The organism is Cereibacter sp. Soil_C_27, from assembly GCF_057657095.1.
This window is the reverse complement of sequence record NZ_JBDGJD010000002.1, coordinates 570,497-679,786: the sequence shown is the minus strand read 5'-3', so window position 1 is coordinate 679,786 and position 109,290 is coordinate 570,497. Positions and strand designations below refer to the sequence as shown.

General features: G+C 66.5%; 112 protein-coding genes, 1 tRNA gene and 1 pseudogene (2 of these 114 only partly in view). 43 read left to right on the top strand and 71 right to left on the bottom strand.

Annotated elements, in window-relative coordinates:
- Positions 1-598: the 3' portion of a 3-hydroxybutyrate dehydrogenase gene (locus AC3A5Z_RS10240; protein WP_487519248.1), read on the top strand. Its footprint begins 176 nt before the window's first position; the window shows 598 of its 774 coding nt (coding positions 177-774); the start codon falls outside the window, past its left edge; it ends in the stop codon at positions 596-598.
- Positions 599-820: 222 nt separating this feature from the next.
- Here AC3A5Z_RS10240 and AC3A5Z_RS10235 read toward each other — a convergent pair whose 3' ends face one another.
- Positions 821-1,732 (bottom strand): pseudouridine-5'-phosphate glycosidase, encoded by a 912-nt coding sequence (locus AC3A5Z_RS10235; RefSeq protein WP_487519247.1) that lies wholly within the window; start codon positions 1,730-1,732, stop codon positions 821-823.
- The gene (locus AC3A5Z_RS10230; RefSeq protein WP_487519246.1) at positions 1,729-2,622 is read right to left on the bottom strand and encodes a PfkB family carbohydrate kinase; all 894 of its coding nucleotides are present in this window, start codon (positions 2,620-2,622) and stop codon (positions 1,729-1,731) included. Before AC3A5Z_RS10230 ends, AC3A5Z_RS10235 begins: the two co-directional genes overlap by 4 nt.
- A 254-nt stretch (positions 2,623-2,876) precedes the next feature.
- Here AC3A5Z_RS10230 and rpsB point away from each other — a divergent pair, with 254 nt between their 5' ends.
- Both rpsB and tsf read left to right on the top strand, forming a co-directional pair.
- Positions 2,877-3,638, top strand: a complete 762-nt coding sequence (rpsB, locus tag AC3A5Z_RS10225) for a 30S ribosomal protein S2 (RefSeq protein WP_107663276.1) — start codon at positions 2,877-2,879, stop codon at positions 3,636-3,638.
- Positions 3,639-3,730: 92 nt separating this feature from the next.
- The gene (tsf, locus tag AC3A5Z_RS10220; RefSeq protein WP_487519245.1) at positions 3,731-4,606 is read left to right on the top strand and encodes a translation elongation factor Ts; all 876 of its coding nucleotides are present in this window, start codon (positions 3,731-3,733) and stop codon (positions 4,604-4,606) included.
- Positions 4,607-4,841: 235 nt separating this feature from the next.
- Here the strand turns inward: tsf and AC3A5Z_RS10215 are convergent, their stop codons facing one another.
- On the bottom strand, positions 4,842-5,636 hold the full coding sequence (locus AC3A5Z_RS10215) for a helix-turn-helix transcriptional regulator (protein WP_487519244.1): 795 nt from the start codon (positions 5,634-5,636) through the stop codon (positions 4,842-4,844).
- A 125-nt stretch (positions 5,637-5,761) separates the two neighbouring features.
- Between AC3A5Z_RS10215 and AC3A5Z_RS10210 the strand changes: the two genes are divergently transcribed.
- Complete coding sequence (locus tag AC3A5Z_RS10210; RefSeq protein WP_487519243.1) at positions 5,762-6,943, top strand: NAD(P)/FAD-dependent oxidoreductase; 1,182 nt, start codon at positions 5,762-5,764, stop codon at positions 6,941-6,943.
- A 41-nt stretch (positions 6,944-6,984) separates the two neighbouring features.
- On the opposite strand, the gene rpe is transcribed toward AC3A5Z_RS10210, so the two are convergent.
- Complete coding sequence (gene rpe, locus AC3A5Z_RS10205) at positions 6,985-7,680, bottom strand: ribulose-phosphate 3-epimerase (protein ID WP_487519242.1); 696 nt, start codon at positions 7,678-7,680, stop codon at positions 6,985-6,987.
- A 141-nt stretch (positions 7,681-7,821) separates the two neighbouring features.
- Positions 7,822-9,000: a BaiN/RdsA family NAD(P)/FAD-dependent oxidoreductase gene (locus AC3A5Z_RS10200; RefSeq protein WP_487519241.1), complete on the bottom strand. Its 1,179-nt coding sequence runs from the start codon at positions 8,998-9,000 to the stop codon at positions 7,822-7,824.
- Between the two features lie 98 nt (positions 9,001-9,098).
- Between AC3A5Z_RS10200 and AC3A5Z_RS10195 the strand changes: the two genes are divergently transcribed.
- A tRNA-Gln gene (locus tag AC3A5Z_RS10195) sits at positions 9,099-9,173 on the top strand.
- A 70-nt stretch (positions 9,174-9,243) separates the two neighbouring features.
- Here the strand turns inward: AC3A5Z_RS10195 and AC3A5Z_RS10190 are convergent.
- From AC3A5Z_RS10190 to AC3A5Z_RS10180, 3 genes are read right to left on the bottom strand one after another with little or no spacing between them, the layout of a single operon-like run.
- The gene (locus AC3A5Z_RS10190; RefSeq protein ID WP_487519240.1) at positions 9,244-9,879 is read right to left on the bottom strand and encodes a DUF1345 domain-containing protein; all 636 of its coding nucleotides are present in this window, start codon (positions 9,877-9,879) and stop codon (positions 9,244-9,246) included.
- A 14-nt stretch (positions 9,880-9,893) separates the two neighbouring features.
- Positions 9,894-11,006 carry a 3-dehydroquinate synthase gene (gene aroB, locus AC3A5Z_RS10185; protein ID WP_487519239.1) on the bottom strand — a complete coding sequence of 371 codons (1,113 nt, stop codon included), beginning with the start codon at positions 11,004-11,006 and terminating at the stop codon, positions 9,894-9,896.
- A gap of 1 nt (position 11,007) precedes the next feature.
- Positions 11,008-11,550 (bottom strand): shikimate kinase, encoded by a 543-nt coding sequence (locus AC3A5Z_RS10180; RefSeq protein ID WP_487519238.1) that lies wholly within the window; start codon positions 11,548-11,550, stop codon positions 11,008-11,010.
- Positions 11,551-11,741: 191 nt separating this feature from the next.
- Here AC3A5Z_RS10180 and AC3A5Z_RS10175 point away from each other — a divergent pair, with 191 nt between their 5' ends.
- From AC3A5Z_RS10175 to AC3A5Z_RS10160, 4 genes are read left to right on the top strand one after another with little or no spacing between them, the layout of a single operon-like run.
- A complete protein-coding gene (locus AC3A5Z_RS10175; protein ID WP_107663268.1) occupies positions 11,742-11,876 on the top strand; it encodes a hypothetical protein in 135 nt (44 codons plus the stop codon).
- Positions 11,866-13,434 carry a hypothetical protein gene (locus AC3A5Z_RS10170; RefSeq protein ID WP_487519237.1) on the top strand — a complete coding sequence of 523 codons (1,569 nt, stop codon included), beginning with the start codon at positions 11,866-11,868 and terminating at the stop codon, positions 13,432-13,434. Before AC3A5Z_RS10175 ends, AC3A5Z_RS10170 begins: the two co-directional genes overlap by 11 nt.
- Positions 13,434-14,363 carry a site-specific tyrosine recombinase XerD gene (locus AC3A5Z_RS10165; RefSeq protein WP_487519236.1) on the top strand — a complete coding sequence of 310 codons (930 nt, stop codon included), beginning with the start codon at positions 13,434-13,436 and terminating at the stop codon, positions 14,361-14,363. Before AC3A5Z_RS10170 ends, AC3A5Z_RS10165 begins: the two co-directional genes overlap by 1 nt.
- A 46-nt stretch (positions 14,364-14,409) precedes the next feature.
- Entirely contained in the window at positions 14,410-15,708 is a 1,299-nt protein-coding gene (locus tag AC3A5Z_RS10160; RefSeq protein ID WP_487519235.1) for an HlyC/CorC family transporter, read from the top strand.
- 105 nt (positions 15,709-15,813) lie between these two features.
- Here AC3A5Z_RS10160 and AC3A5Z_RS10155 read toward each other — a convergent pair whose 3' ends face one another.
- Positions 15,814-17,343, bottom strand: coding sequence for a helicase HerA-like domain-containing protein (locus AC3A5Z_RS10155; RefSeq protein WP_487519234.1), 1,530 nt, complete (start codon positions 17,341-17,343; stop codon positions 15,814-15,816).
- Between the two features lie 420 nt (positions 17,344-17,763).
- Here AC3A5Z_RS10155 and AC3A5Z_RS10150 point away from each other — a divergent pair, with 420 nt between their 5' ends.
- Positions 17,764-18,420, top strand: coding sequence for an invasion associated locus B family protein (locus tag AC3A5Z_RS10150; RefSeq protein WP_487519233.1), 657 nt, complete (start codon positions 17,764-17,766; stop codon positions 18,418-18,420).
- A 55-nt stretch (positions 18,421-18,475) separates the two neighbouring features.
- Here AC3A5Z_RS10150 and AC3A5Z_RS10145 read toward each other — a convergent pair whose 3' ends face one another.
- From AC3A5Z_RS10145 to AC3A5Z_RS10130, 4 genes are read right to left on the bottom strand one after another with little or no spacing between them, the layout of a single operon-like run.
- Positions 18,476-19,696 carry a beta-ketoacyl-[acyl-carrier-protein] synthase family protein gene (locus AC3A5Z_RS10145; RefSeq protein WP_487519232.1) on the bottom strand — a complete coding sequence of 407 codons (1,221 nt, stop codon included), beginning with the start codon at positions 19,694-19,696 and terminating at the stop codon, positions 18,476-18,478.
- Complete coding sequence (locus AC3A5Z_RS10140; protein WP_487519231.1) at positions 19,693-19,959, bottom strand: acyl carrier protein; 267 nt, start codon at positions 19,957-19,959, stop codon at positions 19,693-19,695. Before AC3A5Z_RS10140 ends, AC3A5Z_RS10145 begins: the two co-directional genes overlap by 4 nt.
- A 39-nt stretch (positions 19,960-19,998) precedes the next feature.
- Positions 19,999-21,078 (bottom strand): UDP-3-O-(3-hydroxymyristoyl)glucosamine N-acyltransferase, encoded by a 1,080-nt coding sequence (locus AC3A5Z_RS10135; RefSeq protein ID WP_487519230.1) that lies wholly within the window; start codon positions 21,076-21,078, stop codon positions 19,999-20,001.
- Between the two features lie 46 nt (positions 21,079-21,124).
- On the bottom strand, positions 21,125-22,729 hold the full coding sequence (locus AC3A5Z_RS10130; protein ID WP_487519602.1) for a L,D-transpeptidase family protein: 1,605 nt from the start codon (positions 22,727-22,729) through the stop codon (positions 21,125-21,127).
- 314 nt (positions 22,730-23,043) lie between these two features.
- Here AC3A5Z_RS10130 and mepK point away from each other — a divergent pair, with 314 nt between their 5' ends.
- Positions 23,044-23,610 carry a peptidoglycan L,D-endopeptidase MepK gene (mepK, locus tag AC3A5Z_RS10125; RefSeq protein WP_487519229.1) on the top strand — a complete coding sequence of 189 codons (567 nt, stop codon included), beginning with the start codon at positions 23,044-23,046 and terminating at the stop codon, positions 23,608-23,610.
- Between the two features lie 45 nt (positions 23,611-23,655).
- On the opposite strand, the gene AC3A5Z_RS10120 is transcribed toward mepK, so the two are convergent.
- Together AC3A5Z_RS10120 and AC3A5Z_RS10115 are read right to left on the bottom strand one after the other, a co-directional pair.
- Positions 23,656-24,399, bottom strand: coding sequence for an RlmE family RNA methyltransferase (locus AC3A5Z_RS10120; protein ID WP_487519228.1), 744 nt, complete (start codon positions 24,397-24,399; stop codon positions 23,656-23,658).
- A complete protein-coding gene (locus tag AC3A5Z_RS10115; RefSeq protein ID WP_487519227.1) occupies positions 24,396-25,532 on the bottom strand; it encodes a Ppx/GppA phosphatase family protein in 1,137 nt (378 codons plus the stop codon). Before AC3A5Z_RS10115 ends, AC3A5Z_RS10120 begins: the two co-directional genes overlap by 4 nt.
- Positions 25,533-25,823: 291 nt before the next feature.
- Here AC3A5Z_RS10115 and AC3A5Z_RS10110 point away from each other — a divergent pair, with 291 nt between their 5' ends.
- The 3 genes from AC3A5Z_RS10110 to AC3A5Z_RS10100 are packed head-to-tail and all read left to right on the top strand — an operon-like array spanning position 25,824 to position 28,062.
- Positions 25,824-26,120 carry a virulence factor gene (locus AC3A5Z_RS10110; protein ID WP_487519226.1) on the top strand — a complete coding sequence of 99 codons (297 nt, stop codon included), beginning with the start codon at positions 25,824-25,826 and terminating at the stop codon, positions 26,118-26,120.
- Between the two features lie 28 nt (positions 26,121-26,148).
- The gene (locus AC3A5Z_RS10105; RefSeq protein ID WP_487519225.1) at positions 26,149-27,066 is read left to right on the top strand and encodes a methylenetetrahydrofolate reductase; all 918 of its coding nucleotides are present in this window, start codon (positions 26,149-26,151) and stop codon (positions 27,064-27,066) included.
- 15 nt (positions 27,067-27,081) lie between these two features.
- Positions 27,082-28,062 carry a methyltetrahydrofolate cobalamin methyltransferase gene (locus AC3A5Z_RS10100; protein ID WP_136792423.1) on the top strand — a complete coding sequence of 327 codons (981 nt, stop codon included), beginning with the start codon at positions 27,082-27,084 and terminating at the stop codon, positions 28,060-28,062.
- Between the two features lie 94 nt (positions 28,063-28,156).
- Here the strand turns inward: AC3A5Z_RS10100 and mfd are convergent, their stop codons facing one another.
- Positions 28,157-31,624 (bottom strand): transcription-repair coupling factor, encoded by a 3,468-nt coding sequence (gene mfd / locus AC3A5Z_RS10095; RefSeq protein WP_487519224.1) that lies wholly within the window; start codon positions 31,622-31,624, stop codon positions 28,157-28,159.
- Positions 31,625-31,670: 46 nt separating this feature from the next.
- On the bottom strand, positions 31,671-32,249 hold the full coding sequence (locus AC3A5Z_RS10090) for a component of SufBCD complex (RefSeq protein WP_487519223.1): 579 nt from the start codon (positions 32,247-32,249) through the stop codon (positions 31,671-31,673).
- 106 nt (positions 32,250-32,355) lie between these two features.
- Here AC3A5Z_RS10090 and hemB point away from each other — a divergent pair, with 106 nt between their 5' ends.
- Positions 32,356-33,360: a porphobilinogen synthase gene (gene hemB / locus AC3A5Z_RS10085; RefSeq protein WP_487519222.1), complete on the top strand. Its 1,005-nt coding sequence runs from the start codon at positions 32,356-32,358 to the stop codon at positions 33,358-33,360.
- Between the two features lie 214 nt (positions 33,361-33,574).
- Entirely contained in the window at positions 33,575-34,126 is a 552-nt protein-coding gene (locus AC3A5Z_RS10080) for a lipid-binding SYLF domain-containing protein (RefSeq protein WP_487519221.1), read from the top strand.
- A 129-nt stretch (positions 34,127-34,255) separates the two neighbouring features.
- Here AC3A5Z_RS10080 and AC3A5Z_RS10075 read toward each other — a convergent pair whose 3' ends face one another.
- Complete coding sequence (locus AC3A5Z_RS10075) at positions 34,256-35,122, bottom strand: NAD(P)-dependent oxidoreductase (RefSeq protein WP_487519220.1); 867 nt, start codon at positions 35,120-35,122, stop codon at positions 34,256-34,258.
- A gap of 79 nt (positions 35,123-35,201) precedes the next feature.
- Between AC3A5Z_RS10075 and AC3A5Z_RS10070 the strand changes: the two genes are divergently transcribed.
- Together AC3A5Z_RS10070 and AC3A5Z_RS10065 are read left to right on the top strand one after the other, a co-directional pair.
- Positions 35,202-37,655 (top strand): penicillin acylase family protein, encoded by a 2,454-nt coding sequence (locus AC3A5Z_RS10070; RefSeq protein WP_487519219.1) that lies wholly within the window; start codon positions 35,202-35,204, stop codon positions 37,653-37,655.
- Complete coding sequence (locus AC3A5Z_RS10065) at positions 37,652-38,191, top strand: GNAT family N-acetyltransferase (protein ID WP_487519218.1); 540 nt, start codon at positions 37,652-37,654, stop codon at positions 38,189-38,191. The genes AC3A5Z_RS10070 and AC3A5Z_RS10065 overlap by 4 nt, the downstream gene beginning before the upstream one ends.
- Here AC3A5Z_RS10065 and hflX read toward each other — a convergent pair.
- The 9 genes from hflX to dusB form a co-directional block, all read right to left on the bottom strand.
- Positions 38,176-39,510: a GTPase HflX gene (hflX, locus tag AC3A5Z_RS10060; protein WP_487519217.1), complete on the bottom strand. Its 1,335-nt coding sequence runs from the start codon at positions 39,508-39,510 to the stop codon at positions 38,176-38,178. The genes AC3A5Z_RS10065 and hflX overlap by 16 nt on opposite strands.
- Positions 39,511-39,744 carry an RNA chaperone Hfq gene (gene hfq / locus AC3A5Z_RS10055; RefSeq protein WP_054303569.1) on the bottom strand — a complete coding sequence of 78 codons (234 nt, stop codon included), beginning with the start codon at positions 39,742-39,744 and terminating at the stop codon, positions 39,511-39,513.
- 165 nt (positions 39,745-39,909) lie between these two features.
- Complete coding sequence (locus AC3A5Z_RS10050) at positions 39,910-41,421, bottom strand: potassium transporter TrkG (protein WP_487519216.1); 1,512 nt, start codon at positions 41,419-41,421, stop codon at positions 39,910-39,912.
- A 2-nt stretch (positions 41,422-41,423) separates the two neighbouring features.
- Positions 41,424-42,800, bottom strand: coding sequence for a Trk system potassium transporter TrkA (trkA, locus tag AC3A5Z_RS10045; protein WP_487519215.1), 1,377 nt, complete (start codon positions 42,798-42,800; stop codon positions 41,424-41,426).
- A gap of 73 nt (positions 42,801-42,873) precedes the next feature.
- The gene (gene ntrX, locus AC3A5Z_RS10040) at positions 42,874-44,289 is read right to left on the bottom strand and encodes a nitrogen assimilation response regulator NtrX (protein ID WP_487519601.1); all 1,416 of its coding nucleotides are present in this window, start codon (positions 44,287-44,289) and stop codon (positions 42,874-42,876) included.
- Entirely contained in the window at positions 44,289-46,568 is a 2,280-nt protein-coding gene (locus AC3A5Z_RS10035; RefSeq protein ID WP_487519214.1) for a sensor histidine kinase NtrY-like, read from the bottom strand. The genes ntrX and AC3A5Z_RS10035 overlap by 1 nt, the downstream gene beginning before the upstream one ends.
- Positions 46,569-46,652: 84 nt before the next feature.
- Positions 46,653-48,017: a response regulator gene (locus AC3A5Z_RS10030; RefSeq protein WP_487519213.1), complete on the bottom strand. Its 1,365-nt coding sequence runs from the start codon at positions 48,015-48,017 to the stop codon at positions 46,653-46,655.
- On the bottom strand, positions 48,017-49,123 hold the full coding sequence (locus AC3A5Z_RS10025) for a two-component system sensor histidine kinase NtrB (protein WP_487519212.1): 1,107 nt from the start codon (positions 49,121-49,123) through the stop codon (positions 48,017-48,019). The genes AC3A5Z_RS10030 and AC3A5Z_RS10025 overlap by 1 nt, the downstream gene beginning before the upstream one ends.
- Positions 49,120-50,100: a tRNA dihydrouridine synthase DusB gene (gene dusB / locus AC3A5Z_RS10020; protein ID WP_487519211.1), complete on the bottom strand. Its 981-nt coding sequence runs from the start codon at positions 50,098-50,100 to the stop codon at positions 49,120-49,122. The genes AC3A5Z_RS10025 and dusB overlap by 4 nt, the downstream gene beginning before the upstream one ends.
- A 212-nt stretch (positions 50,101-50,312) precedes the next feature.
- Here dusB and AC3A5Z_RS10015 point away from each other — a divergent pair, with 212 nt between their 5' ends.
- From AC3A5Z_RS10015 to AC3A5Z_RS10005, 3 genes are read left to right on the top strand one after another with little or no spacing between them, the layout of a single operon-like run.
- Positions 50,313-51,446 (top strand): bifunctional 2-C-methyl-D-erythritol 4-phosphate cytidylyltransferase/2-C-methyl-D-erythritol 2,4-cyclodiphosphate synthase, encoded by a 1,134-nt coding sequence (locus AC3A5Z_RS10015; RefSeq protein WP_487519210.1) that lies wholly within the window; start codon positions 50,313-50,315, stop codon positions 51,444-51,446.
- Complete coding sequence (locus AC3A5Z_RS10010) at positions 51,443-51,943, top strand: phosphatidylglycerophosphatase A family protein (protein WP_487519209.1); 501 nt, start codon at positions 51,443-51,445, stop codon at positions 51,941-51,943. The genes AC3A5Z_RS10015 and AC3A5Z_RS10010 overlap by 4 nt, the downstream gene beginning before the upstream one ends.
- A complete protein-coding gene (locus AC3A5Z_RS10005; protein WP_487519208.1) occupies positions 51,940-52,410 on the top strand; it encodes a CinA family protein in 471 nt (156 codons plus the stop codon). Before AC3A5Z_RS10010 ends, AC3A5Z_RS10005 begins: the two co-directional genes overlap by 4 nt.
- Positions 52,411-52,437: 27 nt before the next feature.
- Here the strand turns inward: AC3A5Z_RS10005 and AC3A5Z_RS10000 are convergent, their stop codons facing one another.
- Positions 52,438-52,896 (bottom strand): type II toxin-antitoxin system RatA family toxin, encoded by a 459-nt coding sequence (locus AC3A5Z_RS10000; RefSeq protein ID WP_487519207.1) that lies wholly within the window; start codon positions 52,894-52,896, stop codon positions 52,438-52,440.
- Positions 52,897-52,986: 90 nt separating this feature from the next.
- On the opposite strand from AC3A5Z_RS10000, the gene hpt reads away from it, so the two are divergent.
- From hpt to AC3A5Z_RS09985, 3 genes are all read left to right on the top strand, one after another.
- On the top strand, positions 52,987-53,535 hold the full coding sequence (hpt, locus tag AC3A5Z_RS09995) for a hypoxanthine phosphoribosyltransferase (RefSeq protein ID WP_487519206.1): 549 nt from the start codon (positions 52,987-52,989) through the stop codon (positions 53,533-53,535).
- Entirely contained in the window at positions 53,535-53,714 is a 180-nt protein-coding gene (locus AC3A5Z_RS09990; protein ID WP_107663354.1) for a hypothetical protein, read from the top strand. The genes hpt and AC3A5Z_RS09990 overlap by 1 nt, the downstream gene beginning before the upstream one ends.
- Before the next feature lie 81 nt (positions 53,715-53,795).
- Positions 53,796-54,680: a c-type cytochrome gene (locus AC3A5Z_RS09985; protein WP_487519205.1), complete on the top strand. Its 885-nt coding sequence runs from the start codon at positions 53,796-53,798 to the stop codon at positions 54,678-54,680.
- Here the strand turns inward: AC3A5Z_RS09985 and lipA are convergent, their stop codons facing one another.
- Complete coding sequence (gene lipA, locus AC3A5Z_RS09980) at positions 54,681-55,637, bottom strand: lipoyl synthase (RefSeq protein WP_487519204.1); 957 nt, start codon at positions 55,635-55,637, stop codon at positions 54,681-54,683. It abuts the gene before it with no gap.
- A gap of 28 nt (positions 55,638-55,665) precedes the next feature.
- On the opposite strand from lipA, the gene AC3A5Z_RS09975 reads away from it, so the two are divergent.
- Both AC3A5Z_RS09975 and AC3A5Z_RS09970 read left to right on the top strand, forming a co-directional pair.
- The gene (locus AC3A5Z_RS09975; protein ID WP_487519203.1) at positions 55,666-56,490 is read left to right on the top strand and encodes an MIP family channel protein; all 825 of its coding nucleotides are present in this window, start codon (positions 55,666-55,668) and stop codon (positions 56,488-56,490) included.
- Positions 56,491-56,658: 168 nt separating this feature from the next.
- Positions 56,659-57,207 carry a redoxin family protein gene (locus AC3A5Z_RS09970; RefSeq protein WP_487519202.1) on the top strand — a complete coding sequence of 183 codons (549 nt, stop codon included), beginning with the start codon at positions 56,659-56,661 and terminating at the stop codon, positions 57,205-57,207.
- Here the strand turns inward: AC3A5Z_RS09970 and AC3A5Z_RS09965 are convergent, their stop codons facing one another.
- A complete protein-coding gene (locus AC3A5Z_RS09965; protein ID WP_487519201.1) occupies positions 57,208-58,134 on the bottom strand; it encodes a hydrogen peroxide-inducible genes activator in 927 nt (308 codons plus the stop codon).
- Between the two features lie 102 nt (positions 58,135-58,236).
- On the opposite strand from AC3A5Z_RS09965, the gene AC3A5Z_RS09960 reads away from it, so the two are divergent.
- Positions 58,237-59,703, top strand: coding sequence for a catalase (locus tag AC3A5Z_RS09960; RefSeq protein WP_487519200.1), 1,467 nt, complete (start codon positions 58,237-58,239; stop codon positions 59,701-59,703).
- A gap of 56 nt (positions 59,704-59,759) precedes the next feature.
- Here the strand turns inward: AC3A5Z_RS09960 and AC3A5Z_RS09955 are convergent, their stop codons facing one another.
- Positions 59,760-60,884 (bottom strand): DUF6456 domain-containing protein, encoded by a 1,125-nt coding sequence (locus AC3A5Z_RS09955; protein WP_487519199.1) that lies wholly within the window; start codon positions 60,882-60,884, stop codon positions 59,760-59,762.
- A gap of 219 nt (positions 60,885-61,103) precedes the next feature.
- On the opposite strand from AC3A5Z_RS09955, the gene AC3A5Z_RS09950 reads away from it, so the two are divergent.
- Positions 61,104-61,379 (top strand): DUF6477 family protein, encoded by a 276-nt coding sequence (locus AC3A5Z_RS09950; RefSeq protein WP_487519198.1) that lies wholly within the window; start codon positions 61,104-61,106, stop codon positions 61,377-61,379.
- A gap of 54 nt (positions 61,380-61,433) precedes the next feature.
- Here AC3A5Z_RS09950 and AC3A5Z_RS09945 read toward each other — a convergent pair whose 3' ends face one another.
- From AC3A5Z_RS09945 to AC3A5Z_RS09925, 5 genes are all read right to left on the bottom strand, one after another.
- Positions 61,434-62,975 (bottom strand): trimethylamine methyltransferase family protein, encoded by a 1,542-nt coding sequence (locus tag AC3A5Z_RS09945; RefSeq protein WP_487519197.1) that lies wholly within the window; start codon positions 62,973-62,975, stop codon positions 61,434-61,436.
- Between the two features lie 172 nt (positions 62,976-63,147).
- Positions 63,148-63,762 carry an ABC-type transport auxiliary lipoprotein family protein gene (locus AC3A5Z_RS09940; protein WP_487519196.1) on the bottom strand — a complete coding sequence of 205 codons (615 nt, stop codon included), beginning with the start codon at positions 63,760-63,762 and terminating at the stop codon, positions 63,148-63,150.
- A 2-nt stretch (positions 63,763-63,764) separates the two neighbouring features.
- The gene (locus AC3A5Z_RS09935) at positions 63,765-64,712 is read right to left on the bottom strand and encodes an MlaD family protein (protein WP_487519195.1); all 948 of its coding nucleotides are present in this window, start codon (positions 64,710-64,712) and stop codon (positions 63,765-63,767) included.
- Positions 64,712-65,500, bottom strand: a complete 789-nt coding sequence (locus AC3A5Z_RS09930) for an ABC transporter ATP-binding protein (RefSeq protein WP_487519194.1) — start codon at positions 65,498-65,500, stop codon at positions 64,712-64,714. The genes AC3A5Z_RS09935 and AC3A5Z_RS09930 overlap by 1 nt, the downstream gene beginning before the upstream one ends.
- Positions 65,500-66,621: an ABC transporter permease gene (locus AC3A5Z_RS09925; RefSeq protein WP_487519193.1), complete on the bottom strand. Its 1,122-nt coding sequence runs from the start codon at positions 66,619-66,621 to the stop codon at positions 65,500-65,502. Before AC3A5Z_RS09925 ends, AC3A5Z_RS09930 begins: the two co-directional genes overlap by 1 nt.
- 356 nt (positions 66,622-66,977) lie before the next feature.
- Between AC3A5Z_RS09925 and AC3A5Z_RS09920 the strand changes: the two genes are divergently transcribed.
- The 7 genes from AC3A5Z_RS09920 to AC3A5Z_RS09890 all read left to right on the top strand — a co-directional run bounded on the left by AC3A5Z_RS09920 (position 66,978) and on the right by AC3A5Z_RS09890 (position 76,533).
- Positions 66,978-67,178 (top strand): YgaP family membrane protein, encoded by a 201-nt coding sequence (locus AC3A5Z_RS09920; RefSeq protein WP_487519192.1) that lies wholly within the window; start codon positions 66,978-66,980, stop codon positions 67,176-67,178.
- Positions 67,179-67,181: 3 nt separating this feature from the next.
- Positions 67,182-68,156 carry an efflux RND transporter periplasmic adaptor subunit gene (locus AC3A5Z_RS09915; protein ID WP_487519191.1) on the top strand — a complete coding sequence of 325 codons (975 nt, stop codon included), beginning with the start codon at positions 67,182-67,184 and terminating at the stop codon, positions 68,154-68,156.
- Entirely contained in the window at positions 68,153-71,371 is a 3,219-nt protein-coding gene (locus tag AC3A5Z_RS09910) for an efflux RND transporter permease subunit (protein WP_487519190.1), read from the top strand. The genes AC3A5Z_RS09915 and AC3A5Z_RS09910 overlap by 4 nt, the downstream gene beginning before the upstream one ends.
- Positions 71,368-71,691, top strand: coding sequence for an ArsR/SmtB family transcription factor (locus tag AC3A5Z_RS09905; protein WP_487519189.1), 324 nt, complete (start codon positions 71,368-71,370; stop codon positions 71,689-71,691). Before AC3A5Z_RS09910 ends, AC3A5Z_RS09905 begins: the two co-directional genes overlap by 4 nt.
- 359 nt (positions 71,692-72,050) lie before the next feature.
- Positions 72,051-73,046: an AAA family ATPase gene (locus AC3A5Z_RS09900; RefSeq protein ID WP_487519188.1), complete on the top strand. Its 996-nt coding sequence runs from the start codon at positions 72,051-72,053 to the stop codon at positions 73,044-73,046.
- A gap of 237 nt (positions 73,047-73,283) precedes the next feature.
- Positions 73,284-75,611, top strand: a complete 2,328-nt coding sequence (locus tag AC3A5Z_RS09895) for a S8 family peptidase (RefSeq protein WP_487519187.1) — start codon at positions 73,284-73,286, stop codon at positions 75,609-75,611.
- A gap of 253 nt (positions 75,612-75,864) precedes the next feature.
- Entirely contained in the window at positions 75,865-76,533 is a 669-nt protein-coding gene (locus AC3A5Z_RS09890; protein ID WP_487519186.1) for an SOS response-associated peptidase, read from the top strand.
- A 24-nt stretch (positions 76,534-76,557) separates the two neighbouring features.
- Here AC3A5Z_RS09890 and AC3A5Z_RS09885 read toward each other — a convergent pair.
- Positions 76,558-76,656 (bottom strand): annotated as a pseudogene (locus AC3A5Z_RS09885) (hypothetical protein); the annotation flags it as partial.
- A 1,215-nt stretch (positions 76,657-77,871) separates the two neighbouring features.
- Between AC3A5Z_RS09885 and AC3A5Z_RS09880 the strand changes: the two are divergent.
- From AC3A5Z_RS09880 to AC3A5Z_RS09870, 3 genes are all read left to right on the top strand, one after another.
- Entirely contained in the window at positions 77,872-78,099 is a 228-nt protein-coding gene (locus tag AC3A5Z_RS09880) for a hypothetical protein (protein ID WP_487519185.1), read from the top strand.
- 419 nt (positions 78,100-78,518) lie between these two features.
- Positions 78,519-78,941 carry a DUF1236 domain-containing protein gene (locus AC3A5Z_RS09875; protein WP_487519184.1) on the top strand — a complete coding sequence of 141 codons (423 nt, stop codon included), beginning with the start codon at positions 78,519-78,521 and terminating at the stop codon, positions 78,939-78,941.
- 688 nt (positions 78,942-79,629) lie between these two features.
- Positions 79,630-79,845, top strand: coding sequence for a hypothetical protein (locus AC3A5Z_RS09870; RefSeq protein ID WP_487519183.1), 216 nt, complete (start codon positions 79,630-79,632; stop codon positions 79,843-79,845).
- Here the strand turns inward: AC3A5Z_RS09870 and AC3A5Z_RS09865 are convergent.
- The 7 genes from AC3A5Z_RS09865 to AC3A5Z_RS09835 all read right to left on the bottom strand — a co-directional run bounded on the left by AC3A5Z_RS09865 (position 79,831) and on the right by AC3A5Z_RS09835 (position 84,629).
- Complete coding sequence (locus AC3A5Z_RS09865; protein WP_487519182.1) at positions 79,831-80,403, bottom strand: PIN domain-containing protein; 573 nt, start codon at positions 80,401-80,403, stop codon at positions 79,831-79,833. The genes AC3A5Z_RS09870 and AC3A5Z_RS09865 overlap by 15 nt on opposite strands.
- A 112-nt stretch (positions 80,404-80,515) precedes the next feature.
- Complete coding sequence (locus AC3A5Z_RS09860) at positions 80,516-80,782, bottom strand: hypothetical protein (protein ID WP_487519181.1); 267 nt, start codon at positions 80,780-80,782, stop codon at positions 80,516-80,518.
- Between the two features lie 66 nt (positions 80,783-80,848).
- Positions 80,849-81,253, bottom strand: a complete 405-nt coding sequence (locus AC3A5Z_RS09855; RefSeq protein WP_487519180.1) for a hypothetical protein — start codon at positions 81,251-81,253, stop codon at positions 80,849-80,851.
- Entirely contained in the window at positions 81,250-82,902 is a 1,653-nt protein-coding gene (locus tag AC3A5Z_RS09850) for a phage head spike fiber domain-containing protein (RefSeq protein WP_487519179.1), read from the bottom strand. Before AC3A5Z_RS09850 ends, AC3A5Z_RS09855 begins: the two co-directional genes overlap by 4 nt.
- Positions 82,895-83,179: a hypothetical protein gene (locus tag AC3A5Z_RS09845; RefSeq protein WP_487519178.1), complete on the bottom strand. Its 285-nt coding sequence runs from the start codon at positions 83,177-83,179 to the stop codon at positions 82,895-82,897. The genes AC3A5Z_RS09850 and AC3A5Z_RS09845 overlap by 8 nt, the downstream gene beginning before the upstream one ends.
- A gap of 96 nt (positions 83,180-83,275) precedes the next feature.
- The gene (locus AC3A5Z_RS09840) at positions 83,276-83,707 is read right to left on the bottom strand and encodes a hypothetical protein (RefSeq protein ID WP_487519177.1); all 432 of its coding nucleotides are present in this window, start codon (positions 83,705-83,707) and stop codon (positions 83,276-83,278) included.
- Between the two features lie 103 nt (positions 83,708-83,810).
- Positions 83,811-84,629: a peptidoglycan-binding domain-containing protein gene (locus tag AC3A5Z_RS09835; RefSeq protein WP_487519176.1), complete on the bottom strand. Its 819-nt coding sequence runs from the start codon at positions 84,627-84,629 to the stop codon at positions 83,811-83,813.
- 160 nt (positions 84,630-84,789) lie between these two features.
- Here AC3A5Z_RS09835 and AC3A5Z_RS09830 point away from each other — a divergent pair, with 160 nt between their 5' ends.
- The gene (locus tag AC3A5Z_RS09830; RefSeq protein WP_487519175.1) at positions 84,790-85,131 is read left to right on the top strand and encodes a hypothetical protein; all 342 of its coding nucleotides are present in this window, start codon (positions 84,790-84,792) and stop codon (positions 85,129-85,131) included.
- A gap of 201 nt (positions 85,132-85,332) precedes the next feature.
- Positions 85,333-85,689, top strand: a complete 357-nt coding sequence (locus AC3A5Z_RS09825; protein ID WP_487519174.1) for a hypothetical protein — start codon at positions 85,333-85,335, stop codon at positions 85,687-85,689.
- A gap of 2 nt (positions 85,690-85,691) precedes the next feature.
- Here the strand turns inward: AC3A5Z_RS09825 and AC3A5Z_RS09820 are convergent, their stop codons facing one another.
- The 7 genes from AC3A5Z_RS09820 to AC3A5Z_RS09790 form a co-directional block, all read right to left on the bottom strand.
- Positions 85,692-86,084, bottom strand: coding sequence for a hypothetical protein (locus AC3A5Z_RS09820; protein WP_487519173.1), 393 nt, complete (start codon positions 86,082-86,084; stop codon positions 85,692-85,694).
- A gap of 166 nt (positions 86,085-86,250) precedes the next feature.
- Positions 86,251-86,523, bottom strand: coding sequence for a hypothetical protein (locus AC3A5Z_RS09815; protein WP_487519172.1), 273 nt, complete (start codon positions 86,521-86,523; stop codon positions 86,251-86,253).
- Between the two features lie 685 nt (positions 86,524-87,208).
- Entirely contained in the window at positions 87,209-87,514 is a 306-nt protein-coding gene (locus AC3A5Z_RS09810; protein WP_487519171.1) for a hypothetical protein, read from the bottom strand.
- Positions 87,504-87,821, bottom strand: coding sequence for a hypothetical protein (locus AC3A5Z_RS09805; RefSeq protein ID WP_487519170.1), 318 nt, complete (start codon positions 87,819-87,821; stop codon positions 87,504-87,506). Before AC3A5Z_RS09805 ends, AC3A5Z_RS09810 begins: the two co-directional genes overlap by 11 nt.
- Before the next feature lie 8 nt (positions 87,822-87,829).
- Complete coding sequence (locus AC3A5Z_RS09800; RefSeq protein WP_487519169.1) at positions 87,830-88,576, bottom strand: pyocin knob domain-containing protein; 747 nt, start codon at positions 88,574-88,576, stop codon at positions 87,830-87,832.
- A complete protein-coding gene (locus AC3A5Z_RS09795; RefSeq protein WP_487519168.1) occupies positions 88,576-89,481 on the bottom strand; it encodes a hypothetical protein in 906 nt (301 codons plus the stop codon). Before AC3A5Z_RS09795 ends, AC3A5Z_RS09800 begins: the two co-directional genes overlap by 1 nt.
- Before the next feature lie 3 nt (positions 89,482-89,484).
- Positions 89,485-94,128 (bottom strand): hypothetical protein, encoded by a 4,644-nt coding sequence (locus AC3A5Z_RS09790; RefSeq protein ID WP_487519167.1) that lies wholly within the window; start codon positions 94,126-94,128, stop codon positions 89,485-89,487.
- A 76-nt stretch (positions 94,129-94,204) separates the two neighbouring features.
- Between AC3A5Z_RS09790 and AC3A5Z_RS09785 the strand changes: the two genes are divergently transcribed.
- The gene (locus AC3A5Z_RS09785; RefSeq protein ID WP_487519166.1) at positions 94,205-94,537 is read left to right on the top strand and encodes a hypothetical protein; all 333 of its coding nucleotides are present in this window, start codon (positions 94,205-94,207) and stop codon (positions 94,535-94,537) included.
- Here the strand turns inward: AC3A5Z_RS09785 and AC3A5Z_RS09780 are convergent.
- The 20 genes from AC3A5Z_RS09780 to AC3A5Z_RS09685 form a co-directional block, all read right to left on the bottom strand.
- Positions 94,519-94,851 carry a phage tail assembly chaperone gene (locus tag AC3A5Z_RS09780; RefSeq protein WP_487519165.1) on the bottom strand — a complete coding sequence of 111 codons (333 nt, stop codon included), beginning with the start codon at positions 94,849-94,851 and terminating at the stop codon, positions 94,519-94,521. The two genes, AC3A5Z_RS09785 and AC3A5Z_RS09780, sit on opposite strands and share 19 nt — an antisense overlap.
- Positions 94,852-94,886: 35 nt before the next feature.
- Complete coding sequence (locus AC3A5Z_RS09775) at positions 94,887-95,342, bottom strand: hypothetical protein (RefSeq protein WP_487519164.1); 456 nt, start codon at positions 95,340-95,342, stop codon at positions 94,887-94,889.
- Between the two features lie 103 nt (positions 95,343-95,445).
- Positions 95,446-95,883, bottom strand: a complete 438-nt coding sequence (locus AC3A5Z_RS09770) for a hypothetical protein (protein ID WP_487519163.1) — start codon at positions 95,881-95,883, stop codon at positions 95,446-95,448.
- Between the two features lie 114 nt (positions 95,884-95,997).
- Positions 95,998-96,279, bottom strand: a complete 282-nt coding sequence (locus AC3A5Z_RS09765; RefSeq protein WP_487519162.1) for a hypothetical protein — start codon at positions 96,277-96,279, stop codon at positions 95,998-96,000.
- A gap of 8 nt (positions 96,280-96,287) precedes the next feature.
- The gene (locus AC3A5Z_RS09760) at positions 96,288-96,638 is read right to left on the bottom strand and encodes a hypothetical protein (protein ID WP_487519161.1); all 351 of its coding nucleotides are present in this window, start codon (positions 96,636-96,638) and stop codon (positions 96,288-96,290) included.
- Between the two features lie 69 nt (positions 96,639-96,707).
- Entirely contained in the window at positions 96,708-97,127 is a 420-nt protein-coding gene (locus AC3A5Z_RS09755) for a hypothetical protein (RefSeq protein WP_487519160.1), read from the bottom strand.
- Entirely contained in the window at positions 97,124-97,450 is a 327-nt protein-coding gene (locus tag AC3A5Z_RS09750; protein ID WP_487519159.1) for a head-tail joining protein, read from the bottom strand. Before AC3A5Z_RS09750 ends, AC3A5Z_RS09755 begins: the two co-directional genes overlap by 4 nt.
- Positions 97,451-97,452: 2 nt before the next feature.
- Positions 97,453-97,785, bottom strand: coding sequence for a DUF2190 family protein (locus AC3A5Z_RS09745; protein WP_487519158.1), 333 nt, complete (start codon positions 97,783-97,785; stop codon positions 97,453-97,455).
- A gap of 84 nt (positions 97,786-97,869) precedes the next feature.
- Entirely contained in the window at positions 97,870-99,966 is a 2,097-nt protein-coding gene (locus tag AC3A5Z_RS09740; RefSeq protein WP_487519157.1) for a head maturation protease, ClpP-related, read from the bottom strand.
- Positions 99,947-101,401, bottom strand: a complete 1,455-nt coding sequence (locus AC3A5Z_RS09735) for a phage portal protein (protein ID WP_487519156.1) — start codon at positions 101,399-101,401, stop codon at positions 99,947-99,949. The genes AC3A5Z_RS09740 and AC3A5Z_RS09735 overlap by 20 nt, the downstream gene beginning before the upstream one ends.
- Positions 101,401-101,607 carry a phage head-tail joining protein gene (locus AC3A5Z_RS09730; RefSeq protein WP_487519155.1) on the bottom strand — a complete coding sequence of 69 codons (207 nt, stop codon included), beginning with the start codon at positions 101,605-101,607 and terminating at the stop codon, positions 101,401-101,403. Before AC3A5Z_RS09730 ends, AC3A5Z_RS09735 begins: the two co-directional genes overlap by 1 nt.
- A 3-nt stretch (positions 101,608-101,610) precedes the next feature.
- On the bottom strand, positions 101,611-103,668 hold the full coding sequence (locus AC3A5Z_RS09725) for a phage terminase large subunit family protein (protein WP_487519154.1): 2,058 nt from the start codon (positions 103,666-103,668) through the stop codon (positions 101,611-101,613).
- Complete coding sequence (locus tag AC3A5Z_RS09720) at positions 103,668-104,303, bottom strand: hypothetical protein (RefSeq protein ID WP_487519153.1); 636 nt, start codon at positions 104,301-104,303, stop codon at positions 103,668-103,670. The genes AC3A5Z_RS09725 and AC3A5Z_RS09720 overlap by 1 nt, the downstream gene beginning before the upstream one ends.
- Positions 104,304-104,452: 149 nt before the next feature.
- A complete protein-coding gene (locus tag AC3A5Z_RS09715) occupies positions 104,453-105,127 on the bottom strand; it encodes a hypothetical protein (RefSeq protein ID WP_487519600.1) in 675 nt (224 codons plus the stop codon).
- Positions 105,128-105,307: 180 nt separating this feature from the next.
- Positions 105,308-105,829 (bottom strand): hypothetical protein, encoded by a 522-nt coding sequence (locus AC3A5Z_RS09710; RefSeq protein ID WP_487519152.1) that lies wholly within the window; start codon positions 105,827-105,829, stop codon positions 105,308-105,310.
- A complete protein-coding gene (locus AC3A5Z_RS09705; RefSeq protein WP_487519151.1) occupies positions 105,826-106,473 on the bottom strand; it encodes a hypothetical protein in 648 nt (215 codons plus the stop codon). Before AC3A5Z_RS09705 ends, AC3A5Z_RS09710 begins: the two co-directional genes overlap by 4 nt.
- A 159-nt stretch (positions 106,474-106,632) precedes the next feature.
- Positions 106,633-107,256, bottom strand: coding sequence for a DUF1376 domain-containing protein (locus tag AC3A5Z_RS09700; RefSeq protein WP_487519150.1), 624 nt, complete (start codon positions 107,254-107,256; stop codon positions 106,633-106,635).
- 55 nt (positions 107,257-107,311) lie between these two features.
- On the bottom strand, positions 107,312-107,752 hold the full coding sequence (locus tag AC3A5Z_RS09695) for a winged helix-turn-helix domain-containing protein (protein ID WP_487519149.1): 441 nt from the start codon (positions 107,750-107,752) through the stop codon (positions 107,312-107,314).
- A 309-nt stretch (positions 107,753-108,061) separates the two neighbouring features.
- On the bottom strand, positions 108,062-108,289 hold the full coding sequence (locus tag AC3A5Z_RS09690; protein WP_487519148.1) for a hypothetical protein: 228 nt from the start codon (positions 108,287-108,289) through the stop codon (positions 108,062-108,064).
- A 74-nt stretch (positions 108,290-108,363) separates the two neighbouring features.
- The gene (locus AC3A5Z_RS09685; protein WP_487519147.1) at positions 108,364-108,597 is read right to left on the bottom strand and encodes a helix-turn-helix domain-containing protein; all 234 of its coding nucleotides are present in this window, start codon (positions 108,595-108,597) and stop codon (positions 108,364-108,366) included.
- 90 nt (positions 108,598-108,687) lie between these two features.
- Here AC3A5Z_RS09685 and AC3A5Z_RS09680 point away from each other — a divergent pair, with 90 nt between their 5' ends.
- Entirely contained in the window at positions 108,688-109,080 is a 393-nt protein-coding gene (locus AC3A5Z_RS09680) for a helix-turn-helix domain-containing protein (RefSeq protein ID WP_487519146.1), read from the top strand.
- 187 nt (positions 109,081-109,267) lie between these two features.
- Positions 109,268-109,290 carry the 5' end (the start) of a hypothetical protein gene (locus AC3A5Z_RS09675; RefSeq protein ID WP_487519145.1) on the top strand. 865 nt of this gene lie beyond the right edge of the window, so 23 of the gene's 888 nt are visible here — the first part of the coding sequence; it begins with the start codon at positions 109,268-109,270; its stop codon lies beyond the right edge, outside the window.

Genomic DNA, 109,290 nt, shown 5'->3' with positions numbered 1-109,290 from the left:
CTACCTGCAGGCCGACATGTCGAAGCCCGACCAGTGCCGCGCGCTGATCGAGCGGGCAGGGGGCTGCGACATTCTGGTGAACAATGCCGGCATCCAGCATGTCGCCGCCATCGAGGAGTTCCCGACCGAGAAATGGGAGGCGATCCTCGCCATCAACCTCTCTTCGGCCTTCCACACCACCGCCGCCGCCTTGCCGGGGATGCGGGAAAAGGGCTGGGGCCGGATCGTCAACATCGCCTCGGCGCATGGGCTGACCGCCAGCCCCTACAAATCGGCCTATGTCGCGGCCAAGCACGGGCTCGTCGGCTTCACCAAGGTCACCGCGCTGGAAACCGCGGGGCAGGGCGTCACCTGCAACGCCATCTGCCCGGGCTATGTGCTGACCCCTCTGGTCGAGGCGCAGATCCCCGACCAGATGAAGGCGCATGGCATGGACCGCGAGACGGTGATCCGCGAGGTCATGCTGGACCGCCAACCCTCGAAGCAATTCGCCACCACCTCACAGATGGGTGGCACCGTCGTCTTCCTCTGCTCGGCCCATGCCGACCAGATCACCGGCACCACCATCTCGGTCGATGGCGGCTGGACGGCGCTGTGAAACGGTAGCGTTTGACGGAGAAAGCGCCGACGTGCCGGGTGACCGGGGATGGGGATGTCGGTCCGCATCGACAATAGGCGAGCAAGGTAGGCGTAGGGTGGGGTTTCACCCCACCCTACGAATCCTACTTTTCAATTAACGCGCAACAGATAACCGTTGAATACCAATCGGTTATCTGCATTTTCACGCGTGAAATCGGCGCCCGCGATCCTGCTCGCGAAATCAGCCCTTCGCGATCTCGATCGCCACGGCCGCGCCCAGCCGGGCATTGTTCAGCACCAGCTCGACGTTGGAGGCCAGCGACCGCCCCGCCGTGATCTCGAACATCCGGTCCAGAAGGAAGGGCGTCACCGCCTTGCCCGCGATCCCCCGATCCGCCGCCTCGGCCAGCGCCTGCTCGATCACCGGGCTGATCTCGGCAAAGGCGATCTCATGCTCGACCGGGATCGGATTGGCCACCAGCTGCCCCCCCGGCAGCCCCAGCCTCCCCCGCATCAGATGCGCCGCCGCGATCTCGCCCGCGCTGTCCATCCGGAGCGGCGCCGGAAGCCCCGACCCGCGCGACCAGAAGGCCGGGAACTCGTCCTGCCCGAAGGCGATGACCGGCACCCCGTAGGTTTCCAGAACCTCCAGCGTCTTCGGCAGGTCGAGGATCGCCTTCGCTCCCGCCGCAATCACCGTGACCGGAGTCTGCGCCAGCTCGCGCAGGTCGGCCGAGATGTCGAAGCTCAGCTCCGCCCCCCGATGCACCCCCCCGATCCCGCCGGTGGCGAAGACCGAGATCCCGGCGAGCCGCGCCGCGATCATCGTGGCGGCGACCGTCGTCGCCCCCGTCCGCCCCTGCGCGAGGCAGGCGGCCATGTCGGCCCGCGACAGCTTGGCCACGTCCTTGGCCTGACCCAGCTGATCCAGCTCGTCCCCGGTCAGCCCGACATGGATCCGCCCGCCCATCACCGCGATCGTGGCAGGCACGGCGCCCGCCGCGCGGATCTCGGCCTCGACGGCGCGGGCGGTCTCCACATTCTGCGGGAAGGGCATGCCGTGGGTGATGATGGTCGATTCCAGCGCCACCACGGCGCGGCCCCCGGCCAGCGCGTCGGCAACCTCGGGAAGCAGGGTGAGCGGGGCTGTCATGATCCGATTTCTCCTGAGATATAGTCGGCGGCGGCGCGCAGGGCGGCCGTCAGCGCCGCCTCGCGCGGATCGCCGCGCCGTTCGGCCACGATATGCGCGGCCATGAAAGTGTCACCCGCCCCGGTCACCCGGGTCACGAGCACGGCAGGCGGCGTCCCGGTCAGCACGCCGAGCCCCCGCCGCCCGTCGGCACAGGCCCGGCCCCCGTCGGTCACCAGAACCCGCTCGGCGCCGCGCTCGAGCAGGGCGATGGCAGCGGCCTCGGCCCCCTCGAACCGCGCCTTGCAGAGGATGCCCGCCTCCTCGAGATTGAGATAAAGCGTGGCGCGCGGATGCGACAGCAGAGGGCTCAGCCGTTCGGCCTTGCCGGGGCTGGCGGGGGCGATGCGCAGGTCGGCGGCGGCGAAGAGGGGCGAGGCCGCCAGATCGGCCAGCAGCGCCTCGGTCAGGTTGCCGTCGAGCGCGATCAGCCCGGCATAGGGCGCGGCCTCCGACCCCAGTCGCCCGTCGGCCAGCGGCCGCAGGATCTTGTCGCCCGCCGCCTCGAGCGAATGGGCGTCGGCGATGGCGGCGATCAGCCCGTTGGCGCCCTCGACCGCCATGTAGCGGTCGGTCGGCAGATCCTCGGAGCGGTAGAGCTGCGCGGTGTCGAGCCCCATCCGCGCGCAGGCCGCCACCAGCTCGTCCCCCTCGGGATCGCGCCCGATGGCCGAGAGCAGCGCCGGCGTGAGCCCGAAGCGGCGCAGGGTCATGGCGATGTTCATCGCCACACCCCCCGGCAGCCGGGTGATGCGACCGGGCACGTCCGACCCCACCCGCATCGCGGTAGGCGAACGACCGATGATGTCCCAGAGGACGGAGCCGATACAGAGGATGTCTGGCGCTTGCATGGCCGTTCTGATGCCGGGCGCGCCGCGCCGAAGCAAGCGCAGATTTCGCGCACGGGCGGGGTCGCGCGGGCGAGGCTTGCCCTGTCGCCCGGCGAGAACGGGAGAGGGCTCTTGCAAAGGGCTGCCGCGGCTTGTATAGGCGCGGCACTTCACAGGTGGGGCTTGGGCTTTTCGGGGGAGACATCCCCGAGGGTCCGCCGGTTGGAACGCGAGTTCTGAGATGGCCCTGCCGAGGCGCAAACCGGAAAAGGATAATGGACATGGCGCTCCCCGAGTTTTCCATGCGTCAGCTGCTTGAAGCTGGCGTTCACTACGGCCACCAGACCGCACGCTGGAACCCGAAGATGGGTGAATTCATCTACGGCGACCGCAACGGTATCCACATTCTCGACCTGACGCAGACCGTCCCGATGCTGGACGCGGCGCTGAAAGTCGTGCGTGACACCGTCGCCAAGGGCGGCCGCGTGTTGTTCGTCGGCACCAAGCGTCAGGCGCAGAAGCCGATCGCCGAAGCTGCCGAGAAATGCGCGCAGCACTACATGAACCACCGCTGGCTGGGCGGCACGCTCACCAACTGGAAGACCGTCTCGCAGTCGATCCAGCGCCTGAAGCAGCTCGACGAGCTGATGGCGAACGGCGCCGAGGGCCTGACCAAGAAAGAGCGGCTGAACATGGAGCGCGAGCAGTCCAAGCTGCAGGCGTCGCTCGGCGGCATCCGCGACATGGGCGGCGTTCCGGACCTGCTGTTCATCATCGACGTGGGCAAGGAGGATCTGGCGATCCTCGAAGCGCAGAAGCTGGGCATCCCGGTGGTCGGCGTCGTCGACACCAACTGCTCGCCCAAGGGCGTGGACTACGTGATCCCGGGCAACGATGACGCGGCCCGCGCCATCGCCCTGTATTGCGACCTGGTCTCGCGCGCTGCGCTCGACGGCATGACCGCCCAGATGGGCGCTGCCGGCATCGACCTCGGCGCGCTGGACGCTGCCCCCGAGGAAGAAGCGCTGGAGGCCTGAGGCCCCGCTCCTTCCGGCTTGTTACAGCCTTGTTACCGGGTGGGGCCATCGTCCCGCCCGGCATTCACGGGATTTCATTGAGGAGAGCCGCTATGGCAATCACCGCTCAGATGGTGAAGGAACTGCGCGAATCGACCGGCGCAGGGATGATGGACGCGAAACGCGCGCTGACCGAGACCGATGGCGACATGGAAGCCGCCGTCGACTGGCTGCGCACGAAAGGTCTGGCGAAGGCCGCCAAGAAGGCCGGTCGCACCGCTGCTGAAGGTCTGGTCGGCGTTGCCGTCGAAGGTGGCAAGGGCGTCGCCGTCGAGGTGAACTCCGAGACCGACTTCGTGGCGAAGAACGCCGACTTCCAGGCGCTGGTGGCCAACTTCACCAAGACCGCGCTGAAGGTCTCGGACGTCGAGGCGCTGAAGGCGGCGGATCTGGGCGGCAAGACCGTCGAGGCCACGCTGAACGAAGCCATCGCCGTGATCGGCGAGAACATGACGCTGCGCCGCATGGCCGTGCTGGAAGGCGACTCGGTCGCTGCCTATGTGCACAACGCCGCGGCGGACGGCATGGGCAAGATCGGCGTGCTGGTGGCCGTGAAGGGCACCGACAACGGCATCGCCAAGCAGATCGCCATGCATGTGGCGGCGACCAACCCGGCCTCGCTCGGCGAAGCAGATCTGGACCCGGCGCTGATCGAGCGCGAGAAGAACGTGCTGACCGAACAGGCGCGCGAATCCGGCAAGCCGGATGCGGTGATCGAGAAGATGATCATCGGCCGCATGGCCAAGTTCTTCGAGGAAGTCACGCTGCTCGGCCAGAAGTTCGTGCTGAACCCCGACGTGACCGTGGCGCAGGCCGCCAAGGACGCCGGTGTCGAGGTCGTGGGCTTCGTGCGCATGTCGGTCGGCGAAGGCATCGAGAAAGAGAAAGAGGATTTCGCCGCCGAAGTCGCCAAGACGCTGGCTGGCTGAGGTTGCGCGGCCCGGGGCAACCCGGGCCCGTCTTTCTGCTGAAAATGAAAACGGTGCGGTCCTGGGGAAGGACCGCACCGTTTTTTTGCGCCGCCGCACGGGGGATGAGGTCCGGCGCAGAGCCCACTGCCGGAGATGACGAAGGCCCCGGCAGGGGAGTGACGCGCGCCGCCCCTAGAGCGGCTCCACGGTCAAACTTGCGCGCTTAGTGGCAGTTTCCCCTGCACCAGGTAAGTCAGGGATTCCCTACCTTCTCGGGCGCCTGCGGCAGCGGGGCAGGGCGCACGAAGATCAGGTTCAGCAGGGTGGATTTCGCGACCGCCTGCGCCGTGGTCTCCACATCCAGCGCCTCGCGGGCAAGGCGCAGGTGCTTCTCGACGGTCTGCGACGACAGCCCCATGATCGTGGCGATGTCCTGCGAGGTCTTGCCCTCGGCCACCCATTCCAGCGGCTCGCGCTGCCGGCGGGTGAGGGCGCGGCGCTGTGCCGGGACCGGCAGCTGCGCCACCTTCAGATGCAGCATATGCGCCACCGCCGAAAGGCTCCGCCCCTCCGCCGCCCAGATCCGGTCCACCGCGTCATGGTCGAGCCCCGCGTCGGCGATCAGGCCGAGGGCGCCCTTGGAGCGGGGCGAGGCTTCAGGGAAACTGATGGTGATGCCGGCGCGGATGTGCATCAGGATGTTCATCTGCAGCGCCGCTGCTTCGTCGGGCGGCAGGGTGCCGGCGTGGAAGGCCTCTTCCACCCAGCGCCAGGTGCAGCTGCCGGTGTTCTCGGTGGTCCAGCGGTAGGGCGCGGTGCGGGCGTAGAAACCGCCCCGGAAGTAGAGCGTGGCATAGGCCGGATCGGTGGTGGTGAGGAAGACGGCATCGTCGGGGTTGCCGATGGACCTGCCGCTGCGGTAGCGGGTGAAGCCGTAGTTCACGCGAGAGAAGCCGCAGTGGCGGAAATGGCCTGCGGCGATGGTCCAGGCGATATCGATCGTCGCCGCTTCCGCGATGCTGTTCAGCCTGTCCAGAACCTCGGTCATGCACGCTTCTCCGGGATCCGGAACCGATTTTCAACGGCCGGGCTGGTCCGCCTCTTTCCAGCGTCATATCAATGTCCTCGCCGCTCTGTCGAGACGGCACGAGCGGCGGGCATGGCGGGGCGGGTATGGCGCAGAACACGGATGTGGTGATCATCGGCGGGGCGGTCATGGGGGCCTCGGCGGCCTATTGGCTGACGCGGATGCAGCCCGGACTGGGCGTGACGGTGATCGAGCGCGACACGAGCTTCGCCCGTGCCTCGACCGCGCTGTCGGTGGCCTCGATCCGCAGCCAATTCACCAATCCGGTGAACGTGGCGATCTCGCGTTTCGGCGTGGGCTTCATCCGCGACTTCCAAGAGAGCCTCGGCGTCGATGTCGGGATCGGCTCGCTGGGGCTGAAGGAGAACGGTTATCTGTTCCTGACCGGGACGGAGGCCGGGGCAGGGGTCCTGGCCGAGGTTGCCGGGATGCAGCGCGGGCTTGGCGCCGCGACAGAGATCCTGTCGCCGGAGGCGGTGAAGGCGCGGTTTCCCTGGCTCGAGGTCGGCGATCTGGTGGCGGGCTCCTTCGGGCCGCGCGACGAGGGCTGGTTCGACAACATGGGGCTGCTCGCAGGCTTCCGCGCCGCGGCCAAGGCACAGGGGGCGCGGTTCCTGTCGGATTGCGTGACCGGGCTGGAACAGCAGGCGGGCCGGATCACCGGGGTCGCGCTCGCCTCGGGCGGGCGTATCGGCTGCGGCGTCGCGATCAATGCGGCGGGCACGCGGGCGGCGGAGGTGATGGCGATGGCGGGGCTGACGCTGCCGGTGGAGCCGCGAAAGCGCACGGTCTTCGTCATCGACGCGCCAAATGCCCGCCACCCCGAGGCACCGCTGCTCGTCGATCAGGGCTTCTACCTGCGGCCCGAGTCGGGCTCGCAATGGATCACCGCGACGGTGCCTGCCGAGGACGGGCCCTGTGCGGCGGATGACTTCGAGCCCGACCTCCACCTCTTCGAGGATGTGATCTGGGAGCAGCTCTACGCCCGTGCACCGGGCTTCGACGCGGTGAAGGTGGTGCGGCACTGGGTGGGGCATTACGCCTACAACACGCTGGACCAGAACGCGATCCTCGGCCCGCATCCGGCGATCCCGAACCTCTTCCTGATGAACGGATTTTCCGGCCACGGGCTGCAGCAATCTCCCGCGGTGGGACGCGGGATTGCCGAACATGTGCTGACCGGCGGCTGGCAAAGCCTCGATCTGTCCGATCTGGCTGTCGAGCGGGTGTTGGAGGGCCGGCCGTTCCGCGAACGCGCCATCGTCTGAGCTGCGACGGCTTGCGAGCATCATCCCGCAAGCCGTTGGTTTCAGGCCGTGACTGCGGCTTCCGCTGCTGCGCGGATCGCCCGGATGTTGGCGCCATAGGGCTCGGGGTTGCTCACGGAGCCGCCCTTGAACACCGCCGAGCCGGCGACCAGCACATCGGCACCGGCGGCGGCCACCAGCGGCGCGGTCTCCGGCGTCACGCCGCCGTCGATCTCGATATGCACCGGGCGGTCGCCGATCATGGCGCGCAGGCTGCGGATCTTGTCGAGCTGCGAATGGATGAACTTCTGCCCGCCGAAACCGGGGTTCACCGTCATCACGCAGATCAGGTCCACCATGTCGAGCAGATGCACCACGCCGTCGATCCCGGTGCCGGGGTTCAGCGCGAGCCCGGCCTTTTTACCAGCACCGCGAATGGCTTGCAGCGTGCGGTGCACATGCGGCCCGGCCTCGAGATGCGCGGTGATGATGTCGGCGCCGGCTGTGGCGAAGGCGTCGATATAGGCGTCGACCGGGGCGATCATCAGATGCACATCCATGACACCCTTGATATGCGGCCGGATCGCGGCGCAGGTCGCCGGGCCGAAGGTGAGGTTCGGCACGAAATGCCCATCCATCACGTCGACATGCACCCAGTCGCAGCCCTGAGCCTCGATCGCCTGACATTCGGCACCGAAATTGGCGAAATCGGCGGAGAGGATCGACGGGGCGATCTTGATGCGGCGGTCAAAGGACATGGGATGCTCCTGATACGGTCCGGCCTGTCTAGCGCATGGGCGCGGCTTGGGTAAAGGCGGCCGAAAGTCTCATGCGGACAAAGGCTGATGTGAAGTAGTAATTACATAATATTGGTTATCGGATATACAGATGGCCCAGCATCACACCGCCTGTCCCGCGGCCCAGCCCGACGACCAGGCCCATTGGAAATTGTAGCCGCCGAGCCAGCCGGTCACGTCGACCACCTCTCCGATGAAATGCAGCCCCGGCACGGCGCGCGCCTGCATCGTCCGGGCGTCGAGCGCGTCGGTGTCGACGCCGCCCAGCGTCACCTCGGCGGTGCGGTAGCCTTCGGAGCCGACCGGCCGCAGCTCCCAGCCATGCACCAGCGCGGCCACCCGGTCGAGCGTGGCGTTGGACTGGTCGGCGAGCGTGCCGTTGAGCCCCGCCAGCGCCTCGACATGGCGCGCGAGTTTCTCCGGCAGGATCTGCGCCAGTGCCGTGCGCGGCGCCACGCGACCGGCCTCGCCGCGCGCCTTGCGCAGATGCGCCGCGGCATCCATGCCCCGCGCCAGATCGAGCGTGACCGGCTGGCCTTCGCGCCAATAGGAGCTCGCCTGCAGCACCGCCGGCCCCGAGAGCCCGCGATGGGTGAAGAGCAGCGCCTCGTCGAAACGCGTGCGGCCTGCGGTGACGCTGCCCTGCACGGCGACGCCCGCCAAGGGCTTCAGCGCCTCCAGCTCCTGCGCCGCGAGAGTCAGCGGCACGAGGCCGGGCCGGGTTTCCACCAGCGGCAGGCCGAAGCTCTCGGCCAGTCGATAGCCGTAGGAGGTTGCGCCCATCTTCGGGATCGACTTGCCGCCGGTGGCCACCACCACCGAGGCCGCTTGAACCGGGCCGCGCGAGGTCTCGACGACGAATCCGCCCGGTGTGGTGCGCACATCGCCCGGCGCCGTCTCGAGCCAGAGCGTCACCCCGGCGCGGCGCATGTCGTCCAGCAGCATCGAGACGATCTGCGTCGCCGGCCCGTCGCAGAACAGCTGGCCCAGCGTCTTCTCATGCCAGGCGATGCCCGCCGCATCGAGCCGGGCGATGAAATCCCACTGGGTGTAGCGTTTCAAGGCCGAGAGCGCAAAACGCTGATTCTGCGAGAGGAAGCGGTCAGCCGCGATCCCGAGGTTGGTGAAGTTGCAGCGGCCTCCGCCCGAGATGCGGATCTTCTCTCCGGCGGCCTTGGCATGATCGATCACCAGCACGCGGCGGCCCCTGCGGCCCGCCTCGATGGCGCAGAACATGCCGGCAGCCCCTGCCCCAAGGATGACGACATCATGTTTTTCCATGGTTTCGTCCTATCTTGCAGGCCTCTGACCCACAACGCGAGATTTCCGCGAAAAGAGGCTTGCAGCCCCCGAAAGGCTTCGCTAAATACCGCCGCAGTTGGGGCGTCGCCAAGCGGTAAGGCATCGGTTTTTGGTACCGACATACGGAGGTTCGATCCCTCCCGCCCCAGCCAACTACCGAAAACAGGCAGCCTGCGGGCTGCCTTTTTCGTTTTCTGCCCGTGGGTTGCACGGGATGCGGGATCAGCCGGTCAGCGTCAGCGCCGCGTTCACCACCAGCGCGATCAGCACGGTGTTGTAGACGAAGGACGCCAGCGAATGCACGAGAACGGCGCGGCGGAAGGTGCCGCGCTCGAGGCTCACATCCGAGGTCTGGGCGGTCATTCCGAGCACGAAGGCGAAGTAGAGAAAGTCGAAGACGTCGGGCTCTGTCGTACCGGGAAAGCCGAGGCCGCCCGCATCCTCGCCCGACTCGCCGGGGGCGTAGAAGAGATAGGCGTAGTGGAAGGCCGAGAGCGTGTGCAGCATCGTCCAGCCCAGCGGCACCGAGCCGAGGGCCAGCGCGATCTCCAGCGCGCCGGCATGGGCGGCGTTCAGCAGCGTGAAGATCGCGGTGAGGCTGAGGATGACCGCGCCGAGCGCGATCGCCAGAATCACCGGAAGCCCCTCGTCCGAGCGTTCGGCATGGCTGCGCAGGTCGTCACGCTCGGCGGTCGCGGCGAAATGCGCCATCAGCCCGAGATAGACGATGAAAAACACATCCGCCGCCGCAAGGGCGCGCAGCATCATCGGCAGGTCGAGGAGCAACGAGGCCGCGGCGGTGGCGAGGCCAATGCCGAAGGCGATGAGGAAGCGGCGGTGCCGGGTGAACGGGGTCACGCGGCGCCGGCCCGTCAGCGGCCGTGCAGCGCGTCGCGCAGCACCGACAGCACGACCTCACCCGGCACGTCATCGGCGACGAAGGCCTCGCCGATGCCGCGGGCGAGGATGAAGCGCAGCCTACCGTCCACCACCTTCTTGTCCTGCCCCATCAGCGCCAGCAGCGCCTCCGGCCCCGGCAGATCACCCGGGATGTCGGCGATGTCGACCCGCATGCCGAGGGCGCGCAGGTGCTGGCGCAGACGGCTCGGCGCCTCCTGCGCGCAGAGGCCGAGCCGCTGCGACAGCTCGAAGGCGAGCGCACAGCCGATGGCCACGCCTTCGCCATGCAGCAGCCGGTCGGAGTAGCCGGTGGCCTTCTCCAGCGCGTGGCAGAAGGTGTGGCCGAGGTTCAGCAGCGCTCGGTCGCCCTCCTCCGTCTCGTCGCGGGCAACGATCTCGGCCTTCATCTCGACCGAGCGGCGCACGGCACGCTGGCGCAGGGCGGCGTCTGTCGCAAGATGCTGGGCGTTGACCTCCAGCCAGTCGAAGAAGCCGGCGTCGCCCAGAAGCCCGTATTTCACCACCTCGCCATAGCCCGCGAGGAAGTCGCGCGGCGGCAGGGTGGCCAGCACGTCGATATCGGCCAGCACCAGCGAGGGCTGGTGGAAGGCACCGACGAGGTTCTTGCCCTGGGCCGTGTTGATCCCGGTCTTGCCGCCGACCGAGCTGTCGACCTGTGCCAGCAGCGAGGTCGGGATCTGCACGAAGCGCACGCCCCGGCGCAGCACGGCGGCGGCGAAGCCCACGAGATCGCCGACCACGCCGCCGCCGAAGGCCACAACCACATCGCGCCGCTCGATCTTCTGCTCCAGCAGCCATTCCACGCAGCGCGAGAATTGCGGCCAGCCTTTCGTCGACTCTCCCGGCGGCAGGCTCAGCGTGACGACGGCAATGCCCTCGGCCTCCAGCGCCGCGGTCAGCTCTGCCAGATGCAGCGCGGCCACGGTGTCGTCTGTGACGACGGCGACGCGCTTCCTGTGCAGCAGCGGCGCGATTTCAGCACCGGCGCGGCCGATCAGCCCCTGCCCGATCCTCACCTCGTAGCTGCGCGCGCCCAGCGAGACCGGCACCACATCGACTGTCATCTCAGATCCTTTCCAGCACATCGGGCCGCGTCAGCAGCGCCTCGCGCACCTTCAGCGCCATCGCCTCGATCGACAGGTCCGGCGCGCTGTCCACCGTCAGATCGGCCTCGGCATAGATCGGCGCGCGGGCGAGATGCAGCGTGCGCAGCGTCTCGCGCGGGTTCGGCGTCCGCAAGAGCGGCCGGGTCGACTTGTGCCGCACCCGCTGCCAGAGCAGATCGAGATCGGCCCGGAGCCAGACCGACACCCCCTGCCCCGCGATGGTCTCGCGATTGGCCGGGGCCAGAAAGGCGCCGCCGCCGGTGGAGAGGATACAGGGCGTGCCGCGCAGCAGCCGTCCGAGCACCTGACTCTCCTTGGCACGGAAAAAATCCTCGCCGTCCCGCTCGAAGATCTCGGCGATGGAGCGGTTGGCCGCCTTCACGATCTCGTCATCCGAATCGAGAAACGGCACCCCAAGCAGCTTGGCAAGCTGCGTGCCGACTGCCGTCTTCCCCGCCCCCATCATCCCTACGAGCACTACGGTTTTCTTCAGCCGTGTCATCGATTGCGGCCATTTTCCTTGTCATGGGGCTGGCGCATCGCCGCTCAGCCCGATCTTTCCCGCTTGAATGGCGTGAACTCGCTGCAAATGCCATATATATTCGACGCCAACGATCCCCTGTCACTGCCTCCGATGGTATGGCATGGGCGGGGGCAATGAAGAAAACGGGCAAAACGAGGGGTCGGACAGGCATGTGGCGCATCATCAAGGCATTGCTGGTATTGGCGGTTCTGGCTTTCGTCGGGCTTGCGGGCTACGCCTATCTGGCGGATCTCACCCCGCCGCAGGCCGAAGTGACGAAACCGGTGATGTTGAATGCCGAGTGAGCCGCGAAGGCCCGACCTCTCGTCGCGGCATGGTGCCGCGGCGCTCTGCGGGCTGATCCTCGCGGGGATGCTCGCGCCGCCGCTGCTGGCGCAGGAGCCGCTTTCGGCCATCGACTGGCTGTCGAAATCCGTCACCACGCCGCTGCCGGTGCTGCCGCCGGAGGAGCCCGCGATCAGCAAGGGCGCAATGCCGGAGGATGTCGCGGTGAGCACGCTCGACGGCCCCTCGCCCGATGCGGCAGGTCTTCTGCCCGGCTCGGTCACCGGCCTGCCGCGCGCGGTCTGGGGCATGGGGCGCACCGACGAGATCGTGACCCGCATCGCCGCCGCCCCGACCGAGACGCTGCCCGCGCTGCGGGCGCTGCTGATGACGCTGCTGCTGGCCGAGGCGGATGCGCCGGTGGATGCCGAGGGCAAGGGCAAGCTGCTGCTGGCGCGGATCGACAAGCTTTTGAGCATGGGCGCGCTGGATCAGGCCGAGAGCCTGATGCGCGCCGGGGGGCAGACCGGCCCGCAATACTTCCGCCGCACCTTCGACGTGGCGCTGCTCACCGGCGAGGAGGATGCGGCCTGCGCCACGATGCAGGAATCGCCCGATCTTGCCCCGACCTTCCCGGCGCGGATCTTCTGCCTCGCCCGCTCCGGCGACTGGAACGCCGCGGCGCTGACGCTGCGCACCGCGCAGGCTCTGGGTTTCGTCACCGATCAGGAGGATGCGCTTTTGTCGCGCTTCCTCGACCCCGACCTCTACGAGGGCGAAGAGCCGCTGCCCACGCCCGAGCATCCGACCCCGCTCGTCTGGCGCATGATGGAGGCCATCGGCGAGCCGCTGCCCACCCAGACCCTGCCCTTGGCCTTCTCGCATGCCGAGCTGCGTGATGCGGCGGGCTGGAAGGCGCAGGTCGAGGCCGCCGAACGGCTGGCCCGCGCCGGCGCGCTGGAGCCGAATCGCCTCCTCGGCCTCTACACCGAACGCCTGCCCGCCGCTTCGGGCGGGGTCTGGGACCGGGTGCAGGCCTTCCAGCGCTTCGACGAGGCGCTGGCCCGCGGCGAGACCGGGCCCATCGCCCAGTCGCTGCCCGTCGCATGGCTGCGCATGACCGAGGCCGAGCTCGAGGTGCCCTTCGCCACGCTCTATGCCGAGCCCCTGCAGAAGGTGGCGCTCGACGGCGAGGCGGCGGCGCTCGCCTTCCGCATCGGGCTCCTGTCGGACCGCTACGAGAGTGTGGCACAGGCCCGCACCCCGACCTCGGCGGCCGAAGGCTTCCTGATCGCGCTGGCCAAGGGCGCGGTTGCGGGTGTCACGCCGACCGACAGCATGGGCCGCGCCATCGCCCCCGCCTTCCTCGAGCCCGAGGTGGGCGAGGAGGCGACGGGTCTTCTCGCCGAGAACCGGGTGGGCGAGGCGGTGCTGCTGGCGCTGGAGCGGATCCAGCGCGGCGTGCATGGCGATCTGCGCGGGGTCACCGAGGGGCTGGCGCTGCTGCGCAAGCTCGGGCTCGAAGATGCGGCGCGGCGCACGGCGCTGGAGCTGCTGCTGCTCGAACGGCGGGGCTGATGGAGCGCTGGATCTCCACCTTCCTCGAGGCGCAGGCGGCCGAGCTCGACGCGGCGCGCAACACGCGCCTCGCCTATGGCCGCGACCTGAAGGATTTCGCCAGCTGGCTCGAACGGCGCGGCAGCGATTTCGCCAGCGCCGACCGGGGGGCGGTCGAGGACTATCTGATGTTCTGCGAGGCGCAGGGCCTCTCGAAGGCCACCCGCGCCCGCCGCCTGTCCTCGATCCGCCAGCTCTATCGCTTCGCGCATGAGGAAGGCTGGCGCGCCGACAATCCGGCGCTGCGCATCAAGGGTCCGGGCAAGTCGCAGCACCTGCCGCAGACGCTCGACGTGGCCGAGGTGGACCGGCTGCTGGAGGCGGCGCGCGACAAGGGCCGCCGGGCGCAGGACCAGATCCGCAACCGCTGCCTGCTGGAGCTGCTCTATGCCACCGGGATGCGCGTCTCGGAACTGGTCGAGATGCCGGTGGCGGCGGCGCGCGGCGATCCGCAGATGATCCTCGTGCGCGGCAAGGGCGGGCGCGAGCGGATGGTGCCGCTCTCGCCCCCGGCGCGCGAAGCGCTGACCGGCTGGCTCGCAGCCCGCGATGCTGCCGAGGCCGAGGCGGTGAAGGCGGGCAGACCCGCCTCGCGCTTCCTCTTTCCCGGCAGCGGCGCCGCGGGCCATCTGACGCGCGAATATTTCTATGTGCTGATCAAGGATATCGCCGTGCTGGCCGGGGTCGACCCCGCCAAGGTCACGCCGCATACCCTGCGCCATGCCTTCGCCACCCATCTTCTGGCCGGGGGCGCCGATCTGCGGGTGATCCAGACCCTGCTCGGCCATGCCGATCTCGCCACGACCGAGATCTACACCCATGTGCTCGACGAGCATCTGAGGGCTCTGGTGCTGACGCATCATCCTCTGGCACATGACAAGGACACGTGACCTGCGGGGCCACGCCGCACGCATCTGAAGAAGGATCTTTCGCCGCATGACCGAGACAATGACTTCGACCGACTGGCTGATCGCGGCGTCCATTCTCGCGCTTCTGGTACTCTCGGCCTGTTTCTCGGGCTCCGAGACGGCCCTCACCGCCGCCTCCCGCGGCAAGCTCAGGGCGCAGGCCGACCGCGGCTCGCGCGGGGCACGGACGGCCCTGGCGGTGACCGAGGACAGCGAGCGGATGATCGGCGCGCTGCTTCTGGGCAACAACGTGGTGAACATCCTCGCCGCCTCGCTGGCCACCGCGCTGCTGACCCGGCTCTTCGGGGAATCGGGCGTCGCATTGGCGACCCTGGGCATGACCACGCTGGTCCTGATCTTCGGCGAGGTGCTGCCCAAGACCTATGCCATCACCAATTCCGAAACGGTGGCCGCCAAGGTGGCCCCGGTGATCCGGGTGCTCATCATCGTCTTTTCGCCGATCATCGCCATGGTGCGGACGCTGGTGCGCGGCATCCTCTGGTCGGTCGGTGTGCGCACCGATCCGAACAGCCATGTGCTGGCGCTGCGCGAGGAGATCGCCGGGGCCATCGCGCTGGGTCACTCCGAGGGCGCGGTGGAGAAGGAGGACCGCGACCGCCTGCTCGGCGCGCTCGATCTCTCGGACCGGACGGTGGAGGAGATCATGCGCCACCGCAGCCAGATCGAGATGATCGACGCCGACCGCCCGCCGGAGGACATCATCGCCCAGGCCCTCGCCTCGCCGCATACCCGCATCCCGCTCTACCGCGACGAGCACGAGAACATCGTCGGCGTGATCCATGCCAAGGATCTCCTGCGCGAGGTGAGCCGGCTGGTGCGGGCGGCGGACGGGGCGCAGGGCTCGGTGAAGGATCTCGACATCCTCAAGGTGGCGATGAAACCCTATTTCGTCCCGGAGACGACGCCGCTCGACGAGCAGATGCGCCAGTTCCTGAAGCGCCGCACCCATTTCGCGCTGGTGGTCGACGAATACGGCGCATTGCGCGGGCTGATCACGCTGGAGGACATCATCGAGGAGATCGTCGGCGAGATCACCGACGAGTTCGATCTGGCGCATGCGGTGACGCTGAAGCAGACCGAGACCGGCGATTATCTGGTCGATGGCAGCATGACGATCCGCGACCTGAACCGGATGATGGACTGGCACCTGCCGGACGACGAGGCCAATACCGTGGCCGGGCTGGTGATCCACGAGGCGCAGATGATCCCGGTGGAGGCGCAGGCCTTCAGCTTCCATGGCTTCCGCTTCGAGGTGGTGACCCGGCGCGAGAACCGGATCATGAAGCTCAAGGTGCGCCCGCTCTAGCGCGGGCTTTCTGCGAAAGCCCGGCAAGGCGATCTTTCTGCGAAAGATCGTGTCCGGCCTTTTCGCAGAAAAGGCGCCCTGCCGGATTTTCGCAGAAAATCCTGCTTAGCGGCGCTTGAACAGCGAGCCGAGCACGCCGCGCACGATCGCCTGTCCGGTGCGGGTGCCGAGCTGGCGGGCGAAGGATTTGGCGAAGGCCTCGGTCACGCTGTCGCTGCGCCGCGCAGACGTGCTCTCGCGCGTCGGCGACCGGCTGCCCTCGTAGCGCCTCCCCGCCTTGAACTCGCGCTCGGCCTCCTCGGCCTTGGCCGCACCGGCCTCGGCTGCCGCCGCCTCGGTCCGGGCGCGCAACCGCTCGAAGGCCGAGTCCCGGTCCACCGGGGTATCATATTTGCCCTTCACCGGCGAGGCGGCGAGCAGCATTGCCCGCAGCTCCGGCGCGATCGGGCCCAGTTGCGACGACGGCGGACGGATCAGCGTGCGCTCGACGACGCCGGGGATGCCCTTCGCCTCGAGGAACGAGGTCACCGCCTCGCCGGTGCCGACATCGCGGATCGCCTCTTCGGTCGAGAAGCGCGGGTTGTCGCGATAGGTCTGCGCTGCCAGCCGCAGATCCTTCTGGTCCTTCGCCGTGAAAGCCCGCAGGGCATGCTGCACCCGGTTGCCGAGCTGGGCCAGAATGTCGTCGGGCACATCGCCCGGCTGCTGGGTGACGAAATAGATGCCCACGCCTTTCGAGCGGATCAGCCGCGCCACCTGCTCCACCTTGTCGACCAGGGCTTTCGGCGCATCGTCGAACAGCAGATGCGCCTCGTCGAAGAAGAAGACGAGCTTGGGCTTCTCCAGATCGCCGACCTCGGGCAGCTCCTCGAAGAGTTCGGAGAGCAGCCAGAGCAGGAAGGTCGCATAGAGCCGCGGAGATGCCATCAGCTGGTCGGCGGCGAGGATGTTGATCCGCCCCAGCCCTGCCCCGTCGTTCTGCATCAGGTCGGCCAGCTCCAGCGCAGGCTCGCCGAAGAGCGCGCTGCCGCCCTGTGTCTCGAGCACCAGAAGCCGCCGCTGGATCGCGCCGACCGAGGCTGTGGCGACGAGGCCGTAGCGGGCCGAGACCTCGGCGGCATTTTCGGCCAGAAAGACCAGCATTGCCTGCAGGTCCTTGAGATCAAGGAGCGCCAGCCCCTCTTCCTCGGCCAGCCGGAAGGCCACGTTCAGCACGCCCTCCTGCGGCTCGGTCAGCTCCAGGAGCCGGGCGAGCAGCAGCGGCCCCATCTCGGCCACGGTGGTGCGAATCGGATGGCCCTGCGCGCCGAAGAGATCCCAGAAGGTGACGGGAAAGGCGCGGTAGTCGAGCTCCAGGCCGATGGTGCGCGCGCGGGCGGTAAAGGCCTCGTGCAGCTTGCCCGCGGGATCGCCCGCCGCGGCGAGCCCCGCCAGATCGCCCTTCACGTCGGAGAGAAAGACCGGCACGCCCGCCGCCGAAAACCCCTCGGCAAGGATCTGCAGCGTCACCGTCTTGCCGGTGCCGGTGGCCCCCGCAATCAACCCGTGACGGTTGCCGTAGCGGAGCAGCAGCTCCTGCCCCACGCCCTGTCCCTCGCCGCCGCCGCCCACGAAGATCCTGTCCGCTGCATTCACCTGTTCCGCCCCCCTGCCCGATCCGTTCCGGTCAAAATACTCTCTTAACCTCTTTCTGCCAGTCTCCCTCCTGCAAGGACAGGCAGATTGCATGTCGATGCGTTCCTTCCTCCCCAGACTGCCGCGCCTTGAAAAGGCGCGGTTTTTTTCTGCCCGGGCGTCCGCTCCGCCGTCACACGATTCTGTGTTGACGCACCGGGTTTTAGTGCTTAGCGTCCTCAGGAATGAAGTCGGCCAGTCCGACAGGGAGCATAATCGACCATGGGAAGGGCCGGATCGCCGGCCCTTTTCCTTTTGGCGGGTTTTCCCCATTCTCCTCTCGCATCAGCAGCTTGTCGCCAAGACGTGTAGAATTCGGGCCTGACTTGGGCGGCATGCCATGCTAAACGGCCACGGACACCATTTGAGGATCCTTCGGGCATGTCGATCACTGATCTTACACGAGTTTGCGCCATCTCCCTGAGCCTCGGCCTCGGGACGGCTGCGGTCGCGCAGGAAACCCCCGCAGCTCCGGCGACCGAAACCCCGGCGGCGGAGGCTCCGGCGGCCGACGCCCCCGCATCACCGGCGGCTCCCGACCTGAACATGGGCCAGACCGAAGGCCAGCCCGCCGCCGACGGCCCGGGCAGCACCTATGTCGCGAGCACCCACGGCGCCTGGGAACAGCGTTGCGTGCGCACCGAGGATGGCAAGGACCCCTGCCAGCTCTACCAGCTCCTGAAGGACGGCGAAGGCAATTCGGTGGCCGAGATCAGCCTCTTCGCCCTGCCCGCCGGTCAGCAGGCCGCCGCGGGGGCGACGATCATCGCGCCGCTGGAAACGCTGCTGACGGCGCAACTGTCGATGAAGGTCGATACCGCCGCCGCGAAGGTCTATCCCTTCACCTGGTGCAGTCAGGTCGGCTGCGTCGCCCGCGTGGGCTTCACCCAGGCCGAGGTCGACGGCTTCAAGCGGGGCAACAAGGCGACGATCACCATCGTCCCCGTGGTGGCGCCCGACCAGAAGGTGAACCTCGACGTGTCGCTGAGCGGCTTCACCGCCGGCTACGACGCCGTGGCGACCGCCAACGCCGACTGAAGACGGGCCTTTCCGGCCCCTGCAGGCGCCGCCCTTCGGGGCGGCGTCTTCCGTTTCACGCCCGGCGCAGCGCCAGCACCGCGTTCAGCCCGCCGAAGGCGAAGGCGTTGCTCAGCACCACATCCACCTTGGCGTTGCGCGCCACGTTCGGCACCACGTCGAGCGCGCATTCCGGGTCGGGCTCCTCATAGCCGATGGTCGGGGCGATCACCCCGTCCCGCAGAGCCATGATGCAGGCCAGCAGCTCCACCGCGCCGGTGCCGCCGATCAGATGGCCATGCATCGACTTGGTCGAGGAGATCATCAGCCGGTCGGCATGATGGCCGAAGACATCGGCCACCGCCGCGCATTCGGTCTTGTCATTCGCCGCCGTGCCAGTGCCATGGGCATTGATGTAGCCCACATCTTCGCCGTTTACCCCGGCGTCCCGCAGTGCCCCGGCGATGGCCCGCGCGGCACCATGCTTCGAGGGCATCACGATGTCGGAGGCGTCGGAGGTCATGGCGAAGCCCACGACCTCGGCGAGGATCTCGGCGCCGCGGGCCTTGGCGTGTTCGTAATCCTCGAAGACGAAGACTGCCGCCCCCTCGCCCTGCACCATGCCGTTGCGGTTCAACGAGAACGGGCGACAGGCGTCCTTCGACATGACGCGCAGGCCCTCCCAGGCCTTGATCCCGCCGAAGCAGAGCATCGATTCCGACCCGCCGGTCAGCATCGCCTTGGTCATGCCGGAACGGACCATGTGGAAGGCCTGCCCCATCGCATGGTTGGAGCTGGCGCAGGCGGTGGCCACGGTGAAGGACGGCCCCTTCAGGTGGAATTCCATCGAGACATGCGAGCAGGCGGCGTTGTTCATCAGCTTCGGCACGACGAAGGGATGGACGCGGTTCTTGCCCTCCTCGTAGACAGCGCGGTAATTCTCGTCCCAGGTGTTCACACCGCCGCCGGCGGTGCCGAGGATGACGCCGGTCTCGTAGCCCAGCCGCCCCTCGAAATTCAGCCCCGATTGCGCCACCGCCTCGCGCGCGGCCAGCAGGGTGAACTGGGTGAACTTGTCGTAGAGCAGGATCTGCTGGCGATTGAACTGGTCTTCCGCATCCCAGTTGTGGACCTGCCCGCCAATATGGATCGACAGCCGCTCCTTGTCGCGGATCTCCAGCTCGGTGATGCCGCAGCGCCCTTCGCGGAAGGCCTCCAGCGTGCCCTTCACGTCATGGGCCAGCGCGTTGATCGTGCCTGCCCCGGTGATGACGACCCTGTTGCCGCGCGGGGTCATGCTGCCTGCGCGGCCACCAGCCCCTCGACCGCCGCAACGATGGCGGCCACCGAGGAAATGTCGAAGGCGCTCGAGGAGGGATCGTTGGCGTTGAACGGCACCGAGATGTCGAAGGCCTCCTCGATGGCGAAAATCGATTCCACCAGCCCGAGGCTGTCGATGCCGAGATCTTCCAGAGTCGATGTCATCGTCACGTCCGAAGGCTCCAGCACCGCCTGTTCGGCGATGATCGCGATGACCTTGTCCTTCACGCTCTGAGCCATGGCATCCTCTCAACTCTTTCTGCGGATCTAGTCGCTCTATCAGCCGTTTGAAACAGCTTTCTGAAGTGCCGCGACCGCCGCCGACAGCCGCGGCAGACGGCGCAGCGCCTTCTGCATCTCGATGTGGGTGTCCATTTTCACTGCCGGATACCCCAGGAGAACCCGGCCCGCCGGGGCGTTGGTCATGATCTTGGTGCCGCCCCCGGCGATCACGTCGTCGCCGATGAAGATGTTGTCCGACACGCCGACCTGCCCGCCCAGCACCACCCGGTCGCCGACCTTCACCGAGCCTGCGATGCCGGTCTGGCCGCAGAGCAGACAGTCGCGCCCGACCTGCACGTTGTGGCCAAGGTGCACGAGGTTGTCGAGCTTGGTGCCGTTGCCGACGCTGGTGTCGCGGATCGTGCCGCGGTCGATGGTGGAATTGGCGCCGATCTCCACATCGTCGCCGATGCTGACGCTGCCCAGCGAATGGATGCGGGTCCAGCTCTGCGCCCGGATCTCCTCGCGCTCGCCCAAGGTCTCGCGGATCTCCTCCACCCCGGATTTCTCGGGGGTGACGAAGGAAAACCCATCGGCGCCGATCACCGCGCCCGGCTGGCAGATGAAGCGGTCGCCGATCACCACCCGCGCCCCGATCCGCGCGCCCTGCAGGATCAGCGCGTCCGCCCCGATCTGCGCGCCCTCGGCGATGGAGACGTGGCTGGCGATCCGCGCATTCGGCCCGATACGCGCTCCGGCGCCGATGCTGACGAAGGGGCCGATGGCAGCACCCGCGCCGATCTCGGCCGAAGCATCGACCAGCGACATCGGGTGGACCCCCGGCGCCAGCGCGGGACCGGCGTCGAGCATCCGCGACAGCCCCGCCATCGCCAGCCGCCCGCGCGGCGCAAAGATCGCGGCTTCGAGCCCCAGCGCCCGCCAGTCGGCGCCCTGCCAGAGCATCGCCGCCTTGGCCTGCCCCTGCGCCAGCCCTTCGGCATAGCGCGGGTCCATCGCCAGCGCCAAAGCCTCTGGCCCCGCCGTCGCGGGTTCGGAGGCGCCGGTGATCTGCAGATCCAGATTTCCCTCGGCCTCGGCCCCGAGCGCCTGGGCGATATCGCGGATGGTGTGGCGCATGGACGGCTCCGGCAGAGGGACGGCCCGCTGCCGTCGCCTCCCAGATTTAGCCCTGAAGCGGGCCCAGCACCACCCCGGCGGCGCTCAAAGCTTCGTAAATCACCCCGTCACGGCCGTAGACATCGCGGCGGTAGTTCATCTGGCCCCGCGCGGTCGAGGAGGCGGTGAAATAGACCAGATGAACCGGCACCGGCTGCTCCAGCCGCACCACGCTCTCGCGCCCGGTCTTCAGCAGCGCCTGAAACTCGCCCTCCGGGTCTGCGCTCTGCGGCGCGAGCAGCGCATAGGCGAAGTCGAACGGATCGGCCAGACGGACGCAGCCATGCGAGAAGGCCCGGTCCTGCCGGTCGAACAGCGATTTCGACGGCGTGTCGTGCAGATAGATGTTCCACTCGTTCGGGAACATGAACTTCACCAGCCCCAGCGCATTGCCGTCCGACGGCGGCTGGCGCATCGAATAGGGGAAGTTGCGCGCATTGTAGGCGTTGAAGTTGATCGAGCCGCGATTCACCGCCCGCCCGTTGCGATCCACCAGCATTAGATGGCTCGCCGCATTCGGGTTGCGCTGCATCAGCGGCAGGTATTCCTTGGTGGTGATCGAGCGTGGCACGTTCCACGACGGGTTGATCACCATGTATTCCATCTCGTCCGAGAATTCCGGGCTGCGCTGGTCGGGCACGTCCTTGCCGATCACCGAACGGGTCTCGAAGGTCACCTTGCCGTCGTCGATGATGCGCGACTGGAAATCGGCGAGGTTGACCCAGACGTGCCGCGCGCCGCGGTCGAAATTCATCCAGCGCTGCCGCTCCAGCGCGACCAGCACCGATTTCAGCCGCGCCTCCGGGCCGACGTTGATCTCGGCGATCGTGCCCGGCCCGGCGAGGCCGTCGGCCTCGAGCCCGTGGTGGCGCTGGAACTGCTCCACCCCGGCCCGGATCGTATCGTCATAGACCGAGGAGGCGGTGCGCCCGAGATAGCCCATCGCCATCAGCCGGTCGCGCAACGCGATCAGCGCGGGACCGGTGGCCCCGGGTTTCAGCGCGGTCTCGGCCAAGGGTGCGCCCCAGCCGCCCGAGCGGATCAGCCGCTCCAGCCGGATCTTCTCCTTCACCAGCCGGGCGTATTCCGGGTCTTGCGGTGGCAGCGCGTGCAGGAAGGCCAGCGGGTCGCGCTCGAAGGCGGCGAGATTGGCCAGAGGGTCGCGCTCGGTCACCTTGCGCTTGATGCCGGAATCGACCTTGCCGGGGTTCAGCACCCCGCTCTGCAGGTCATGCGCATAGGCGACAAGCGCCCGCGTCATCGCCACTTCCAGCCGGCCGCGGTCGCCTTCGGTATCGGCCTCGCGGAAGGCGGCGATGAGGGCCGCCGCGTCATAGCGCTGCACCGGCAGCCCGTGGTCCCCTGCCCGCGACAGCGCCGTCAGCAGCGCCGCGCGCCGCGCCGCATCCTCAGGCCCGGTCCAGAGCGTGCGATAGCCGCGGTCGCGGTAGAAGGCCGACAGCGCCTCGTCGCGGTTGGCGGCCTCGGAGATCGAGCGCGTGAAGGGGGTAACCTGCGCCTCGGCGCCGAGCGGAAGTGCAGTTGCGAGGGTCAGTGCGAGCAGGAGGGAAGCCAGTCGGGTCGACGTCGGTCGGGCAAGGCGCAAAGGCATAAGATCCTCGGACAAGGCAGCTGCATCAATTGGTCTCAGGTTCGGGCATTTGCCGCGCACTGTCCACAGTCGCCCGGAAGAAGAGCCAGAGGCTTGTCGCAAATTGGTCACTCTTGTCGAGATTTTGCAACTGTGCCTCCGGTTCCATCACTTTCAGCGGCTTTTTGCCGATCGGGCTTCGCAACCCTGACGAGCAGCAATCTTTGCCTTGGGTCGAGAATTAAGCTGTGGCATAGGAGAGAGGCACTTGGGGAAAGTAGCAGCGAAGCCGCCGATCAAGGCGGTCAAAGACCAGCGACGGGACAGGCGCACACATGACGAAAACACTCTCGCAGATCACGCGACGCGGTCTTCTTGGCGCGTTCGCAGCCACCGCGATGATTGCAGCTCCGACCTATTCGAATGCTTTCGGCCTGCTGCGCGGCGCTGGCGACATCCGGCGGATCAAGATGTACTCGGGCCGCACCGGGGAATCGATGGACACGATCTACTGGATCGAGGGGGAGTACATCCCCGAAGCCATCAAGGAAATCAATCACTTCATGCGCGACTGGCGGTCCAACGACGTGACTCGCATCGACGCGCGCACGGTGGACATCATGGCGGCCTCGCACCGGCTGATGGATGTGACCGAACCCTACATGCTGCTCTCGGGCTACCGCAGCCCGGCGACCAACGCGATGCTGCGCTCGCGCTCCAGCGGCGTGGCCAAGCACTCGCTGCACATGGTCGGGCAAGCAGCCGACCTGCGGCTGAAGTCGCGCTCGGTGGGTCAGATGGCCAAGGCGGCCGAGGCCTGCAGCTCGGGCGGCGTCGGTCGTTATTCGCGCTCAAATTTTGTGCATATGGACTGCGGGCCGGTTCGCCACTGGGGCGGCTGACTGACGCAGATGTGATCGAAAGCGGGCGCCAGAGGGCGCCCTTTTTCATTCCGGCGCGTGGTCTTCGGGCGAGATGTCGCCGCGTCCGCGGAATCCCATCGCCACGACGAACTTCTCCGAACTGTCCGCCCGGCTTGCCGGCGGCTTCACATTCGCGACCTTGGTGAAGTTCTTTTTCAGCGTGGTCTGCAGTTCCAGCTCGGCCCCGCCTGCCAGCACCTTGGCCACGAAGGTGCCGCCCTCCTCCAACACGTCGAAGGCGAATTGCGCCGCCGCCTCGCAGAGCATGATGATCCGCAGGTGGTCGGTGCCCTTGTGCCCCGAGGAGGCCGCGGCCATGTCGCTCATCACCACATCTGCCTTGCCGCCGAGCCAGCCCTTGACCAGCGTGTCGGCGTCATCCGACAGGAAGTCGAGCTGGTGGATCTGGGCGCCCGAGATCGCCTCGACCTCCTGCAGATCGACGCCCAGCACCGTGCCCTGTGGCTTGTTCTTCCGCTCGCCGAGCGCGTTCACCCGGCTCACCGCCACCTGGCACCAGCCGCCCGGCGCGCAGCCGAGATCGACGACCCGCGCCCCCGGCTTCAGGAAGCCGAACTTGTCGTCCAGCTCGAGGATCTTGAAGGCCGCCCTGCCGCGGTAGCCTTCTTTTTTGGCGCGCTGCACGTAAGGATCGTTCAGCTGCCGCTCCAGCCAGAGCGTCGAGGACAGCTTGCGCCCCTTGGCGGTCTTCACCCGCACGCGCAGTTCGCGCTGGCCACGGCCCGAGTTCGGTTTGTCGGTGGTCATTTGTAAGGTCCGTCTTCCAGAACGCCATCGGCGCTCATCTGAGCATAAAGGAGACCCTCGCGCAGTCCGCGGTCGGCGACCGAAAGCCGGTCGGTCGGCCAGATCCGCATGAGGGCCTGGAGAATCGCGGCGCCCGACATGATCAGGCTGTGCCGGTCGCGCCCGATCCGCGGATCGGTGCGGCGGCCTTCGGGGCCGAGGGCGAGATAGTCGCGGATCACGGTATCGATCTGGTCCGACGACATGTGCAGCCCGTCGACCTTGGTGCGGTCATAGCGGCGCAGCCCGAGGAACGAGGCCGCCACCGTCGTCACCGTGCCGGAGGTGCCGATGATCTGGAAACCGGCGCGCGGGTTTTCGGCGTTGTAGGGCGAGAAGCTGGCGAGATTCTCCTCGAAGAACCAGCTCATCAGCGCGAAGCGCGCGGCATCGTCCTCGACATCGATGAACTGGTCCTTCAGCGTCGCCACGCCCAAGGGCACCGAGATCCAGTCCACCACCCGCGCCGCACCCTCGCCCTGCGGCGTGAAGCCGGCATGCAGCCGCATGATGGCGCGCGGCCGCTCCTCGGGCACGACCGAGGACAGGTCTATCCACACCAGCTCGGTAGAGCCGCCGCCGATATCGACGACGAGCAGTTGCTCGGTGCGCTTGCTCACCAGCGGCGCGCAGGAGATCACGGCCAGCCGCGCCTCTTCCTCGGGGGCGATGATCTCCAGCGCCAGCCCGGTCTCGCGCTTCACCTGACGGATGAAGTCGCGGGCGTTGCGGGCGCGGCGGCAGGCTTCGGTCGCCACCAGACGCATCCGGCGGACATCGTGTTTCTCGATCTTCTTCTGGCAGATCCGCAGCGCCTGGATCGTGCGCCCCATAGAGGCACGCGAAAGCCGGCCGGATGCCTCCAGCCCGACGCCAAGCTGCACGGTCTTGGAAAACGAGTCCACGACCTGAAACTGACTGCCCCTCGGCTGGGCAATCAGCATGCGGCAACTGTTTGTGCCAAGGTCGAGGGCAGCATAAAGCTGCCCCTGGCCCGGCTTCGGGGTGGCGGAAGGTTCAACCGGGGCGTCGACGACGGTGCCGTCTTCGTCCCCCGGGATCGCGTCCGCACCCCTGGGACGCTCGGGCGTCATCTGTCGCCCTCCATTCATGGTTGGTTCCAGAGTAGTCGCGCCACGCCCCCACCGCAAGCATCGATCGATCCTCCCCCGGGCCCGCCTGCCCCCGCGTCACGGCTGTCCTCATGATCTGCATGAGGATTTTTCCGATTTCGCCGGGTCGCGGCAGGCACCGCGGCGCGCTATGAAATGCCGGTGGCGGCGGGTGCAGGCAGTACGCGTCGCTCAGCGATTGCGGCATGTCGAAAACCAGCCGCGGATGTCGGAAATTGGCCCGTAGAAGGGGCGAGGAAGAGGAATCAAGCAATGCCCGACGTGACGGTGGTTTACTGGCGAGACATCCCGGCCCAGGTGATCGTGGGCAAGGGCCGCCGCGGCGCGAAAGCGCAGCTGCCCGAGCGGTTCGAGCAGGCCATCGACCGTTGCGCCATGAAGATCGGCGCCAAGGATGCGGATGCCTATCTTGCCGAATGGCGCAAGGCCGATCCCTATTCCGTCGAGGGCGAGCAGGAGGCGGTGGCCGCCTCCGAAGCCGCGCGCCTCGATGCCGAATACGACACCGCGCGTCTGAAGACGCTGATCGCAAATGACGGCTGGGCCTGACCTTCCCCGCCGCCTCAAGGAGGCCGCTATGGCGCTGTTCAACTTCCGCCGCGAGGCGCCCTCTGCTCCCGCCGCCAGCGCGCCCGTCGAGGCGCTGCTGAAAGGCTATTCCATCGAGGTGATGCCGCGCACCGCCGAGAAGGTCGAGAATTTCCGCGACCTGCTGCCGGAAGGCACCCGGGTCTATGTCGCCCATATCGAGGGCACGCCGATCGAGGACATGGTGGCGACGGCCAAGCGCGTCGCCTCCGAAGGCTTCCCGGTCATGCCGCATTTCCCGGCGCGGATCATCAAGGACAAGGCGACGCTGGCCGACTGGATCGCGCGTTACCGGGGTGAGGCCGGGGTGACCCAAGGCCTGCTGCTGGCGGGCGGGGTGAAACAGCCCGTGGGCGATTTTCACTGCTCGATGCAGCTGATGGAGACCGGGCTTTTCGACGGGTTCGAGCGGCTGCATGTGGCGGGCCACCCCGAGGGCAACAAGGACATCGATCCCGACGGCTCCGACCGGTTGGTGATGGAGGCGCTGCGCTGGAAGCAGGCCTTCCACGAGCGCTCGGATGCGAAGATGGCGATTGCCACCCAGTTCTGTTTCGAGGCCGATCCCGTGATCGCCTGGGCCGAGCGTCTGGCTGCGGAAGGCATCGACCTGCCGATCCATATCGGTGTGGCAGGCCCGGCCAAGCTGCAGACGCTGATCAAGTTCGCCATCGCCTGCGGCGTCGGTTCGTCGCTGCGCGTGCTGCAGAAGCGGGCGATGGATGTGACGAAGCTGCTCCTGCCTTACGAACCTACCGACTTTGTCGCGGGACTTGCCGCGCACAAGGCGAAGAACCACGGCTTCGGCATTGAATCGGTTCATTTCTTCCCGCTCGGCGGGATCAAGACGAATGCCCTCTGGGCCAAAGACAACGGCGGCGCCTCCGGCGTCCCGGCAAACTCCTGAGAGATAGGATGAAGCATGACCCGTACAATCATTGAATCGAAAACGAAAACCGTTGTCATCGGCTTCGACGAACCCTTCTGCGTCATCGGCGAGCGGATCAACCCCACGGGTCGCAAGAAACTCGCCGCCGAGCTGGAGCTGGGCGATTTCTCCACCGTCGAACGCGACGCGCTGGAGCAGGTCGCCTGCGGCGCCATGGTGCTCGACGTGAACTCCGGCGCGGTCTTCACCAACAAGATGGCCGAAGATCCGCGCTACGCTGACAACAACTTCGTCGAGCCGCCGCTGATGCGCGAGCTGATCCTGCGGATCCAGGCGATCACCGACGTCCCGCTCTGCATCGACAGCTCGGTGCCCGGCGCGCTGGAGGAAGGGCTGAAGGCCTGCGAGGGCCGCCCGCTGCTGAACTCGGTCACCGGCGAGGAGGAGCGGATGGAGCTCGTCCTGCCGCTGGTGAAGAAATACAACGTGCCGGTGGTGGCGATCTCCAACGACGACACCGGGATCTCGGAAGACCCGGACGTGCGCTTCGCCGTGGCCAAGAAGATCGTCGAGCGCGCCGCCGATTTCGGCATCCCGGCGCATGACATCGTCGTCGATCCGCTGGTGATGCCGGTGGGCGCCATGGGCTCGGCCGGTCAGCAGGTCTTCGCACTGGTGCGGCGGCTGCGCGACGAGCTGGGGGTGAACACCACCTGCGGCGCCTCCAACATCAGCTTCGGCCTGCCGCATCGCCATGGCATCAACGCGGCTTTCCTGCCGATGGCGATCACCGCCGGCATGACCTCGGCGATCATGAACCCGGTGCGCCTGCAGGAGATGGAGGCGATCCGCGCCGCCAACTTCCTGATGAACCACGATCCGAACGGCGGCGAATGGATCCGCTTCGCCAAGGTGCTGGAAGCGGTGCAGGCCGGGGCGAGCTTCGCCGAAGCTTCTGCGGCCGCGTCCTCGGCGGCCTCGGGGCGGCGCGGCGGGCGCAAGTCGCGCGGCTGATAACCCGATCTTTACCATGGGGCGGCAGGATCGCCCCATGGACCAGCCCTGCCGCATCACCGACCCCGAGACAGCGCGACAGCGCCCTGCCCGCTCAGGCCTTCGGCTTGATCAGCTTTTCCGCCAGATCCTTGGCGATGGCGAACCCACCCTTGATGCGGTCGCTTTCCGTCTTCCAGTCGCGGGTCAGGATGATCTTGTTGTCCTTGACCCGCGCGCCCCCGGTATCGGCCTTGATGAAATCGACGAGCCCCGCCGGATTGGCGAACTTGTCGTTGTGGAACTGCACCGTCGCGCCCTTCGGCCCGGTGTCGAGCCGGGCGATGCCGGCGCGCTTGCACATGGCCTTGATGCGGACGACCAGCAGCAGGGTGTTCACCTCTTTCGGCAGCGGGCCGAAACGGTCGATCAGCTCGGCAGCGAAGCCTTCGAGCTCGACCTTGTGGGTCAGCTGCGACAGGCGGCGGTAGAGGCCGAGGCGCACGTCGAGGTCGGGGACATAGTCTTCGGGGATCAGCACCGGCACGCCGAGGTTGATCTGCGGCGCCCATTGGTCGTCGGGCTCGGAGAGGCCCTGCAGCTCGCCGGAGCGGATCTTCTGGATCGTCTCCTCCAGCATCTGCTGGTAGAGCTCGTAGCCGACTTCCTTGATATGGCCCGACTGTTCCTCGCCCAGAAGATTGCCCGCGCCGCGCAGGTCGAGGTCGTGCGAGGCGAGGTTGAAGCCCGCGCCGAGGCTGTCGAGCGAGACGAGCAGCTTCAGCCGCTTCATCGCCTGCGGCGTCATCGGGCTGCGCGGGCGGGTGGTGAGATAGGCATAGGCGCGGGTCTTGGCGCGCCCGACGCGGCCGCGGATCTGGTAGAGCTGGCTCAGGCCGAACATGTCGGCGCGGTGGACGATCATGGTGTTGGCGGTCGGGATGTCGAGGCCGGATTCGACGATGGTCGTGGCCAGCAGCACATCATACTTGCCGTCGTAGAAGGCGTTCATCTTCTCGTCGAGATCGCCTGCCGCAAGCTGGCCATGCGCCACGACATAGGTGACTTCCGGCACATGGGTGCGCAGGAACTCCTCGATCTCGGGCAGGTCGGAGAGGCGCGGCACGACGTAGAAGGACTGCCCGCCGCGGAAGCGTTCGCGCAGGAGCGCCTCGCGGATCGTCACCGTGTCGAATTCCGAGACATAGGTGCGGATCGCCAGACGGTCGACCGGCGGGGTGGCGATGATCGAGAGGTCGCGGACCCCGGTGAGCGAGAGCTGCAGCGTGCGCGGGATCGGCGTGGCGGTGAGGGTGAGGACATGGACCTCGGAGCGCATCTCCTTCAGGCGTTCCTTGTGGGTCACGCCGAAATGCTGCTCCTCGTCGATCACCAGAAGGCCGAGCGACTTGAAGCGGATGCCCTTGGCCAGCAGCGCATGGGTGCCGATGCAGATGTCGACCGTCCCGTCGGCGAGCCCTGCCCGCGTCTCGTTCGCCTCCCGGGCGGGGACGAAGCGCGAGAGCTGGCGGACGGTCATCGGGAAGCCGCGGAAGCGTTCGGCGAAGCTGCGGAAATGCTGGCGGGCAAGCAGCGTCGTCGGGCAGATCACGGCGACCTGCATGCCGGCGAGCGCCGCGATGAAGGCGGCGCGGATCGCGACCTCGGTCTTGCCGAAGCCGACATCGCCCACCACCAGCCGGTCCATCGGGCTGCCGCGTTCCAGATCGGCCACCACATCGGCGATGGCGGCGAGCTGGTCGTCGGTTTCCTGATAGGGGAAACGGGCGGCGAAGGCCTCCCACAGCGAATGCGGGGCCTCGAGGATCGGGGCGTGGCGCAGGTGGCGTTCGGCGGCGATGCGCATCAGCCGCTCGGCGATCTCGCGGATGCGCGCCTTGAGCTTGGCCTTCTTGGCCTGCCACGCGCCGCCGCCGAGCTTGTCGAGCAGGCCCTCCTCATGGCCGTAGCGGCTGAGCAGTTCGATGTTCTCGACCGGCAGGTAGAGCTTGGCATCCTCGGCGTAGACGAGGTGCAGGTAGTCGTGCGGCGGGCCGGGCTTGTTGGAGGGAAGCTGCGGCACGCGCAGGGTTTCGAGCCCCATGTAGCGGCCCACGCCATGCTCGACATGCACCACCAGATCGCCCGGGGTCAGCGTGTCATGCTCGCGCAGGAAGTTGTCGGCCTTCTTGCGCTTCTTCGGCTTGGAGATCAGCCGGTCGCCCAGCACGTCCTGTTCCGAGATCACCGCCAGACCGGGGCCAGTGAAGCCCTGTTCCAGCGACCAGATCGCGAGGTAGATGCCGCCATGGCCTTCGGGCAGGTCGCGGATGTCGCGGATCGGGGTCGCGCCATGCACGTCATGGTCTTCGAGCAGACCCTTCAGCCGCTCGCGGGCGCCCTCGGACCATGAGGCGACGATGACCTGGCGATCCTCGCGCAGCTTGCGAAGATGGTCGGCCAGCGCGTTGAACAGGCTGACGTTTTCCATCTGCCGTTCCGGCGCGAAGCTGCGGCCGATGCGGCCTCCGGCATCGAGCACCCCCGGCCCGGGCGATTGCGGCAGCGGCGAGAGCTGGAGGACGCGGTGCTGCGCGATGGCCGCTTCCCAGGCCGCGTCGTCGAGATAGAGCAGACCGGGCGCCGAGGGCTTGTAGACCGTGTCCATCCGGCCCCTGGCGTTCATCGCCTCGCGCCGGGCGTCATACTGGTCGGCAATGCCTTCCCAGCGCGACAGCCGCGTGGCGGTCAGCTGGTCGTCGAGCATGACGCTCGCCTCGGGCAGATAGTCGAAGAGCGTTTCCAGCCGCTCGTGGAAGAAGGGCAGCCAGTGCTCCATCCCCTGATGCTTGCGGCCGGCGCTGACCGCCTCGTAGAGCGGGTCGTCGGTGCCGGCGGTGCCGAACTCGATCCGGTAGGACTGGCGGAAACGGGTGATCGCCGCCTCGTCGAGAATGACCTCGGAGACCGGGGCCAGTTCGACCATGGTCAGCTTCTCGATGGTGCGCTGGGTTTCGGGGTCGAAGCGGCGGGCGCCGTCGAGCACGTCGCCGAAGAAATCGAGCCGCACCGGCCCCGCAACGCCCGGCGGGAAGATGTCGATGATGCCGCCCCGGATGGCGTAATCGCCGGGCTCGGTCACGGTGGTGACCAGCGAGAAGCCCATGCGGGCGAGATAGCCGCGCAAGCCGCCCTCGTTGATCCGGTCGCCGACCCGGGCGGTGAAGGAAGAGGCACGCAGCACCTCGCGCGTGGGCAGGCGCTGGGTGGCAGCGGTCATGGTGGTGAGCAGGATGAAGTCGCCCGGCACGCCTTGCGCCAGCGCCGCCAGCGTTGCCATGCGGCGGGCGGAAAGCTCGGGGTTGGGCGAGATGCGGTCGTAGGGCAGGCAATCCCAGGCCGGAAGCTCCAGCACGACGGCGTTCGGGGCCATGATGGCGAGCGCGTTGCGCATCGCCTCCAGCCGCTTGTCGTCGCGGGCGATGTGGATGACCGGCTGGCCGCGCGAAAGCTCTTTCGCGACGAGCCGGGCATCAAAGCCCTCGGGCGCGCCGCCCAGAAGAATTCGCGTTCCGTTTTGCATGCCGCTCACTTAACAGCCCAAGGGGGCGCGTCAACCGCGCCGCGTGTCAGAAAGCGCCGAGATTGAGGTTCTGATACATGCCCCACATCGCGGTGACGAAGATGGACAGCATGCCGATCAGTTGCACGGCGAAGCGGTGACGCGCCAGTTGCCTGTAGAGCGCCTCGCCCGAGAGCCCCTGCACGGCGATGCGGCGGGCCGAGCGCAGGCTGATCATGCCGACGAGCGACATCGGCAGGGCGAGGCAGAACAGCGCCTGCGCGAATTCGAGCCGATACCAGAAGCCGAGCGTCATCAGCGCGGTGAGCGCGCAGAAGAGCGATGCGACCAGCCAGAGGCCCGAGACCTGGGCCACATGCAGGAGCCGCCGGGTGTAGACGCCGACCAGCAGATGCACGTCTTCCGCCGCCTCGCCGCCGCGGCGCCTTGCGCGCAGCACGAGGTCGTAGGGCACGCCGAGAACCCAATGGCTCGCCGTGGACCAGAGCACCGCGAGCGCGATCCAGAACCAGAGATTCGAGAAGGACCGCATGTCGATCACCTCGAAAACGATTGCGTACCACTCCACCTCGACCTGCCCTGTTTCTGGTTGACGCTGCCGACCTGCGACCGGATGTTGCGGCATTCCTACGCTTGAGAAGCCCGCTTATCCATGGCAGGCAGAAAAAAACCGTCAAGACTCGCAAAGCGGCAACGCCCAGCTTTTCCCTCGCCAGCCCAAAAGGTTCGCCATGCGCCCGATCCAAGCCGCCTATCCCGCCGCCCGTTTCCGCCGCACCCGCCGCACGGACGCGCTGCGCCGGCTGACGCAGGAGAACACCCTGGGCACCGGCGATCTGATCTGGCCGATCTTCGTGCGCGACGGGCATGACATCGAGGAGCCGATCGTGTCGATGCCGGGCGTGGTGCGCCGCTCGGTGGACCGGATCGTGCTGGCGGCGGAAGAGGCGGCGGAGCTGGGCATCCCGGCAGTCTGTCTCTTTCCCTACACCGATCCGCAGCTGAAATCCGAGGGCTGCGAGGAGGCCTGGAACCCCGACAACCTCGCCAACCGGGCGATCCGGGCGATCAAGGCAGTGGTGCCGGAGATCGCGGTGATGACCGATGTGGCGCTCGATCCCTACAACATCAACGGCCATGACGGGCTGGTCAGGAACGGGATCATCCTGAACGACGAGACCGTGGAGGCGCTGGTGAAGATGGCCCTGGCGCAGGCCGAGGCGGGGGCAGATATCCTCGGGCCCTCGGACATGATGGACGGGCGGATCGGCGCGATGCGCGCGGCGCTGGAGGCGGCGGGGCACAAGGATGTGACGATCCTGAGCTATTCGGCGAAATATGCCAGCGCCTTCTACGGGCCGTTCCGCGATGCGGTGGGGGCCTCGGGCGCGCTGAAGGGCGACAAGAAGACCTATCAGATGAACCCCGCCAACAGCGACGAGGCGCTGCGGCTGATCGAACGCGACCTGCGCGAGGGCGCCGACATGGTGATGGTGAAGCCGGGGATGCCCTATCTCGACATCTGCCGCCGGGTGAAGGACAGCTTCGGCGTGCCGACCTATGCCTATCAGGTCTCGGGCGAATACGCGATGATCCGGGGCGCCGCCGACCGTGGCTGGATCAACGGCGAGGCGGCGATGATGGAGAGCCTGATGTGCTTCAAGCGCGCGGGCTGCGACGGCATCCTGACCTATTTCGCCCCCGAGGCGGCGCGGCTGCTGCGGGCGCTGGCCTGAGTCTCGCCGGAGCGGTGCGAGCGCCTCGCCAGGGTCTCGCCGGGCTCTCGCCGGCTTCGGGCCATCCCGTTGCGGCGAAGCTGCGCCGTTTGAAGGGCTTGCGCCGCGCTCTGCCAGTGACAAGCCGGCGGAAAGCGGCTAGGATTTCGCGGCAGAGGGGACGCAGAGCCCCATCACCGGCCGGCACGACCGGCCCGAGGCGACAGAGGCAGAGATGGCAGAGTTCAGCAGACGGGCATTCCTTGGCACGGCGGCGATGGCGGGGCTTTCGGCCTGCGCCAATGGCGTGGGCGGCAATGGCGGCGCGACCATCGACGCGCGGGTCGATGCGACGCGCGACTATCTTTTCGGCCGCTATCCCGGCACGGCGGATCTGGCGCGCGACACCAAGGGCGTCCTCTACATGCCGCTGGTCACCGAGGCGGGCTTCGGCATCGGCGGCGGCTACGGGCGCGGCGCGCTCAGGATCAACGACGTGACGGTGGACTACTATTCCGCGACGCGCGCGACGATCGGTTTTCAGATCGGGGCGCAGCAATATGCCCATGCGCTGTTCTTCATGACCGAGGCGGCGCTGGCCGATTTCCGCCGCGGCACGGGCTGGGCGGTGGGCGCCGACGTGCGCTACGCGACGCCGGATCAGGGGGCGAGCATCGGCAAGGAGACGACCGAGATCGACCCGGTGGTGGCGCTGGTCTTCGGCCAGTCGGGACTCATCGCCGGGGCGACGCTGGGCGGGGTGAAATACACGAGGATCATCCCGTAAGCAGCTTGGCTGCAAGACAAAAATCTTGAAGGAAGATTTTTGGGGCGGGCCTTTGGCCCGCCCCTCCGCATTCCGTCCCCGGCAGCGCGCGGGACAGGCCCGGGAGGCGCGGGAAGAACCCGAAGCCGCTCAGCGGGTCAGGCGCTTGATCAGGGCGGAGGTATCCCAGCGGTTGCCGCCCATCTGCTGCACCTCCGTGTAGAACTGGTCTACCAGCGCCGTGACCGGCAGGCTGGCGCCGATCTCGTCGGCGGTCTTGAGGCAGATGCCGAGATCCTTGCGCATCCAGTCTACCGCAAAGCCGAAGTCGAAGCGGTCTTCGAGCATGGTGGCGTGGCGGTTCTGCATCTGCCAGCTGCCGGCGGCGCCCTGGCTGATGACCTCGACCACCGCGCGGCCGTCCATCCCGGCCTTCTGGCCGAAGGCCATGGCCTCGGCGAGGCCTTGCACGAGGCCGGCGATGCAGATCTGGTTCATCATCTTGGCGAGCTGGCCCGACCCGCTGTCGCCCAGAAGCTTGCACACCCGCGCATAGGCGGCGATCACCGGCTCGGCCGCGGCATAGGTTTCGGCCGCGCCGCCGCACATCACCGAGAGGACGCCGTTCTCGGCCCCCGCCTGCCCGCCCGACACCGGCGCATCGATGAAGCCGAGGCCGAGGCGGTCGGCCTCGGCGGAGAGCTCGCGCGTGACCTGGGCCGAGACGGTGGTGTGGTCGACGAAGGTCGTGCCCTTCGCCATGCCGGCAAAGGCGCCGTCCGGGCCAAGGCAGACCGCCCGCAGGTCGTCGTCATTGCCGACGCAGCACATCACGAATTCGGCGCCCTCGGCCGCTTCGCGCGGGGTGGCGGCGCTGCGGCCGCCGTGTTTTTCCTGCCAGGCCGAGGCCTTGGCAGACGAGCGGTTGTAGACCGTCACCTCGTGGCCCTTGGCCGCGAGATGCCCCGCCATCGGGGAGCCCATGACCCCCAGCCCCAGAAATGCAACTCTTGCCATGGCTCTTTTCCTCCGATTGCCCATCCAGACCGGATGGACTAGGAACCATCTGACCCGTGGCGTCAAGAACAGGCCCCTGATGATTTCCGTCTTCCGCTGGCTTCTCCGCATCTTCACCGGGCTCGTGGCGCTCTCTCTGGTGGCGGTGCTGATCGGCTATTATTTCCTGTCGCGCTCGCTGCCCGACTATACCGAGAGCTTCCGGCTGGAGGGGATTTCGGGGCCGGTCGAGATCGTGCGCAACAACGCCAACGTGCCGCATATCTTCGGCGCCAGCGATGACGACGTGTTCTATGCCCTTGGCTTTGCCCATGCGCAGGACCGGCTCTGGCAGATGACCATGCTGCGGCGCACGGCGCAGGGACGGCTGTCGGAGGTGTTCGGCGGGCGGACGGTGAAGACCGACGAGCTGCTGCGGCGCTACGATCTCTACAATCTGGCGCTGCGCTCGGTCGCGGCGCAGGACGATGCGACCAAGGCGGCGCTGCAGGCCTATGCCAACGGGGTGAATGCCTGGATCGGCCAGGTGAATGCCGAGGCGCGCGGGCGCGGGGCGCCGGAGTTCTTCCTGTTCAAGAACGAGATCGCGGTCTGGCAGCCCGCCGACAGCATCGCCATCATCAAGCTGATGGCGCTGCAGCTGTCGTCGCATGTCGGCTCCGAGGTGCAGCGGGCGCGGCTGTCGCTGATCCTGCCCGATGCGCGGCTGGCCGATATCCTGCCCGACGATACCGGGGCGGGTGTCACCGCCCTGCCAGATTACGCGAGTCTTGTGCCGGGTGTGGCGCCCTCGACCGCGCCGCTCAGGCAGGCGGAGAACGGGCCGAGCGGGTTTCCGCAGATGGGCGGGGCCTCGAACGCCTGGGCGGCGGCACCGGGGAAATCGGCGGCGGGGGGATCGCTGCTGGCCAACGACCCGCATCTGGCCTTCACCGCGCCCTCGATCTGGTATCTGGCGCGGCTGGAGCTGGCCTCGGGCGGGGTGATCGGGGCGACGATCCCGGGGGTGCCTGCGGTGATGCTGGGGCGGTCGGATGCGCTCGGTTGGGGCGTGACCTCGGCCTATATGGACGATCAGGACCTGCACATCGAGGAGGTCAACCGCGACAATACCGAGGAATACCGCACGCCGGAGGGTTGGAAGACCTTCGAGACCCGGCGCTCGATCATCCAGGTGAAGGACGAGGCGCCGGTGACGATCACGCTGCGCTGGACCGAGAACGGGCCGGTTCTGCCGGGCTCGCATTACGATCTGGCCTCGATCACCCCGCCGGGGCATGTCACCTCGCTGTCCTGGACGGCGCTGAGCGGCGAGGACACCTCGATGACGGCGGCGATGCGGCTGATGCGGGCGCAGAGCGTGGCGGAAGCGATCGAGGCGGGGCGGCTGTTCGTGGCGCCGGCGCAGAACCTGATGCTGGCGGATGCCGGGGGCGTGGCGCTGCAGATGGTGGGGCGGATGCCGGCGCGCGATCCGGGGCACCAGTCGCTGGGGCGGATGCCCTCGCCGGGCTGGCTGACCGAGAACCGCTGGAGCGGGCTCCTGCCCTATGAGGACAACCCGCGGGTGGAGAACCCGGCGACAGGGATCCTCGGCAACACCAACAACAAGACGGTCGACCGGCCCTTTCCGCAACATGTCTCCTTCGACTGGGGCGACACGCAGCGCATCCAGCGCTGGCTGACGCTGATGAAGACGCGCGAGGTGCATACCCGCGAGAGCTTCATCGAGGCACAGCTGGATACCGTGAGCCCGACGGCGCGGTCGCTCCTGCCGCTGTTTGCCGCCGATCTGTGGTTCACCGGCGAGGCGGCGCCCGAGGGCACGCCGGAGCGGCTGCGGCAGCGGGCGCTGCAGGTGCTGGCCGAGTGGAACGGCGAGATGAACGAGCATCTGCCGGAGCCCCTGATCTACACCGCCTGGGTGCGGGCGCTGCAGGACCGGCTGGTGCGCGACGAGCTGGGGCCGCTGGCCGAGAGCTTCACCCATACCCAGGCCGATTTCATCTCGCGCGTCTATCGCAACGTCGATGGCGCCGAGGTCTGGTGCGACATCATCCAGTCGGCGGCGATCGAGACCTGCACCGACATCGCGCGGATGGCGCTGGACGATGCGCTGCTGGGGCTGACCGAGACTTATGGGCCGAACGTCGAAAGCTGGCGCTGGGGCGATGCGCATCAGGCGGCGCAGGATCACCCGGTTCTGGGCAATGCGCCGGTGCTGCGCTACTTCGTCAACATCCGCCAGTCTGTCTCGGGCGGGGACGAGACGCTGATGCGGGCGACGACGCGCGGCACGGGGCCGAACCCCTACGAGAGCGTGGCGGGCGCGGGCTATCGCGGAGTCTATGATTTCGCCGACCCGGATTCGTCGGTCTTCATCACCTCGACCGGACAGTCCGGCCATCCGCTGAGCCGCTTCTACGACAATCTGGGCGAGCTGTGGCGGCGGGGGGAATATATCCCGATGTCGCTCGATCCCGAGCTTGCGCGGGCGGCGGCAGTCGGGATCACGAGGCTGGAGCCGCAATGATCAGGACCGCCAGATTGACCCTGCGCCGGGCAGAAGCGCGCGATCTCGAGGACTTTCACGCGGTGTTCTCGCGGCCCGAGGCGATGCGCTACTGGTCGCGCCCGCCCTACGAGACCGTCGAGGAGACGCGGGCCTTTCTGGCCAACATGATCACCGCCCCGGAGAGCGAGGCCGATGACTTCGTGATCGAGCGCGACGGGCGGGTGATCGGCAAGGCGGGGGCCTGGAACCTGCCGGAGATCGGCTTCATCCTGCATCCCGACCACTGGGGGCAAGGCATCGCGACCGAGGCGCTGACGGCGGTGTTCGACCACCTCTTCGCGCACCACGCCCTGCCGGAGCTGGTCGCGGAGGCCGATCCGCGCAACACGCCCTGCCTGCACCTGCTGGGCAAGCTCGGCTTCCACGAGACGGGACGCGCCGAGCGGACGATGCAATGGGGCGACGAGTGGTGCGACTCGGTCTATCTCGCCCTGCCCCGCGACGTCTGGGAAGACGCGCGGGAAAAACGCCTCCGCGATCAGAGTTCGCGGTAGCGCTTTTCCTGCCGGGCGGTCCAGCGCACGTTCAGCGCATAGCCCTCGTCGCTCTGGGTCTCATCGAGCACCACCCCCTCCTCGTGCAGCCAGGCGCGGCGGCGACCGTCCTCGAAGCCGAGGGTGAGGCTGCGGTCGGTCTTCTCCTCGTCGAAGGCGCGGGAGACGGCCTCGAGCAGGTCATCCAGCCCCTCGCCGGTCAGGGCGGAGAGCGCGAAGGTGGTGTCGGATTTGGCGGCCTGCGCCACCAGCGCGTCGCGCGCGGCGCCCTCGACCAGATCGAGCTTGTTCCAGATCTCGAACATCGGCGTTCCCGCCTTGACCCCGAGGCTGGAGAGGATGTCGGCCACGTCCTTGGCCTGCTCCGCCGTCTCGGGATGCGAGATGTCACGGACATGCAGGATCAGATCGGCCTCCAGCACCTCTTCCAGCGTGGCGCGGAAGGCGGCGACGAGCTGGGTCGGCAGATCGGAGATGAAGCCCACGGTGTCGGAGAGGATGATCTTGCGGCTGGAGGGCAGCGTGACGCCGCGCATGGTCGGGTCGAGCGTGGCGAAGAGCATGTCCTTGGCCAGCACATCGGCGCCGGTCGCGCGGTTGAACAGCGTGGACTTGCCGGCGTTGGTGTAGCCTACAAGCGCCACGATCGGGAACGGCACCTTGCGGCGCGAGGCGCGGTGCAGCTCGCGCGTCTTCACGACCTTTTCCAGCTGGCGCTTGATGCGCAGCACCTGATCGTCGATGGCGCGCCGGTCGGCCTCGATCTGGGTTTCGCCGGGGCCGCCGACGAAGCCGAAACCGCCGCGCTGGCGTTCGAGGTGGGTCCAGGCGCGGACGAGGCGGGTGCGCTGATAGCTGAGCGCCGCCAGTTCGACCTGCAGCCGCCCCTCGTTGGTGCGGGCGCGGTCGGCGAAGATCTCGAGGATCAACCCGGTCCGGTCCAGAAGCTTGACGCCCCATTCCTTTTCCAGATTGCGCTGCTGCACCGGCGAGACCGGACCGTCGACCAGCACGAGGCCGACGTCGAGCCCCTTCAGCCGGGCCTTCAGCTCCTCGACCTTGCCGGAGCCGAACAGCATGCCGGGCTGGACGCGCGGCAGGCGCACGACTTCGGAACCGACGACTTCCATCTCGGGGAGGGCCTCGGCCAGCGAGACGGCCTCGGCAAGCCCGTGTTCGGGCAGGCGGCGGCTGCGGTCGGATTTCAGGTCTGGATGCAGGACATAGGCGCGCATCGGCTCCGCATGGGTGGAGCCGTCAAACCCTGCCTCCGGGCCCGCTTCAGTCTCTTCCTCGGGCCCTTCTTCAGGATCGGTCACTCAGTCTTCGCCCTCATAGAGGTTGATCGGTGCGCCGGGCATGATGGTGGAGATCGCATGCTTGTAGACAAGCTGCGACTGGCCATCCCGGCGCAGCAGCACACAGAAATTGTCGAACCAGGTGATAACGCCCTGCAGCTTCACCCCATTGATCAGAAAGATCGTCACCGGAACCTTGGCCTTGCGGACATGGTTCAGGAAAGCATCCTGCAAGTTCTGTTTATCGGCAGCCATTGTTTTTTTGCCTTTTTTTATCGACGCGTCACGGTCCTCGTTCCCCCGGCTGCAATCCGACGGTGGAAATTTAAGTATGAAACGGACAGGCAGGAGATTCCAGCCCCAAAATCAGCCCGTTACCCCGCCCGCGCTTTTCCGCGCCCCGGCCTGCCCGATACGGGCTCAGCGCCGCCAGCTGGCGGGGGCCAGAAGCGCCAGAATGGCCAGGGTTTCCATCCGGCCGAGCACCATGGCGGCGGCGGCGATGACCTTGGCGGCGGAGTCGAGATCCTGCCAGCTGATCGGGGTCTCGACCGCCATCGCCGCAAGCGGCCCGGTGGTGGTGAGGGCGGCGATGGTCAGGACCATGGCGGGCTCGAACTCCAGCCCCGTCAGGGTGAGGGCCGCGGTGACGACGGCGATGCTGAAGGCGAAGAGCATGAAGAAGATCCAGGCGACATAGGCGCCCTCACGCCGCAGGCGCCGCGCCACCGGGCCCTTGCCGCCGATCGAGGAGGGATGGACGATCCGTTCGAGCTCGCGTTCGGCGTGGCGGTAGAGCGCATAGACCCTGAGCAGCTTGACCCCGCCCGCCGTGGTGGCGACGCCGCCGCCGACGATGGCGAGGCCCAGAAGGATCAGCCCCGGCGTGCCGAGGCCCGACCAGTCCTGCGAGGTGGCCCAGTCGTTCGATTCGAAGCCGGTGGTGGTGAGGAAGGAGAGCGTGGTGAAGAGCCCGCCCCACATCGCCGCCACCGCAGCGCTGAGGTTCTGGACGTTCTCGGTCTCGATCGAGCCGATCCAGTGGCGCAGGAAGAGCACGATGGGCACGCCGAGCAGCAGAAAGGCCGCCAGCTGCACCTCGGGGTCGCGGTGCATCGGCGTGCTGCGGTCGACCATCAGCGCGCCGGGGATCAGCCGGCGCGAGACCGCCGTCAGCAGGAAGAGGAAGATCAGCAACTCGCCCAGATTGCCGGCCTGACTTCCGGAGATCCCGCCCGAGGGCGAGATGCCGCTGGTCGAAAGCGTCGACATGGCATGGCAGATCGCCGTCAGGCCGTTGTCGCCCGCCAGCAGCAAGAGCACCCAGAGCACGCCCGTCAGCCCAGCATAGGCCGGAAACAGCCGCGCGGCGTGGCGCAGCATCCGTTCGGTGGGATCGGCGATGCGGGTGATCTGGGCGGCGATGCCGCGGCCCGGCACCTTGCCCGAGATCACCTCCACCCCGCCGAGGCTGAGCGGCGCGAGCACGGCCACCGCCGCCACCAGCACGAAGAAGCCGCCCATCCAGCCCACCGTCGCGCGCCAGAGATGCACCGAGGGCGGCAGCCGCCCCGGCTCGCCATAGAGCGTGGCGCCGGTGGTGGTGAAGGAGGAGAGCATCTCGAACCAGGCGTCGGTGAAGCTGGTGTCGGGCACCGCCTGCTGGAAGGGCAGCGCGAACATCAGGGGCAGCACGAGATAGGAGGCGACGAGTGTCGCCAGATGGCCCTGCGCCACCGGGCGCGGCACGCGGTTCGAGGTGGCGATGCCGATCATGGCAATCACCAGAAGCAGCACCGTGCCGCCATAGAAGAAGGGCCGCGCGATCTCGTGCTGGCGGGTGGCGAGGGCGTGGGCCGCGGGCAGATACATCGCCACGGCGCCGATCGCCATCAGCACCACCATCAGCGGCAGGGAGCGCAGCCGGTGCATCGTCAGAAGAAATCGATGGAGACCTGCAACAGGCGCTCCACCTCGGGCACGTCCTTGGCCATGGAGAAGAGCGCGATGACGTCGCCCTCCTCGACCCGAAGATCGCCGGTCGGCTTCAGGACGCGGTCGCCCTTCATCACCGCGCCGACCAGCACGCCTTCGGGAAAGTCGATGTCGCGGATGTGGCGACCCGCCAGCGGCGAGGTGGAGAGCACCTGCGCCTCGATCACCTCGGCTTCGGCGTCGCCGATGGAGTAGATCGCCCGGACCCGGCCGTGGCGGATGTGGCGCAGGATCGAGCTGACGGTGGTCGCACGCGGGTTGATGTAGGCGTCGATGTCGAGCGCGCCCATCAGCGGCACCAGCGTCGGATCGTTCACCAGGACGATAGCCATGGGGCAGCCGGCCATCTTGGCCCGCACCGCCGCCAGAAGGTTGGTCTTGTCGTCGTCGGTCACCGCCAGCACCGCATCGGCGCGGTCGATGTTGGCCTCCATCAGCAGGTCCATGTCGAGCCCGTCGCCATGCAGCACGATGGTGCGGTCGAGCCCGTCGGCGGCCTCCTCGGCGCGGGCGCGGTTCTTCTCGATCATCTTGACCCGGACGCGGTCGGTGCGCGACTCCAGCGCCTTGGCGACCTGAAGCCCGACGTTTCCGCCGCCGATCACCAGGATGCGCTCCTGCTTCTTGGTGGCCTTGCCGAAGATGTCGACGGTGCGTGCCATGTCCTCGCTATGGGCGAAGACATAGATCTGGTCGCCGGCAAAGAGCTGGTCGCCGGGTTCGGGGACGAAGAGCCGGTCCTCGCGGCGCACGCCGACGACGATGGCACGCAGGCTGGCGAAGAGGTCGTTGAGCTGGCGCAGCGGCGTGTTCAGGACGGGGCAATCCTCGTCGAGCGCGATGCCCAGAAGCTGCGCCTTGCCGCCCATGAAGCTTTCGGTGTCGAAGGTGGCAGGGGCCGCCAGCCGCTGCAGCGCGGCCTCGGCCACCTCGCGTTCGGGCGAGATGATGACGTCGATCGGCAGGTGCGCGCTGCGGTAGAGATCGGCATAGAGCGAGTCGAGATAGCTCTGCGAGCGCAGCCGGGCGATCTTGCGGGTGATGCCGAAGATCGAATGGGCCACCTGACAGGTGACCATGTTCACCTCGTCGGAATGGGTGGCGGCGATGATCATGTCGGCATCGCGCGCCCCGGCCCGGTCGAGCACGTCGGGATGCGAGGCAAAGCCCACCACGCCCTGCACGTCGAGCGTGTCGGTGGCGCGGCGCACGAGATCGGCGTTGAAATCGACCACCGTCACGTCGTTGCGCTCGCCCGACAGGTGCCGCGCGATCTGCCAGCCGACCTGCCCGGCACCGCAGATGATCACCTTCATGTCGCGGGCCCCTCTGGTTCACCTCGGGCTTGCTTGGCAGAAGCGCGCCAGAGGGTCAACGCCCCTGCGGGTCTCACAGATCGACCTCTTCCTCCTCGTCCTCCAGCCGCGCCATGCGCCCGCCGGATTTCGCGGTGGTGACGACCCCCAGCGACTTCAGCTTGCGGTGCAGTGCCGAGCGCTCCATCCCGACGAAACTGGCGGTGCGGCTGATGTTACCGCCGAAGCGGTTGATCTGGGTCAGCAGGTATTCGCGTTCGAAGAGCTCGCGCGCCTCGCGCAGCGGCAGGGTGGCCAGCGCGCCGCCCAGCACCAGACGGCCCTCGCCCTCGGCCTGCACTTCGCGGCCCGGCAGTTCGCGCGCCTCGATGGCGCCCGGCCCGTCGCCGAGGATCAGCACCCGCTCGATCACGTTGCGCAGCTGGCGCACGTTGCCCGGCCAATGCATCGTCTGCAGCAGCGCCTCGGCATCGGAGGAGAGCATGCGCAGCGGCAGGCCCTGGGACTTGTGGAACATCTCGATGAAATGGCGGGTGAGTTCGGGGATGTCCTCGCGCCGCTCCTCGAGCGAGGGGACGGCGATCGGCACCACGTTCAGCCGGTCGTAGAGCTCCTGCCGGAAGCGGCCCGCGGCGATCTCGGCGCGCAGGTCGCGGGTGGTGGAGGAGATGACCCGCAGGTCGACGCGCACCTTGTCGGAGCCGCCCTGACGGGTGAACTGCTGCTCGACCAGCACGCGCAGGATCTTCGACTGGGTGCCGAGCGGCATGTCGGCCACCTCGTCGAAATAGACGACGCCGCCATGGGCCTGCTCGAGCATCCCCGGCTCCACCCCGCGGTCGGGGGTCTCTCGGCCGAAGAGCACCTCTTCCATCCGCTCGGGCTCGACCGCGGCGGAGGAAACCGAGATGAAGGAGGCGGAGGCGCGGTTGGAATTGGCGTGGATGTAGCGCGCGGCCATCTCCTTGCCGGAGCCGGCGGGGCCGGTGAGCATGACGCGGCCGTTGGATTTCGTCACCTTCTCGAGCTGCGATTTCAGCGTCTTGAAGGCGGGAGAGGAGCCGAGCATCTCGGAGGCCGACACGTCACGGCGGCGCAGCTCGCTGTTCTCGCGGCGCAGGCGCGAGGTTTCCATGGCGCGGGCGACGACGACCATCAGCTGGTCGATGTTGAAGGGCTTCTCGATGAAGTCGTAGGCGCCCTGCTTGATCGCGGCCACCGCGATCTCGATGTTGCCATGGCCGGAGATGATGACCACGGGCACGTCGGGATTGTCGCGCTTCACCGTCTTGAGAATGTCGATCCCGTCCATCCGGCTGTCCTTCAGCCAGATGTCGAGGATCATCAGCGACGGCGGTTCGGCGTTGATCTCGGCCATGCAATCGTCGGAGTTGCCCGCGAGGCGGACCTGGAAGCCCTCGTCGCGCAGGATGTCCCCGATCAGTTCCCGAATGTCGCGTTCGTCGTCCACGATCAGAATGCTGCTCATCATTCCCCCTCTCCGCCCGAGGCGGTGTTCTTGCCGGTGCGCGATCGACCGCGCAGGGTCCGGGGCAGACGGATTTCCGCCATGGCCCCGGCATGTGTGATGCCGTCGAAGACGGCAGCGTCGGTCAGCGACAGGGTGCCGCCATGTTCTTCGATGATCTTTTTGACGATGGGAAGGCCAAGCCCGGTGCCTTTCTCGCGTGTCGTCACGTAAGGCTCGAACAGCCGCGCCCGGTCGGGCGGCAGGCCGGTGCCGTTGTCGGAAATGCGGATGAAGACGGTTTCGGGCAGGGTGTCGACCGCGACGCGGATCTCCGGGATGTAGCCTTGGGGCGCGGATTCACCGTAGCTCTCAATGGCTTCGCCGGCGTTCTTGATCAGGTTGGTCAGCGCCTGCGAAATCATCGTGGCGTCGAGGTCGATCAGCAGCGGCGCCTCGGGCAGATCGGCCCTGAGCCGCACGCCGGGCAGGCCCGCCTCCTGCAGGATCACCGCGTCGCGCAGGATCTTGGCCAGATCGGTCTCGCGCCGGTCGGGCTCGGGCATGCGGGCGAATTTGGAGAATTCGTCGACGATCCGGCGCAGGTCATTGGTCTGGCGGATGATGACATCGGCATACTGGTCGAGATCGGCGGCCTGATCGCCGACCACGCTGCGGAACTTGCGCTTGATCCGCTCGGCGGAGAGCTGGATCGGGGTCAGCGGGTTCTTGATCTCGTGGGCGATGCGGCGGGCAACGTCGCCCCAGGCCGCCATGCGCTGCGCCGAGACCAGATCAGTCACGTCGTCGAAGGCGATCACATAGCCCTCGAGCCGCCCGCTGTCGCTGCGCCGGACCGACATGCGCACCAGAAGGCTTTCGAGGCGACCCTTGCGCATCAGGCGGATCTCCTCCTGCACGGCGCCGCCGCTGGTGCGGAGCCGGTCGAAGAGCGCGGCAAATTCGGGCACCGCGGCGGAGAGCGGGGCGCTGCCGACATCCGGCAGTTCCAGCAGCCGCTCGGCCGAGCGGTTGACGAAATCGACCTGGCCCACGGAGTCGAGCCCGATCACCCCGGCCGTCACCGAGGAGAGCACGGAATCGAACAAGCGGCGGCGGCGTTCGGTCTGGCGGTTGTTGTCCATCAGCGCGTCGCGCTGGCCCTTCAGCTGGCGGGTCATCTGGTTGAAGATGCGGCCGAGCATGGCGATCTCGTCATCGCCCTCCTCTTCCAGCACCTGCACGTCGAGATCCCCTGCCCCCACCTTCTGCGCCGCCCCCGCCAGCCGACCGACAGGCCGGGACAGCCGCTCGGCGAACCAGAGGCCGAGCCAGACGGCGGCGAGGATCAGGATGAGGGCGAAGGCGAGATAGAGCAGGCCGAACTCGAAGAGGAGCCGCCCGCGCTCAGCCTCGAGCTGGTGGTAGAGCGCCACGGTCTCGCGCGTTTCGTCGAGCAGGCTGAGGATCGAGCCGTCCACGGTGCGCGAGACGTAGAGGTAGCGGTCGGCGAAGGCTTCTAGATGGACGAGGGCGCGGAATTCGTTGTTGGACCAATCCTGAATGACAAAGGGCTCGCCGGAGCGGGCGCGGGCGATGTCATCGGTGGAAGGGCGTTCGAAGTCGAAGAGATAGCTGCGCTCGCCACGGGTCTTCAGCTCGCCCGCGCCATCGATCAGGAAGGCTTCCTTGAGCCCGCGCTGCACGAGCGCCTGCCCTTGGGTCAGGATCGGGCGCAGCTGGTCGTCCTGCAGGAAGAAGGTCGATTGCTTGGCGACGTTCAGATAGGCGGCGAGGCTTTTCGCATCCTCGGTCAGGTCGCGCTGGTGCTCGGCCTCATAGGCTTCGGCGGCGGAGAGCGAATTGCCCACCACCTCGCGCACCCGGTCGGAGAACCAGCCCTCGAGCCCGACATTCACCGTCAGCACGGCAAAGACCGCAACGAGCACGGTCGGCACCAGCGCCACCAGCGCGAAGACACCCGAGAGCCGCAGGTGCAGGCGCGAGCCCGCGGACTGGCTGCGCCGGTCGGAGACCATGCGCGCGAGCCGTGCCAGCACCAGCGCCGCAACCACGAGGATATAGACCAGATCCGCCAGCAGGATCAGCCGCAGCGAGGGCGAAGTCGCCCCCTGATTCAGCGGACCCAGAGCCAGAAAGGTCAGAACGGTGAGAACCGGGCCGAGGAAAACCAGCCCGAACGTCATCGCGTTCTGGAAACGCCGCTGGCGGCGCAACCTCGATAGCTTGATCCACGTGTTGCTGCGCACCGCGCTTCGCACGAATCCCTTGCCCTTCATGCGGGAGGCATCCCCTGCCCTCCCGCGAGATTTGGTGAAGTGCCGAAGGGAAGCGACCCACGCGACACGCCGTCTGTTGCTGTTTTACATCAGCTTGCGGCGGCGTGTCACGCGAATATCGAGGTCGGTGATCTTCTTGCGCAACGTATTGCGGTTGATGCCGAGCAGATCGGCACATTTTGCCTGATTACCGGCGGTGGCATCCAGCGCGATCTCGATCAGCGGGCCTTCGACTTCGCGCAGGATGCGCTGGTAGACGCCGGGCGGTGGCAAGGCGCCGCCGTGCAGATCGAAATAGCGCTTGAGATGCCGCGCGACCGAAGCCGAGAGCTTCTCGCCCTCGCCACCGCCCTTCAGGGGTTCCATCGCCGGCTGGTTGCCCAGCACGGCCTCGACCTCGGAGCGGGAAATCTCGGCCTCGGCAGAGGTGACCATCAGGCGGCGCAGGGTGTTTTCCAGCTGGCGCACGTTGCCGGGCCAGCTGTAGGCGCGCACGAGGTCGCGGGCCTCGGCGGAGAGGCGGCGGGTGCTGCCCAGATCGCGCTCGCCGCGGGCGAGGAAGTGATCGGCCAGAAGCGGGATGTCGTCGACGCGCTCGCGCAGCGCGGGCACATGCAGCGTGACGCCGCCGAGACGGTAGAACAGATCCTGCCGGAAGGCGCCGCTTTCCAGCCGCGAGCCGAGGTCGATCTGGCTGGTGGCCATGATGCGCGGCGCGTTGTCGCCCATCATGTCGAGCATGCGCACGATGCGCGCCTGCGTCTCCTCGTCGTAATCGGCCACCTCGTCGAAGACGAGGCTGCCGCCCTTGGCGCGGGTGATGAGCGAGGACGGGCCGTCGACGCCCTGCAGGTCCACCGCCTGCGCCACCACGAAGGGCAAGGTGCGGCGGTCGGAGAAATCGTGGATCGCGCGGGCGATGAGCGACTTGCCGGTGCCGGATTCGCCGGTGATGAGCACGGCGAGATCGGTGTTCATCACCCGCGCCACCAGCCGGTAGAGCGCCTGCATCGCCGAAGTGCGGCCCACCAGCGGCAGGTCGTCCCCCGCCTCGCGCGGGGCGGCGGTGCGGGCCGGGGCGCGGCGCTTCATGTCGAGCGCGCGGGCCGAACGCTTCATCAGGTCGGGCAGGTCGAAGGGCTTGGGCAGATAGTCGTAAGCCTCGGCCTCGGCGGCCTGGATCGCCGTCATGATGGTGTTCTGCGCCGAGATCACGATCACCGGCAGGCCGGGGCGCAGCTTGCCGATACGCGGCAGCGCCTCGAGCCCGTTGCCGTCGGGCATGATCACATCCGAGATCACCAGATCGCCCTTGCCCTCCTCGACCCAACGCATCAGCGTCATCAGGCTGGAGGTCGCATGCACCTTGCACCCGGCCCGCGTCAGGGCCTGAGTGAGCACCGTGCGGATCGTGCGATCGTCGTCCGCCACCAGAACTGTGCCATCCATCACTTCACCTCCATGTCATTCTGCGCCGTTTCCCGGGGCGCGACCGGCAGGGACACACGGAACACCGTGCGGCCCGGAACGGAGTCGACGGCGATCCAGCCGCCATGGTCCGAGATGATCTTGCTCACCAGCGCGAGGCCGAGCCCCGTGCCGTTCTCGCGCCCCGAAACGAAGGGCTCGAAGATTTCCTTGGCGATCTCCGGCTTGATGCCGGGACCGTCGTCGATGATCTCCACCTGCAGCGGCAGGCTCGATCCGGTACCGTCGGTGCGTCGCAGGCGCAGCGACAGATCGTAGAAGCTGCGCAACCGGATCGTGCCGCCCTGCGGGCCACAGGCCTCGGAGGCGTTCTTGATCAGGTTGAGGAAGACCTGCATCAGCTGGTCGGGATCGGCGAAGGTGGCGGGCAGCGAGGGGTCGTAATCCTCGGTGATCGTCATCTTGGCGGCAAAGCCCACCATGGCCGATTTCCGCGCCCGGTCGAGCGCGTCATGGATGTTGACCGCGCGGCGATCCGGCGGGCGCAGGTTGCCGAACTGCTCGACCTGCTCCAGGAGTTTCACGATGCGCCGCGTCTCCTCGACGATGAGGTCGGCCAGCTCGCGGTCCTCGGCGCCGAGGTTCATCGCGATGAGCTGCGCTGCGCCGGAGATGCCGGCCAGCGGGTTCTTGATCTCATGCGCCAGCATCTCGGCCATGCCGATGGCCGATTTCGCCGCCGATTTCGCCGCCGAGGCGCGGCCCAGACGGCCGGCGATCTCGCGCGGGGCGATCAGCAGCATGATGATGTCGGGATTGTCGTTCATCGGCGCGATCTGCACGTTGCACTGCACCGGCGCCCGCTCGCCCGAGGTCACATCGACATCGTTGATGAAGATCGGCGACTGGTTCACCCGGGCGCGGGCCAGAGCCTCGTCCATCGGCGCGTCTATGTGCAGACGGTCGAAGGCGGGCTGGCCCTTCAGGCTGCGGTCCGAGGCGTTCATGAACTGCTCGGCGGCGGGATTGGTCTCGAAGATGCGGCCGTCGATGTCGATCAGCACGGCCGGCAGCGGCAGGCTGGCCCAGATCACGCCGGGGACGGGATAGGGCGAACGGTAGGTCATGCGGCAGCCCTTTCCTGCGCGACGAAAGCCTCTCGCAGCGCGCGGATCACCTGCGCCGGGCTGGTGCCGGTGACGATGGGGCCGCGCCGGGCGGAGAGACCCGCCGCCTCGAGATACCAGTTGAGATGTTTGCGGGCGACGCGCAGGCCGAGGCTTTCGCCGTAGAAGCCGAGCATGTCCTCGTAATGCGCGATCACCATGTCGGCCAGGGCGTCGCCCTGCGGGATGACAGGCTCGGGCGTGCCGTGCAGCGCGGCGGCAATCTGCGCCAGCGCCCAGGGGCGGCCCTGCGCGCCGCGCCCGACCATGACGCCATCGGCACCGGAGGCGTCGAGTGCCGCGCGGGCGGTGGTGGCGTCGGTGATGTCGCCATTGGCGATGACCGGGATGGTCACGGCCTCTTTCACCCGGCGGATGGCGGCCCAGTCGGCGGCGCCGGTGTAGAACTGGCAGCGGGTGCGGCCGTGGATGGTGATCATGGCGATCCCGGCGCCTTCGGCGCGGCGGGCGATGTCGGGGGCGTTCAGCGCGTCATGGTCCCAGCCGAGCCGGGTCTTCAGCGTGACGGGCACCGAGACGGCACCCACCACCGCCTCGATCAGCCGCAGCGCGTGGTCGGGCTCGCGCATGAGGGCCGAGCCGGACCAGCCGTTGACCACGCGCTTCGCCGGGCAGCCCATGTTGATGTCGATCACCCGGGCGCCCTGTCCTTCGACGAGCCTTGCCGCCTCGGCCATCCAGTGCGGATCGCAGCCGGCGAGCTGCACCGAGGTCGCGGCCTCGCCGAAGCCGAGCTCGGCCCGGCCACGCGCCTCGGGGGCGGCGCAGACCACCTCGCGGCTGGCGACCATTTCCGAGACCACCAGACCCGCACCGAAGCGAGAGACCAGCCTGCGGAACGGCAGGTCGGTGATGCCCGCCAGAGGGGCGAGGAGGACGGGAGGATCAACCGTGAGGGTCGCGAGACGAAGGGCCAACTGCCTATTCCTTGTGCGTCAGCATACCACCTAAGCCCAGCCGCAGCGGAACACAAATTGCGGCTCTGGAAATGAGACTTAAAAACGTGCTGTGCCCGCTTTTTGGGCGCCTCTGCTCAAATCCTGTCGCCTCGCAAACTGCCCGCGACAGGAGCGTCGATTGCCCCTTTCCCGGCTTTGGCCTAGACCTTGCGCAAAAGGGTGAAACTCTCATGACGACAGCCGCGATCATCGTTGCCGCAGGCCGTGGCACAAGGGCCGGAGGCGATCTGCCGAAACAGTGGCAGAGGCTGGCGGGCCGACCCGTGGTGGCCCATACGCTGGCCGCGTTTCAGGAAGCGCGAGCGGTGGACCGGGTGATTCTGGTCATCCATCCCGACGACCGCGCCCGGGCCGAAGGCTTCGGGGTGGAGCTGGTCGAGGGCGGGGCCAGCCGCGATGCCTCGGTGCGCAATGCGCTGGAGGCGCTTGCGGGGCAAGGGGTGGCGCGGGTGCTGATCCATGACGGGGCGCGGCCTCTGGTGTCGGAGGCGCTGATCGGGCGGTTGCTCAAGGCGCTGGATGGGGCCGAAGGTGCGGCCCCCGCCGTGCCGGTGACGGATGCGCTGTGGCGCGGCGCGGATGGCACGGTGGCGGGCACGCAGGACCGCACGGGGCTCTGGCGGGCGCAGACGCCGCAGACCTTCCGCTACGAGGCCATTCTGGCGGCGCACCGGGCGCATCCGGGCGGATCGCTGGACGATGTGGAGGTCGCCCGCGCGGCGGGGCTTGACGTGGTGATCGTCGAGGGCGACGAGGACAACCTGAAACTCACCTATCCGGGCGATTTCGCGCGCGCGGAACGGATTCTGGCGAAGGAGAACGGCATGGATATCCGCACCGGCAACGGCTTTGACGTGCACAAGTTCGGGCCGGGCGATCATGTCTGGCTCTGCGGCGTGAAGGTGCCGCATGGCAAGGGGCTGGTCGGCCATTCCGATGCCGATGTGGGCATGCATGCGCTGACCGACGCGATCTATGGCGCGCTCTGCGAGGGCGACATCGGCGTGCATTTCCCGCCGTCGGACATGCAGTGGAAGGGCGCCGCCTCGCATATCTTCCTGCGCCATGCGATGCAGCGGGTGGCCGAGCGGGGCTTCACCCTCACCCATTGCGACGTGACGCTGATCTGCGAGCGGCCGAAGATCGGGCCGGTGGCGGCGTCGATGCGTGCGGCGCTGGCGGAGATCATGGGCGTGGCGATGGAGCGGATCTCGGTGAAGGCGACCACCACGGAACAGCTGGGCTTCACCGGGCGCGAGGAAGGCATCGCCGCCTCGGCCACGGCGACGCTGGTGTCGGCATGACGCTGACGCGGGCGATCTGCACGCTGGGCGGCGTCGGGCTCCTGCGCCCCGGCCCCGGCACATGGGGTTCGGCGGCGGCAATCCTGCTGGGGGTCGGGATCGACCATCTGCTCGGCTTCCCGGCGCTTGTGGTGGCGACGCTTCTGGTGACCGGCATCGGCTATTGGGCGCTGTCAGTGGAGCTGGCCGACCGGCCCGGCGACGACCCGTCGGAATTCGTGATCGACGAGGTCGCCGGGCAATGGCTGGCGCTGATCTTGCCCGCTGCCGCCTTCTGGTCGCGCGGGATGGAGGATTGGGCGATCGCCGCCTATCCCGGCTGGCTCGCGGCCTTCCTGTTCTTCCGGCTGTTCGACATCTGGAAACCCTCGCTGGTGGGCCGCGCCGACCGGCGGCACGATGCGCTGGGGGTGATGCTCGACGATCTGGTGGCGGGGGTGTTTGCCGGGATCTGCGTCATCATCAGCGGGGCGATCTATCACGTGATCTTCATATGAGCGATGTCGCTGCCCTCCTGGGCCTCGCCCGGGCGGCGAAGGCGCGGATCGCCACGGCGGAAAGCTGCACCGGGGGGATGATCTCGGCGGCGCTGACCGATGTGGCGGGATCGTCCGACGTGTTCGACCGCGGCTTCGTCACCTACTCCAACGCGGCCAAGCAGGCGATGCTCGGCGTCTCGCCCGAAACGCTGGCGCGGGTCGGCGCCGTGTCGGAGGAGGTGGCGCGCGAGATGGCCGAGGGGGCGCTGGCGCGGTCGGAGGCGACGCTGGCGGTGGCCGTCACCGGCATCGCCGGGCCGGGCGGGTCGGAGTTCAAGCCGGAGGGGCGGGTCTGCTTCGGGCTGGCCCGGCGCGGCGCGGCCACCCGGGTCGAGACGGTGGAGTTCGGCGCGCTGGGACGGGCGGGCGTGCGGCAGGCGACGGTCGCCCATGCGTTGCGGCTGCTAGCCGAGGCGCTTCGCTGAACGGGGTCGCGCAGACGTGACCGCCACTCAGCCCCGGCCGGGGCCGTAGAGCGACGCCGCGCGTTTCTCGAAGGCGCGGACGATGCGGTGCATCGCCTCGTTGAACACCACGCCGATGATCCCCTGCAGGATGGCGTTGCGGAATTCGAAATCGACGAAGAAATCCACCTCGCAGCGCCCGTCCGGCAGATCCTTGAAGCCCCAGGTCGAGCGCATGTATTTGAACGGGCCGTCGAGATACTCGGTTTCGATGCGCTTTGCCTCGGGGAACAGCTTTACCCGGCTGCCGAAGCGTTCGCGGAACACCTTGAACGAGATCACCAGATCCGCCTCCATCACCTCGCCGCCCTGGATCGGCTTGCGCGAACGGATTCGCGCGGCCGAGTTCCACGGCAGGAACTGCGGATAGGCCTCCACATCGGCGACCAGATCATACATCTGCTGGGCGGTGTAGGGCAGCGGGCGGGTCTCGGAATGGGTCGGCATATTGGCGTTCTGTCCTTGCAGGCGGTCCGGGCCGGGCGTGACTTGCCCGGCGGTATTGGGTAAAGCGTCGGCACAACGCAAGGGGTGGCCATGCCGACGAGACCTTATGTCATAGACCAGATGATTTCGCCGAAGTCGATTGCGGCGAGGGTCGAAGACCTCGCCCGAGAGATCACCGCCTATTATGAGGGCACCGACAAGCTGGTGGTGGTGGGGCTGCTGCGCGGCTCTTTCGTGTTCATCGCCGATCTGGTGCGCGAGCTGGATCTGCCGGTGGAGGTCGATTTCCTCGAGGCCTCCTCCTATGGCGATGCGATGACCTCGAGCCGCGAGGTGCGCATCCTGAAGGATCTGCGCGGCGAGATCGCGGGCAAGGATGTGCTGGTGGTCGAGGACATCGTCGATACCGGCTTCACGCTCAGCCATGTCGTGCGGCTGCTGCGCTCGCGCGAGCCGCGGCGGCTGGAGGTCTGCGCGCTGCTCGACAAGCCGACGCGGCGCGAGGTCGATATCCGCGCGACCTGGACCGGCTTCGAGATCCCCGACGAGTTCGTGGTGGGCTACGGCATCGACTTCGCGCAGCGCAACCGCAACCTGCCCTATATCGGCAAGGTGCGTTTTACCGACGAGACCGCCTGATGGGGCCGCTCTGGCTGGTGCGGATGGCGCATTGGCTGCGGCATCCGCCCTCGCCGGGGAGGGTGAAGCTGGTCCTGGCGGTTGTGGCGTTCTGCGCCCTGCTGGTGCTGGTCGAGCGGTTCGTCGGCTGGCCCGACTGGGCGACGGTGAACGGCACGGGGCGGATGATCCGGCCCTGAGGCTGGGAGAAAAACGGGGTGGGCACTGGCCATAAGGGCTGCGGGCCCTATGCTTCGCAGGCGGGCGGCGGGGAGACGGGGATGCGCTGGATACTGGGCATTGGGCTGGTTGTCGTGGCCGGGGTGGCCACCGGGCTGGTGGTGACGCGGCCCGAGCGGTCGGATGCGGCGCAGTTGGCCGGGCTTACGGGCGATGCGGCACGCGGCGAGCAGGTGTTCTGGGCGGGAGGCTGCGCCTCATGCCATGCGGCGCAGGGGGCGAGTGGCGAGGCGCTCTTGCTGCTAGAGGGAGGGCGCAGGCTGCCCACTGATTTCGGCACCTTCGTCGTGCCGAACATCTCGCCCGATCCGGAGCATGGCATCGGCGGCTGGAGCCTTGCCGATCTCGACTCGGCGATGCGGCATGGCACCTCGCCCGAGGGCGAGCATTATTATCCGTCCTTCCCCTATACCTCCTATGTCCATGCAACGGCGCAGGACCTGGCCGACCTCAAGGCCTTTCTCGACACCCTGCCCGCCTCGGCCCGCGCCAACGAGCCGCATGAGCTGGGTTTCCCCTTCAACCAGCGGGTCGTGCTGGGTGGCTGGAAGCTCTTGAACCAGAGCGCCGACTGGGTGGTGGAGGGCGAGCTGACCGAGGCGGAGGAGCGCGGGCGCTATCTGGTCGAGGGGCTGGGGCATTGCAGCGAATGCCACACGGCGCGCGATGCCTTGGGCGGCAAGACCGGCGCTTGGCTGGCTGGCGGGCCGAACCCCGAGGGCAAGGGGACGATCCCGAACATCACCCCGGGCGGGCTCGACTGGTCGGAGGCGGATATCGCCGAATACCTGTCCTCGGGCTTCACCCCCGACTTCGATTCGGCAGGCGGGCAGATGGCGGATGTGGTGAACAACATCTCGCACCTGCCCGACAGCGACCGCGAGGCGATCGCCGCCTATCTCAAGAAGGTGCCGGCGGTGGAGTGATCAGCCGAGCTTGGCCATCCGCGCATCGCGCATCCGGGCGAAGTCGTCGCCCGCGTGATAGGAGGACCGGGTAAGCGGCGTGGCCGAAACCATGAGGAAGCCCTTGCCATAGGCGGCCTTCTCGTAGCTGGCGAATTCCTCCGGGGTCACGAAACGGTCGACGCGGTGATGCTTCGGCGTCGGCTGAAGATATTGGCCGATGGTCAAGAAATCGACATCCGCCGCGCGCATGTCGTCCATCACCTGCAGCACGCCCTGACGGTCCTCGCCGAGGCCGACCATGATGCCCGACTTGGTGAAGACCGACGGGTCGATCTCCTTCACCTTCTGCAGGAGGCGCAGCGAGTGGAAATAGCGCGCGCCGGGCCGCACCTCGGGGTAGAGGCCGGGCACGGTTTCAAGGTTGTGGTTGAACACGTCGGGACGCGCGGCCACGACCGTCTCCAGCGCCGAGGGGGCGCATTTCAGGAAGTCGGGCGTCAGTACCTCGATGGTGGTGGCGGGGGCGCGGTGACGGATGGCGCGGATGGTCTGGGCGAAATGGTCGGCCCCGCCATCGCCGAGATCGTCGCGGTCGACCGAGGTCACCACCACATGGTTGAGGCCGAGCTGCGCCACGGCATGCGCCACGCGTCCCGGCTCGAAGGCGTCGAGCGTGGAGGGCTTGCCGGTGGCCACGTTGCAGAAGGTGCAGCCGCGGGTGCAGATCTCGCCCATGATCATCATGGTGGCGTGGCCCTGGCTCCAGCACTCGCCCACGTTGGGGCAGCCCGCCTCCTCGCAGACCGTGGTCAGCTTCTGGGCCCGGATGATGTCGCGGGTTTCCTTGTAGCCTTCCGAAGTGGGCGCCTTCACCCGGATCCACGAAGGTTTCTTGGGCTGCGCATTGTCGAGGCGATGCGCTTTTTCGGGGTGGCGCTGGTCGGGGATTTTAAGATCGCGCACGATTTTTCCCATCGCTGAAAGTCGCTGTTGCCCGCATACTATGCCTACGCCGCGGGAACGACCAGCCCGGTTTGCCCGGTTCCCGTCTGCTCCGCGCGGTCCTGGCCTGTTTCACAGAGAATTGCGGAGGACGGACATGACGAAAAAGCTCGGTGCCGAACTGCTCGGCACATTCATCTTGGTCTTCTTCGGATGCGGCTCGGCGGTGCTGATGGGCCCCGAGATCGGGATGCTCGGCATCTCGCTGGCCTTCGGGCTGTCCATCGTGGCGGCGGCCTATTCCCTGGGCGGCATCTCGGGCGCGCATCTCAACCCGGCGGTGTCGCTGGGCTTCCTTATGGCGGGGCGGATGCCCTCGTCGGAGTTCGTGGGCTATGTCGGCGCGCAGGTGGTGGGCGCCACTCTGGGGGCGCTTGCGATCTATCTGATCGCCTCCGGCAAGGCGGATTATTCGCTGGCGGTGAACGGGCTGGGGCAGAACGGCTACGGGCCGGGTTATCTCGGGGAGTATTCGCTGACCGCGGCGTTGACCTTCGAGGCGATCGCGACCTTTCACTTCGTCTGCGTGATCCTCGCGGCCACGGCCTCCCATGTGTCTCAGGCCTCGACGGCGCTGGCGGGGCTGGCCATCGGGCTGACGCTGACGGGGATCCATCTGGTCGGCATCAACGTGACCGGGGTCTCGGTCAATCCGGCACGGTCGGTCGGGCCTGCGGTTTTCGTGGGCGGCAAGGCGCTGGCGGATCTCTGGGTGTTCATCGTGGCGCCGCTGGCCGGCGGCGCGGTGGCGGGGCTGGCGCATGCCTCGGGCTTCTTCCGGCCCGGTCCTATCGGCAGCGAGGCTCCGGGCCGCCTGCGCGCCTGAGGTTATCCGCAGCGCGGCGCTCCGGCGGGCATTGCCGGCTGGAGGGGCACAGCGATTGGGCAGGATGCGGTGCAGCATGGCTGCGCCGCACCGCAGCATCTTGACCCCCGGCGGCGGGTCCGGTAGCCGAGGCCCCCTGTCCGAGTTCCCTTCGAGAAGGATCATCCCATGCTGCCCGGCTCGCGCCTCCCCTCCGTCACCTTCCGCACCCGCGTCCGCGATGAGAGCATCGCCGGGCCCAACCCCTACCGCTGGCAGGACATGACCACCGAGGATTACTTCGGCGGCAAGCGGGTGGTGCTTTTCGCGCTGCCGGGGGCCTTCACCCCGACCTGCTCCACCTTCCAACTGCCGGGCTTCGAGCAGGGCTTTGCCGGGTTTCAGGCGCTGGGCGTGGACGAGATCTACTGCCTGTCAGTGAACGATGCCTTCGTGATGAACCAGTGGGCCAAGGCGCAGGAGCTGACCAATGTGAAGGTCATCCCCGACGGGTCGGGCGAGTTCACCCGCCGGGTGGGCATGCTGGTGCGCAAGGACAACCTCGGCTTCGGGCTGCGCTCGTGGCGCTATGCCGCCGTGGTGCGGGACGGGGTGATCGAGGCTTGGTTCGAGGAGCCGGGGCTCTGCGACAACCATGGCGAAGACCCCTACGGCGTGTCCTCGCCGGAGACGGTGCAGGCCTGGCTGATGGCCGAGGCGCAGGGCGCCGCCGCCTGATCAGATCGTGGCGCGGGCATGGGCGGTGAGCCCCTGCCCCGCCTTGGCAAAGAGCGCCGCCAATTCGTCGAACCAGTCGGAGGCGGAGCTCGTCGCCCGCCGCGCCAGCACGATCTGCCGCGCGGGCTCGGGCTCGGCAAAGCGGATCACCGCCATGCCGGGCGTCGCCGCCTGCTCCTGCCGCAGGGCGATCTCGGGCAGGAAGGTCATGCCCAGCCCCTGCCCCACCAGCCCGCAGAGCGTGGTCAGCGACGAGGCGCCCAGATCGAGCCGCGCCTGCCGCCGGGTCATGCCGCAGACCTCCAGCGCCTGATCGGCGAGGCAATGGCCCTCGTCGAGCAGCAGCAGTTGATCGGGGTCGAGCGTCACCGGGCGCAGCGTCTCGGCGCCGCCGGTGATGCCGCTGAGCACCGAGCCGCGCCCGGCGAGCAGGAAGCGGTCGGTGAAGAGCGGGACCAGCGTCAACCCCGCTGCGGAGGGCGGTGCCGCGATGACCACGGCATCAAGCTGGCCGCGGTCGAGTGCCGCCAGAAGAACATCCGTCGTCGCCTCGCGCAGCCGCAGGTCGCGGGTGATGTCGGAGGCGCGCAGGAGCGGCAGCACCTCGGGCAGAAGATAGGGCGCAACGGTGGGAATCACCCCGAGGTTGATCCGTCCCACCAGCCCCTGCTGCCGGGCGACGGCCTCCAGTTCCGACACCTCGCCGAGGATGCGGCGCGCCCGTGTCTCCACCTCGCGTCCCGCCGGGGTCAGACGGATGTCGCGCGGGCTTCGCTCGAACAGGAGCGTGCCCAGCGTCTCCTCCATCTCGCGGATCTGCATGGAGAGCGCCGGTTGCGTCACATGCACGCGCTCCGCCGCCTTGCCGAAGTGGCGCTCCTCGGAGAGGGCGAGAAAATAGCCGAGCTGGCGGAGGGTAAGGGCCATCAGCAAACCTTATCGCGTTACACATAATTTCCGATTTAAACTTATTCCAGAACGCGGGCATAAGTCGAGCCAGAACAGCCAAAGCTGCAAGGGAGCACTGCCATGACACGTTTGACCACCACTGCCGGCGCGCCGATCGCCGACAACCAGAACACCCTGACCGCCGGAGAGCGCGGCCCGGTCCTGCTGGAAGACTACCAGCTGATCGAGAAGCTCGCCCATCAGAACCGCGAGCGCATCCCGGAGCGCGTGGTGCATGCCAAGGGCTGGGGCGCCTTCGGCACCTTCACCGTCACCAATGACATCACGAAATACACCTCGGCCAAGATCTTCAATCAGGTCGGCAAGCAGACCGAACTGATCGCGCGTTTCTCGACCGTGGCCGGCGAGGCCGGTGCGGCGGACCATGAGCGCGACGTGCGCGGCTTCTCGGTGAAGTTCTACACCGAGGAAGGCAACTGGGACGTGGTGGGCAACAACACCCCCGTGTTCTTCGTGCGCGACGCCTACAAGTTCCCCGACTTCATCCACACGCAGAAGCGGCACCCGCGCACCAACCTGCGCTCGGCCACTGCGATGTGGGATTTCTGGTCGCTGAGCCCCGAGGCGCTGCATCAGGTCACCATCCTGATGTCCGACCGCGGCCTGCCGATCTCGCCCATGCACATGGACGGCTTCGGCTCGCACACCTATTCGTTCTACAACGCCGCGGGCGAGCGGTTCTGGGTGAAGTTCCACTTCAAGAACCATCAGGGCCACAAGCACTTCACCAACGCCGAAAGCGCCGAGGTGATCGGCCGCACCCGCGAGGGCTATCAGGAAGCGCTGTTCGGCACGATCGAGTCGGGCGACTTCCCGAAATGGACGCTCTGCGTGCAGGTCATGCCGGAAATGGACGCCGAGAAGACCCCCTACAACCCGTTCGACCTGACCAAGGTCTGGCCGCACAGCGACTACCCGCTGATCGAAGTGGGCGTGATGGAGCTGAACCGCAACGCCGACAACTACTTCGCCCAGATCGAGCAGGCGGCCTTCTCGCCGTCGAACAAGATCCCGGGCATCGGCTTCTCGCCGGACAAGATGCTGCAGGCGCGGGTGTTCTCCTACGCCGACGCGCATCGCTACCGTCTGGGCACGCATTACGAGGCGCTGCCGGTGAACGCGCCGAAATGCCCGGTGCATCACTACCACAAGGACGGCAACATGAACTTCTTCGGCCAGAAGACCGGAGCGGTGGATGCCTATTACGAGCCGAACTCGGTCGCGGGCGCGGCCAAGGAAGACCCGACCGTGGCCGAACCGCCGCTGCGCATCTCGGGCGATGCGGCGCGCTACAACCACCGGATCGGCAATGACGACTACTCCCAGCCGCGCGCGCTGCACGACAAGGTGCTGAGCGCGGAAGGCCGGGCCCGGCTTTACAGCAACATCGCCGAGGCGATGCAGGGCGTGCCGGAGGAGATCGTCGACCGCGCTCTGGGTCACTTCGACCAGATCAGCAAGGCCTATGGCGACGGCATCCGCGCCGCCCGCGCCACGCTCTCGGGGGCGAGGCAGGCCGCCGAGTAAGCTTTCGGCACGGGGAACGGGCGTCTGGAAACCGGCGCCCGTTCCTTTTTCGGCCCTCAGCCGATCAACGGGCCGGAGCGGCCGTAAGCCTCGTCGTAATGCCGCCGCAGACGTTGCAGGGCGATGCGCAGCACCACCTTGCCAGAGCGCGCCGCCCAGCCCATCCGCTTTTCCGCGACCTCGAGCCCTTCGAGGAAGCAGCAGCAACGCAGCACCATGTCGCCCAGACCGGGCCCCAGATCGCGCAGCGCTGCCGCCACCCGTTCGCGCGCCATGCGCGGCCCCTCGGCCAGACCGGCATCGGTGCGGAAGCCGCCGCGGTCGCCGGGTGTCAGGAACCTGTCCCAGTTCTGCGCCACGCGCGGCCCCATCTGCGCCAGCTCGAAATCCTCGCGCAACCGCTCGGCGGCCTCGATCAGCTCGTTCTCCAGAAACGGCTTGCCGTCCTTGTCCCGCCTGCGCCCCAGCGATGCCACGGGGCTTTCGGCCAGGTTGTAACGCATCCGGCGCGGCGTCTCGCCCGGCTCGCGCAGGTGGCGCTCGGCCCAGTCGCGGTGCTGGTCGGCGAAAGGGGTCTGCGCCTCGGCCATGCCCTGACGGCGGCGGTCCTCCTCGTCGATCATCCGCTTCACCGCGGCGCGGCCCGCAGGCGTGATCTCGTAGGTGGTGATGCGGCCCGACTTGCGGCAGGCGATCCAATCCTTCAGCGCGAAGGCTTGCGCCACGCCCCGCTCCACCACCGCCGTGCGCGCCGCCTTGCCGTCGGGCATCTCGCGCAGCACGCAGGCCTTTTCCATGTCGGCGGCCACCGCCAGCACCGCCTGCGGCTCGGCGAGGCGGCGCAGGATGCGGCGGGCCTCGCGGGCGATGGTGGCCTCGTCGATGGTGAGCGGGTCAAGCGGAGAGCGGAGGGGAGCGGTCATGGCGTCGACGTCCTTTCTGGCTGGATCTGCGGTCTTGCCCTGCGAGCGCCCGAAGGCCGCCAGCGCCTCGTCCACCAGAGGATCGTCGCGGCGGTTCTCGTAGCGGCGCACATGGCGCAATACGGTCGAGGCGTGGCAGCCCTCGCGCCGGGCCAGCGCCCGCAGCGACATGCCTTCCTCGGTATGGTCGAGATAGAGCCGGACGGCTTCGGGCAGCCATGCCGGCAGGGTGGTCAGCGGAGCGAGGTTGGTTTCCATAGATGCATCCCGTCCCGCCCCGGCGGGGGGCGAAGTCCAGCCCTGGACCTTTGCAAACGTCGATAACATTGGTTACCTGTCCGTTAATGAATGCGCTTTTGCCGATAATTGTTTCTAATTCCTAAACAAATGAGAAAGCTCCGCGCGGTGAATCGGTCGCGCGCGCAACGCCCGTTTGCACGGACGCATCCTGTCCAGATCAATCTGGAGGATTCGCCTATGACCGATGTTCGCACCCTGCTGGCCGATCTGCGCCGTCCGCGCCTCTTGATCCGCGCCGCCCGCTTCGGGATGGCCGACTACCGGCGCGAGCGCGACCTGAGGCGGCTGGTGGATGTCGCGCGTCCCGAGCAGACGATGCAGCGGCTGTTATCGGAGGAGGAGCGGATGGAGGCGGAGCGCGTGGCGGGGCTGGCCAGCTATTCCATCGCCCGGCATGTCGAGTTGCTGATCGCGCTGATGTCGGAGGTCAGGCTGCTGCCGCGCAACGCCTGAATGCGGAACGGGCGCGGCCTTGCGACCGCGCCCGTCCTGTCGATGTGTGCTGTCTCAGATGAAGGCGTCGGGGGCCGAGGCCTTCTTGCGGGCGACATAATCGGCCAGCGATTCCGCGATGCCCTCGTCGAGCGCGGGCTGCTGGTAGTCGCCGAGCATCTTCTTCACCCGCTCTGCCGCGAGGGTCTCGGTGTCGCGCGCGCCCTCTTCGTCCCAGGTCTCGAAGGGCTTGTAGTCGAGGAGGTCGGAGCGCCAGAAGGCGGTCTTGAAATTGGCCTGGGTATGGGCGCAGCCGAGGTAGTGGCCGCCGGGGCCCACCTCGCGGATCGCATCCATCCCCTGCCCGTTCGCATCCATGATCACGCCCTGCGCCAGATGGTGCAGCGTGCCGAGCTGGTCGGCATCCATCACGAATTTCTCGTAGCTGGAGACCAGACCGCCCTCGAGCCAGCCGCAGGCATGCAGCATGAAGTTCACGCCGGCCAGCAGCGCCATGTTCAGCGAGTTCGCCGTCTCGTAGGCCGCCTGCGCGTCGGGCAGTTTCGAGCCGCAGAACGAGCCGCCCGAGCGATAGGGCAGGTTCAGACGCCGGGCGAGCTGGCCCGCCCCATAGGTGATATGGGCTGCCTCGGGGGTGCCGAAGGTGGGCGCGCCGGAGTTCATGTCGATCGAGGTCACGAAGGCGCCGAAGATCACCGGCGCGCCGGGGCGCACGAGCTGGCTGTAGGCGACACCGGCCAGGACCTCGGCCAGCACCTGCGTCAGCGTGCCTGCCACCGTCACCGGCGCCATGGCGCCGCCGACGATGAAGGGCGAGATGATCGCGGCCTGATTGGCGCGGGCATAGACCTCGAGCGCTCCCATCATCGTGCTGTCGAAGGTGAGGGGCGAGTTGATGTTGATGAGCGAGGTCATCACCGTGTTCTGGTCGACGAAATCGGCGCCGAACAGGAGCTTCGCCATCTCGACCGAATCCTCGGCCCGCACCGGCTCGGTGACCGAGCCCATGAAGGGCTTGTCCGACAGCGTCATATGGGCGTGCAGCATGTCGAGGTGACGCTTGTTCACCGGCACGTCGGTCGGTTCGCAGACCGTGCCGCCGGAGTGGTGCAGCCATTTCGACATGTAGCCGAGCTTCACGAAGTTGCGGAAGTCTTCCATCGTGGCATAGCGGCGACCCTTCTCGCGGTCGCGCACGAAGGGCGGGCCGTAGACCGGGGCGAGGACGAGGTTGCGCCCGCCGATCTCGACGTTGCGGGCCGGGTTGCGGGCGTATTGGGTGAAGGCCGACGGCGCGGTGGCGCAGAGCTTGCGGGCCAGACCGCGCGGGATATGCACCCGCTCGCCACGCACATCGGCGCCTGCCGCACGCCAGAGGTCGAGTGCCGCCGGATTTTCAAGGAAGTTGACGCCGATCTCTTCGAGGACGGTGTCGGCGTTCCACTCGATGATCTGCAGCGCTTCGTCGTTCAGGATCTCGAAGTTGGGGATATTGCGCGAGATGAACTTCGCCGAATCGAGACTGACTGCCGTCCGCTCCGCCCGCCGCGCCGATCCGCCGCCGCCCCGCGCCCTGCGCCCTGCAACTTCGTTCATCGCATATCCTCCAGATCGCGCAACCCGCGCACAAGTTTTGGCCCTTATGCCGCGTTTGCGCCCGCGCCCGTCCCCCATTTCCGCCGCTTGCCGCCCAAAAGCGACATGGGCGGCACGGGCGATTTTGCGAGCGCGACGCGGGTCGGTTCAGGGGCGGTAAACGCCGCTACGTTCAGCGCGCCTGCGCCTGAACCCAAGTCACCGCAGCGCGCAGAACCTCGCTGGTGGCGGCGTCGAACGCACCCACCAGAGGGCCGGTCTCGTCGGTCGGGGCGGTGGAGGTGGCGTCGAACTGGCGGGTCGCGACGATCCGGCGATCGGCCTCGCGCACCAGAGTCAGGGTGACGCCGACCTTGACCACCGGCGCTGCCCCTTCCGGCGCGTCGGCCTGGAAATCGCGCAGCTCGGTCATCAGCGTGTAGTCGGGCTGGAGCCCGGCGCCGGTGCGACCGACAAGGCGGAAGCCGCCCGCGTTCTGCAGCGAGGCGAGGAGCAGCGACTGGATCAGCACCGGGGCCGGATCGGACCAGCGGGATTCGGGCAGATAGGCGGCCTGCACCCGGTTCGGCTTGATCAGGATGCGGTCGCTCGCCACGGCACCGGCCGAAGTCGCCTCTTCCACCACCAGATGCAGCGAGCCGCCGCGCGGTGCCGTCTCGTAGGTGGCGGGCGCGAGGGTGAAGGTGTTCAGCGGCTCGGAAGCGCCCGAGACGCGCGAGACGACACCGCAGCCGGTCACGAGCGACAGAAGAGCGACCGAAGCGATCAGGCGGGGGAAAACGGTCATGGTCATCTCCTGTAGTCGGGGGTCTGGTTGCCAAGGAAGAAGCGCGCCGGATCGCGCGAGATCTGGGACGTCAGGCTGTTGAGGTTGCTGACCAGCCCCCGCGCATCATTGGCGAGAGTGGTGAACTGCGGCAAGCCGTTGGTTGCGAAACCGCGGAAGCTCGACACCGATTGCTCGATCCCGCGAACGGCGGCGGCGATCTGGTCGAGCATCGGCGGCACGCGCTCGTCGATCAGCGTGTTGGCACGCGAGAAGGTGCCCCGCGCTTCGGCCATCGTCGTTTCGGCAGCCTCGGCCACCTCTTCGAGTTCGTCGGCGAGCGGGTCGAGACGGGCGGTGAAGGCGGAAAGCTCCTCGCTGGCCGAGGCCATGTCCTTGGTGATCTTCGCCACGTTGGCCATCGATTCGTCGGCATTGGCAAGGATGCGCCGCACCGCCTCGCGGTTCTCGGGGCCGGTGAAGGTGCTGACGTCCTTCAGGAGCGCCAGCGCCTCGGCCAGAAGATCCGGCGCGTCGGCCGTCAGCGCCTGCACGGCCGAGCGCTCCGAGGGGATCACCGGCACCTCGTTCGGCGGGATCACCTCGAGCCGCTCCGCCTCGGGCGAGCCGCCGGCGAGGCTGACGTAGGAAACCCCGGTCACGCCCTGCGAGGCGACCTGCGCCTTGGTGTCGGCACGCACCGGGGTCGTCGAGAAGATCTCGATCCGCACCCGGACCATGGCGGCATCCTGATCGTCGAGCCCGATCGACAGGACCTGCCCCACATCGACGCCGTTGTAGCGCACCGGGCTCGCCTGCCCCAGACCGTCGACGCTGGGAAAGAGGATGTCGTATTGCTCGTAGCTGCGGTCCACCTGCACCTTGGCGAGCCAGAGCAGGAAGCCCAGCATGGCGATCACGCCCAGAAGCGTGAAGAGACCGATGAGGATGTATCTCGCACGGGTTTCCATCAGTTCGCTCCTTCGGCGGCAACCATCGCGGCATGGGCGCGTGGCCCATGGAAATACGACCGCACCCAGGGGTGATCCACGTCGAGCATCTCGGCCATCGTCCCAGTCACCAGCACCTTCTTCTCCGCCAAGACCGCGATGCGGTCACAGGTTGCATGCAATGTGTCGAGGTCGTGGGTGACCAGGAACACCGTCAGTCCCATCGCCTTCTGCAGCGACCGGATCAGCTTGTCGAACTCCGACGCGCCGATCGGGTCGAGCCCAGCGGTGGGTTCGTCCAGAAACACGATGTCGGGATCGAGCGCCAGCGCCCGTGCGAGCCCCGCGCGCTTGCGCATGCCGCCCGACAGTTCCGAGGGGTAGAGCGTGGTCGCCTTGGGTGGCAGCCCGACCATGGCGATGCGCAGGTCGGCCAGCGCCGAGCGGGTCTTGGCGTCGAGCTTCAGCCGCGCCCGCATCGGTGCCTCGACATTCTCCCGCACCGTCAGCGAGGAAAACAGCGCCCCGTCCTGGAACATCACGCCCCAGCGGTTCTCGACCTCGGCCATCTCGGCGCGGTCGGCCTTCAGCACATCGACGCCGAAAGCCTTGATCGAGCCCGCCTTGGGCTTCTGCAGCCCGGCGATGGAGCGCAGCAGCACCGACTTCCCGGTGCCCGAGCCGCCGACGATGCCGAGCACCTCGCCGCGTTTCACGTCGAGATCGAGGTTCTCGTGGATGACGTTCGGCCCGAACTGGTTCTTCAGCCCGCGCACCTCGATGATGTTTTCGCCCATGACCTTGGCCATCAGATCCCCCAGATCGCGAAGAAGATCGAGAACAGCGCGTCGGTCACGATCACCAGAAAGATGGCCTGCACCACCGAGCGCGAGGTGTGCTGGCCAAGAGATTCGGCATTGCCCTCGACCTGCATGCCCTGATGGCAGCCAATCACCGCGATGATCACGGCAAAGAACGGCGCCTTCACCAGACCGATGATCGCATGCACCGGGTCGGTGCCCTCGAGCAGGCGGGTCTGGAACATGCCGGGGGTGATGTTCAGCTCGATCCAGGCCATGAGCATGCCGCCCATGAGGCCGGTCATGCAGGCGATGAAGCCCAGGACGGGCAGCAGGAAGACCAGCGCCAGCACGCGCGGCACCACCAGCCGGTCGATCGGGTCGAGCCCGAGCACCCGCATGGCGTCGATCTCCTCGCGCATCTTCATCGAGCCGATGGCGGCGGTGAAGGCCGAGGCCGAGCGACCGGCAACGATGATCGCCGTCAGCAGGATGCCCAGTTCGCGCAGGATCGAGATGGCGACCAGATCGACGACATAGACCTCGGCGCCGAACTGCTGGAGCTGCGTTGCGCCCTGGAAGGCCAGCACGATACCGATGAGAAACCCCATGAGCGAGACGATGGGCACGGCGTTCAGGCCAGCGTCCTGCATGTGGTAGACGAGCGCGGTGACGCGCAGCCGGGTCGGATGGATGATGAGCGACAGAAGATGCGCCACCACCACGCCGAAGAAGCCCACCGCATTGAATGCGGTCTTGGCCTTGGCGGCGACGGTCTTGCCCATGTTCTCCAGCCCGTCGCCGGGACGGCCCGGGATCTGGCGGCGCTTGCGCTCGGGCTTGGGCATGGCCTGCTCGACCGTCTCGATCAGGAGCGCCTGGCCCTCGGTCATGCCGGTGAGCTGGATCGGCCGCCCGCCCGCCGCCGCGCGCTGGCGCGCCTGCGCGATCAGCCAGGCCCCGGCTGTGTCGAGCTCGGTCACGTCGGAAAGATCGATGCTGTCCTTGCCCTCGAGGGCCTTCACGGCCTTGGCCGACGCTGGCAGCGTCGCCAGCGTGAGAGCACCGGTCAGCGAGGCCTCTCCCCTGCGGGGCGAGGGTGGCGGGGCAGGCTTGTCGACGTCACTCACTTAGGCGCAGCCCATCACTGGCAAACACATCTGGCATTCCTTCGTTCGGGGGCAGGTGACGCAGAGAATAAGCCGCGTCATGCGCTTAGCAACCCGGCCAAGGGCTGCTTTGCGCTAGCTGTAACCCGCAGGACACCCTGCGGTTCCCATCTGCCACAGTCGCCACACCAATCGTTTCGCTCTGTTTCAGATCGGGCGCCACCGTGGCTGAGGCTGCGCCAAATCCTGCCTCTCGGATACATAGTTTATAGCATTTTGATATTCAAATTAATGCATGTATCGTTGCCGCGAGCCCGACTCGCCTTCCGCGCGATCTGGCGGCCTCCCGTTCCGTCCCCCACAACCGGAGAGTTCAGATGACCATATCCCAAGCCGTCACCGCCTTCGCAGGCTTCATGGTGCTCCTGTCGCTCGCCCTCGCCTGGGCGGTCTCGCCCTGGTTCCTCGGGCTTACCGCCTTCGTCGGCGCCAACCTGTTCCAGTCGGCCTTCACCGGCTTCTGTCCGGCGGCCACGCTGTTCCGCAAGCTCGGCCTGCGCGACAGTTCGGCGGCCTGACGCATGACCCGCGCGCCCCGCCGCCTGCTGCCGCTCGTGCTGAGCCTGCTGCCCCTCGCCGCCCCCGGCCTCGCCGCCGAGCTGGTGCTGCACCCTGTCGAGGTGATCGAGACCAAGGCGCTGTTCGGCCAGATCGAGAGCCGCTTCGTCGTGCCCGCCCGCAGCCGGATCGGCGGCACCATCCGCGCGCTTGACGTGACCGAGGGCGATACGGTGACTGCGGATCAGGTGATCGCGCGGATCGTCGACGACAAGCTGGAGCTGCAGCTCTCTGCGGCCGAGGCGCGGCTGGCGGCGGCAGAGTCGGAGCTGGAGAATGCCGAAGCCGAGCTGCGGCGCAGCGAGGCGCTGTTGCAGCGCGGCTCGACCACGGCGCAGGCGGTGGACCGGGTGCGCACCCAGCTCAGCGTCGCCCGCAACGCGGTAGCCGAGCTGCAATCCGCGCGCTCGGTGATCCGGCAGCAGATGGACGAGGGCGCGGTCACCGCACCTGCCGCCGGGCGCATCCTGTCGATGCCGACCCGGCTCGGAGAGGTGGTGTTGGCGGGCGAGCCGATCGCCACCATCGCCGGCGGCTCGGTCTTCCTGCGGCTGGCCATCCCCGAACGCCATGCGGGCGATCTCGAGGTGGGCGACCGGATCGCCATCGGCGAGGGCGAGACGGAGCTCGAGGGGCGGATCGAGAAGATCTATCCGCTGATCGAGGGCGGGCGGATTACGGTGGATGCTGCCGTCGAAGGGCTGTCGGACAGTTTCATCGGCCAGCGCATCCGGGTGCAGGTGCCCGTGGGCGTCCGTCAGGCGCTTGCCGTGCCGGAAGCCGCGATCCGCCGCAGTGCGGGGCTCGATCTGGTGCAGATTGGTGCCGAGGGCCGCACGGTCGCCGTCGTGCCCGGCGCTCGGATCGACACGGCGGAGGGGCCGATGGTCGAGATCCTGTCAGGCCTGCGCAGCGGCGACACGGTCGTGCTGCCATGAGCCCTGCCCCCAAGCGCGGCATCGCCGGTGCCCTGACCAACGGCTTCATCACCTCGCCGCTCACCCCGCTCGCCCTCGTCGCCGCGGTGCTCCTTGGGATCGTCGCCCTCGTCACCCTGCCGCGCGAGGAGGAGCCGCAGATCTCGGTGCCGATGGTCGACATCCACATCCGCGCCGACGGGCTTCGCGCCGAGGATGCGGTGAAGCTGGTCACGGAACCCTTGGAGACCATCGTCAAGTCGATCCCCGGGGTCGAGCATGTCTATTCCCAGACCAAGGACGATGGCGCCATGGTCACCGCCCGCTTCGACGTGGGCACCCCGGCGGATGCAGCCATCGTGCGGGTGCACGAGAAGGTCCGCGCCAATATCGACCGCATTCCCGAAGGCATCCCCGAGCCGCTGATCGTCGGGCGCGGCATCGACGACGTGGCGATCAAGGTGCTGACCCTCGCCCCCCGCCCCGAGGTTGCCGACCGCTGGGCACCCGCCGATCTGACGCGGGTGGCGCATGAGATGCAGGTGGCCATCGCCGCCCTGCCCGACATCGGCCTGACCTATATTGTCGGCGAGACGCCGGAGGAGATCCGCATCCGCCCCGACCCCGAACGGCTGGCCGAGGCCGGGCTGACGCTGCAGGCGCTGTCGGCCAAGGTCGAGGGCGCGAACCGCAGCTTCTCGGTCGGGCTCCTGCGCGAGGACGGGCAGCAGATCGGCCTCTCGGCGGGCAGCACCCTGACCGGGCCGACCGAGATCGGCAATCTTCTGGTGACGACGCGCGACGACCGACCGGTCTACCTGCGCGACGTGGCCGAGGTGACGCTGGCGACCGATACCGCTGAGGCTCGCGTGTTCCAACTCGACCGCGCCGGAGAGGGCTTCTCCCGCGTGCCGGCCGTCTCGCTGGCCATCGCCAAGCGGCCCGGCGCCAACGCGGTGACCATCGGCGAGGAAATCCGGCAGGCAGTTGAGCGGCTGGAAGGCACGCTGATCCCCGAGGGGCTGGTGGTGCATGTCACCCGCGACTATGGCGAGACTGCCAACGAGAAGGCCAATGAACTGCTGTTCCATCTCGGCCTCGCCACGCTCTCCATCGTGGCGCTGGTCTGGGTCGCCATCGGCTGGCGCGAGGCGGTGGTGGTGCTCATCGTCATTCCGGTGACGATCCTGCTCACGCTCTTCGCCGCCCGGCTGATGGGCTACACGCTGAACCGGGTGAGCCTTTTCGCGCTGATCTTCTCCATCGGCATTCTCGTCGACGATGCCATCGTGGTGATCGAGAACATCGCCCGGCACTGGGCCATGGCCGACGGCCGCAGCCGCCGCGCCGCTGCCATTGATGCGGTGGGCGAGGTCGGCAACCCGACCATCGTCGCCACGCTGACCGTGGTCGCGGCCCTGCTGCCGATGCTCTTCGTCTCGGGGATGATGGGGCCCTACATGAGCCCCATCCCGGCCAATGCCTCGGCGGCGATGGTGTTCTCGTTCTTCGTGGCGGTGATGATCACGCCCTGGCTCATGCTGAAGGTCGGCAAGGCCGAGGGGGCCGCCGCGCATGGCGCCGAGGATGGCGGCAGGCTCGGGCGGCTCTACCGCGCCGTCGCCCGGCCCGTGCTTGCCTCGCGCGCCCGCGCCGGGCTGTTTCTCGTGGCGGTGCTGGCGCTGACCCTGGGGTCGACGGTGCTGTTCTACACCAAGGCCGTCACGGTGAAGCTCTTGCCCTTCGACAACAAGTCGGAGCTTGCCGTCCTCCTCGACCTGCCGCGCGGCACCTCGGTGGAGGAGATCGACCGGACGCTGGCCGATCTGGCGGCGATCCTCGCGCCGATCCCCGAGATCGAGGCGATCCAGTCGCATGCCGGCACGGCGGCCCCCTTCAACTTCAACGGGCTGGTGCGGCACTACTACCTGCGCGCCGAACCGCAGATGGGCGATCTGCAGGTGAACCTCTCGCCCAAGGCCGAGCGCAGCCGCGAGAGCCACGCCATCGCGCTGGAGATGCGCGAGCGGCTCGCCGCCCTGCCCCTGCCCGCAGGCGCCGCCGTCAAGGTGGTGGAGCCGCCGCCCGGCCCTCCGGTGATGGCGACACTTCTGGCCGAGATCTACGGCCCCGACCCCGAGACGCGCCGCGCCGTGGCGGGCAAGGTGCGCGAGGCCTTCGAGACGGTGCCTTTCATCGTCGATGTCGACGACAGTTACGGCGTCCCGGCGCCGCGCCTGCGGCTGACGCTCGACGATGCCAATCTCGATTTCCACAAGATCGAGCAGGCCGATGTCTTCGACACCATCGGCCTGCTCTACGGCGGCCGGACGGTCGGCTATTCGCACCGCTCCGAGGGGCGCGAGCCGATCCCGATCCGCCTCACCCCCTCCAAGGCCGACCGGGTGCTGGACGAGCGCGCGCTGGCCACCCCCCTGCCCGCCAACCTGCTGCCGGGCGACCGTTCGGTGGTGGAACTGGGCGACGTGGTGACGGTGACGGAGGAGACGACTTCCTTCCCGATCTTCCGCCACAATGGCAAGGCCGCCGAGATGGTGACGGCGGAGCTCGCCGGTGCCTTCGAGGCGCCGCTCTACGGCCAGATCGCGGTCGCCCGCGCCATCGCCGCCGCCGATTGGGGTGACCTCGACAAGCCAACGGTCCTGCAGCATGGCCAGCCGCAGGATACCTCGACTGCCTCGCTCCTCTGGGATGGCGAATGGGACGTGACATGGGTGACCTTCCGCGACATGGGGGCGGCCTTCGGCGTGGCGCTGGTCGGGATCTATATCCTCGTGGTAGCACAGTTCGGCTCGTTCAAGCTGCCGCTGGTGGTGCTGACCCCGGTGCCGCTGACGCTGATCGGCATCCTCATCGGCCACTGGCTGTTCGGCGCGCCCTTCTCGGCCACGTCGATGATCGGCTTCATCGCGCTGGCGGGGATCATCGTGCGCAACTCGATCCTGCTGGTGGATTTCATCCGCCATGCGCAGGGCGACGGGCGGCCGCAGATCGAGGTGCTGCTGGAGGCCGGGGCAATCCGCTTCAAGCCGATCCTGCTGACCGCCTTGGCAGCGATGATCGGCGCGGTGACTATCCTGACCGATCCGATCTTCCAGGGGCTGGCGATCTCGCTGCTGTTCGGGCTCTTCTCCTCCACCATCCTGACGGTGCTGGTGATCCCGGCGATCTACGTCAGCTTCCGCGGAGGCCGCACGCCGGTCGCCGCTGAATGAGCCCCGGGCAGCCCTTGCCGCTGGCCGTGGGGCGCGCCGCCGCCTTTCTCAAGGTGCTGGCGCATGAGGGTCGGCTGGAGATCCTCTGCCTCCTGGCCGATGGCGCCCGCCCGGTCGGCGAGGTGGCGCGGGTGCTGAACCTGAGCCAGACCAGTGTCTCGCAGCAGCTGATGCGCCTGCGCGCCGAAGGTCTGGTCAGCGCCCGCCGCGACGGCCGCCACATCCGCTATGCGCTGGACAGCCCCGAAACGGCGATCCTGATCCGCGCGCTGCAGGAGGCGTTCTGTCCGGAGGACGAGGGAGGAGCTGGTGGGTCGTGACGGGATCGAACCGCCGACATTCTCGGTGTAAACGAGACCAGACCTCCCATAACCTGTTTGGATTATTTGACAAGGTGTTCCCAAAGAAAGGCCGGGTAACGGGCATTTTGGCCTGAACAAACCAAGAATTTGGGAACCCCGCCAAGCGATAGGAAGTCACGTCCAGTAGCCAAATGTTATCAACACGGCAGGTCGAAGGTCGGCCCAAAGCCGACGTTTGCGTCCAACTTCCGCCGCCACTGTGCAGCCCCCCAAAGCGGACTTTGGTGCGCGGCGCAACAAAGATGGCCAAGGCAGGCAAGTCTATTGGCAGCGAAGCGCTTTCTGTCTAGGTTAAGTCGAAAAATAGAAGCAGGCGAATGTCGAACACGAAGCAGATATTATCCATGCTGCGCAGCCGCGCTGAGGGCGACGAGGACAAGTTTCTCGCGATTGCCTTGCAGATTGCTGCCGCCGAGGCAAGGCAAGGACATCGTGAGACTGCGGAGCAACTGCGGGCTGCCGTCGAGGGTTTGCGTCGCGGCGGTGGCGACAAGCCCACGGTCAGGGTTTCAATGTCGCAACCGCGCGGCGATCTCGAAGGGCTTCTTGATCTGCGCGAACCGAGCATTAGCTTAACGCAAGTAGTGCTTGCTCCATCTCTTCGCGAGAAACTGGATCGTGTGGTGCTGCAACAAGAACGTCGTGTTTGGCTGCGCGAAGGAAACCGGACCCCTTCAAGGCGGTTGCTTTTTGCGGGACCTCCAGGGTCGGGCAAGACAATGACGGCTGAGGCCTTGGCTGGACAGCTGCGATTGCCGTTTCTTGTTGTGCGCCTTGAGGCATTAATCACTCGCTATTTGGGTGAGACATCCGCGAAACTTCGACTAATCTTCGACGAGACCATTCGGCACCGTGGGGTCTATCTCTTTGATGAATTTGATGCGGTGGGCGGCAAAAGGGCAGCAACCAATGACGTCGGCGAAATGCGCCGGGTCTTGAACAGCTTTTTGCAGTTCATGGAAGAACCGGCTTCTGCTGACAGCGTAATTCTTGCTGCGACCAACCATCCAGAGCTATTGGACCCTGCGTTGCTGCGCCGTTTTGATGAAGTGCTGCAGTTCGATATGCCGTCGCATGATGAGATATGCGAAGTCATTCGCAACAATCTGCGACCAATGAAGCATTCTCGGATCGCTTGGAAGCGCATTGTCGATGCCGCAACGGGTCTAAGTCAGGCTGAGCTTGCCAGGGCGGCTGACGAGGCGGCAAAAGACGCTCTTCTGCACGAGCGCAACATCATTCGAACAGAAGATCTTTTGGCTCAGCTCGCGGCACGCCACGATATGCGAGTTGCGTTCAAAGGTAGCAATTAACTGGTGCACTGAATTTTGGCAGATTATGATCGACCTCACATTAACATTGAGCAGCTCTTAACGCTGCGTTCCTATTCTGCCCACCCAGCCACTGGCGGTCGCATATATTCACGGAGCCGCGCGCGACATGGGGCACGGTTGAGCATTGGGCTTGCCGAGTCATTCAATGCAGCAGACGCACGTCGTCCCTCGGCGGCGGACTATCCTCCAGGGATTGGGCCTAGCGAGGGTGCGTTTGTGACCATCGCGCTTCATCCGGCATCTCGAGAACTCGACATAGAAAAACCTGACCGAGGTGTCCGCCAAAGTGCTGCGGGCGAAGATCAAAACCGTCGTACGATGGTAATTCACCTCGAAAATCAATCGGCGCGAGATTATCTCTCGGAACGGGTGGAGCGTTACCGAACTGGCCGGAATCCTAATGGAACAAACCCTCCCCTTGCTAGCGAGATGGAGCCGATAGAAGACTTCTTGCCCACGCAGCTCGTCGACATATGGCGAGAAAACCATGCAGCTTTGCCCCCTGAAGGCAGCGGTTTGGTTTGGTGGGGCCTGTGGTGCTGGGAGGATTTTACCGATGATGTGACAGATGTTGCCGTTGCGCTTGGCATGTCATTAGCGCCCGAAGACAGGTGGAGCACCTTTCCGGACATAAGAATAGTCCCTGTCTACGCAACTAGAATGCAAATTCAGGCAATGCTCGACATAGGCCGCCCGGGATTGGCTGAAATCGGGTTTGCCACCGATGACCCAGCTATACTCGTCAACCTATCAGGCGAAGAACAAGATGGACTTGTCGAAGATCTTGCCGCGCGCATTCAATGGCCCGGGACAGATGTTCCAGCAGTTTGTCTTCTTGATACAGGGGTCAATCGCGGTCATCCGTTAATTGAGCCCGCGCTGTCGCCGGAAGATGTGCAGTCACTTTCGGAAGACTGGCTTGGCGATGATCACTACCCCGGCCAAGGTCACGGCACCCGTATGGCTGGTCTCGCACTACACGGGGACTTAACCAGTCCCCTTGCTGACCAATCATTGCCGGTTCTTCGCCATCGTCTGGAAAGCGTGAAGTTTTTACCCCCAACGGCAAGAGCGGCCGATGACCCAGCCAATTATGGTGCAATCACCCAAGCCGCGGTCGCATTGGCTGAACAGCGGCAGCCAGACAGGCGTCGAACGATATGCTCTGCGACAACTAATTATGGAAGAAGTGGAGACCGCCCTACACAGTGGAGTGCTGCTATCGATGAGATCGCAGCAGGCGTTGATGCGGCCGAAGGAGAGGAGCCTCCCCGTCGGCTCTTTGTTCAATCCATAGGGAACATTGGCCATGACAACGATTGGCCAAACATAAGTGATGCCATGCTGCACCAAGGTGAAGATCCCGCACAAGCATGGAACGCGCTGACAATTGGTGGCGTCACATTCAAAAACCAAATCGCTAAAAATGATGGAGCTACTTGGATTCCATGCGCTAGTGTTGGAGGATTAAGCCCATACTCAAGAACATCATGTGATTGGCCTAATTGCACGACACCGGTCAAGCCTGAAATTGTGTTTGAGGCGGGCAACCGGGCGGTGACAGCCCGCGAAGATGAAGTTTCAGACGGCATGCCCTCGCTGTCGCTTGTTTCGACGGGTAAGGGTGGCCGAGGCAATGCTCTTGTCCCCTTTCATGCAACCAGTGCCGCAACCGCTCAGGCAGCACGGATGGCTGCACAGATATCTGCCGAGCACCCAGAGTTTTGGCCCGAAACTGTTCGAGGTCTGATGGTGCACAGCGCGCGCTGGACACCGCCGATGCTGGCCGAGATCCGCGACGCTAGTGGCGCGACTGGGCGGAGCGCCTTGCGCCGAAAATTTGGCTATGGGCAGCCTGAACTTCCGCGCGCTCTTGCATCTGCATCAAATGATCTTGCGCTATTCTCACAGGCTTACATTCAGCCCTATGATCGACCGCTCAGAAGCAAACGCGACCCGAACAAGCGTGTTGGTGGCATCTCGTTCGGAAATGCGCACTACTATGACCTTCCCTGGCCCGCTCAGGTTCTCGAGCAATTGGAGAACTGCCCGGTCAGCTTGAAGATTACCCTATCATACTTTGTAGAGCCTTATCCTCTGAAAGGGTCTATGCTTGATCCAGCACGCTACCGATCATTCGGGCTCCGTTTCGATCTCAAGCGCCCTCGTGAAACCGACGGGGAGTTCCAGAGGCGCTTTAACTCTGAGGTTGGGGAGCGTGTTACCGGAGGCGAAAGAGATCCAGATTGGGATTTTGGACCAAAGTCCATTTCTGCCGGGTCCATTCATTGCGACACTTGGCGCGGTACAGCCGTGGAGCTCGCGTCTCGCGACAAGTTGGCGATCTACCCCGTCATGGGATGGTGGCGGGATCGGCCAAGCCAAGGACGGTATCTCCATAAGGCTCGTTACGCTCTAATTGTAACGTTAGAAGCGCCGCAAGCGGGTATAGATCTACAGGCCCAGGTATCCGCCACAGCGGAAGCAATGATTGCGAACAGGATCAGTGTTGGTGCTGATGTGACTGTTGATGTGTTCACTTAGGAGTGCGCTTGGCTATGTGAACTTTCGGTATGATGCACCCGTAGCGAATGACCGCTCTCCGCCCTTCACGTCGATCCGAGCCGACGATGCTGCATGTTCCCCGAGTGTCGGCCGTAGCCAGATATCCTGGAGCTGCCTTGCCACGGCTGCATCAGTCGTCTCTCAGCGCCTCACCAAGCTCTCGTCATCCACTTGAGCTTTGACTGTGCCCGATCCATGTTGCCTCGACCTATCATAAACAAGCGGGTGCATCATGTGCGGCAGGATCAACCACGCTGGCTTCACGAGCGGCCAGCTGTTCGACTGGCTCGCCCGCGGCATCAGGCCAGAGAGCGCCGACGAGATCCAGCAGCGCTACAACGTGCCTCCAACCTCCATGATCCCGATCCTGCGGCCGGAGGGTGCTGACCTGCGGCTCGATCTGGCGCGCTGGTGGCTGGTCCCCCATTGGCACCGGGGCACCTTGAAGGAGCAGAAAGCAGTGACCTTCAACGCGCGATCTGACCGCGTGGCGACAGCACCTGCCTTCCGCGACGCCTACAGGCGCAACCGCTGCATCGTGCCGATCGCCGGCTACTACGAGTGGCAGACGGAAGGGAAGCTGAAGCGCCCCCACTACATCCATCCCGCGGGCAATGCCCCTGCCCTGCTGCTAGCAGGCCTGTGGACCAGCGTCACGCTGCCGGACTTCCAAGGCCTGACCTGCACAATTGTCACGGAGGCCTCCTCAGATCCGATGACGACGCTGCACGACAGGGCACCGGTGATGATACCGGTGGACGCGATCGACGCCTGGCTGAGCGGATGTTCGATCGAGGAGCTGTCACGTCTGCCTCAGGAAGGCGTTACGTGGCATGAGGTGGGCCCGGCCGTTGGCAAGGTGGGGAATGAGGGGCCTGAGCTGATAGAGGCGATCGCTTAGGTCAGCGAGCAGGTTGCCGCCAATTCAGGTCAAGGCGTCAGGATGGGGTGAGCGGCGGCCGTTGAACGTCGACTTCTTCAGCGAGCATCCCTCGTGCCGTTTCCGGTGCTCGAAGTGGGCCCTCTGCCCCGTCGTGCCTAGACGGCGGCCTCAGCGCGAACTGCACGCGCCGCAAAGCCTCAAGCGCTGCCTTCGGAGAACACTGCGGGTCGGTTTGTTCACCGCCTGCCCCTGTTGCGTTCCGACTTTGGCCGCTGACTCTCGCCGCCAGATCCCGCCAACCGAGGGCGAAACGGGGGCGGCAATCACGGAGGGCGGTCGCCGTTGGCCTAAGCGAGCGAAAGCTGCCGCGACCAGTTTGCACCGCAGCGTGCTTTCATGTGAACGAAGCGTATCCCGCGCAACCTGTTGTAACCTAGTGCAGGGAACGCTTTTTATTAAGCCTCGGAACGTCGTTTTCGCCATCTGTTCTCGCCTGCGCAGGTTCACCGAACCAGGGAGCGCTTCGCTAGGGGCGGCACACCTGATCTTCACACCTTTTGGGCAGCTATGCGGCTAGGGCTCGGTCAGATAAGGATGCCGAGAAGCGCGGAGCCCGGATGATCTCCCAGTCCCTGATCTGAAACGCACTGCGCTTCGCCAAGCTCCCATCCACCCCGGGCACAGCTGCAACCGCTTGTCCGCTTGAGCCGCACGAGCGCTGCCTTCGGAGAACACTGCGGGTCGTTTTGTTCACCGCCTGCCCCTGTTGCGTTCCGACTTTGGCCGCTGATTCTCGTCGCCAAATCCCGCCAACCGAGGGCGAAACGGGGGCGAGATCGGTCTAAGAGCCGAAACCTTTACATCTGCTCTCGATTTCGAGATACGGTTGCCGAAACGCGGTTGGAACAGCGTGATGAGAGATCTAGACCCGGCTGGTGATATTTGTGACAGGTCCACTCCCGATGTCCGGGCGCTCTTGACTACCGCCACTGCCGCAAGCAGCTCGAACCGCGCTGAGCGGAGGGCCAAGGCCAAAGCGCAAGCTGAAGAGGCGTGGGTTGAGCGTCGGCGCCGCCACGCTCGACATGATCGCTTGGCTGACCTATCCCTCGTCGCGCTGATCGCGACCTGCTGGCTTGCCGCCGTGCTGTTCTACTTCATTCACTAATCGCCGTCTTGTCCCTATTTTTCCGGTGAATGGCTCCGCCGGACGCCTTGGGCAGGCGCCGTCACGGTCGATTAGCCGCTCAGCGGCCTTCCGCCGCGATCCCGCCAAACTGCTTTTGAGGGAGGCGATGATCGGAACATGCGCCGAAAGCGGGCGTTTGTGCTCCTCGCGTCAAAAGGAGCCACTTCATGAAAGAACAAGACGAGCATGAAGCTCAGTCTGATCGATTGTCGCCGTCGAGCCTGTTTCTCGAGCTTGTAGCTCGCGCAGCCGCAGTGGCGGCGGCGGATGGCGGATACTGCTCCCGCACACCCACCTCGGAACGGCGGGCCGAGATTGTCAGCGCCCGCGCAAAGGAGCACATGGCGTCAGATGGTGAGCGGTGGCGCGAGCTGACTGCCAAACGCGACAATTAGGTTTCCTCGCACGCGCCGAACAGGAAATGTCGTCCAACAAAGTGCCAAGATCGCAAGTGTTCTGTTCATCTAACCACCGCCCGCGGCTTCTTCGGAGGCCGCGGCGCACCATGATGATCGAGCACCGCGAACCGCACCCGGAAGGGGCACTCCAGGCTAGCGCAGGGCCCCTCAAATCCCTTGTGACGGCAAACCCCATCGCCTTGGCTCTGCGCATCCTGGCACATCAGCGATCTAAAGCGCGCGAGGACAGGCAACGGCGCCGAGGTCTCGCTGACCCATCCTGCGATACCGACGATGCATCAGAGATGCAGAATGCGTCATTGACCTAGAACCGCGGCATGGAACCGCCTCTGGCATTTCGCCGTTGATCCGCCACTACATGGCCTGCACAGAAAATTATCACTTCGGAGAAATTCATGCGCGTTCATCTCACTTCCGCCATTTCGGCCGCCGCCCTCCTTATCGGAAGCTCGGTCTGGGCCCAAACCACTGTCACGACGACAACTACCGACACGACCGGTAATTCCGCCCTCGCCGGCGGCGGCGCTGGTGCTCTCGCAGGTGCTGCAGTGGGCGGTCCCGTCGGCGCGCTGATCGGCGCCGCTGTCGGCGCGACCGGCGGCGCGGCTCTCGATCCGGGCGAAACTGTAACGACCTACGTGACGTCAAACCCGGTAGAGCCGGTCTACCTCGAAGGCGACCTGGTGGTCGGAGCGGGCGTTCCGGATGTGGTCGTCCTTCAGCAGGTCCCAGAGACCGAATACTCGTATGCTTACGTGAACGGCGTGCCGGTGATCGTGAACCCTGCCGATCGGCGGATCGTTCAGATCGTCCAGTAATCGACGAAGCTGAACTGAGGAAAGGGAGCTCTCTCTGAGCTCCCTTTTTTGTTTGCATGTCGCCCTGAGCGACGATGGACCAACTGCGGCAGACACGGTCGCAAGATCGGCCTTCGGTCAAAAGTGCAGATCGGTTTGTTCATCGCCTGCCCCTGTTGCCTTCGATTTTTCGCCCTTGAATCTGCCTATCGAATCTCAACTAATCACGGCGAAGCGGGGGCATGAGCGAAGTCCACCGCGGCTGGAACACTTCCCACAGACACAAGCTGGGAACTGCACTGAGCGAGCGCCAAGGGACAGCGCAATGGAAGACCAGAGCCCACGACGAGATGCCGGCAAAGGGATGACCCCCGACGTGCAGGCCCTTCTAGATGCCGCAAGTGCCGAGAGCAGCGCGGATCGCGCAGAGCGCCGAGCAACAGCCCGAGCTCACTCCGACGAGACATGGCTTGAGCGAAAAAATCGACACGCGCGGTATGACCAATGGGCTGACCGATCCCTTATCGCCCTGCTGGCTACGTGCTGGATCGGAGCGACGGTGGTCTGCTGCTTGTTCCTTTAGCAAAAGCGTCCTCTCTGGAACATTCGCACAGCCCAGCGATTTCACTTTCCGCGCGGGGTGGCCTCCGTCTAGCTCAGGCGACCCGGCTCACTGCCCCGCGCACCCTGAACTAGATGGAGGCATTTCATGCCCCGATATGGATGGACTGAGCGTTTCATCGACGATCGCTTCTGCACTGTTATAGCTGAGTCGCTCGAGGAGGCCCGAGAGAAGCGCGACGCAGGTTTCTGGTCCAGCGAAGAGACCGTCGACTTCAACAGCACCGGCGAGGCATCTGAGATGGTCGAGGTTGAGCATCCTGGTGGCGAGCGGCGAGCAAAAGGCAGGCTAAAGCAAGGCTAAAGCGCCTAGGGGATCAACTATGATGGTGCCCTGAAACGCAGGGCTTCTCGCGAGCCTGCGAAAGCCCCTGTCACTGGTGACGAACACGTCGCGTCGCGCGTGGCTGTGCGCCCAGAATGCCTGGACATCCAGCAGTTCATTTCGCCAGCGGTAGAACCCAGGCGATGTCCAGTCTGAAACGTCCAGGTTCTTAGAAGCGGCGTAGTCAGCCCACTCAAGCTGAGACTGAGGAAAAAGAATCCGATGGATCGACTTTTCGACCTCCATCCCTTCTTCGTCAGCGCATAAGCCATGCTCAAAAAAGGAAATGTCTGACCGTGCCAATGGAGGCAAGAGACGGAGCTGTTCAAAACCCAACGCGTTACGTCGGACATTAAAGGCCTCAAAGTTATCAAGAAAACTGTTATCTGACTGTCGCTCAGATGCGCTCGATGCGACAAGCGCAACATCAATTCGACCGGCCGCGCCAGCCTCAAGCATCGCTTGGACATGGCGCGCAGCCGGACGACCGCAATCCACATCGATGATACAGTTGGTATCGAGAGTGAATGTCTTCATCTAAGCGCCTCCCCGTGTGCTATTGGGACCACTCGCTCTGAGCTAGCGTTGCGTCAAGCATCGTAGGCCGCTTTATGACGTTCTACATGCTACAGCACCCGCAGCCATGCCCCTACCCCAACACCGGCCGCGCCCGCTTCGGTGGCCGCGGCGCTCCATGATGATCGAGGACTGCAAACCGCACGCGCGCCAGCGCCTCCTCCATCGTGCAGGTGCGCCCATGCTTGCCGGCCCCGGTCGCCACCCAGCGCCAGTCCTCGTCGCCCATGGCCGACTGGGGATCGTAGAACACCCGCCCCACGTCCTTGCCGTCCCAGAAGATCGACCAGTCGTCCTTGCAGGGACGGTCGCCGATGATGGTTGGTTTGCGCTTCCACATGGGAGAACATATGCGGAACGCGTGGTGATTCTGGAAGCCGCTGAAGCAGGCACCCCGCCAGAGTGATCAGATGCCTTCCGGCACCGGAACAGGCGCCACGCCCAGCAGAGAGAGCGCCGCCTGCGGGTCGTCATACAGGATCGCCACCAGCTTGTCGGGTCGGGCCGCCGTCACCACGCCCTCGGCATAGGGATCGGGGATGAAGACGAGCTGCGCCTGCGCGCGGGTCGCGCCGGTCATGTTCACCTGGTAGGGCTCGACATCCCACTCGGGGCGCTGGAGCGGGCTGGTAGCCTCCTGGACGAAGACCCCAAAGATCATGGTCGAGGCGACGGCATAGAGGTTGCCGGCCGCGTCCTGCCAGCTCGCGGTGCTGTAGGTCATGGCGTCGGCAGGCCCGTAGCCCAGGACCATCGCGAGATCCTGGGCGCCGGGGATAATCAGCTCGGGGCAGGCGATCGTCAGTCTCATGCCGCGTAAGCTCCCATCTTGTCGTTGAGGTAGACTTCGGTGTTGGCGATCGCGGCAGCGGTCGGCATCTTACCCGCGACGATCAAGGCGTAAAGATGTCCGGTGAAGGGGAGAGAGGTTCCGCCACGGCGACCGATGTAGATAGGGTAATTGCCGAAGTTGCCCGCTCCCTTGTCTCCTACGGCATCAGCCCCTGTCACTCCATTGCGACGGATCGAAGACAGGTCGCCCAGTATGTCATGCGTCACCGAAAGAACGGCAGTATCAGGCGCAAATCCGGTTGTTACAGTGGCCCGCCCACCGGTTCCTGCCGATACTGTTCCTCGGGAAGAGGACGCATAAGGAATACTTGGGGTTTCCGGTGCGGTTACATAAAAAGCTCCAACGGTGTTATTGGCATTGGAGCTAAATTCGGTGAGAATGCCAGTTGCATCCGACAGCTTCCGCACCCCGGCGAATACCCCGACCTTATCCGTCGCCGTCAGGTCAATCGCGGGCGTCACCATGAAGTCGTCCACGCCGTCGAAGGCGAGATACCAGAGGTCTTCAACCCCGGCCTCCGTCACGTCGTAGGGGGTGGTGACGCGCTGGTAGGGGGTGGCGAGGGAGCCGAGTTCGCCTTGAGGGTGCCACACAAGAATATCGGCCGTGGCCGACGCGCCATATACCCCGCCCCGTAGCCCAAGCTCGAAGCTGGCGCTGTCCTGACCCGCAAACTCCAACCTTTGCCATTCATTCGTGATAACGCGTTTCGAGCTGGCGTGAGAAATATCCAGCAAAACCTCAGCGGAACCACTGTTCAGCTTGAGCCACCACGAGCGAGTCACCATCCCGTTGTCGGTCTGGGTAGCGCTCTCCAGAGTGGAAATGTCGCTACTGGTCGTTCCACCGCCCAAAGACAGCTGCAGTCGCGCGGCGGTAGCAGTTCCATCAGGGGCGATTGCATAGTTTGGGGTGACAACTGCAATAGCACCAGAGCCTGAACCTATTTTCCTCCAAGCCGCGTCCGCAAAGTTCTCAGTCTGCGTCAGCAGGTTCCGCCGCCCGCCCTTCGGATGCCGTGCCAGCGTCGGGCGCGATGCCGCTACGGTTTGCGTAGCGTGGTAGCCGGGGAGTTCGCGAAGGCTGGCTGCCACGAATGTCATATTCGTGCCATTTCCGTCCCCAATGGCTCTAAACTCTCCGCTGACGAGGGCTTGGAAATAAAGAACCCGTGCGGGGGTGGAAAGCTGCGCGGAACCAATCGCGGGCGCGATGTTAGAAGCCGATCCGTTGATGCGGAAGCTGGCAGAGCCAACAGGTCCGGTTACGGCATATTCGAGGCGATAAATTCTCCCCGCCACAACATCACCGAAATACACAGCGGTCTGCGCATCCGCTGTGCGGTAGAGGTAAAAAGGCAGCGCGACATTTGCCAACTCCGGCCCCAGCACCAGACCCTTGCTCTTGTCCAGCGCCAGCCCGACTGGATCGCCCGGCTGGCTGGCAGGGATCGTCCCGGCGGCGTCCTGATAGAGCGTCGTGCGGTCGCTCGGCTCGAACCAGACGCCCTGCAGTGAGCCGCCCGCGAACAGGCTGGCAGGATTGAACCCGCGGCGCCGCTTTCCGATCCCCCGCAGGAAGAGGCCATCCCCGATGAAATCAAGCATGGCTGATGCTCACGCTGCCCTGGGCGACGCTAGAATAGATCCAGACGCGCGAGCCCGTGATCCCCGGAAACAGATCGGCAACCAGCAGGTCGGCCGAGATGATCTGACCGGGAGCGACGGTGATCGCGCCATCGCGGGACGCCGGCGCCGTGGCCCCGCCGCGCTGCACCTGGATCTGAAAGGAGCCGTTGTGCTGGATGCGGATCGCGGTCACGTCGGCATCGGTCGCCTGCGTCCAGCCGGCGGGCAGATTGGCGATGGTCGTGTGTCTCGGCATGGTGGTGTCCTTTCGGGGATGGTCAGTGACGCGAACGCCCGCGCGCCCGCCGCCAGAACGGCAGGAGCACGGGCCAGTGGTGGCGGCGACGGTGGATCACCTGCGAAGCCGATCGGCGACGGCATCGATAGCCCCGCCGGAGAGCGCACCACCGACGCTGCCGAGCTGCCCGCCCACGCGGGAGGCGATGACCTGCTCCAGCTTCGACTTGGCGATCTTCTTCAGCACCTCTTCCGGAGGCATGGCTTTGCCCTTCGGCGCGATCTGCTTCATCAGGTCGGGGTTGGAGCTGGTCGCGTAGCTGATGGCCTCGCGGTAGATTGCCTCGGGCACGGTCTGGCCGCTGCCGATAGAGGCCTCGACGCCGGTGGTGAGCGCCTTGTGCAGCTGCTCGATCAGCATGAGCACCAGCTTCTGCGCGCGCTCGTTCTTGATGGCGCGGAAGGCGAGGATGGCATAGCCGCCGAGGACCGGCAGCAGCGCGCCCGCGATCGCGAGGAGGATGTCGAGGATCGTTTCGATGTTCATGATCAGGCCTCCTTGGCCTTGGCATCAGCCGCCGCGACCATCGCGGCGAGCGTTTCAGTGAAGAGGATGAGCGCCGCCCATTGCGCGGGCGGCGACGGCGCGGTCACAGCCGCGCGAACTGGAAGTGCATCCAGTCCATGTTCGCGGCCCGGCCGAGCGACACCGCCCCGTGCGCCTCGACGATGTTCCAGAAGGCGTCATAGGCCGGGCGCGCGAACTCGGCCCGGTCCCTGCCCCAGCGCAGCTGGTTCTTCTCGGGATCGAGATCGACAGCGGCGCCGAAAGCGTGGGTGGATTTGGCCTGCCCCCCGCGCATGGTGCGGTTGTTGAAGCAGCCGCCGTAGAGCGACAGGCCGAGATCGTCGAACCTCTCTCGCCCGTAGTGTTTCACGGCCTCGGCGAAGATCGAGGTCAGCACCGGTGCGACCTTCTGATGCGCCGAGAACCCGGCGACGGTCGCGGCCAGATCCCAGGCTATGCGGAAGGGATAAGGCAACAGCACGCGCCCCGCCGTTGCCAGCGCGGATCCGGCGGCACCGAAGAACTTCACCATCTCCGCCTGCCGGGGCCATTGCAGCTGGGCCGACTTCGCTTCGGCCGCGCCGGGCACCGGCACGCGCGGCAGCAGGATCTCGTGGCCCTGTGCCGCTGCGGTGAGGAAGTCGTTCAGGGCCTCGCGGGTGTTGTGCCCCCAGAGGCCGTCGATCTTCCCGGGCTCATGGCCGAGCGATGCCAGCACCGCCTGCCCCGCCGCGATCAGCAGCCGGCCCTTGGGCCAGACCTCGGCGACCCGTGCCGCCTGCAGCGCGGTCGAGACCGCCTGCATGGTCTGTGGGCCCGCGTCTCCGTCGATGGCACCGGGGTATAGCCCGGCCTTCGCCAGCAGCTGCTGGACGTACCTGATCTGCATTGCTTGCTCCATGAAAAAGCCCGCCAGAGGCGGGCGGGATGTCGGGTGGTAGTCGGTGGGGATCGACCATCGACCAATTACCGGGTGGACACTCGCAGTTGGGGCGGCCACCCTCGTCTCCCGCGAACCTCGGAACTACGAACTGATGTGCCCTATCGAAGCTATCCTTCAGATGATGAACGGCATCTATGAGAAGGCCGACGCCCTCCTCCGTCTTGTTCCTTCGGGTCTGGCATCGCCGGAGCCGACCCAAGAGCGGACAGAGATCCTCTTTGAGCTCTGCGCCATTTTCCTGATCAAGGTCGACCAACTGCGCAGCGAGATCGCGCGGGTCGCCGAGGCGGAGGTCGCTGACCGTGCGCTGATTAACGGGGCGCGAGATTTTGCCGAGACGTCTCTCTACCTCGGGCAATCAATGCAATCTCAGGTGCTCGCGAGACTTGATGGTTTTGATCACGCGAGCCACTTCGTGCTGAAAAGCTCGCGTGCGCGTGGCGCCAGACACGGGGCGTGACTGCGGTCGACGCGTTCCGTGCGTTCAACTGCCTTCGCCGGCAGCTGCTGGGCGTCTCTGATCTGCATTGCATGCTCCATGAAAAAACCCGTCAGAGGCGGGCGAATGTTGCTTCGGGCGGCACGTTGCCTGCCCGCGCGCTTTTGACTCGACTCTCGGCGTCGATGCTGACGATCCTCCCTCAAAAGCCGGGAGAACCGCATGAAGACGGAAGAGAGGATCCTCGAGATGATGAGGATTACTCGCGGGATGGCGACAGCGCTCATGGACGCGGCAATGCCAACACTCGCCTCGCCCCACCTGATACGCGCTGAAGCCGAGGCTTACATCGGCATTTCGGTGCGGTTCCTGGCTGGCGTCAGTCTTCTGGATCGCGCTTTGGAAGATGCTCTTTTAACCAACGCTCCCGATCCGGCCCTCATAGAAGCAGCCGCCGAGTTTGCCGATCGTTCACGTTGGCTCGGCACCATAGTTCAGACCCACGCGATCGTTCAGGTGAAGCGATTGGGAGGCAACGCGAACCGCGTCCTTTACGACGCCCAGAAGTGCTACAGCTGACCTCAGCGCCAGGGAATGAGCCGGATCCCGGTCGGGTGCAGCCATGCCTTCCAGATTGGCCAGTCGCCCCGCTCCTCGTCGGGGATGAGCATCTGGCGGCACCGCAGGGCGCAGTAGAAAGCCACGGTCTTCATCAGGCTGAAGGCGAGGTTGATGTAACGCCCGATGTTGTCGGTCAGCCATTCCGCGGCTTCGGGCATCCAGAGGCGCAGGAGCGGCATGAAGACGTCCCAGTGGACCCCACGCATGATGATCGCCCCGGCGAGAACCATGAAGCCCGTGGCGAACCACCAGGTAGCCGTGCGGAGCTGGCGAAAGCTGGCGCGGAAGGCCCAGACGACAGCAAGATAACCCAGCGCATTCAGTGCTGCGATGAGTCCGATGGTGAATTCCATAGTGCCGCGTCCCTTTCCAAGTGCATTACCAGTCGCTCGACCGCCGCCGCACGGGTGGCGATCTCGCGTTTCTCTGGGCCCGAGCTCACCTCGTACTCCCGCATGATTTCGGCTGCCCGCTCTTCGCGGCGCCCGTGGCCAGTGAGCTGTCGAAAGAGCCGTCCCATCATCTCCGGTCCTCCAAAAGCCGGGGCTCGCCGCGCTTGTCCTCGAGGAGCAAGACGGCCCGGCGCATCACCTCGGTATTGGCGCCGGTGATCTTGTTCGTATCAGTCAGGAGCTCCCGGCTTTCCTGGGCGCGCGTCTCGGCCATTTCCAGCAGCTTGTCCTGCAGCACGTTGTTGCGCCGATAAAGGACAACGACCGCGCTCCCCAGCACGACGAGGGCCACGGCTATGGGCCCGCCGCCCAGTTCCGCAATCGTGTCCAGTGGGTTCATCAGGTTGTCGGCCTTGTTTGAGCGATCATGTATCTGCTCCCTTCTCGCGATCCCACTTGACGGAATCACCCGACATCTGGCTTCGTGGTAGACGGCCAACTGGAACGTGCCCCACGCTCTCCACTGGCTAAGGCCGCGCGCTCACGCAGCATCCCAGCGCGCGGCCGCCCCAAAGTGCACTCACCTCAAATGCAGCTCGGTTGCGCGAATCAACCGCAGCGTGCTCAGATGGACTCGACCTGATGGGTTATGCTCTGGGGAGCATTTATCATCTGGTTGGGCCGCGTGCGGGAGGGATCCCCGGCACGCGGCCGCTCCTCCTACGAAATGGCTACCTGCTCGCCCGACCTTCGTTTGCTACGATGGTCGTGGCCACTGGGCATCCCATGGTTCCCATGCGGCCGGGCCGCGCGCATCCCTTCGGCACTTTAGCGCGCGGCCGTCTTAAAATTCTTCACCTTGGATAAGGCGCTGCGTATGGTCGCCGAAGCCACTCTGTTATCCCCCAAGATTTCGAGCGGTTAGGCCGCGCGTAAAGATCCACACGCGCGCGGCCGTCTGCACAAAAGCCTATACCTCGGGTGCTGCTTTCCGTAAGGTCGCGAAAGCCGTCCGTCATCCGGCCGACCTCGGGCGGTCAGGCCGCGTGCAATCGTCCCAGAGGGCGCGCGGTCGTCCCCAACTCTCACGCCTCGATCGCCATCGCCTCTTGGAACAGCGTATCCACCGCGCTGTCGTCCAACCTCAGCAGCCAGGCGAAGAAGGCGATGTTCTGGCTGTTGCGAAGCCAGACGCTGGCGCCGTCGATGATGGCCCGCTCGGCAAAGGTGGTGGTCGGCTCGTCGCGGTAGGCCAGCACGGCACCCCATCTGACTTCGCCGAGGGCAAGGATGCCTTGCATGCGCGAGCATGTCATGGCGGCGCGGCGGGCGGCCAGATCCGCCGCCGCCTTCTGCTCGGCGCTGATCAGCTGCGAGAGGTCAATCTGCATCGGAGATCTCCAGCTCATAGGCGGGCAACGCGACCGGTCCGTCCTCTTCAAGGATCAGGGGCCCCGGAAACAGCGTCTCCTGCGGTGCCTGCGCCCCGTGCGGCAGGATCAGGGTCAGGCGCAGCTTGCCGTCGATCCGCTCGATATCCGAGGCAAGCCAGTCGCAGGGCACTGCATCGCGGGGCAGCGTCGCCCCGTCAGGGATGCTGGAGAGGTCGAGATCCTCGCCATTGATGGTCAGCACGTCGCCGAGACGGCTCAGGTTCAGCCGGTCATTCCGGCGCATGGGGGAAAGTGAGATGTGCATGATGATCCTCAGAACCAGGTGCCGACGGCAAACAGAGAAATGACGGTGATCTCGCCGCTCGTGCCGGTCACGGATGTTGCGCTGATCAGGGTCAGTCCGCTCCAGTCTGGAGCCCTCACGGATGATCCGGTTCGCAGCTTCACGCCAAGCGCGTTGTTCCGGATCGCAGCGTTGTCCGACGCCAGAACCGCGGCCGACGCATAATCACAGGTCGCAAACGCCGCAGGGAACGCATAGTCGCCGGGTGTTGCCTGACGGTAAACAGACCCGATAGCCGAGTTGGCGCTGATGCCATTCACGAGCAGCGCGCGGCTGCAGATCTGAGTGCCATCTGCAAAGCGGACATATTGACCGTTCGCGTTGCTGCCGCGCTCCATGTCGAGCAACCACGCCGACCATGTCGCGCCGTTGTCGGAAGACCGCCGCCGGTAGACCCCGATGGACGTGGACGCGATCTGGAGGACGACGTTGTAGGATCTCTCGACCCGGAGCGCTGCGGTGTTTCCTGTTGGGCCGTTGGCGGTTGTCGGCGTTATCGAATAGAGGCCGGGTGCTGTGGCATTGTTCGCGTTGTTGCCTGGCGGGAGGACATTCCCGGCGCCGCCGAGACCGAAGTCGCCCAACAGCAGCACGCTGCCGCTCATGGCTGTGGCGACGGCCGCCATCCAGGCGAGAAAGGCCGAGGTGTCCGTCTCGAACGTGCCCGGATTGGAGAGGGTCGGCGGGCTCGGCGCCGCCGGCAGGGTCAAAGGCATCAGGAGAGCTCCTCTGTCTCAAGGGTGGCGATGGAAACTCCCGCCGATTGCAGCGGGATGCGCAGGGGCTTTGCCAGCCCGAAGACCGCCGCTCCACGCCCGGCGGCGAGGTCAGCATCGGAGTAGAAGAATGCGGGCTTGGCGCGCGTGTCGCGCACCGCGCGCCGTACCTGCTCCTCGCCCCCGACCGGAATGGCGAAGCGGAAGGTCACCACATCGTATGAATCGCGCTCGACGATGAAGACGTTGCCGAAGCCGTCGCGATCGCGGATCGACATGTCCTCGAAGCTGATCTCGGTATCCGCCAGCGTGTTGCCGAACTGGATCAGCTTGCCGACGACGATCTCGCCGACCTCTGCCGTCCCGACGCCTGCGTCGATGTCGATGCGGAGCGTGTAGCCGACATAGCCAGGCAGATACTCGAAAACGGCGCGCTCGGCATATTCCGGCGAGTAGGTGAAGTAGCTGAAGAAATTCGTGATGCCGCTGCGGTCGACCAGCTGCTTGGTCTGGTCATGGATCGTCGTCCCGCCATCGATCACACGGACCCGAACCGATCCCGCCGACAGCCCGATCAGCGCAACGGCGGTGCAGATGCTGGGCAACGTGATCTGGTATTCGATGCGGCCGCTGCGCGTGGTGACCTGGCCGGTGCGCTGATCGAAAGCGCGCCAGCGGTTCGTGGCCCCCACCCTGATCCAGTGGCTTGCGTCGGTGTCCGCCGCCGGGTTCTGCCCGACATTGCCCGCCTGGACGCTCTCGTAGACCGAATGGGTCGAGGCAACGACCACCCGCGCACCCAGAGCATAGGTCGTTCCGCTGGCCCATGCCGGATAGTCGGTTTCGGGCACGTTCGTGGACGCCAGCACCGCATCGGTGACGACGATCGGCGCGATCATCTTCATGGGTCAGCCTTCTGCCAGAGTCCGGCGCTCATCGCGCACGAGCACGGTGGCGGATTTGTAGGTGTTGCTCTCGATCCTGAGCGCGAGCTGGGTGTTCTCGCTCCGCATCCGCGCCAGTTCGGCGCGCAGCGCACGGAGCTCCGCCACCGTTTCCCGGTCGTCAGCTCCCAGCATGCTGCGCGTCTTGTCGGCGCTGTAGATCCGGGCGGGGCCGGTCGCCTCGATCTCCGGGCCGCGCTCGCCGACGAGGCGCAGGCCGCCCGCATGCATGCCGCCCGATGCAAAGGCCGGGATACCGCCGGCCTGCCGGACCGCCTTGCGAGCCTCCTCCAGCGCCCGGTTCGCGTCGGCGACTGCCTTGTTGGCCGCGTACATCTGATCCTCGAGACCGCCGTTCTTCCAGAAGGTGGATCTCCACAGATCGAGGCTCGCCCCGGATGCCCCCTTGACGCCGGTCGCGTTCAGCACCGCCTTGCCGTTGGCGTCCACATAGGCCTGCACGGCGTTGCCGTCCTTGCCGACGAGGTTACCGCCGGTGTTGCTGTCGAAGGTGTTGACCGCGCCGACGGCGTTCTTCACCCGCTCCGCTGCCTTCTGCTGATCCGCGGCGACCCGGCTGAGCAGCGCCTGCGCCTTGTCGATCGCAGCCTGCTTCGCCTCCTTCGCATTGGCCCGCGCGGTCTCGGCGACGACGGCCTTGCGCAGATCCACGAGCGAGCCGCGCAGGTCCCCGAGCGGCAGGGCCTTGAAGGCGTCCTTGATCTCCAGCATCGGCAGGCTGACCGAGCCGCCCATCGCCCTGACGGTCTCGGCGGAGAGAGCGCCGAGCTGGTCCGTGAGCTTCTTCAGCTCCGCCGGATCGAGCGGCAGGCCGCTGTTGATCATGTCGCGGATCTTCCTGAGCACGTCGACCTGGTTGCCGAGCAGCCCGGCGACGATCTCGTGCCGCTTGCCCTCGACATCGGCGACGTTGGCCACATTGCCGATATCGGCCAGCACACGGGCCTGCACCCGGGCCACGTCGAGCGCAGAGCCAGCCGTGGCCTTGGCGCTCTCGATCAGCGCATCCGCAGCACCCGTCAGCTGCGCCGAAGCCTCCACATCCCCCGCCGCAGCTCGGGCCAGCAGGATCTGGTAGCGAACCTCGTTGTTCGCCCGCGCCTGCCCCGGGCTGATGAGGGCCGAGGCAACGCCGCGCATCTTCGAGACGAACTCGCGCAGCGTCCGGGCGGTGTTGTACCAGGCCTTTGCGGCGTCAAAGCTCTGCTTTTGCAGGTCCGACAGGTTGCCGATCATCTTGTCGATATCGACCGTCAGCGTCTCGACCATCGTGGCGATCTTGGCGGTGAAGCTGCCGAGCTGCGGCAGGATCTGGTCGAACACCCCCGACATGCCCACCAGCGCCGCATAGGCCTGGCGGCCGGCATCGGTGGTGAGGTCCATCGCCTCGACCATCGCGCGGTACTGGTCGCGCGTGCGGGGCATGGTCACCCCGAGCTCCTTCAGCGCCGCCGCTGCCTGCCGCGTCGCGGTCGCGTTGCGCTCCTGTTCCGTGTAGAAGGCCTGGTAGTAGGCCGAGGTCGCCGCAGTCATCGCGTCCAGCCCGCCGAAGAGATCGGCAAGCTCGGCGGCCATGCCGGCGCCGGCAAGCCCCGCGGCGCGGAACGAATGGCCCAGCGTGTCCATGATCCCGTTGACCGTCTGCATAGAGGCGACCAGCCGGCTCAGCGCCTCCGTCGCCCCCTCGCCCTCCTTGATCAGGTAGGAGAGGTCGCCGAAGGCGAGCCTCGCGAAGCTGTCGCCGAGCTCGAGGATCTTCTCCTGCAGGGTCGACATGATCTCGTCCTGGGACATGCCCTTCGTCGAGAACTCGACGCTGGCGGTGAAGTCACGGAAAGCCTTCCTGCCGACATCGAGGGCCGAGGCTGCGTCCAGCACGCCCATCTGGAGGTCATGCACGATCTTGACGATCGGGTCCGAGAGGTCGCTGCCGGAGATGTCCCAAGAGGTCGAGGTCGACTTGCTGAGACCCCAGAACTTCGACTTCTCGACCTTCTTGAACGAGTAGACCAGCGTGTCGAGGTTATCGACCGTGACCTTGATGCCCTCGTCCAGGAGCTTGGTCTTGGTCTTGAAGAAGGAGAAGGCGGCGGCGACAGCCGCGACCGGCAGCGCGATCGCGCCGACCGTGGCAGCGATACTGGTCATGGTGCCGGTCGCCAGTGCCGTGCCGGCCTGCGTCCCGATGGCCGAGAACATGCTGCCGATGCCGCCCGACATGAAGGCCGAGCCGGACAGGCCCATGCCGCTCATGAAGGCCGAGCCGATACCGCCGAGGGTCGCCCCAAGACCGACGCCAGACGCCACACCACCCGGAGCTGCGCCAGGGACAGCGCCTGCGGCGCCAGCGGCCGCACCGGCCACCCCGCCAACCGTGCCGCCCATGCCGAGGCTCAGCATGATCCGGTTCTTGGCGAACATGGCGATGATGTTTTTCAGCGTGTCCTTCGCGATGTCGAAGAGGCCCTTGAACCCTCCCTTGAAGCCGTCGAGCATGTAATCGACCGCGCCCTCAACCGCGCCTGCGTATTCCTTCAGCAGCGGGTCGGAGTCGGCTATCTCCTGATTGATCGACGCGAGCGCCTGCTGCACTTCCCCGCTGGTCAGCTTCCCGGCCTTAAAGAGCGTGTCGAGCTCCGCGTGCTGGCGGCGATACTTGTTCATCGGATCGATCAGGTCGCGCCACTTCTCCGCTTCCTTCTCCAGCTGATTGGCTTCCTTCTCGGAGGCCTTGGCTGCGGCTTTGCCTGCGGATGCGGCGGCGGTTGCGGCCTTTTCGGCCGCCTTCTTCGCCTCTGTCAGGCTGTCGTGCGTCTGCAGCTCCTGGCCGTAGACCTTGATCTGCTCGGAGACAGCAGCCGTCTCGGCGGCGATCATGTCGGCGGATGCGCCCTGTGCGGCGAGACCCTTGACGATCTCGTTGCGCTTGAGCTCGAGCAGCCGGATCTCGCCGGCGATGCTCTCATTCGTGCCGGCCTGGAGGGCGGCGTTGCGGGCGCGAAGAACGCCGATCTTCTGCTCCACATCGAGGCCCAGCGACTGGAGCGCCTGATCCGCCCCGCTGAGCGCATAGCGAAGGGCAACGGCCGCGTTCGCAGCCGTCGCGATCCGGGAGGCGAGCTCGCTCGCCGATAGCGAGGCATCCCGCGCTGCCTGTGCTGCAGCCCTGGTGGCATCGGTGGCCGTTCGTGCGGAGCCTGCAGCATCCGACATGCCCGCGTTGAGGCGCATTGCCTCCATTGCGGCCTCGCCGGCCATACGCGCGAGTTCGAGCATCTTCGGCGGGATCCGCCCGGTCTCGTCGCCGGTGGCCATCGCTGCGGCCTGCACAGCGAGGAACGCCGCCTCGGCCTCCTTGGGCCCTTTCGCGCTTCCGACAAGATCGAGCGCTTCGCGAAGACGGGTTGCCTCGATGAGATTGACGCCGAACTGTTCAGAGAGGCCCCGCGCCTGCTGTTGGATGGCATAGAGCGCGCTTGCCGCGTTCGGCCCAGTGATCCGCGACAGCTGATCGAAGCTGTCCATGCTGGCGGTGATGCCCGCGAACTCGGCGGTCATCTTGGCCGCGGTATCCGCCAGCTTCTGGGCAAAATCGAGTTCCGCGATGATCTTCATCTGGTCGTAGAGCTTCGCCGCCTCCCCGGCCTGCGCGCCGAACTCCGCAGTCAGATCTGCAACCGGCGACAGGGCGTTCTGAACGGAGCGGGCATAGGCATCGGACGCACTGGAGAGATCCTTCACCCGATCGTCGAGCGTCTTGGTGACCTCCGACGCGCGCATGAAGGACATCGCGACGGCGCCACCTACGGCTGCAACCACACCGAGACCCGCGCCGATCATCGCGAGCTTGCCTGCGAATCCAAGAACCCCGAGCAGCTGCGGCAACTGCTGAGCGAAGGCAAGGAGCGCCGACTGCCCGCCCGCCACCTGCACCGCGAAGTCCTGCACCTGGAACCCTGCGTTCACGAATGCGGAGCCCATCCGGGTCGAGCCCGCAGCCGCGGCCGCCTGCGCAGGCACGATTTGATTGAGGGGCGCGAGGTAGCTTTTCTCGGCCATGGCCATGACGCGGTTGGCTTCCGCCTGGCTGATCGCCCCCGCCCTGACGGCCTGCGCCAGCTGCTCCTGCGCGGTCTCATAGCGCTTCGAGGCCGCATAGACCGGATCGAGGGAGGCCCGCAGGGCGACATAGCCCCGTGTGGCTGCGTCCGTCGCGGTGACGCTCTCTCGCTGCGCCCGCGCCGCCGTCTGGGCTGCTGTCTCAACCCCCATGTACTTGGACGCGGCCTGCTCCAGCACGAGGTTTGCGGCCCTCTGGCTCGCCGCACCGCTCGTGACCATCCCCGAGACCTCGCGCTGCAGAGCTGCATAGCGCTGCTGGGCGGCGAAGGTGGGATCGATCGAGGCACGAAGCTCGTCGAACGACCGCGACTGGTCGGCCACGGACTGACGCACCTGGTCGAAGGACCGCGACATTCCCGCGGCCATGGATCCGGCGACCTTGCCGGCGGCGCGGGCGCGGGTCTCGAACTGCGACATGTCGAGACCGAGGGTGGCACGCATTGCACCCGCCGCAGAAGCTGACATGATATATCCTTGATGATGCACGAGAAGGGAACGACGGCATCAGCCGCCCGTCGCAATTGAACAGTTGAGGTAACTGATGAACCAAGCAACCGTCGTGGCAGATAGCGGGAAAGCGTCTCTTCAGCCGATATACCGGCAGCGGTTGACGGCATTTGGCATTGTCGGCGCGGCTCTGCTTTTGGCATCGCCTGTAGCCCTCACCATGGTCGTCAATAACTATTTGACCGCCGAAACCTTGAACCGCCCGCACCCCGGCTGGATCACCTTTTGGACGGTAACGAACATCCTAGGGTGCATTGGTCTTCTGATCGGCAGAGAGTACTTTCCGGCGGCGTCAGAGCCTGCCGCGACGAGCCACCGCAAGGGCGATCCGGTGCCTCCTGTAACGCATCACCCTGTCGGCAGATAAGGAAGGACTGCCTGCTCCACCGGGGACATCGCTAGCGGATCGACACCCGCCTCGCGCGCCTCGTGGTAGCCGCGGCACATGTCGAACAGCGCCTCGGCCTCCCACGACTCGCTGATCCGGCCCGTCAGCCGGGCAAAGGCCTCGATTTCCGGCCAGTCGGTCGGTATCTCGGCCAGCCCGTTGCTGCGCGTCGGCCGCAGCCGGAACATCGCCTCGAGGAGGTATTCGCCCGCCTCCAGGTCGGGCAGGCCCAGCGGCTCCTTAAGGCGCCGCGCCCGCTCCAGCCAGCTTTCGCCACCGCAGTCCTTGGGCACGGCGTGGAGATGGCCCCACTGCCGTGCCGCGAGGATCAGGCTTTCGAGCCGTTTCCCAGGAAGTTCGCCCGCTTGGTGGCAAAGCCCATGATCTGCTCGACGAAGGACTTCTCGCCCTGCTGGCCGTTGATCAGCTGGAGGTTCAGGAGCCAGTCGATGTCGTCGGGCGAGGTGGAAATCGCGCGATCGCCCCGCATGACGTTCTCGAACCCCTTGATGAGAGGCTTGGCGCCGGCGACCAGCGACGCGTGCAGATCCTCGAGCGACTGATCCGCATCCTGCTTGTCGGCCTTCCGCTCCGCCATCTTCGCCTTCTCGACGGCGCGCAGCGCGGCTTGCGCCGAGCGGCTCTCTGTGCCGATCACCAGCACGACGCAAGGCTTCTCGCGCTTGTCGTCCGCAAAGAGCGGCTCGCCCGTGGCGGGATGGTTGAGGTGAAGACGCGCGGCGGCTTCAGCCGCCTTGCGGCTGTCGAATTGGTTGAAGTCCATGGTTTGTAACCTTCGGGTTCGGGTTCCTAGTGGGCCGCGACGGTGAACCACGCCGCCGCAGCCCGATCACGCCCCGGCGGGGCGCGAAGCTGTCAGAGGCGGATCAGACCCGGATCACCGGCGAGTTCACCCGGACCTCGCCCGTGTAGCCCTTGTAGTTGCTGCTCGAGCGCTCCTGGTCCTGCACGTTGGCGACCTTGCCGAAGAGGTAGGCGATCTTGCCGTCCGGGTCGGTGATCTTGAACGAGACCTCGGTGTTGCTGTTGCTCTGGGCCAGCAGGATCGCCTGCCCGGCATCCGGGGCATCGGCGCGGATGGTGAAGGGCACGGCACCGCCATCCTTGGCGCCGTTGACGTGCTCGACCCGGCCATCCAGCAGATCCACGGTGATGTCGTTCGAGGTGTCGCCGATCGCACCCCAGGAGGCGATCTTGCCGATCGGCACATAGGTCAGCGCGGCGAAGCCTGCCGCATCGATCGTAGCCGGGGTGGCGACAACGGCAGCAATGACCGAGCCGATGTATGAGATGGCGTTTGCCATTGGTGATGCCCTTTCATGGCATGGGATCAGGCTCGCCGGCGGCGAGGAATGCTGATCGGAGTGTCAGGAAGCGCCCGCTGTTCGGCCCGAGGGCCAGCCCGCCGGCAGGTCAGTTCAGTGTTTTGCGGGCTTGACCTTCACCTTGACGGGATCGCCCGGGTGATCGACCTCGGGCGCCTCGATCACCTCGGTCACCGTCTTCTCTGGATCCTCGAGCGAAGGCTCCGGATCGAACTCGACCGCCAGATCGCCGGAGAGGATGAGACCGTTGACGCGCGGCCAGTTGTCGACCGAGCGGATGGTCTCGTTCGGGAGGGTGAGATCGCCGAGGCGCGGGATCACGTGCCGGGACGGCAGGTCGATGTCGCGCTTGGTCCTGTTGGTCAGCTTTGCCATGGCGAGCCTCAGTTGAAGTTGAGCAGCGAAGCGACAATGCCGGTCGCCCCGCTGATGTTGATGGCACCCGAGAGGTAGGCGGCGATGCTGTCGAGCGGGATGGCACGCGCGGCCCCTGCCGCGATGGCGCCGACGCTGTAGCCTGCGCTGACGTCCACATTGCCGATCCCCGCGACCGGATAGACCGTGCCGTCGGCCCCATCGATGACCGGCGTCAGCGCGCCCCCGGTCGGGTTGCGCAGGATGAGGATCTGCCCGGTCCCGGGCAGATAGGTGAGGACGTTCGCGGAGGTGAGCGTGGTTTCCACCAGCGCCCGCTGCCCCGGACCCGTCATCAGGGTCGGCGCGATGGTTGCCATTCGTTTGCCCTTTCGGCTGTGGTGTCAGGTAGCCCGCTTCTCGCCCTGGGGCGTCCGCCGGGCGACGGATCAGGTGATGCCACCGAGAGACCGGAACCAGGTGACCCGGAAGTTGCACATGAGCGTGCCGATGCGCTGCTCGCCGTCGCCGTTCAGCACGATGGTCAAGTCCTCCGGGAGGCAGCGGTATCCGGCGCCCATGATCGCGTGGCAGATGCAGATCTCGATGGCGTCGGCGTCGTCATCCAGCGTGTCCTCCAGATCGTCGCCGCCCACCCGCTTCACGACCACCTGCAGGAGCGTCGATCGCTCGAAGTCCTCGAGCGTCTCCGGCCGGATCCGCTCCTGCGGCGTGACGACGCCGATCACCGGCAGCTCCGTTGCGTTGATGCTCCCCGCCCAGGCCGACATCTGCTTGAGGCTGAAGAGCCGAGGATCCGCTTGCAGCGCGGCGGCAGCGAGGCTGCGGAAGAGCTTGCGCTGGTTCATGGGAAGAGGATCCTTTCGAGCTCGCAAACCCACATGGCGTCGGCGGCTGGCGAGCCCGACGGCTCGTGGTTCAAGACCCGGTAGACCTGACCATTGCCGGGCGCGATCCGATCCTCGCGCGCGAGCTCTGGCACAAGATGCCTCTGGACCTGCCAGGTCGGCGATACGATCAGGACTGGGTGGCCGTCCTGATCGACCGCTTCGAGCGGATCCTCGCGAAACAGCGAGGGGATCTCCCGCGGCGCCCCTCCCGACGGCGTGTAGCTGACCGGTGCGCCGAGCACATCGGTCAGCAGGGAGGCTACCCCGTCGAAGAGCGACATGGTCAGCGGACCGCCCCGTCGAGCAGCACGGTGCCCGTGTCCGACGGGTTGGCCGCGACCGCCACGGCCGCGCCGATCAGGAGGTTGCCGCTCGCGGTGGTGGTCGCGGCGCCCGTGGTCGCATCGCGGTAGATCTTGGCGCCCACCGTCCAAGCCTGCGCCGAGGTCTTGGGCAAGGTGAAGACGCCGCGGCGGACCAGCACGACATCCACGCCGCTCAAGGCGTCGAACTGCGCCACCCCGACGATCCCGCCGATGAGGACGAGCTGGCCGGAGACGACATCGGCGGGGGCCGGCAGAGTGATGTTCTCGCCGGGCTGCACGTAGTTTTTCATGATCGCATCCTTCTGCGCATGTTGCGGAACGACGAAGGGCGCCACCGGGGCGCCCTTTCGTCAGGTCAGGCTGGCGTCAGCAGATCAGGCGCCGACGTTCTTGAAGGAGCCACGGAACTCGACCGGCGCGGCACCGAAGATGTGGCGCGCGTTCATCGTCACCTTGTCGGGGTTCATGCCCTCGATCGTCTGGACGGTCGGAGCCTCGTAGCCGTCGAGGTAGGCGTGCTGGATCGGGGGCATGTCGCTCGAGACCAGATACCAGGCAGTGTCCGACCCGCCCGCAGCCGCGCCCAGGTTGCCGACGACGATCGGGTCGAGCGTCGCCTTGAACGGGTTCACCGTCGCATCCGTCGCCGCCGTGATGGCGGTGGCGAACTGGAGCGCCACCAGTTCCAGTGCCGGCGGCACGATCAGACGGTTCGGCTCGATCGACAGGAAGTCGTCCTTGTCGGTCGAGCCGAACGCGCGCTGCTCCCACATCGCCTTGCGGGCCGCGGCAACAGTGGTGACGCCGAGCGCGCCGCCGCTGCCGGCGAGGTTGCCGTGATCCGCGTGGAACAGAGCCTTGCCGTCCGACTTCAGCTTCGCGTTGGTCCGGAACAGCGACCAGACCATCGAGGCTTCCATCGTCCGGGCGGCCATCGAGAATTCCATCGGGATCCGGCTGAAGGCGCCCATGTCGTCGTTCACGATCGCCTCGAAGGTGATGTTGATCGTCCGACCGCGCCGCTCGACCCTCAGCCCCTCGGCCTCATCGGACAGCGTCGCCTCCTGGTACTCGCCGTTCTCCTTCACCGGCTTGAGCTGGAAGTCGCCGCCGAAGCGCACCGCATGCAGTTCACGGAAGTCGGAGGCCGAGATGGGTGCGCCGCAGACCGCCTGCCAGGTGGCGGGGCGGCGGGTGTAGGCCTCGCGCAGGGTGCGGCTCATCACCTCGGTGGTGATATAGGCGAAGTCGGAGATGCCATAGGCCCCACCCATCATCGACGTGGCCATCATCCCGCGCCTGATCGCTTCAGCATCGTTGTAGCCGCGCTGCGGCCCTGCGAGGTCCATCGCGAGCCGCTTGACCCGCAGACCGCGGTAATCCGCCGCCGGCCCGTCGGTCTTCATCATGAGAGCGCCGATCATGCCCTCCATCCTGGTCTCGACCTCGTCGCGGGTGATGGTGGCAGGACGGGAAACCGAACGGCCCGCCGGTTCCGCCGCCGCCATCGCCGCCATGAACTTCGTGCCGGCGGCCTCGGCGGAGGTGCCTTCGTCCAGCAGGACGTCAACCTCGGCTTGCGTCAGGCGGCCCGAAAGGACGAAGGGGGCAGCCATCTCACGGATGCTGCGGACCCGGGCGCGTTCCTGCGCCAGGACATCCGGTGCGGCCGCAATGGTCGGCGGTGTGGTCGGCGGGGTGGTCGGTTGCTCCGGGATCACGGCCGGATTGTCTTTGGGCATTGCTGCCTCCTTTGCGAGGGCCATCTCGGCCGGGGCGCCGCCAACTGCGGCAGGGGCGGAAGGGGCCGGGCGGCCACCCTCCGGTTTTTGTTGGATGCGCTGGCGCAGATGCTTGCCTGCAGCCATGAAGGCCATCCGGGCGGTGTCCACGGATGCGGTGAGCGGAACCTCACGCGCGGGCTCGTCGACGACAGCATCGGCAAAGCCCGCGGCAATCGCGGCTTCAGCCCCGAACCAGGTCTCGGCCTTCATGATCGCCCGCACCTCGTCGGCGCTCTTGCCCGAGGCAGCGGCGTAGACCGCCGCGTAGATATCCGCCTCGACGCCGATCCGGTCGGCCTCGCGCCGCATGTCCTCTTCCGTCCCCCAAGCCATCCCCGATGGGTCATGGATCATGAGCATGGATCCCGCGGACATGATCCGTTCAGCCCCAGCCATGAAGAGCAGGGAGGCGGCCGAGGCGGCGATGCCCTCTACCACGATCCGGCACCCGCCCGGATGACCTGCGATGATCGTCCGGATCTGCTCGCCGGCCCAGCAATGCCCGCCCATCGAGTTCAGCCGGATGGTCACCTGACCCTCCCCCAACTCGGCAAGAGCTTCCCGCACCATGCGTGGGCAGAAGTAGGCGTCCTCGTCATACATCCAGCCGGCCCAGTCATCGACGATGACGTTGCCGCTGAGAATGATCTCGCCGTTGATGATCAGGTCACTGCCTGTCTTGGGCATCGTCGCCTCCTATGGTTTCGGGTCTCGGGGCCGGTGCCTTCGCCCCGATCGGCTCGAGCTTGGCGAGCCGGTCATTCTCCTGATCTTCGACGCGCTCCCGGCGGATGGTGTCCGGATCGCGGCCGAGCTCGCGCTGCGTACGCTGCCGGCTATTGAGGCCGGCCTCGATCTCCTCGATCATCGCCGGGATCTCCTTGGTCGGATCGACGAGGATCCGACGCGGCGGCGTCCAGGTCATCTCGAACTGCAAGTCGCCCTTGCCGATCAGCCGCAAACCTTCCCGGAACCAACGCTCCAGGCCGGTGCAAACCTGACCGATCATCAGGTTGCGCTGCCACATGCGCACGAGCCGGTCCATTTCCATCCGGCCCATGCGGCCGGAAGAGAAGTTCACGCCCTTCAGGTCGCCAGCCAGCGCCTCGTAGGTGATGCCGATCCCGACCGCGACGGCAGCAAGCCCGCGCCGCATGAACTCGTCATAGCCGTCGACGGTCGGCGGAGCCGTAAAATGCGGCTTGGCACCCTCCGGAAGATGCACCACCGCGCCCGGTGCCAGATCTTCCAGCCCATCTCCCACCCCGTCCGGTCGCCGCGCCTCCGCCTCGTATTCGACGACGACCGCGAGGAGCGCGGCCATCTTCTTCTTGAGGATCTGGGCCTCCTGGTAATCGCTCAGCTCGCCAAGCGTCATCATCACCGGGGCGAGCCACGGCACGCCGCGCAAGCCCGCACGATCGAAGCGGCGGACATGGATCACGTCCTGCCACGGCACGCGGGAGGTCGTCGGCGCCTTCCGGTGCTGCACGGCACCCGGATGCTCCTGAAGCAGGTGGTAGGCCTCGATCGCGCCGGTCGGCCCGTATTCGATCCCCTCGATCACGAGGTTCGCGCCGTTGCTCTGCACGGTCTGGTCGAGCTGGTCGACCTCGATCACCTCGACCTGATAGCCGAGGATCAGCCCCGGATTGAAGCGCGGATCCCGCGGGCGGCGGCGCAGGAGGACTTCGCCGTCTGCAAACACCGTGGCCATGATGATGGCCTGCATCTCCAAGAGATCATACTCGCCCATGGCGTCGATATCCGGCGTCATCAGGTGCCGCCTGAGGATGTCCGACACCGCCTCCTTGGTGCGCTCGTCCTTGGCAGAGATCGACGGGACAATCCCCTCGCCAACCACGTTCGCCACCACGACGTCACGCGCCCGAGCGGCGTAGGGGCGGTTGCGGATCATGTCGCGGCTCAGGTTCCGAAGCCGCGCCCGCGCGCCAAAGGCCGCAGCATCCGCCGACGAGCCCGGCGCCTTCCAGCCATAGGTCCGCCGGCCGCGTGAGGCCGCATCGTAGTTCATCACCGTTTCCGCGCGGGCGCGCGCCATGACCCGCCGCGCGCCTGCCTCCGGATTGAAGAAGTGCACCACGCGGTCGATCGGGTTCATCAGAGACCTCGTGTCGTGCGGACATAGGAGACACCGAAGCGTGTCGATCCAGCTCCGGCCACCTCCGCCTCCATCGTCCTGATGCGCTTCAACATGTCATCGCCGGAGGCGAAGCTGACTTCCTCGCCGTTGCTGAGCCGGAGCTTGAGCGCGCCTTTGGCGTAGTTCGCCTTTGCGCGGTCGATTTCGCCCTGCGTCCACGCCATGCGTTATCTCCTGGTCAGATACTTGATGCCCCGGTTCGGGGCGGATTTTTCCGCAGCGCGCGGATGCCCCCCGGCGGGGAGAGGCGGTGCAGGTTCCGGCATCGCCCGCTCGCTCAGCGGCACCGGCATCTCCGGCACCACCGACACCGCGGCGGCGAAGAGGTCGCCCTGCGCTTCCTCCGGCGATCCGCCGCGCTCGGCGTCGAGCTGGTCCCATGCGGCATCCGCCATGTAGGTCCAGTGCTTGTAGCGAGCCGCAGCCTCGGCCATGACCATGGTGTCGAGGGCCTCGTTGCGCCCGTCCGGCGCCACGACAACCCATTTGCTCACCATCGCGCCCGAAGAGGCGCGCTTGAGGATCCTGACCTCGGCGACGAGCATGCGGTAGAAGGCATCCCCGAGCCCGGTGGCGAAGCGGCAATAGCCGCGCTCGTGAGGATCCGTCTTGTCGAGCCAGCTGTAGAAGTCGCCCTTCAGCTGCGAGACACCGACGATATAGCCCTGCTTGCGCTTGCGCCGCGCCATGCGGTCGGTGCGCTTGTCGAATTCCATCCGCTTCAGCGGCGGTGCGGCGGCCGAGGTCGCGCCCTTGCTGACGATGACGCGCGTGTAAGGGTGCCGAAGCGCCCAATCCCAGACATCTTCCGTGTAGGCGCCGCTGTCGATCGCCAGCACATCGAGCGCGATGCGCTTGCCGGTCTCGGTGCGCCAGGTGGCCTTCAGGAGCTGGTCGAGGGCGGCTCGACCCTCGTCCGTGCTGATGTGGTGCGGGATCACGACATAATCGATCACCCAGCGCCGATAGTTGCGGCCAAAGGCCACGATCTGCACCTCGATCCGGTCGCCCTGGTTGTCCACGCCCGCGGCGAGGATCACGCCCTCCGCCGGCACGATGCCGCGCGCGAGGGGTCTGCCCGCCTCCTCGTCCGGCTTTTCGGCACGATCGCGCAGCTTCTCCCAATCGGGGCCCTTGCTGGCCTGCTCGTAAGGCAGGCCCAGCACGTCGTTCCAGAACGTCTGCTCCGTCTGCGCATCGGCCAGCTCGGCTAGCTTGGTCTCCCCCTCCGCGCTGAGGCTGAGGCTCGTCCAGCCCATCACCTGGGCGAATTCGACGGCGATCGATGCCCAGTCCCGCTGCGGGACATAGGCGCGCCAGAGGTGGAAGCCGGGGTGATCCCCGACCGGATTATGCGCAACCCACTGTCCCGCCGCGACCATGGCCATCTTGTGGCTGTGATCGATGACGGCACCGCAGGCGTCACAGGTGAAGTGCGCGGCATGAAGCCGCTCGGGCATCAGGTTGCGCCGGAAGTTCTCCCATGTCAGTGGCGCCATTGTCCCGCAGTGCGGGCATGGCACGTGGTAATGCTCCTGCGTCGAGCGCAGGAAGGCCCGCGTGATGCGGCAGGTGCCCACGATCTGCGGCGTCGAGATCCGCACGATCTTGGCGTCCTCGAAACCCGAAGCCCGGCTCTTGGCCAGCTCTTCCGGATCGCCCTTCGGCGTCATCTCGAACTTCGACACGTCGTCCATCAGGACGAGGCGCCGCGTCGTCCCGGCAAGGTCATCCGGCGAGCCCGCGGAGGTGACCTTCAGCGTGCCGTCTCGCCGCAGGGTCTCCTGATTGTGCAGAGTGTCGGTCTGGACCCCCTTGCCGTCTCCGAACGTCCGCAGCAGCGACGGCGCCTGGCGGCGCATCGGCATCCACTTCGTCCGCACCCATTCCGTCGCAGACGAGGTGGTTGGATGCACCACCAGGCTGTCGAGCGGCCCATTCTCGTGCCAGGCCGCAAGCGTCGGGTTCAGCACCGAGACCGTCTTGCCCCACTGCGCCGAGCCGCGCACCGTCACCTCCCGGCTCGGATGCTCCGGCGACAGAACCTCGTGGATCCGGCGCAGGAATGGAAACCGATCGATCCGGAACTTGCCCGGAAACGGCGAGCGCTCGTCGAACTCGATGTTCTCCTCGCACCACCGGGTGATGTCTGGCGGCGGAGCAGGCAGCATCGCGGCGGCGATGCCTCTCAGCACCGCGGCCTCTGCCGACGACAAAAAGCCCATCAGACATCTGCCTCGTGTTCTGCCGCCGATAGCTGGATGCCGGCAGCCTCAGCCGCCAGCCCTTCCGACTGCCGCGCGCGGTGAGCCCGCCACTCGGCCACGAGGATCTGCCGGGCCTCGCGGTAGTCGACCCCCAGCCGATCGGCGATGGCCCGGGCACCATCCCGCAGCACCGCTTCGAACTGGCCCATCTCTCTCGCGATCAACTTGCCGGCGCTGCGCTCGACCTCCTCGGCCAGCACCCAACGGCCCTCGTCGCGCTCGTTGTCCCGACGCTTCCGGCGCGCGTCCTCTTCTGCGTTCTGGATCCGGGCGAGCTCGTAACGATCCGGGTCGCGCGGCTCGAGCAGCGTGTCCCACCGCGCAGCCTTCGGCTTTGGAGCCTGACGATCTGCCGGTGCCTCCGGCGCATCCTCGACGCCTAGCTTCTTCAGCGCTGCTTTGGTCTGGGCGCCGTTCCCGAGCAGCTGCCCCGGATCGAGGCCGCGCTCCAGCGCCTTCTTCACGAGATCCAGATCGAAGAGCCGCTGGCGCCCGTCGCCGACATAGCAGCCCGCCAACACACCCTCGCGCACATATTGCGACACCCGGGCCTTGGAGACGCCAAGGCGCTGAGCCAGCGTCGTGGCGTTCATCTGCACATCCGCCTCCGGTTCAGTGGTAAAGGACCGCCGGCTTTGTTAAGCTGCGGTTGGTTAAGGCTTTCCGCCAAGTTAAGCGCGGCAGAACTGTCGGGGTGCGAATTACCCGCGTGGCAGGATCGGCCCGGAAGGACCCGACGCCCCTACCCGCTCGATCCGAACCGCTTCTCGATCATCTTGCCTAGCGTCCGGGCCAGATGCCCCGGCAGCTTCTCGCGCCAGACCTGCTCGGCACCATCGAAGAAGCCGAGCCTTTGCTGATAGACCGGCACCACCGGCGACAGCACCGCGATGATGCCGATCTGGCCGCTGGCCTCGCGCTTGTAGATCGCGGGTGTGAGCCCGCTCTTCGGGACGAAGTACGTGGCGCGCTTCCGGTTGCGGCGCTTTGAGGCCGCTGTCGTGTTCGCCGCCCTGTCGCCCTGAGCCTGCAGCCCCGACAGCACCTGGTTGCGCTCGCCCCTCGACCAGTTCCCGTAGGCATCGAGGCGGGCATTGTCCGCCGGGATGATCGACTGGATCACCCCCTCGAAGGCCAAGCTGCGCGACAGCAGACGCTCGAACCCGGTCTGCCCGCGCGGCCCGCCCTCCTCCTGAACCTTCAGGTAGTGGCGCAGCGCAACCGACGGCCGCTCCTGCACCGCGGCCTCGAGGGTGTTGCCCCTCGCCCTGACCACCATGAAGGCGTTTTGCGTGAACCGGGTGGGCCGGTCGAAGACCACCTTCATCCGGTCCTGAACATGTGCCAGCACATCGGCAGCAGTATCGTTCAGCGCCCAGGTTGCCGCGATCCGTGCGTCGCGGGCGGTGAGATCCATCGCCCCTCGGAAGGCTTGGGTGTCGAGGCCGAACGATATGCTCATGCCTGCCTCAGGAAAAGAAAAAGCCCGCGCGGCAGGACCGGGCGGGCGGAAGGTATGGGTGACATCGAGGGCTATCTGCGCACCTCTCCGATGATGCCAATCTGTCGATTTGTTTTGGTCACGTCAAGCGCTTGATCAAGCCCACGCTGCCAGAAGCGCATCCAGGCCACGTTGGAGCCTGTCGAGATGCCGCGCCTCGTGCCTGCTATGGATGCAGCCCGCCATGCTGCGCAACGACTGGTCGTCCAGCAGCACATGCTGGATCACAGGGCGGGCGAAGACCGGCACCGCCTCCCACATCTGGAAGAACTTGCGCCGCCGGTCCATCCGCTCCACCTCGGGATCGTCGCCGCCGGCGCGCCTGTCGATGCGCAATGCGGCGAGAGGATCGCGCTGCGGCAGCCCTGCTGCCGCTTCGACCAGCTCGGCCGCGATGTTCGCCTGCCGGTCCGACAGCTTGCCCTTGCGGTGATACCGCACGATCCATGTCTCACGCCTCGTGCGGATGACGCCATTCGGGTTCACTGCCTTGCCCGTCTTAGGGTCTAGCGTGGTCACCTCCTCGATCACCTTGCCCCGCACTTGCCGCTTGGTCAGCGGCCCGAGATCCCAGGGCGTCGCCCGCAACGTTGCCATATCCATCTTCATCGCCTTCATGCCGCCTGCCCCTTGTCGCCTTGTGCCCGCTTGTCCCGCCCCGCCGACACGATCTCACGACCGCGCCGCAGATCATCCTCATAGGCGAGCAGGAAGGCCCGATCCTCGGCCGTCGCGCTCTCGCGCTCGATGCGGCCCCTGATCAGGTTCATCGCGCGCTGGTTCGCTTCGGCATCCTCACGGATCTTGCGCTTGTCCATCACCATCGGCGGACGACCGTGCGCGCGCAGGAAGCGCAGCAGCTCGACCAGGTAGCCGCCGAGTTCGGCCTGCGGCCCTTCGATCGACGCGAGCCAACTGGTGACGATCCGGGCCTCCGTCACAGGCCGCTCCTGCAGCCCGCGCGCCAGACCGCGGATCACCACCTCGGACGGGCAGACGTTGCGCTTTGGTCCCTCGGCATGATCCAGCACCAGCTCAGCCAGCGTGATCAGGTTCTCCCGACCCATGTAGGACAGGAAGTCCGCCAGCTTCGCCATCACCTCGGCAAACCCCGCCTCCGGCATGCCCTTCGGCCTGACCAGCCCGGCATCCGTCAGGCGCTGCACGAAGCACTCGCGCACCCGCGCCTTTCCGCTCCCGCCGTCATCGTCTTGCTCTACGGTCATCGTATTGCCCTTTTCCCCAGCCAGCCCGGTTTCCATCTGCTCGTCGGCCTCCCCTTGCAGGAAGGATGTTCTGTCAGGTTCTGTATGGTCTTGTCCTGTAGGGCAATTTCACCGAGAGACCTGAAAACGCAGGTGAAATCACCTGCAATCCTTGCTGAAACCCGGTGAAATCATTTCACCTGATTGCAGCGCATTTCACTTCGATTGCACCACCCGAGGGACACCAGCGGCGACCTCCAGAGCAGCTCGGACATTGTCATCGGTGATGTAGAGACCATGCTCCGACAGCCATGCGGTGATGGCCGTCAGCACCGTGCCATTCTCCGCCATTCGGCTGTTGCCCATGGCCACCAGCTTCTTCTTCACCCGCGTCCGTGCCAACGCCAGCGCCGCGGCATCGCGCGACTGCTCGCGCCCGCGCTTTCGCTTGAACATGTCGACGGCGATCTTCTCGATCATCCGGTGACCGAGCCGCCGCTCGTCTCCGGGAGGCGCCTCGCCTTCGACATGCACCACCGACCAGCCGTAGAGCGCACCCGCCCGAGCCTCGGCCCAGCCATCCAGGTCGGAGCCGTAGCCGGCGAGCCGCGCCAGCGTCAGATCATCATCGGGCAGCGTGCCGGCAGGATCCTGGCGGAAGGCCTCGCACCACAGGATCACGGCGGTGCCGATGTCGGCCCGCCTGCCCTGCGCCAGCGCCCGCGCCACGAAACGCGAGGTGAGCAGCCGGTTGATGTAGAGCGGCACCCAATCGTGGTTCGACAGCGTGTCGCCCCAGTGCAGCGGGTAGACCCAGAAGTCCTCGAGGATCTCGCTCATGCACCATCCCTCCGCCGCTGCGTCGGCCCCTGGAGGCGGTCCATGAAGGGGGCCGTCATGCCGCCACCTTCCAGCGCCCGCCGCTTGGCCGATCGATCATCTCGCAGGTCCACATTGCCTTGCGCGTCTTGGCCGCGGCCGCGGCCATTTCCGCCACCACTTGCTGCCGGCGAAACTCGGCGACGCTGATCGAGGTGTGGCGTTTGATGTTCCGTTTCTTCAAGCCGAGCCGCGCCGCGCCCTGCAGGATGGTGTTGTGGCGGACGCCGTAGAACTCGGTCAAGGCCGCGAGGCCGACCCCCGCGCGCCACATGTCCGCAAAGTCGGCACAGGGTTTCCAGGTCAGATGCTCGTTGTGGCCCCGCGGGCGCGGGCCGAAACGCCGGGCCGCGGCGCGCTGCTGGACGCACTGGTAGCTCAGACCCATGCGCTCCGCGATCTTCTGGAGGGTCAGGCTCCTGTCGAGCCAGAGCTTGCGAAACTCGGCTGTCGTCACGGTTGCACCCCGGAAAAGGCTGGGGGCGAGGTCCTTCTCACAGCACCGCCCCCAAGGCCACGCCGAGCCAGAAGGCCAGAGTAACGCCGAAAGCGAGTGCAGCACCGCGTGGCTCTGGGTCCGCAGTGAAAGGGTCTGGGACAGGTGTCGAAGAGCTCATGCGCGTCTCCTTTCAATTTCCTTGGCCAAAAACTTTTGCCAGCCGGTCAGGCGCTCGGCGGCGATGCGGAGGGCAGCGCCCCCCGCTCGTGAGCGCCAGGATGAGCAGCGTGACCGCTGCCCAAGCGGGGTAGAGCATCAGGAGCCGCATCATCCCCGCCCCTCGAGAAAGTCGGTGAACCTGCGTCCGGCCAGCGCCACGACGTCGCCGCTCGGGCGGTTTGCGCCTTGCCACCAATTGACGGCGGTCTGGTAGCGGACGCCGTAGCAGACCGCGACCTCCTCCGGGCTCCGATAGTTTGCCCGCAGGAACTCGGCCCAGAGGTCGGCGAAGCGCGCGCGAAAACAGCGCGGGTCAAAAACTTTGGTATGGGACATTTGCGTCTCTCCTGAGCCATCATGTGCTTGTGAGGACGCATGACGATCAGAGAGAGGATGGTGCAGCGGGGCGGTCATTCGGCCGCCTCGTTAGCAACGAAAGCACCGTTAGGTGCCTCGGCAAAGCTGAAGGCGGACGTCGGACAGTCGATCCCAAGCGCATCGCAGTGAGCCTTGACAATAACGTACCACTTCGCAGGGAAACGGCCTTCAACCACTGCGTTGCTGACGGCCGTCTTGCCGACGCCCAGGTCCGTTGCCAGACGGCGACGACCAACAGCCTCACATATTTCATGGACATTGCTCATGACGACGATTTTTGGTCCATTCTTTGTGGATCGTCAAGGGTCCACGTGGAAGGTGATCCACAAAAAATGGGCCTTTGCTATAAATAGGCCATGCAGATCAACGAAAAAATAACTGCCGCGATGACCGGCGACGACAGCAAGAAGGCTCAGGCAATCCGCCTACGGGCCGCCCGCCTCCTAGCAGGGCTGGACCAGCGGCAGCTGAGCGACCAAGTGGGGTTGAAAAAAACCGCTATCAGCAACATGGAAGTAGCGCTCAGCTACCCCAGTCTGCCCGTGATGAGGTATCTATACCGAGCTCACCGAGTGGATTTCAACTTTCTCATCAACGGCGATTTCGCTCAGCTTCCCGGCGACGTTCAGGAGAGGATCTTTCCGCTTTTATGCGACGCAAGAACTGAATGGGATCGAAGAGAAGGTTCCGGCTCACGCCGCATTTCCGAGCGAGGCGCGCCAGCGTCACCCACCAATGAAGATCCATGACACCCCCCGATGTTCTTGATGTGTTCACATTAAGCGACAATCCGCCGTTTGGTCAACACGCCAGTCCTAGCGCCTGCCTGCCCCGCCGCGCCCAGCTCCGCTGTTCGACACAACATCTTGTTCGCGACTCACTTGGAAGCTATCCGTGGTGCAACTGAATATCTTGGTCGGGTCCCGGACAGGGCCCTTGAAGCCACGGGCGCAGGTATT

Excerpts from the sequence above, each read along its gene's own strand:
- AC3A5Z_RS10235 (WP_487519247.1), bottom strand. The coding sequence starts at position 1,732 with ATGACAGCCCCGCTCACCCTGCTTCCCGAGGTTGCCGACGCGCTGGCC.
- AC3A5Z_RS10230 (WP_487519246.1), bottom strand. The coding sequence starts at position 2,622 with ATGCAAGCGCCAGACATCCTCTGTATCGGCTCCGTCCTCTGGGACATC.
- rpsB (WP_107663276.1), top strand. The coding sequence starts at position 2,877 with ATGGACATGGCGCTCCCCGAGTTTTCCATGCGTCAGCTGCTTGAAGCT.
- tsf (WP_487519245.1), top strand. The coding sequence starts at position 3,731 with ATGGCAATCACCGCTCAGATGGTGAAGGAACTGCGCGAATCGACCGGC.
- AC3A5Z_RS10215 (WP_487519244.1), bottom strand. The coding sequence starts at position 5,636 with ATGACCGAGGTTCTGGACAGGCTGAACAGCATCGCGGAAGCGGCGACG.
- AC3A5Z_RS10210 (WP_487519243.1), top strand. The coding sequence starts at position 5,762 with ATGGCGCAGAACACGGATGTGGTGATCATCGGCGGGGCGGTCATGGGG.
- rpe (WP_487519242.1), bottom strand. The coding sequence starts at position 7,680 with ATGTCCTTTGACCGCCGCATCAAGATCGCCCCGTCGATCCTCTCCGCC.
- AC3A5Z_RS10200 (WP_487519241.1), bottom strand. The coding sequence starts at position 9,000 with ATGGAAAAACATGATGTCGTCATCCTTGGGGCAGGGGCTGCCGGCATG.
- aroB (WP_487519239.1), bottom strand. The coding sequence starts at position 11,006 with ATGACAGTCGATGTGGTGCCGGTCTCGCTGGGCGCGCGCAGCTACGAG.
- AC3A5Z_RS10180 (WP_487519238.1), bottom strand. The coding sequence starts at position 11,550 with ATGACACGGCTGAAGAAAACCGTAGTGCTCGTAGGGATGATGGGGGCG.
- AC3A5Z_RS10175 (WP_107663268.1), top strand. The coding sequence starts at position 11,742 with ATGTGGCGCATCATCAAGGCATTGCTGGTATTGGCGGTTCTGGCTTTC.
- AC3A5Z_RS10170 (WP_487519237.1), top strand. The coding sequence starts at position 11,866 with ATGCCGAGTGAGCCGCGAAGGCCCGACCTCTCGTCGCGGCATGGTGCC.
- AC3A5Z_RS10165 (WP_487519236.1), top strand. The coding sequence starts at position 13,434 with ATGGAGCGCTGGATCTCCACCTTCCTCGAGGCGCAGGCGGCCGAGCTC.
- AC3A5Z_RS10160 (WP_487519235.1), top strand. The coding sequence starts at position 14,410 with ATGACCGAGACAATGACTTCGACCGACTGGCTGATCGCGGCGTCCATT.
- AC3A5Z_RS10150 (WP_487519233.1), top strand. The coding sequence starts at position 17,764 with ATGTCGATCACTGATCTTACACGAGTTTGCGCCATCTCCCTGAGCCTC.
- AC3A5Z_RS10145 (WP_487519232.1), bottom strand. The coding sequence starts at position 19,696 with ATGACCCCGCGCGGCAACAGGGTCGTCATCACCGGGGCAGGCACGATC.
- AC3A5Z_RS10140 (WP_487519231.1), bottom strand. The coding sequence starts at position 19,959 with ATGGCTCAGAGCGTGAAGGACAAGGTCATCGCGATCATCGCCGAACAG.
- AC3A5Z_RS10135 (WP_487519230.1), bottom strand. The coding sequence starts at position 21,078 with ATGCGCCACACCATCCGCGATATCGCCCAGGCGCTCGGGGCCGAGGCC.
- AC3A5Z_RS10130 (WP_487519602.1), bottom strand. The coding sequence starts at position 22,729 with ATGCCTTTGCGCCTTGCCCGACCGACGTCGACCCGACTGGCTTCCCTC.
- mepK (WP_487519229.1), top strand. The coding sequence starts at position 23,044 with ATGACGAAAACACTCTCGCAGATCACGCGACGCGGTCTTCTTGGCGCG.
- AC3A5Z_RS10120 (WP_487519228.1), bottom strand. The coding sequence starts at position 24,399 with ATGACCACCGACAAACCGAACTCGGGCCGTGGCCAGCGCGAACTGCGC.
- AC3A5Z_RS10115 (WP_487519227.1), bottom strand. The coding sequence starts at position 25,532 with ATGACGCCCGAGCGTCCCAGGGGTGCGGACGCGATCCCGGGGGACGAA.
- AC3A5Z_RS10110 (WP_487519226.1), top strand. The coding sequence starts at position 25,824 with ATGCCCGACGTGACGGTGGTTTACTGGCGAGACATCCCGGCCCAGGTG.
- AC3A5Z_RS10105 (WP_487519225.1), top strand. The coding sequence starts at position 26,149 with ATGGCGCTGTTCAACTTCCGCCGCGAGGCGCCCTCTGCTCCCGCCGCC.
- AC3A5Z_RS10100 (WP_136792423.1), top strand. The coding sequence starts at position 27,082 with ATGACCCGTACAATCATTGAATCGAAAACGAAAACCGTTGTCATCGGC.
- mfd (WP_487519224.1), bottom strand. The coding sequence starts at position 31,624 with ATGCAAAACGGAACGCGAATTCTTCTGGGCGGCGCGCCCGAGGGCTTT.
- AC3A5Z_RS10090 (WP_487519223.1), bottom strand. The coding sequence starts at position 32,249 with ATGCCGCAACATCCGGTCGCAGGTCGGCAGCGTCAACCAGAAACAGGG.
- hemB (WP_487519222.1), top strand. The coding sequence starts at position 32,356 with ATGCGCCCGATCCAAGCCGCCTATCCCGCCGCCCGTTTCCGCCGCACC.
- AC3A5Z_RS10080 (WP_487519221.1), top strand. The coding sequence starts at position 33,575 with ATGGCAGAGTTCAGCAGACGGGCATTCCTTGGCACGGCGGCGATGGCG.
- AC3A5Z_RS10075 (WP_487519220.1), bottom strand. The coding sequence starts at position 35,122 with ATGGCAAGAGTTGCATTTCTGGGGCTGGGGGTCATGGGCTCCCCGATG.
- AC3A5Z_RS10070 (WP_487519219.1), top strand. The coding sequence starts at position 35,202 with ATGATTTCCGTCTTCCGCTGGCTTCTCCGCATCTTCACCGGGCTCGTG.
- AC3A5Z_RS10065 (WP_487519218.1), top strand. The coding sequence starts at position 37,652 with ATGATCAGGACCGCCAGATTGACCCTGCGCCGGGCAGAAGCGCGCGAT.
- hfq (WP_054303569.1), bottom strand. The coding sequence starts at position 39,744 with ATGGCTGCCGATAAACAGAACTTGCAGGATGCTTTCCTGAACCATGTC.
- AC3A5Z_RS10050 (WP_487519216.1), bottom strand. The coding sequence starts at position 41,421 with ATGCACCGGCTGCGCTCCCTGCCGCTGATGGTGGTGCTGATGGCGATC.
- trkA (WP_487519215.1), bottom strand. The coding sequence starts at position 42,800 with ATGAAGGTGATCATCTGCGGTGCCGGGCAGGTCGGCTGGCAGATCGCG.
- ntrX (WP_487519601.1), bottom strand. The coding sequence starts at position 44,289 with ATGAGCAGCATTCTGATCGTGGACGACGAACGCGACATTCGGGAACTG.
- AC3A5Z_RS10035 (WP_487519214.1), bottom strand. The coding sequence starts at position 46,568 with ATGAAGGGCAAGGGATTCGTGCGAAGCGCGGTGCGCAGCAACACGTGG.
- AC3A5Z_RS10030 (WP_487519213.1), bottom strand. The coding sequence starts at position 48,017 with ATGGATGGCACAGTTCTGGTGGCGGACGACGATCGCACGATCCGCACG.
- AC3A5Z_RS10025 (WP_487519212.1), bottom strand. The coding sequence starts at position 49,123 with ATGACCTACCGTTCGCCCTATCCCGTCCCCGGCGTGATCTGGGCCAGC.
- AC3A5Z_RS10015 (WP_487519210.1), top strand. The coding sequence starts at position 50,313 with ATGACGACAGCCGCGATCATCGTTGCCGCAGGCCGTGGCACAAGGGCC.
- AC3A5Z_RS10010 (WP_487519209.1), top strand. The coding sequence starts at position 51,443 with ATGACGCTGACGCGGGCGATCTGCACGCTGGGCGGCGTCGGGCTCCTG.
- AC3A5Z_RS10005 (WP_487519208.1), top strand. The coding sequence starts at position 51,940 with ATGAGCGATGTCGCTGCCCTCCTGGGCCTCGCCCGGGCGGCGAAGGCG.
- AC3A5Z_RS10000 (WP_487519207.1), bottom strand. The coding sequence starts at position 52,896 with ATGCCGACCCATTCCGAGACCCGCCCGCTGCCCTACACCGCCCAGCAG.
- hpt (WP_487519206.1), top strand. The coding sequence starts at position 52,987 with ATGCCGACGAGACCTTATGTCATAGACCAGATGATTTCGCCGAAGTCG.
- AC3A5Z_RS09990 (WP_107663354.1), top strand. The coding sequence starts at position 53,535 with ATGGGGCCGCTCTGGCTGGTGCGGATGGCGCATTGGCTGCGGCATCCG.
- AC3A5Z_RS09985 (WP_487519205.1), top strand. The coding sequence starts at position 53,796 with ATGCGCTGGATACTGGGCATTGGGCTGGTTGTCGTGGCCGGGGTGGCC.
- lipA (WP_487519204.1), bottom strand. The coding sequence starts at position 55,637 with ATGGGAAAAATCGTGCGCGATCTTAAAATCCCCGACCAGCGCCACCCC.
- AC3A5Z_RS09975 (WP_487519203.1), top strand. The coding sequence starts at position 55,666 with ATGCCTACGCCGCGGGAACGACCAGCCCGGTTTGCCCGGTTCCCGTCT.
- AC3A5Z_RS09970 (WP_487519202.1), top strand. The coding sequence starts at position 56,659 with ATGCTGCCCGGCTCGCGCCTCCCCTCCGTCACCTTCCGCACCCGCGTC.
- AC3A5Z_RS09965 (WP_487519201.1), bottom strand. The coding sequence starts at position 58,134 with ATGGCCCTTACCCTCCGCCAGCTCGGCTATTTTCTCGCCCTCTCCGAG.
- AC3A5Z_RS09960 (WP_487519200.1), top strand. The coding sequence starts at position 58,237 with ATGACACGTTTGACCACCACTGCCGGCGCGCCGATCGCCGACAACCAG.
- AC3A5Z_RS09955 (WP_487519199.1), bottom strand. The coding sequence starts at position 60,884 with ATGGAAACCAACCTCGCTCCGCTGACCACCCTGCCGGCATGGCTGCCC.
- AC3A5Z_RS09950 (WP_487519198.1), top strand. The coding sequence starts at position 61,104 with ATGACCGATGTTCGCACCCTGCTGGCCGATCTGCGCCGTCCGCGCCTC.
- AC3A5Z_RS09945 (WP_487519197.1), bottom strand. The coding sequence starts at position 62,975 with ATGAACGAAGTTGCAGGGCGCAGGGCGCGGGGCGGCGGCGGATCGGCG.
- AC3A5Z_RS09940 (WP_487519196.1), bottom strand. The coding sequence starts at position 63,762 with ATGACCGTTTTCCCCCGCCTGATCGCTTCGGTCGCTCTTCTGTCGCTC.
- AC3A5Z_RS09935 (WP_487519195.1), bottom strand. The coding sequence starts at position 64,712 with ATGGAAACCCGTGCGAGATACATCCTCATCGGTCTCTTCACGCTTCTG.
- AC3A5Z_RS09930 (WP_487519194.1), bottom strand. The coding sequence starts at position 65,500 with ATGGCCAAGGTCATGGGCGAAAACATCATCGAGGTGCGCGGGCTGAAG.
- AC3A5Z_RS09920 (WP_487519192.1), top strand. The coding sequence starts at position 66,978 with ATGACCATATCCCAAGCCGTCACCGCCTTCGCAGGCTTCATGGTGCTC.
- AC3A5Z_RS09915 (WP_487519191.1), top strand. The coding sequence starts at position 67,182 with ATGACCCGCGCGCCCCGCCGCCTGCTGCCGCTCGTGCTGAGCCTGCTG.
- AC3A5Z_RS09910 (WP_487519190.1), top strand. The coding sequence starts at position 68,153 with ATGAGCCCTGCCCCCAAGCGCGGCATCGCCGGTGCCCTGACCAACGGC.
- AC3A5Z_RS09905 (WP_487519189.1), top strand. The coding sequence starts at position 71,368 with ATGAGCCCCGGGCAGCCCTTGCCGCTGGCCGTGGGGCGCGCCGCCGCC.
- AC3A5Z_RS09900 (WP_487519188.1), top strand. The coding sequence starts at position 72,051 with ATGTCGAACACGAAGCAGATATTATCCATGCTGCGCAGCCGCGCTGAG.
- AC3A5Z_RS09890 (WP_487519186.1), top strand. The coding sequence starts at position 75,865 with ATGTGCGGCAGGATCAACCACGCTGGCTTCACGAGCGGCCAGCTGTTC.
- AC3A5Z_RS09880 (WP_487519185.1), top strand. The coding sequence starts at position 77,872 with ATGAAAGAACAAGACGAGCATGAAGCTCAGTCTGATCGATTGTCGCCG.
- AC3A5Z_RS09875 (WP_487519184.1), top strand. The coding sequence starts at position 78,519 with ATGCGCGTTCATCTCACTTCCGCCATTTCGGCCGCCGCCCTCCTTATC.
- AC3A5Z_RS09870 (WP_487519183.1), top strand. The coding sequence starts at position 79,630 with ATGCCCCGATATGGATGGACTGAGCGTTTCATCGACGATCGCTTCTGC.
- AC3A5Z_RS09865 (WP_487519182.1), bottom strand. The coding sequence starts at position 80,403 with ATGAAGACATTCACTCTCGATACCAACTGTATCATCGATGTGGATTGC.
- AC3A5Z_RS09860 (WP_487519181.1), bottom strand. The coding sequence starts at position 80,782 with ATGTGGAAGCGCAAACCAACCATCATCGGCGACCGTCCCTGCAAGGAC.
- AC3A5Z_RS09855 (WP_487519180.1), bottom strand. The coding sequence starts at position 81,253 with ATGAGACTGACGATCGCCTGCCCCGAGCTGATTATCCCCGGCGCCCAG.
- AC3A5Z_RS09850 (WP_487519179.1), bottom strand. The coding sequence starts at position 82,902 with ATGCTTGATTTCATCGGGGATGGCCTCTTCCTGCGGGGGATCGGAAAG.
- AC3A5Z_RS09845 (WP_487519178.1), bottom strand. The coding sequence starts at position 83,179 with ATGCCGAGACACACGACCATCGCCAATCTGCCCGCCGGCTGGACGCAG.
- AC3A5Z_RS09840 (WP_487519177.1), bottom strand. The coding sequence starts at position 83,707 with ATGAACATCGAAACGATCCTCGACATCCTCCTCGCGATCGCGGGCGCG.
- AC3A5Z_RS09835 (WP_487519176.1), bottom strand. The coding sequence starts at position 84,629 with ATGGAGCAAGCAATGCAGATCAGGTACGTCCAGCAGCTGCTGGCGAAG.
- AC3A5Z_RS09830 (WP_487519175.1), top strand. The coding sequence starts at position 84,790 with ATGATGAACGGCATCTATGAGAAGGCCGACGCCCTCCTCCGTCTTGTT.
- AC3A5Z_RS09825 (WP_487519174.1), top strand. The coding sequence starts at position 85,333 with ATGAAGACGGAAGAGAGGATCCTCGAGATGATGAGGATTACTCGCGGG.
- AC3A5Z_RS09820 (WP_487519173.1), bottom strand. The coding sequence starts at position 86,084 with ATGGAATTCACCATCGGACTCATCGCAGCACTGAATGCGCTGGGTTAT.
- AC3A5Z_RS09815 (WP_487519172.1), bottom strand. The coding sequence starts at position 86,523 with ATGAACCCACTGGACACGATTGCGGAACTGGGCGGCGGGCCCATAGCC.
- AC3A5Z_RS09810 (WP_487519171.1), bottom strand. The coding sequence starts at position 87,514 with ATGCAGATTGACCTCTCGCAGCTGATCAGCGCCGAGCAGAAGGCGGCG.
- AC3A5Z_RS09805 (WP_487519170.1), bottom strand. The coding sequence starts at position 87,821 with ATGCACATCTCACTTTCCCCCATGCGCCGGAATGACCGGCTGAACCTG.
- AC3A5Z_RS09800 (WP_487519169.1), bottom strand. The coding sequence starts at position 88,576 with ATGCCTTTGACCCTGCCGGCGGCGCCGAGCCCGCCGACCCTCTCCAAT.
- AC3A5Z_RS09795 (WP_487519168.1), bottom strand. The coding sequence starts at position 89,481 with ATGAAGATGATCGCGCCGATCGTCGTCACCGATGCGGTGCTGGCGTCC.
- AC3A5Z_RS09790 (WP_487519167.1), bottom strand. The coding sequence starts at position 94,128 with ATGTCAGCTTCTGCGGCGGGTGCAATGCGTGCCACCCTCGGTCTCGAC.
- AC3A5Z_RS09785 (WP_487519166.1), top strand. The coding sequence starts at position 94,205 with ATGAACCAAGCAACCGTCGTGGCAGATAGCGGGAAAGCGTCTCTTCAG.
- AC3A5Z_RS09775 (WP_487519164.1), bottom strand. The coding sequence starts at position 95,342 with ATGGACTTCAACCAATTCGACAGCCGCAAGGCGGCTGAAGCCGCCGCG.
- AC3A5Z_RS09770 (WP_487519163.1), bottom strand. The coding sequence starts at position 95,883 with ATGGCAAACGCCATCTCATACATCGGCTCGGTCATTGCTGCCGTTGTC.
- AC3A5Z_RS09765 (WP_487519162.1), bottom strand. The coding sequence starts at position 96,279 with ATGGCAAAGCTGACCAACAGGACCAAGCGCGACATCGACCTGCCGTCC.
- AC3A5Z_RS09760 (WP_487519161.1), bottom strand. The coding sequence starts at position 96,638 with ATGGCAACCATCGCGCCGACCCTGATGACGGGTCCGGGGCAGCGGGCG.
- AC3A5Z_RS09755 (WP_487519160.1), bottom strand. The coding sequence starts at position 97,127 with ATGAACCAGCGCAAGCTCTTCCGCAGCCTCGCTGCCGCCGCGCTGCAA.
- AC3A5Z_RS09750 (WP_487519159.1), bottom strand. The coding sequence starts at position 97,450 with ATGTCGCTCTTCGACGGGGTAGCCTCCCTGCTGACCGATGTGCTCGGC.
- AC3A5Z_RS09745 (WP_487519158.1), bottom strand. The coding sequence starts at position 97,785 with ATGAAAAACTACGTGCAGCCCGGCGAGAACATCACTCTGCCGGCCCCC.
- AC3A5Z_RS09740 (WP_487519157.1), bottom strand. The coding sequence starts at position 99,966 with ATGCCCAAGACAGGCAGTGACCTGATCATCAACGGCGAGATCATTCTC.
- AC3A5Z_RS09735 (WP_487519156.1), bottom strand. The coding sequence starts at position 101,401 with ATGAACCCGATCGACCGCGTGGTGCACTTCTTCAATCCGGAGGCAGGC.
- AC3A5Z_RS09730 (WP_487519155.1), bottom strand. The coding sequence starts at position 101,607 with ATGGCGTGGACGCAGGGCGAAATCGACCGCGCAAAGGCGAACTACGCC.
- AC3A5Z_RS09725 (WP_487519154.1), bottom strand. The coding sequence starts at position 103,668 with ATGGGCTTTTTGTCGTCGGCAGAGGCCGCGGTGCTGAGAGGCATCGCC.
- AC3A5Z_RS09720 (WP_487519153.1), bottom strand. The coding sequence starts at position 104,303 with ATGAACGCCACGACGCTGGCTCAGCGCCTTGGCGTCTCCAAGGCCCGG.
- AC3A5Z_RS09715 (WP_487519600.1), bottom strand. The coding sequence starts at position 105,127 with ATGGATCTCACCGCCCGCGACGCACGGATCGCGGCAACCTGGGCGCTG.
- AC3A5Z_RS09710 (WP_487519152.1), bottom strand. The coding sequence starts at position 105,829 with ATGAAGGCGATGAAGATGGATATGGCAACGTTGCGGGCGACGCCCTGG.
- AC3A5Z_RS09705 (WP_487519151.1), bottom strand. The coding sequence starts at position 106,473 with ATGGAAACCGGGCTGGCTGGGGAAAAGGGCAATACGATGACCGTAGAG.
- AC3A5Z_RS09700 (WP_487519150.1), bottom strand. The coding sequence starts at position 107,256 with ATGAGCGAGATCCTCGAGGACTTCTGGGTCTACCCGCTGCACTGGGGC.
- AC3A5Z_RS09690 (WP_487519148.1), bottom strand. The coding sequence starts at position 108,289 with ATGTCCCATACCAAAGTTTTTGACCCGCGCTGTTTTCGCGCGCGCTTC.
- AC3A5Z_RS09685 (WP_487519147.1), bottom strand. The coding sequence starts at position 108,597 with ATGAGCAATGTCCATGAAATATGTGAGGCTGTTGGTCGTCGCCGTCTG.
- AC3A5Z_RS09680 (WP_487519146.1), top strand. The coding sequence starts at position 108,688 with ATGCAGATCAACGAAAAAATAACTGCCGCGATGACCGGCGACGACAGC.